The 115,343-nt window shown below is 68.0% G+C and carries 98 protein-coding genes and 1 riboswitch (2 of these 99 cut by a window edge); of the genes, 57 read left to right on the top strand and 41 right to left on the bottom strand.

The window, feature by feature from the left end; genetic code table 11:
* The 4 genes from N2M23_RS07245 to N2M23_RS07230 form a co-directional block, all read left to right on the top strand.
* A protein-coding gene (locus tag N2M23_RS07245) for a DUF4192 domain-containing protein (protein WP_265444390.1) crosses the window boundary here: on the top strand, positions 1 to 1,050 show its 3' portion. The gene continues 3 nt to the left of window position 1, outside the view; 1,050 of the gene's 1,053 nt are visible here — the last part of the coding sequence; its start codon lies beyond the left edge, outside the window; it ends in the stop codon at positions 1,048 to 1,050.
* Positions 1,051 to 1,083: 33 nt separating this feature from the next.
* Positions 1,084 to 1,236, top strand: a riboswitch (SAM riboswitch).
* A 40-nt stretch (positions 1,237 to 1,276) separates the two neighbouring features.
* Positions 1,277 to 2,452, top strand: a complete 1,176-nt coding sequence (gene metX, locus N2M23_RS07240; protein WP_265444388.1) for a homoserine O-acetyltransferase MetX — start codon at positions 1,277 to 1,279, stop codon at positions 2,450 to 2,452.
* Between the two features lie 155 nt (positions 2,453 to 2,607).
* Positions 2,608 to 2,991 (top strand): universal stress protein, encoded by a 384-nt coding sequence (locus N2M23_RS07235; RefSeq protein WP_265444387.1) that lies wholly within the window; start codon positions 2,608 to 2,610, stop codon positions 2,989 to 2,991.
* Between the two features lie 304 nt (positions 2,992 to 3,295).
* The gene (locus tag N2M23_RS07230) at positions 3,296 to 4,834 is read left to right on the top strand and encodes an RNA polymerase sigma factor (protein ID WP_265444386.1); all 1,539 of its coding nucleotides are present in this window, start codon (positions 3,296 to 3,298) and stop codon (positions 4,832 to 4,834) included.
* A 119-nt stretch (positions 4,835 to 4,953) separates the two neighbouring features.
* On the opposite strand, the gene N2M23_RS07225 is transcribed toward N2M23_RS07230, so the two are convergent.
* Genes N2M23_RS07225 through N2M23_RS07215 form a run of 3 tightly spaced genes read right to left on the bottom strand, consistent with a single transcriptional unit; the run spans position 4,954 to position 9,538 of the window.
* On the bottom strand, positions 4,954 to 7,263 hold the full coding sequence (locus N2M23_RS07225; RefSeq protein WP_265444384.1) for a transglutaminase TgpA family protein: 2,310 nt from the start codon (positions 7,261 to 7,263) through the stop codon (positions 4,954 to 4,956).
* Complete coding sequence (locus N2M23_RS07220) at positions 7,260 to 8,519, bottom strand: DUF58 domain-containing protein (protein WP_265444383.1); 1,260 nt, start codon at positions 8,517 to 8,519, stop codon at positions 7,260 to 7,262. The genes N2M23_RS07225 and N2M23_RS07220 overlap by 4 nt, the downstream gene beginning before the upstream one ends.
* Before the next feature lie 5 nt (positions 8,520 to 8,524).
* Positions 8,525 to 9,538: an AAA family ATPase gene (locus tag N2M23_RS07215; RefSeq protein WP_265444381.1), complete on the bottom strand. Its 1,014-nt coding sequence runs from the start codon at positions 9,536 to 9,538 to the stop codon at positions 8,525 to 8,527.
* A gap of 452 nt (positions 9,539 to 9,990) precedes the next feature.
* On the opposite strand from N2M23_RS07215, the gene mraZ reads away from it, so the two are divergent.
* The 10 genes from mraZ (at position 9,991) to murC (ending at position 22,451) form a co-directional block, all read left to right on the top strand.
* Complete coding sequence (gene mraZ, locus N2M23_RS07210; protein WP_171154537.1) at positions 9,991 to 10,425, top strand: division/cell wall cluster transcriptional repressor MraZ; 435 nt, start codon at positions 9,991 to 9,993, stop codon at positions 10,423 to 10,425.
* A 164-nt stretch (positions 10,426 to 10,589) separates the two neighbouring features.
* Positions 10,590 to 11,576 (top strand): 16S rRNA (cytosine(1402)-N(4))-methyltransferase RsmH, encoded by a 987-nt coding sequence (gene rsmH, locus N2M23_RS07205; RefSeq protein WP_265444379.1) that lies wholly within the window; start codon positions 10,590 to 10,592, stop codon positions 11,574 to 11,576.
* Positions 11,573 to 12,307 (top strand): cell division protein FtsL, encoded by a 735-nt coding sequence (gene ftsL / locus N2M23_RS07200; RefSeq protein WP_265444378.1) that lies wholly within the window; start codon positions 11,573 to 11,575, stop codon positions 12,305 to 12,307. Before rsmH ends, ftsL begins: the two co-directional genes overlap by 4 nt.
* A gap of 3 nt (positions 12,308 to 12,310) precedes the next feature.
* Entirely contained in the window at positions 12,311 to 14,299 is a 1,989-nt protein-coding gene (locus N2M23_RS07195; protein ID WP_265444376.1) for a peptidoglycan D,D-transpeptidase FtsI family protein, read from the top strand.
* Between the two features lie 14 nt (positions 14,300 to 14,313).
* Positions 14,314 to 15,723, top strand: a complete 1,410-nt coding sequence (locus N2M23_RS07190) for a UDP-N-acetylmuramoyl-tripeptide--D-alanyl-D-alanine ligase (RefSeq protein WP_265444374.1) — start codon at positions 14,314 to 14,316, stop codon at positions 15,721 to 15,723.
* Positions 15,724 to 15,765: 42 nt separating this feature from the next.
* Positions 15,766 to 16,845, top strand: coding sequence for a phospho-N-acetylmuramoyl-pentapeptide-transferase (gene mraY / locus N2M23_RS07185; protein ID WP_265444372.1), 1,080 nt, complete (start codon positions 15,766 to 15,768; stop codon positions 16,843 to 16,845).
* A 244-nt stretch (positions 16,846 to 17,089) separates the two neighbouring features.
* Positions 17,090 to 18,598 carry a UDP-N-acetylmuramoyl-L-alanine--D-glutamate ligase gene (gene murD, locus N2M23_RS07180; RefSeq protein ID WP_265444371.1) on the top strand — a complete coding sequence of 503 codons (1,509 nt, stop codon included), beginning with the start codon at positions 17,090 to 17,092 and terminating at the stop codon, positions 18,596 to 18,598.
* Positions 18,595 to 19,854 (top strand): putative lipid II flippase FtsW, encoded by a 1,260-nt coding sequence (ftsW, locus tag N2M23_RS07175; RefSeq protein WP_265444369.1) that lies wholly within the window; start codon positions 18,595 to 18,597, stop codon positions 19,852 to 19,854. Before murD ends, ftsW begins: the two co-directional genes overlap by 4 nt.
* Before the next feature lie 54 nt (positions 19,855 to 19,908).
* Positions 19,909 to 21,009: an undecaprenyldiphospho-muramoylpentapeptide beta-N-acetylglucosaminyltransferase gene (gene murG / locus N2M23_RS07170; RefSeq protein ID WP_265444368.1), complete on the top strand. Its 1,101-nt coding sequence runs from the start codon at positions 19,909 to 19,911 to the stop codon at positions 21,007 to 21,009.
* Positions 21,006 to 22,451, top strand: coding sequence for a UDP-N-acetylmuramate--L-alanine ligase (murC, locus tag N2M23_RS07165; protein ID WP_265444366.1), 1,446 nt, complete (start codon positions 21,006 to 21,008; stop codon positions 22,449 to 22,451). The genes murG and murC overlap by 4 nt, the downstream gene beginning before the upstream one ends.
* Here murC and N2M23_RS07160 read toward each other — a convergent pair whose 3' ends face one another.
* Both N2M23_RS07160 and N2M23_RS07155 read right to left on the bottom strand, forming a co-directional pair.
* Positions 22,452 to 22,991, bottom strand: coding sequence for a peroxiredoxin family protein (locus tag N2M23_RS07160; protein ID WP_265444365.1), 540 nt, complete (start codon positions 22,989 to 22,991; stop codon positions 22,452 to 22,454).
* Between the two features lie 19 nt (positions 22,992 to 23,010).
* Entirely contained in the window at positions 23,011 to 23,571 is a 561-nt protein-coding gene (locus N2M23_RS07155; protein ID WP_265444363.1) for a helix-turn-helix domain-containing protein, read from the bottom strand.
* Between the two features lie 329 nt (positions 23,572 to 23,900).
* Here N2M23_RS07155 and N2M23_RS07150 point away from each other — a divergent pair, with 329 nt between their 5' ends.
* On the top strand, positions 23,901 to 24,500 hold the full coding sequence (locus N2M23_RS07150) for a helix-turn-helix transcriptional regulator (RefSeq protein WP_265444361.1): 600 nt from the start codon (positions 23,901 to 23,903) through the stop codon (positions 24,498 to 24,500).
* A gap of 150 nt (positions 24,501 to 24,650) precedes the next feature.
* Complete coding sequence (locus N2M23_RS07145; RefSeq protein ID WP_265444359.1) at positions 24,651 to 25,274, top strand: hypothetical protein; 624 nt, start codon at positions 24,651 to 24,653, stop codon at positions 25,272 to 25,274.
* A gap of 70 nt (positions 25,275 to 25,344) precedes the next feature.
* Here the strand turns inward: N2M23_RS07145 and N2M23_RS07140 are convergent, their stop codons facing one another.
* Positions 25,345 to 26,325 (bottom strand): MauE/DoxX family redox-associated membrane protein, encoded by a 981-nt coding sequence (locus N2M23_RS07140; RefSeq protein ID WP_265444357.1) that lies wholly within the window; start codon positions 26,323 to 26,325, stop codon positions 25,345 to 25,347.
* A gap of 258 nt (positions 26,326 to 26,583) precedes the next feature.
* Between N2M23_RS07140 and ftsZ the strand changes: the two genes are divergently transcribed.
* The 14 genes from ftsZ to N2M23_RS07070 all read left to right on the top strand — a co-directional run bounded on the left by ftsZ (position 26,584) and on the right by N2M23_RS07070 (position 43,477).
* A complete protein-coding gene (gene ftsZ / locus N2M23_RS07135) occupies positions 26,584 to 27,837 on the top strand; it encodes a cell division protein FtsZ (protein WP_265444355.1) in 1,254 nt (417 codons plus the stop codon).
* 36 nt (positions 27,838 to 27,873) lie between these two features.
* Positions 27,874 to 28,626: a peptidoglycan editing factor PgeF gene (gene pgeF, locus N2M23_RS07130; protein ID WP_265444353.1), complete on the top strand. Its 753-nt coding sequence runs from the start codon at positions 27,874 to 27,876 to the stop codon at positions 28,624 to 28,626.
* Positions 28,619 to 29,332 (top strand): YggS family pyridoxal phosphate-dependent enzyme, encoded by a 714-nt coding sequence (locus N2M23_RS07125; RefSeq protein ID WP_265444351.1) that lies wholly within the window; start codon positions 28,619 to 28,621, stop codon positions 29,330 to 29,332. Before pgeF ends, N2M23_RS07125 begins: the two co-directional genes overlap by 8 nt.
* Before the next feature lie 66 nt (positions 29,333 to 29,398).
* Positions 29,399 to 29,905 (top strand): cell division protein SepF, encoded by a 507-nt coding sequence (locus tag N2M23_RS07120; RefSeq protein WP_265444349.1) that lies wholly within the window; start codon positions 29,399 to 29,401, stop codon positions 29,903 to 29,905.
* A 75-nt stretch (positions 29,906 to 29,980) separates the two neighbouring features.
* The gene (locus tag N2M23_RS07115) at positions 29,981 to 30,259 is read left to right on the top strand and encodes a YggT family protein (RefSeq protein ID WP_265444347.1); all 279 of its coding nucleotides are present in this window, start codon (positions 29,981 to 29,983) and stop codon (positions 30,257 to 30,259) included.
* Positions 30,260 to 30,348: 89 nt separating this feature from the next.
* The gene (locus N2M23_RS20655) at positions 30,349 to 31,488 is read left to right on the top strand and encodes a DivIVA domain-containing protein (protein ID WP_279671803.1); all 1,140 of its coding nucleotides are present in this window, start codon (positions 30,349 to 30,351) and stop codon (positions 31,486 to 31,488) included.
* Between the two features lie 184 nt (positions 31,489 to 31,672).
* Complete coding sequence (locus tag N2M23_RS07105; protein WP_265444345.1) at positions 31,673 to 32,593, top strand: TraR/DksA family transcriptional regulator; 921 nt, start codon at positions 31,673 to 31,675, stop codon at positions 32,591 to 32,593.
* Complete coding sequence (lspA, locus tag N2M23_RS07100) at positions 32,557 to 33,183, top strand: signal peptidase II (RefSeq protein ID WP_265444343.1); 627 nt, start codon at positions 32,557 to 32,559, stop codon at positions 33,181 to 33,183. The genes N2M23_RS07105 and lspA overlap by 37 nt, the downstream gene beginning before the upstream one ends.
* Positions 33,180 to 34,109, top strand: coding sequence for an RluA family pseudouridine synthase (locus tag N2M23_RS07095; protein ID WP_265444342.1), 930 nt, complete (start codon positions 33,180 to 33,182; stop codon positions 34,107 to 34,109). The genes lspA and N2M23_RS07095 overlap by 4 nt, the downstream gene beginning before the upstream one ends.
* 235 nt (positions 34,110 to 34,344) lie before the next feature.
* Complete coding sequence (gene dnaE / locus N2M23_RS07090; protein ID WP_265444340.1) at positions 34,345 to 37,917, top strand: DNA polymerase III subunit alpha; 3,573 nt, start codon at positions 34,345 to 34,347, stop codon at positions 37,915 to 37,917.
* A 330-nt stretch (positions 37,918 to 38,247) separates the two neighbouring features.
* Positions 38,248 to 39,555, top strand: a complete 1,308-nt coding sequence (locus N2M23_RS07085; protein ID WP_265444339.1) for an ABC transporter substrate-binding protein — start codon at positions 38,248 to 38,250, stop codon at positions 39,553 to 39,555.
* Positions 39,548 to 40,516, top strand: coding sequence for a carbohydrate ABC transporter permease (locus N2M23_RS07080; RefSeq protein ID WP_265444338.1), 969 nt, complete (start codon positions 39,548 to 39,550; stop codon positions 40,514 to 40,516). The genes N2M23_RS07085 and N2M23_RS07080 overlap by 8 nt, the downstream gene beginning before the upstream one ends.
* Positions 40,517 to 40,520: 4 nt before the next feature.
* A complete protein-coding gene (locus N2M23_RS07075; protein WP_265444337.1) occupies positions 40,521 to 41,342 on the top strand; it encodes a carbohydrate ABC transporter permease in 822 nt (273 codons plus the stop codon).
* A 26-nt stretch (positions 41,343 to 41,368) separates the two neighbouring features.
* Positions 41,369 to 43,477, top strand: a complete 2,109-nt coding sequence (locus tag N2M23_RS07070) for a S9 family peptidase (protein ID WP_265444336.1) — start codon at positions 41,369 to 41,371, stop codon at positions 43,475 to 43,477.
* A 108-nt stretch (positions 43,478 to 43,585) separates the two neighbouring features.
* On the opposite strand, the gene N2M23_RS07065 is transcribed toward N2M23_RS07070, so the two are convergent.
* The 5 genes from N2M23_RS07065 to N2M23_RS07045 form a co-directional block, all read right to left on the bottom strand.
* A complete protein-coding gene (locus N2M23_RS07065) occupies positions 43,586 to 44,452 on the bottom strand; it encodes a universal stress protein (RefSeq protein ID WP_265444334.1) in 867 nt (288 codons plus the stop codon).
* A 141-nt stretch (positions 44,453 to 44,593) separates the two neighbouring features.
* Complete coding sequence (locus N2M23_RS07060) at positions 44,594 to 45,010, bottom strand: HIT family protein (RefSeq protein WP_265444332.1); 417 nt, start codon at positions 45,008 to 45,010, stop codon at positions 44,594 to 44,596.
* A 15-nt stretch (positions 45,011 to 45,025) separates the two neighbouring features.
* The gene (locus N2M23_RS07055; RefSeq protein WP_265444331.1) at positions 45,026 to 45,487 is read right to left on the bottom strand and encodes an SRPBCC family protein; all 462 of its coding nucleotides are present in this window, start codon (positions 45,485 to 45,487) and stop codon (positions 45,026 to 45,028) included.
* 32 nt (positions 45,488 to 45,519) lie between these two features.
* Positions 45,520 to 45,792: a DUF4031 domain-containing protein gene (locus tag N2M23_RS07050; protein WP_265444330.1), complete on the bottom strand. Its 273-nt coding sequence runs from the start codon at positions 45,790 to 45,792 to the stop codon at positions 45,520 to 45,522.
* A gap of 25 nt (positions 45,793 to 45,817) precedes the next feature.
* Entirely contained in the window at positions 45,818 to 46,120 is a 303-nt protein-coding gene (locus N2M23_RS07045) for a hypothetical protein (RefSeq protein ID WP_265444329.1), read from the bottom strand.
* A 127-nt stretch (positions 46,121 to 46,247) separates the two neighbouring features.
* Between N2M23_RS07045 and ppc the strand changes: the two genes are divergently transcribed.
* On the top strand, positions 46,248 to 49,031 hold the full coding sequence (ppc, locus tag N2M23_RS07040) for a phosphoenolpyruvate carboxylase (protein ID WP_265444327.1): 2,784 nt from the start codon (positions 46,248 to 46,250) through the stop codon (positions 49,029 to 49,031).
* 12 nt (positions 49,032 to 49,043) lie between these two features.
* On the opposite strand, the gene N2M23_RS07035 is transcribed toward ppc, so the two are convergent.
* Positions 49,044 to 49,454, bottom strand: a complete 411-nt coding sequence (locus tag N2M23_RS07035) for a YccF domain-containing protein (protein ID WP_265444326.1) — start codon at positions 49,452 to 49,454, stop codon at positions 49,044 to 49,046.
* A gap of 98 nt (positions 49,455 to 49,552) precedes the next feature.
* Here N2M23_RS07035 and N2M23_RS07030 point away from each other — a divergent pair, with 98 nt between their 5' ends.
* The 4 genes from N2M23_RS07030 (at position 49,553) to N2M23_RS07015 (ending at position 53,791) form a co-directional block, all read left to right on the top strand.
* Positions 49,553 to 50,965, top strand: a complete 1,413-nt coding sequence (locus tag N2M23_RS07030; RefSeq protein WP_265444324.1) for an amino acid permease — start codon at positions 49,553 to 49,555, stop codon at positions 50,963 to 50,965.
* Positions 50,966 to 51,069: 104 nt separating this feature from the next.
* The gene (locus N2M23_RS07025; RefSeq protein WP_265444322.1) at positions 51,070 to 52,050 is read left to right on the top strand and encodes an ABC transporter substrate-binding protein; all 981 of its coding nucleotides are present in this window, start codon (positions 51,070 to 51,072) and stop codon (positions 52,048 to 52,050) included.
* Positions 52,051 to 52,061: 11 nt separating this feature from the next.
* Complete coding sequence (locus N2M23_RS07020) at positions 52,062 to 53,003, top strand: amino acid ABC transporter permease (protein WP_265444321.1); 942 nt, start codon at positions 52,062 to 52,064, stop codon at positions 53,001 to 53,003.
* A gap of 59 nt (positions 53,004 to 53,062) precedes the next feature.
* Entirely contained in the window at positions 53,063 to 53,791 is a 729-nt protein-coding gene (locus tag N2M23_RS07015) for an amino acid ABC transporter ATP-binding protein (protein WP_265445102.1), read from the top strand.
* 54 nt (positions 53,792 to 53,845) lie between these two features.
* Here the strand turns inward: N2M23_RS07015 and N2M23_RS07010 are convergent, their stop codons facing one another.
* Together N2M23_RS07010 and N2M23_RS07005 are read right to left on the bottom strand one after the other, a co-directional pair.
* The gene (locus N2M23_RS07010; protein ID WP_265444320.1) at positions 53,846 to 54,274 is read right to left on the bottom strand and encodes a type II toxin-antitoxin system VapC family toxin; all 429 of its coding nucleotides are present in this window, start codon (positions 54,272 to 54,274) and stop codon (positions 53,846 to 53,848) included.
* Entirely contained in the window at positions 54,271 to 54,555 is a 285-nt protein-coding gene (locus N2M23_RS07005) for a type II toxin-antitoxin system Phd/YefM family antitoxin (protein WP_265444319.1), read from the bottom strand. Before N2M23_RS07005 ends, N2M23_RS07010 begins: the two co-directional genes overlap by 4 nt.
* Positions 54,556 to 54,655: 100 nt before the next feature.
* On the opposite strand from N2M23_RS07005, the gene N2M23_RS07000 reads away from it, so the two are divergent.
* Positions 54,656 to 55,051 (top strand): nuclear transport factor 2 family protein, encoded by a 396-nt coding sequence (locus tag N2M23_RS07000; RefSeq protein WP_265444318.1) that lies wholly within the window; start codon positions 54,656 to 54,658, stop codon positions 55,049 to 55,051.
* A 14-nt stretch (positions 55,052 to 55,065) separates the two neighbouring features.
* Here the strand turns inward: N2M23_RS07000 and N2M23_RS06995 are convergent, their stop codons facing one another.
* Both N2M23_RS06995 and N2M23_RS06990 read right to left on the bottom strand, forming a co-directional pair.
* Entirely contained in the window at positions 55,066 to 56,019 is a 954-nt protein-coding gene (locus N2M23_RS06995) for an oxygenase MpaB family protein (protein WP_265444317.1), read from the bottom strand.
* Positions 56,019 to 56,864 (bottom strand): SDR family oxidoreductase, encoded by an 846-nt coding sequence (locus tag N2M23_RS06990; protein ID WP_265444316.1) that lies wholly within the window; start codon positions 56,862 to 56,864, stop codon positions 56,019 to 56,021. Before N2M23_RS06990 ends, N2M23_RS06995 begins: the two co-directional genes overlap by 1 nt.
* A 96-nt stretch (positions 56,865 to 56,960) precedes the next feature.
* Here N2M23_RS06990 and N2M23_RS06985 point away from each other — a divergent pair, with 96 nt between their 5' ends.
* Positions 56,961 to 57,677, top strand: coding sequence for a PaaX family transcriptional regulator C-terminal domain-containing protein (locus N2M23_RS06985; RefSeq protein ID WP_265444315.1), 717 nt, complete (start codon positions 56,961 to 56,963; stop codon positions 57,675 to 57,677).
* Here the strand turns inward: N2M23_RS06985 and N2M23_RS06980 are convergent.
* From N2M23_RS06980 to N2M23_RS06950, 7 genes are all read right to left on the bottom strand, one after another.
* Positions 57,638 to 60,052 carry a glycoside hydrolase family 3 C-terminal domain-containing protein gene (locus N2M23_RS06980; protein WP_265444314.1) on the bottom strand — a complete coding sequence of 805 codons (2,415 nt, stop codon included), beginning with the start codon at positions 60,050 to 60,052 and terminating at the stop codon, positions 57,638 to 57,640. The two genes, N2M23_RS06985 and N2M23_RS06980, sit on opposite strands and share 40 nt — an antisense overlap.
* 96 nt (positions 60,053 to 60,148) lie before the next feature.
* Entirely contained in the window at positions 60,149 to 61,396 is a 1,248-nt protein-coding gene (locus N2M23_RS06975; protein WP_265444312.1) for a YncE family protein, read from the bottom strand.
* Positions 61,397 to 61,409: 13 nt separating this feature from the next.
* Positions 61,410 to 62,561, bottom strand: coding sequence for a YncE family protein (locus tag N2M23_RS06970; protein WP_265444311.1), 1,152 nt, complete (start codon positions 62,559 to 62,561; stop codon positions 61,410 to 61,412).
* Between the two features lie 9 nt (positions 62,562 to 62,570).
* On the bottom strand, positions 62,571 to 64,616 hold the full coding sequence (locus N2M23_RS06965) for a lipoxygenase family protein (RefSeq protein ID WP_265444310.1): 2,046 nt from the start codon (positions 64,614 to 64,616) through the stop codon (positions 62,571 to 62,573).
* A gap of 244 nt (positions 64,617 to 64,860) precedes the next feature.
* Positions 64,861 to 66,396, bottom strand: coding sequence for an APC family permease (locus N2M23_RS06960; RefSeq protein ID WP_265444308.1), 1,536 nt, complete (start codon positions 66,394 to 66,396; stop codon positions 64,861 to 64,863).
* Between the two features lie 131 nt (positions 66,397 to 66,527).
* Positions 66,528 to 67,952, bottom strand: coding sequence for a type I glutamate--ammonia ligase (gene glnA, locus N2M23_RS06955; protein ID WP_265444306.1), 1,425 nt, complete (start codon positions 67,950 to 67,952; stop codon positions 66,528 to 66,530).
* A 181-nt stretch (positions 67,953 to 68,133) separates the two neighbouring features.
* Positions 68,134 to 69,924 (bottom strand): DUF6020 family protein, encoded by a 1,791-nt coding sequence (locus tag N2M23_RS06950; protein ID WP_265444304.1) that lies wholly within the window; start codon positions 69,922 to 69,924, stop codon positions 68,134 to 68,136.
* Positions 69,925 to 69,949: 25 nt separating this feature from the next.
* Between N2M23_RS06950 and N2M23_RS06945 the strand changes: the two genes are divergently transcribed.
* Positions 69,950 to 70,387 carry an RDD family protein gene (locus N2M23_RS06945; RefSeq protein WP_265444302.1) on the top strand — a complete coding sequence of 146 codons (438 nt, stop codon included), beginning with the start codon at positions 69,950 to 69,952 and terminating at the stop codon, positions 70,385 to 70,387.
* A 9-nt stretch (positions 70,388 to 70,396) separates the two neighbouring features.
* On the opposite strand, the gene N2M23_RS06940 is transcribed toward N2M23_RS06945, so the two are convergent.
* From N2M23_RS06940 to N2M23_RS06925, 4 genes are all read right to left on the bottom strand, one after another.
* Positions 70,397 to 70,933, bottom strand: coding sequence for an OsmC family protein (locus tag N2M23_RS06940; protein WP_265444300.1), 537 nt, complete (start codon positions 70,931 to 70,933; stop codon positions 70,397 to 70,399).
* A 128-nt stretch (positions 70,934 to 71,061) separates the two neighbouring features.
* The gene (locus N2M23_RS06935) at positions 71,062 to 71,829 is read right to left on the bottom strand and encodes a DUF4191 domain-containing protein (RefSeq protein WP_265444299.1); all 768 of its coding nucleotides are present in this window, start codon (positions 71,827 to 71,829) and stop codon (positions 71,062 to 71,064) included.
* Between the two features lie 35 nt (positions 71,830 to 71,864).
* Positions 71,865 to 72,881 carry a lipoyl synthase gene (gene lipA / locus N2M23_RS06930; protein ID WP_265444298.1) on the bottom strand — a complete coding sequence of 339 codons (1,017 nt, stop codon included), beginning with the start codon at positions 72,879 to 72,881 and terminating at the stop codon, positions 71,865 to 71,867.
* 32 nt (positions 72,882 to 72,913) lie between these two features.
* A complete protein-coding gene (locus N2M23_RS06925; RefSeq protein WP_265444296.1) occupies positions 72,914 to 73,516 on the bottom strand; it encodes a flavin reductase family protein in 603 nt (200 codons plus the stop codon).
* Positions 73,517 to 73,606: 90 nt separating this feature from the next.
* Between N2M23_RS06925 and N2M23_RS06920 the strand changes: the two genes are divergently transcribed.
* The 7 genes from N2M23_RS06920 (at position 73,607) to N2M23_RS06890 (ending at position 81,785) form a co-directional block, all read left to right on the top strand.
* On the top strand, positions 73,607 to 73,924 hold the full coding sequence (locus N2M23_RS06920; RefSeq protein WP_265444295.1) for a hypothetical protein: 318 nt from the start codon (positions 73,607 to 73,609) through the stop codon (positions 73,922 to 73,924).
* Between the two features lie 46 nt (positions 73,925 to 73,970).
* Positions 73,971 to 74,744 (top strand): type I methionyl aminopeptidase, encoded by a 774-nt coding sequence (map, locus tag N2M23_RS06915; protein ID WP_265444294.1) that lies wholly within the window; start codon positions 73,971 to 73,973, stop codon positions 74,742 to 74,744.
* Entirely contained in the window at positions 74,741 to 75,217 is a 477-nt protein-coding gene (locus N2M23_RS06910; RefSeq protein WP_265444293.1) for a GNAT family N-acetyltransferase, read from the top strand. The genes map and N2M23_RS06910 overlap by 4 nt, the downstream gene beginning before the upstream one ends.
* Positions 75,218 to 75,318: 101 nt before the next feature.
* Positions 75,319 to 78,981: a chromosome segregation protein SMC gene (smc, locus tag N2M23_RS06905; protein WP_265444292.1), complete on the top strand. Its 3,663-nt coding sequence runs from the start codon at positions 75,319 to 75,321 to the stop codon at positions 78,979 to 78,981.
* Between the two features lie 523 nt (positions 78,982 to 79,504).
* Entirely contained in the window at positions 79,505 to 80,653 is a 1,149-nt protein-coding gene (locus N2M23_RS06900; RefSeq protein WP_265444290.1) for an LLM class flavin-dependent oxidoreductase, read from the top strand.
* Complete coding sequence (locus tag N2M23_RS06895) at positions 80,650 to 81,318, top strand: FMN reductase (RefSeq protein ID WP_265444288.1); 669 nt, start codon at positions 80,650 to 80,652, stop codon at positions 81,316 to 81,318. The genes N2M23_RS06900 and N2M23_RS06895 overlap by 4 nt, the downstream gene beginning before the upstream one ends.
* Positions 81,319 to 81,338: 20 nt before the next feature.
* The gene (locus tag N2M23_RS06890) at positions 81,339 to 81,785 is read left to right on the top strand and encodes a DUF2752 domain-containing protein (RefSeq protein ID WP_265444287.1); all 447 of its coding nucleotides are present in this window, start codon (positions 81,339 to 81,341) and stop codon (positions 81,783 to 81,785) included.
* 77 nt (positions 81,786 to 81,862) lie between these two features.
* On the opposite strand, the gene N2M23_RS06885 is transcribed toward N2M23_RS06890, so the two are convergent.
* The 3 genes from N2M23_RS06885 to N2M23_RS06875 all read right to left on the bottom strand — a co-directional run bounded on the left by N2M23_RS06885 (position 81,863) and on the right by N2M23_RS06875 (position 84,331).
* On the bottom strand, positions 81,863 to 82,312 hold the full coding sequence (locus tag N2M23_RS06885) for a DUF4190 domain-containing protein (RefSeq protein ID WP_265444285.1): 450 nt from the start codon (positions 82,310 to 82,312) through the stop codon (positions 81,863 to 81,865).
* 28 nt (positions 82,313 to 82,340) lie between these two features.
* Positions 82,341 to 82,880 (bottom strand): CGNR zinc finger domain-containing protein, encoded by a 540-nt coding sequence (locus N2M23_RS20940; RefSeq protein ID WP_265444283.1) that lies wholly within the window; start codon positions 82,878 to 82,880, stop codon positions 82,341 to 82,343.
* A gap of 239 nt (positions 82,881 to 83,119) precedes the next feature.
* A complete protein-coding gene (locus N2M23_RS06875) occupies positions 83,120 to 84,331 on the bottom strand; it encodes a serine hydrolase domain-containing protein (protein WP_265444281.1) in 1,212 nt (403 codons plus the stop codon).
* Positions 84,332 to 84,462: 131 nt separating this feature from the next.
* Between N2M23_RS06875 and N2M23_RS06870 the strand changes: the two genes are divergently transcribed.
* Entirely contained in the window at positions 84,463 to 84,732 is a 270-nt protein-coding gene (locus tag N2M23_RS06870; protein WP_265444279.1) for a hypothetical protein, read from the top strand.
* 52 nt (positions 84,733 to 84,784) lie between these two features.
* Positions 84,785 to 86,080 (top strand): signal recognition particle-docking protein FtsY, encoded by a 1,296-nt coding sequence (ftsY, locus tag N2M23_RS06865; protein ID WP_265445100.1) that lies wholly within the window; start codon positions 84,785 to 84,787, stop codon positions 86,078 to 86,080.
* A 128-nt stretch (positions 86,081 to 86,208) separates the two neighbouring features.
* On the opposite strand, the gene N2M23_RS06860 is transcribed toward ftsY, so the two are convergent.
* The gene (locus N2M23_RS06860) at positions 86,209 to 87,090 is read right to left on the bottom strand and encodes an oxygenase MpaB family protein (RefSeq protein ID WP_265444277.1); all 882 of its coding nucleotides are present in this window, start codon (positions 87,088 to 87,090) and stop codon (positions 86,209 to 86,211) included.
* A 138-nt stretch (positions 87,091 to 87,228) separates the two neighbouring features.
* On the opposite strand from N2M23_RS06860, the gene N2M23_RS06855 reads away from it, so the two are divergent.
* The 4 genes from N2M23_RS06855 (at position 87,229) to ffh (ending at position 93,127) form a co-directional block, all read left to right on the top strand.
* Positions 87,229 to 88,623 (top strand): ammonium transporter, encoded by a 1,395-nt coding sequence (locus N2M23_RS06855; RefSeq protein WP_265444276.1) that lies wholly within the window; start codon positions 87,229 to 87,231, stop codon positions 88,621 to 88,623.
* On the top strand, positions 88,620 to 88,958 hold the full coding sequence (locus N2M23_RS06850; protein ID WP_171154677.1) for a P-II family nitrogen regulator: 339 nt from the start codon (positions 88,620 to 88,622) through the stop codon (positions 88,956 to 88,958). The genes N2M23_RS06855 and N2M23_RS06850 overlap by 4 nt, the downstream gene beginning before the upstream one ends.
* A 175-nt stretch (positions 88,959 to 89,133) precedes the next feature.
* Entirely contained in the window at positions 89,134 to 91,515 is a 2,382-nt protein-coding gene (locus N2M23_RS06845; protein WP_265444275.1) for a [protein-PII] uridylyltransferase, read from the top strand.
* 10 nt (positions 91,516 to 91,525) lie between these two features.
* Entirely contained in the window at positions 91,526 to 93,127 is a 1,602-nt protein-coding gene (ffh, locus tag N2M23_RS06840) for a signal recognition particle protein (RefSeq protein WP_265444274.1), read from the top strand.
* A gap of 34 nt (positions 93,128 to 93,161) precedes the next feature.
* Here the strand turns inward: ffh and N2M23_RS06835 are convergent, their stop codons facing one another.
* Positions 93,162 to 94,613 (bottom strand): SigE family RNA polymerase sigma factor, encoded by a 1,452-nt coding sequence (locus N2M23_RS06835; protein ID WP_265444273.1) that lies wholly within the window; start codon positions 94,611 to 94,613, stop codon positions 93,162 to 93,164.
* 75 nt (positions 94,614 to 94,688) lie between these two features.
* Here N2M23_RS06835 and N2M23_RS06830 point away from each other — a divergent pair, with 75 nt between their 5' ends.
* Both N2M23_RS06830 and N2M23_RS06825 read left to right on the top strand, forming a co-directional pair.
* Positions 94,689 to 95,783, top strand: a complete 1,095-nt coding sequence (locus N2M23_RS06830; protein WP_265444271.1) for an amidohydrolase family protein — start codon at positions 94,689 to 94,691, stop codon at positions 95,781 to 95,783.
* 1 nt (position 95,784) lies between these two features.
* Positions 95,785 to 96,744 (top strand): GNAT family N-acetyltransferase, encoded by a 960-nt coding sequence (locus N2M23_RS06825; RefSeq protein ID WP_265444270.1) that lies wholly within the window; start codon positions 95,785 to 95,787, stop codon positions 96,742 to 96,744.
* Positions 96,745 to 96,747: 3 nt separating this feature from the next.
* Here the strand turns inward: N2M23_RS06825 and N2M23_RS06820 are convergent, their stop codons facing one another.
* On the bottom strand, positions 96,748 to 97,761 hold the full coding sequence (locus tag N2M23_RS06820; protein WP_265444268.1) for an agmatine deiminase family protein: 1,014 nt from the start codon (positions 97,759 to 97,761) through the stop codon (positions 96,748 to 96,750).
* A gap of 126 nt (positions 97,762 to 97,887) precedes the next feature.
* Between N2M23_RS06820 and N2M23_RS06815 the strand changes: the two genes are divergently transcribed.
* The 3 genes from N2M23_RS06815 to N2M23_RS06805 are packed head-to-tail and all read left to right on the top strand — an operon-like array spanning position 97,888 to position 101,766.
* Positions 97,888 to 99,414, top strand: a complete 1,527-nt coding sequence (locus N2M23_RS06815; RefSeq protein ID WP_265444267.1) for an MFS transporter — start codon at positions 97,888 to 97,890, stop codon at positions 99,412 to 99,414.
* A complete protein-coding gene (locus tag N2M23_RS06810; protein ID WP_265444266.1) occupies positions 99,401 to 100,051 on the top strand; it encodes a TetR family transcriptional regulator in 651 nt (216 codons plus the stop codon). Before N2M23_RS06815 ends, N2M23_RS06810 begins: the two co-directional genes overlap by 14 nt.
* A gap of 41 nt (positions 100,052 to 100,092) precedes the next feature.
* Positions 100,093 to 101,766: a cation:proton antiporter gene (locus N2M23_RS06805; RefSeq protein ID WP_265444265.1), complete on the top strand. Its 1,674-nt coding sequence runs from the start codon at positions 100,093 to 100,095 to the stop codon at positions 101,764 to 101,766.
* 141 nt (positions 101,767 to 101,907) lie between these two features.
* Here the strand turns inward: N2M23_RS06805 and aceB are convergent, their stop codons facing one another.
* Together aceB and aceA are read right to left on the bottom strand one after the other, a co-directional pair.
* The gene (aceB, locus tag N2M23_RS06800; protein ID WP_265444263.1) at positions 101,908 to 103,602 is read right to left on the bottom strand and encodes a malate synthase A; all 1,695 of its coding nucleotides are present in this window, start codon (positions 103,600 to 103,602) and stop codon (positions 101,908 to 101,910) included.
* 198 nt (positions 103,603 to 103,800) lie between these two features.
* Positions 103,801 to 105,096, bottom strand: a complete 1,296-nt coding sequence (gene aceA / locus N2M23_RS06795; protein WP_171154716.1) for an isocitrate lyase — start codon at positions 105,094 to 105,096, stop codon at positions 103,801 to 103,803.
* A 181-nt stretch (positions 105,097 to 105,277) separates the two neighbouring features.
* On the opposite strand from aceA, the gene N2M23_RS06790 reads away from it, so the two are divergent.
* Entirely contained in the window at positions 105,278 to 106,786 is a 1,509-nt protein-coding gene (locus N2M23_RS06790) for a helix-turn-helix domain-containing protein (protein ID WP_425270211.1), read from the top strand.
* Positions 106,787 to 106,806: 20 nt separating this feature from the next.
* On the opposite strand, the gene N2M23_RS06785 is transcribed toward N2M23_RS06790, so the two are convergent.
* From N2M23_RS06785 to N2M23_RS06760, 6 genes are all read right to left on the bottom strand, one after another.
* Positions 106,807 to 110,361: an ATP-binding cassette domain-containing protein gene (locus N2M23_RS06785; protein WP_265444260.1), complete on the bottom strand. Its 3,555-nt coding sequence runs from the start codon at positions 110,359 to 110,361 to the stop codon at positions 106,807 to 106,809.
* 291 nt (positions 110,362 to 110,652) lie between these two features.
* Complete coding sequence (locus N2M23_RS06780; RefSeq protein ID WP_265444258.1) at positions 110,653 to 111,129, bottom strand: hypothetical protein; 477 nt, start codon at positions 111,127 to 111,129, stop codon at positions 110,653 to 110,655.
* Between the two features lie 461 nt (positions 111,130 to 111,590).
* Positions 111,591 to 112,352: an ArsR/SmtB family transcription factor gene (locus N2M23_RS06775; RefSeq protein ID WP_265444256.1), complete on the bottom strand. Its 762-nt coding sequence runs from the start codon at positions 112,350 to 112,352 to the stop codon at positions 111,591 to 111,593.
* Between the two features lie 456 nt (positions 112,353 to 112,808).
* On the bottom strand, positions 112,809 to 113,723 hold the full coding sequence (locus tag N2M23_RS06770; protein WP_265444254.1) for a glycine betaine ABC transporter substrate-binding protein: 915 nt from the start codon (positions 113,721 to 113,723) through the stop codon (positions 112,809 to 112,811).
* 14 nt (positions 113,724 to 113,737) lie between these two features.
* Entirely contained in the window at positions 113,738 to 114,643 is a 906-nt protein-coding gene (locus N2M23_RS06765; protein WP_265444252.1) for an ABC transporter permease, read from the bottom strand.
* Positions 114,640 to 115,343: the 3' portion of a quaternary amine ABC transporter ATP-binding protein gene (locus N2M23_RS06760; RefSeq protein WP_265444251.1), read on the bottom strand. It continues 553 nt past the right edge of the window; the window shows 704 of its 1,257 coding nt (coding positions 554-1,257); its start codon lies off the right edge, out of view; it ends in the stop codon at positions 114,640 to 114,642. Before N2M23_RS06760 ends, N2M23_RS06765 begins: the two co-directional genes overlap by 4 nt.

Here is a 115,343-nt window from a genome sequence, read left to right as displayed (position 1 = left end):
ACCTCCACATTGCACGGTGTCGGCGACATCGTCGCCTACCTGCCCTACGAGTTCGGCTTCATCCCGCACGACTCGATCGTGATGATCGGCCTGCACGGCGGCAGCATCCAGTTCACCGCGCGGATCGACACGCCGCCGGCGGATGAGTCGTTCGCGGCCGCCGCCCACCTGCTGCAGCCGGTCGACCGCACGCCGATCGACGATGTCCTGCTGGTGCTGTACGACGACGCCTGTCGCAGCGGCGACGCCCTGGTCACCGCTGCGCGCCACCGGCTGGACCGGCGCGACATCGTGCTCAGCCACGTGGTGCACGTGAGCGCTTCCGGCTGGCGTGCGGTCGCCTGCCGCTGCGGTCACTGCCCGCGGCACTGGACCGCCCCGTCGGCAGACACCGACGTCGGCCCGATCGCCGACCGGGTGTTGTGCGGAGTGGCCCCGGTTGCCGACCGGGCGACCCTGGCCGGTGAGCTCGATCAGCGCCACCCGCTGGTCGCGATGGCGGTGTCGGCGGAGCTCGACAAACTCGACCTGATGTGCGTCGGCGACGGCCGGCCCGCCGTCGCCACGCCGGAGGCGACCGAGGCACTGGCGACGGTGCTGGTCGACCAGAGCCGGCCGGTGGCGCGGGTCCCGGTGACCATGCTCGCGGTAGCCACCGACCTGATGAGCGAGGTGTTGGTGCGCGACGCCGTGCTCGCCTGGCTGATGCCCGACTTCCTCGATCAGCAGCGGGTGCCGCTCTGGCCGTCGCTGCAGGCTCGCCTCGGGCCGCCGCCAACGCGCAGTGAGGACGGGATCTTCGGGGACCGGGCGCCGATGATCGCCGGCCGGCTCAAGGAATGGGTGCAATGCCTGCCGCCACAGGACGCGGTCCCGGTGCTGCTGCTCGTCGCCGGGCTGCACTGGACGATGGGCGCCGGCGCGGTCGCGACGATGGCACTCCAGCGGGCGCTCGCCATCGAGCCGGAGTGCAATCTCGCGCAGCTGCTCGACGCGGCCGTGCAGCGCGGGCTGCGTCCCAGCCGGCGAGAGGATCGCCGTCCGGCGTAGGAGGTGCGCGCTCGATCTTGCTACCGTCATACCTGTCATGAGTCCCAGCGCTCGCTGACTCCCCGCCGCGCAGCGGCGGATCGGTGAGCACAGCCCCGGCTGGCTGGGCGGCAACCCTCCACCGCGGTGGGGTGCCCCGGGTGAGGACAAGGCCGACCGCGCGGCGCGGTTCGGCAAGCGCGGGGCTCACGCGACAGGCCGGCCCCCGGGATCGAGGAGTGGTCCGGTGACCGTCACGCACAGCCGATGGGCGAGGTCCACGACGCCGGTGGAGTGGTGTGCCCCGCCGCCGGACGCGAACCCTGCCTGCCGCGCGATCCGCCTGCGTGACGTCCCGCTCGAGACCGGCGTCCTCCCGGAGGTGGTCGTCACCTTCCAGACCTGGGGCCGGCTGGCGCCGGACGCGAGCAACGCCGTGCTCGTCGAGCACGCACTGACCGGTGACTCGCACGTGGTCGGCGAGGCCGGGCCCGGCCAGCCGACCGCCGGCTGGTGGCCGGGCTTGATCGGGCCGGGCGAACCGCTCGACACGCGCGCCTTGTTCGTGGTCGCGATCAACGTGCTCGGCGGGTGCCGTGGCACCACCGGGCCAGGCTCGGTCGCACCCGACGGTCGGGTCTGGGGCTCGCGCTTCCCACACACCACGATCCGCGACCAGGTGCTGGTGGAGGCCGCGGTAGCCGACGCGCTCGGCATCGACGCATGGTTGCTCGTGCTGGGCGGGTCGATGGGCGGCATGCGCGCCGCCGAGTGGGTCGCCGGGCACCCCGACCGCACCGACGCTGCGCTCGTCATTGCCAGCACCGCGCGCGCGGCGGCCGACCAGATCGCCTGGGGGCAGGCGCAGACCCTGGCGATCACCAGCGACCCTGCGTATGCCGGGGGCGACTACTACGGGACCGGCACGACCCCGGCGACGGGCCTGGGGTTGGCGCGGCGAATCGCCCACGCCACCTATCGCAGCGCGGCCGAGTTCGACGACCGGTTCGGAGCCGATCCGCAACCCGGAGAGGACCCGCTCGTCGGCGGCCGTTTCGCGGTCGAGAGCTACCTGGACCACCAGGCCGGCAAACTCGTCGCCCGCTTCGACGCCGGCGCCTACGTGCAACTCACCCGGGCGATGGCGACCCACGACATCACCCGCGGCCGCGGCACCCTCGCGGAGGTGCTCGGTGCCTATCCCGGACTGCTCCGGGTGGCGGCGGTCGACTCCGACCGGCTCTTCCCGGTGCGGCTGTCGGAGGAGATGGTGGCGGCATACGGCCAGGGCACGGTGCGGCTGATGCGCTCCGGTCACGGCCACGACGGATTCCTGGTCGAGACCGACCAGGTGCGGGCGCTGGTGCGCGAGGCGGTGACCGACGTGTGGCAACTCCGCTCTCGTCGCCTCGGCGTCGGCTGAGCGGCCACTGGGTTCGGGCACTGGGCACATCGACTCGCGCCGCGACCTGCGGCACGATGCCCCGGCGGGGTAGCGTCAGCAGCGGTGCGGCACCGCGTGTTCGTCCACGGTGTCCCGCACCGATCGATGACGGCCTGAGAGAGGGTGATGGTGCGGTGGCAGTCGTGGTGGGATACGTGCCGACCAAGGAGGGCGCTGCGGCGTTGCGACGCGCGGCCGCCGAGGCGTCCGTCCGGCAGACCCCGCTGATCGTGCTCGATTCCGCGCACCCCGACGGCGATGACCAGACCGACGACGCTCGCAAACAGCTGGCCGATCTCGGAGATCTCGACGTCAGTTACGAGGTGCGCACTGTGCCGAACGGTGAGGACGCAACCGAGGAGCTGCTCCGGATCGCCGAGGACGAGTCGGCCGATCTGCTGGTCATCGGACTGCGCCGCCGCACCCCGGTCGGCAAACTGATCCTGGGCACCAACGCGCAACGCATTCTGCTCGACTCCGCGTGCCCGGTCCTGGCGGTCAAGCCACCGGCGGAATAGTGATCCCACCGCCGGCGTTGTCCTTGCGACGAGCCGAATCGGTGGTGAGCAGAACGTTTTTCGGCATACGAACGGTTGCGGGACACGCCGTCCGACCGGCTGAATGGCAGGTCGGTGGCAGCTCCCGTGCCCCGGCTCGTTTTATAATGGTGTCGAAGCACTCGCGAGTGAGGTTCCTCGAAGCCCTCGAAGCATCACTCGCGGCGTTGCCCGGAAACCCCAACCTCGGTAGCCGTCGTCCATGGACGGCAACGTCGTGATGCCAGCACGACCCGACAGTTTTGGAAGGTAGTTGGTGGACCTCGTGTCGAAAACCCCCGCAGCCCCCGAATTGCCGACGGAGTTCGCGCACCCCGCGCTGCAGCAACTCCTCGCCATCGGACAGGCGAACGGTTCGATCGACAGCTCGCAGCTGAAGACCGCGCTGGAGACGGCCGAGATCGCGCCGCAGCGGATGAAGACCGTGCTGCGTGCCCTTGACGAGCACGGAATCGCCGTGACCCTCGACTCCGAGACTGCCGCCCGGGCGGTCGCCACGACGACCACCCGTCGTTCGACCAGCCAGAAGGCCACCAAGCCGGCCGCGAAGAAGGCCCCGGCCAAGAAGGCCGTCGAGGCCAAGACCGACGCCAAGCCGGCTGCGAAGAAGGCCGCTGCCAAGAAGACAGCCGACGCCGCACCCGAAGACGACGCCGCCCCGGAGAAGGCACCGGTCAAGAAGGCCGCCGCCAAGAAGACCCCGGCGAAGAAGGCCGCCGCCAAGAAGACTGCCGCCAAGAAGTCGGACGAAACCGCCGAGGCCGAGCCCACCGAGGACGAGCAGGCGAATGCGGCGGCCGACGCCAAGCCGGAGGAGGAGAACGAGTCCGGCGGCTTCGTCATCCGGCAGGACGACGAGGACGACGCCCCCGCCCAGCAGGTGGTCACCGCCGGCGCCACCGCCGACCCGGTCAAGGACTACCTCAAGCAGATCGGCAAGGTCGCCCTGCTGAACGCCGAGCAGGAGGTCGAGCTCGCCAAGCGCATCGAGGCCGGCTTGTTCGCCGAGGAAAAGCTCAACGCGGGCGAGAAGATCGAGATGAAGCTCAAGCGCGAGCTCTGGTGGATCGCGCAGGACGGCAAGAAGGCCAAGAACCACCTGCTCGAGGCCAACCTGCGTCTGGTCGTCTCGCTGGCCAAGCGCTACACCGGCCGCGGCATGCTCTTCCTGGACCTGATCCAGGAGGGCAACCTCGGTCTGATCCGTGCGGTCGAGAAGTTCGACTACACCAAGGGCTACAAGTTCTCCACCTACGCCACCTGGTGGATCCGGCAGGCGATCACCCGCGCGATGGCCGACCAGGCGCGCACCATCCGCATCCCGGTGCACATGGTCGAGGTCATCAACAAGCTGGCCCGAGTGCAGCGGCAGATGCTGCAGGATCTCGGCCGCGAGCCCACGCCGGAGGAGCTGGCCAAGGAACTCGACATGACCCCGGAGAAGGTCGTCGAGGTGCAGAAGTACGGCCGCGAGCCGATCTCGCTGCACACCCCGCTCGGCGAGGACGGCGACAGCGAGTTCGGTGACCTCATCGAGGACTCCGAGGCGGTCGTGCCGGCCGACGCGGTCAGCTTTACCCTGCTGCAGGAGCAGCTGCACTCGGTGCTCGACACTCTCTCCGAGCGCGAGGCCGGTGTGGTCTCCATGCGCTTCGGCCTGACCGACGGACAGCCGAAGACTTTAGACGAGATCGGCAAGGTCTACGGCGTCACCCGCGAGCGCATCCGGCAGATCGAATCCAAGACGATGAGCAAGTTGCGGCACCCGTCGCGCTCGCAGGTGCTGCGCGACTACCTCGACTGACGGCCCGCCCAGAGGCTCATTTATCGCCCAAAGGCCCACTTATTCCACCGCGAAATGCGCTGGATATGTGGGCCTTTCGGCAATAAGTGGGCCTGTCGACGAAGGGGTGTGCCGGACGGTCAGCGGCCCCGCCGGCGGGACACCCGGGCGAGCACCTGCTGCGGCCAGCGGGTCACCGACCGCGCCGCCTCGCGCACCACGTCCCGCCCGGTCTGCGGTATGACGAGAGCCGCGATCCGGGTCGGCAGCGACTGATTGCTGCGGACGACGTGCAGCAGCCGGTCGGCGTCGCGCGCGATCGACCGGGATGTCTCGCCCGGACGTGCGTAGCGCTCGCTCTCCAGGGTTTGCACGGCACGATGCAGCGCCGAACGCCCGGGCTCGTCCAGCGGCGTGCTCGAGCGGTAGTAGCGCTCGGTGGCGCGCGGCGAACGGTCCTGCGGCGGTGGGATGCCGAGGTCGGCCAGCTGGGACTGCAGCACCTGCCACTGGCCCTCGACCGGCGCATGGCCGGCGAACCGCCGCTCGATCGACTCGCGGCGACGCCGGGCGAGCAGCGGCAGCACCAGCGCCCCGAGCAGGCCGAGCACCAGGACGGCCGCCGTCGGCAGCGCGTATCGCCAGAAGTCGATCCGGCCGCCGCCCGCGGCCGCGGCCTGGGAGGCCGACGGCGCGGGTGCGGCGGTCGAGGGGGCACGCGTGGGCGCCTGCGACGGCGAGGCGGACGCGGACGCGTCCGGTGCGCGGCCCCCACCGGGGGCGGTGCTGGTGTCGCCGGTGTAGTCGGGCGCGGGGCCGGACCGGACCCCGGGGGTGGGCTCGAAACGGGTCCAGCCCAGGCCCGACAAGTAGAGCTCGGGCCAGGCGTGCGCGTTGGACTGCAGCACCCGGTAGACGTTGTTGCCGTCCGAGACCCCGGGTAGGAAGCCCAGCGCCATACGCGCCGGAATGCCGTTCGCGCGGGCGAGCATGATCATCGCCGTCGCGAACTGCGTGCAGTAACCCTGTTTGGTGACCAGGAAGTTGGACAGCGGGTCGAGCCGTCGACCGTCGACCGTCCGGGTTGGTGCCAGCGTCAGGGAGTAGGTGAACTCGTTACCCCGCAGATAATCCTGTATGGCGACAGCCTGCTGCATCGGCGTGTCCCCGCCGAGTTGCCGCGCCAGCGCCCGCACCCGAGGCTCGGAGATCGGGTCGAGTTTGAGTTCGGCATCGAAACCCGCAGGGTCGACCGGCCGGCTGCCGTTGTCGGCGTTCTGCGCGGGAACCCGGTAGCGCACGGCATACGACTGTGCGGTGGTGCGGGTGTAGGGCTGGCTGGTCGTGGTGGAGTAACCCCACGAGGTGTCGCCGAAGTTGGCCGAAGCCACCGGGAACGGCACCGGCACGAACGGCGGGCGCATCGTGTTGCGGGTGACCGTCATCGTCTCGGTGGTGTCGTCGGGGGAGGTCTGCAGGCCGGGCGGCACCGGCAACCCTCGGTTGTTGGTGCCCTGGTCGAGGCCGACCGCGCCGGGGAACCCGGTCCACTCCCCGCCGGCGTAGGTGCCACCCGCGGTGACCCGCAACGGCGGCGGGAGCAGCTCCGAGGAGCGGAAATCGAGGACGGGCGAGGTGTTCTGGCTGCGCAGGTCATTGGCCAGGTTGGCGGTCGTGCTGAACGCGACGGTGCCCGCCCCGCCGCCCGAGCCCCGGCCGAGGCCCTGCGCGAAGTAATGCGTGCTCGGCAACGGCGTGACTGCCGGCACGATCAACGCGGCAAGGATCGTCACGATGCCGAGGGTGCGCGCGACCGACGCCAGGCCCGCCACGCCCAACGGGTCGTCCAGCAGCGTCGGCGACGTGGAGCGGGCCCGCATCGAGGACCAGCCGCGCACCAGCATCCCGCTGCCGTGTGCGACCATCACCAGCCACACGACGGCCAACGCGACGAAGTAGACCGGATTGAGCGCCTCGCCGGTGTTGGACGTCGACAACAGGTAGATCACCAGCAGCGGCACCCCGGCCAGCGACGGCTGCCGCGAGCTCACCGCCAGGAAGTCGACGGTGATCGCGAGCCCGGGGACGATGAGTTCGAGCATCATCCGCAGCCCGGGCGTGACCGGCGCCGGTGCGGCCGACTCGCGCACCGTCCGGCTGGCCTCGTCGACCAGATCGCGCACCGCCGAGGCGAAGGTCGAGTCGAAATGATCGGGCACGTTCAGCACGGCGACGATTGCCACGAGGCCGAGCAGTTGCAGCAGCAACACCACGGCGTATGGCGTGCCGACCGCGCGCAACGCCATACCGATGCCGAGGACGGCGGCGCTCACCAGCACGATCGCCCAGAGCCACCCGCCACCTTGCAGCAACGTGGTGAGCGGCCAGGACGCGACGATCACCGCGATCAGCGCGAGGGCGGTTTCGCTCGGCCGGGCCCGGGTGATCACAGCGCGCCCACCTGCACCAGCGCGCGGTTGCTGACCGTCGCCCACGCCTGCGGGATCGAGGTGCGGGCGTCGACGAGCACCACCCGCCACCCCGCGTGCGCGAGTTGGTCGCGCACCGCTCGAGCCTGCGGCGAGGGGCCGGCGCCGGCGAACGTGTCGGTGTCGAGCACGAAGCCCAGGGCAGCGGACCCGGCCTGCCGCATCGCGGCCAGGTCGCCGATCACGCTGTCGTCGTGTGCGGTCACGATCGCAGTGACGAGGCCGCCGAAGCGGACCAGCTCGTGGGCGTGCGAGATCAGCTGCCCGAACTCCAGGTCGGCGCCCACCTCGGCCGAGGCAAGGTCGTGCACCAGCTGCCCGGCGTCCCGGGCTCCTTCGACGGTGTGCGTCACCATCGACTCGCGGGTGGCCAGGTGGAGTTGATACCCCAGCTCCTCCAGCCGTATGACGATGGACGCGGTCGCGCTCACGGCCCATTCGAAGGAGCTGCCCGCGCCGGACCCGCGGTGACCGGACTCGCGCGAGTCCAGCACGATCGTCGCCGAGCGCCGGGCCGGACGGTCCTCCTGGCGGACCATGAGTTCGCCGCGGTGGGCGGTCGCCGGCCAGTGCACCTTCCGCAGGTCGTCGCCGTCGTGGTAGCCGCGGATGCTGACGTCCTCCTCGCCGTGCAAGGCGACCATCTGCGGCGTCTCGCCCTCGCTGCCCAGCCCGGCGCCCGGCGGGTGCGACGACCCGAGCGGCACGATCCGCGGTAGCACGAGCACCTCACCGACACCGTCGATGGAGCGGGTGCAGCTGGTCAGCCCGAACGGGTCCCGCTGATGCAAGGTCACCGGACCCAGCGGGTACCGGCCCCGCAGGTGACTACGCACGGTGTAGCTGACCTCCCGGCTGCCGCCGGGGTCGGTACGCGGCAGCACGAACCGTGGCCGGTCGCCGAGCACGTAGTCGACCCGCTCCTCGGCGAGGTAGAGCGCGCTGGCCCGGCGCCCGGTGTTGCGGAAGGTCACGTCCACCTGCGCCCGCTGATCGGGCATCACCGTCTCGGGGCTGACCGTGCGCTGCACGGTGAGCTGCGCTGCCGGCCTGCGGGCGAACACCAGGGCGAGCAGCGCCAGGGCCACGAGCAGCACCCCGACCCGCACGATGTCCTCGAAACCCAACACGACACCGGCGACCGCGAGCACCGCTCCGGCGGCGAGGAATCCTCGTCCCCTCGCGGTGAAGCCGGCTCGGCGCGGGCGCCCCGTCATACCGGTCATCGGGACGCGGGAGGCACCGGCACGCGCCGCACGATCTCACCGAGCACCGCGCCCGCGCCGCGGTGCAGGTGCTGGTTGTCGCTGGACAGGATCACCCGGTGCGCGAGCACCGGTTCGATGAGCGCCTGCACATCCTCGGGTATGACGTGGTCGCGCCCTTCGAGTGCGGCGAACGCCCGGGCGGCGCGCAGCAGTTGCAGCGACGCCCGCGGCGAGGCGCCGAGCCGGAAGGCGCTGCTGCCCCGGGTCGCCGACACGATGTCGACGATGTACTGCCGCAGCGCCGGGCTGGCGTGCACCTGCGAAACCCGGTCGGCCATCCGGGCGACGGTTGCGCCGTCGGTGACCGGTTGCATCCCGTCGAGCGGAGAGCCGCCACCGTGCACGTCGAGCATCTCCAGCTCCGCACCGGGCGGCGGGTAGCCCATCGAGATGCGCGCCATGAAGCGGTCGCGCTGGGCCTCCGGCAGCGGGTAGGTGCCCTCCATCTCGATCGGGTTCTGGGTGGCCATCACCAAGAAGGGCTTGTGCAGCCGGTAGGTGGTGCCGTCGACGGTGACTTGCCCTTCCTCCATGCACTCCAGCAGCGCCGACTGCGTCTTGGGCGATGCCCGGTTGATCTCGTCACCGACCACCACGTTGGCGAAGATCGCGCCGGGGCGGAATTCGAAGGTGCGGGTGTCCTGGTTGAAAACGCTGACCCCGGTCACATCGCTGGGCAGCAGGTCCGGGGTGAACTGAATGCGTCGCATGGGGGAGTCGATGGACCGGGCCAAGGCCTTGGCGAGCATCGTCTTGCCGACGCCGGGCACGTCCTCGATCAGCAGGTGACCCTCGGCGAGCAGCACCACGACGGCGGTGCGGATCACCTCCTGCTTGCCTTCGATCACCGCCGACACCGACCGGTGGATGTCGGAGGCGACGCGCTGGACGTCCTGGATGGAGGTGGTCGGCGCGTGGGCACCGGGTGTCGAGGCCGGTGCGGAACCGGTGTCGATCGATGAGGACATGTGTCGATCCTGCCTGATACATCACGGGCTGGTCATCGGAACTACAGACAACGCAACCACTCCAACGCACGACCGGGCGCTTGCGTTCGCCCCGGTTCACCCGCCCGGGCCTCCACCACCGCTCCCACCACTTGGCTCCACCACTTTGCTCCACGCCCGCTCCCGCTCGCCGCGAGCCGCACGCTCACGCACCCGAGTGGCCCCGTAATTGCGCGGAATGCCGTGGGCCGCTCGCCGCCGGGGTGTGCCGCTCGATCGGCCGTGGCCGGAGGTATGGCGACCCAATGCCGCCGCGGGGGCCGAATTCGCTCCACCGCGCTCCACCCACTCTGACCTGCATAAACACTCGAACTGACCGGGAAAACCGGGCCCGGCATGGCGACATGTGGGGCGAAGTGGAGTAGGGTGGGGCTTGTTGGTGAGCGGCGGAAATCGAGGAGGAGGTGCCGTGCATGTTCCTGGGCACGCACACCCCGCGCCTCGACGAGAAGGGGCGGCTGTTCCTTCCCGCGAAGTTCCGCGACAAGCTCGCCGGCGGCCTGGTCATCACTCGAGGTCAGGAGCGCTGCCTCTACGTGTTTGCGATGGCCGACTTCGAACGGCTGGCCGCCGAGATGAACAACACCCCGGTCACCAACCGCGCCGTGCGCAACTTCCAGCGCGTGCTGCTGTCCGCAGCCTCCGACGAGATCCCGGACAAGCAGGGCCGCGTCACGATCCCGGCCGTCCTGCGGGAGTACGCGGGGCTGACCAAGGACTGCACGGTCATCGGCACGGGCAACCGGGTCGAGGTCTGGGACACCCAGGCCTGGAACGACTTCCTCGCAGCGACCGAGGACGACTTCGCCGAACAGGGCGAGGAGGTGATTCCCGGCGGACTGTTCTGATCCTCGGCCTCCATCCGCTTCCCGACACGCAGTTCCGGCGCACCTTCCCCGGTGCCGGAAGTGCGCAGGCAGGGACAGCGGCTGGGGACCAGGGCTCAGAAAGCCGCTGGGCATCACGCACCCGACCGATCACCTTGACGACACTCTGCGAGAGGACACCGGCCATGGGCGCGAGCCGCGGCGATGCTGCCGACCGGCACACCCCGGTGCTCGCCGGTCGCATCACCGAACTCCTCTCTCCTGCCTTGCAATCCGATGGCGCCGTCTTCGTCGACGGGACTCTCGGGATGGGTGGCCACACGCAGGCGATCCTTGCGGCCAACCCCGGCGCGATCGCCTACGGAGTCGATCGGGACACCGAAGCGCTGCGACTCGCGGGGGAGCGGCTCGCGTCCTATGGCGACCGCTTCCGGCCGGTGCACGCGGTGTATGACGAGGCCTTCGCCATACTCGCCGAGCAGGGGGTCACCCGGGTCGACGCCGTGCTGTTCGACCTCGGCGTCTCCTCGCTGCAACTGGACGAGTCCGACCGTGGCTTCGCCTACAGCGTCGACGCGCCGCTCGACATGCGCATGGACCAGACCACCGGCGTCACCGCCGCCGACGTGCTCAACACCTATTCGGCGGCCGACCTCGAACGCATCCTCAAGGTGTATGGCGAGGAGCGTTTCGCCCGCCGCATCGCCTCGGCCATCGTGCGCGAGCGCGAGCAGGCGCCGTTCACCGACTCCGCACGACTGGTCGAGCTGCTGCGGCGCGCGATCCCGGCCGCGTCCCAGCGCACCGGCGGTCACCCCGGCAAGCGCACCTTCCAGGCGCTGCGCATCGAGGTCAACTCCGAGCTCGACGTATGGCGGGACGCCCTGCCGGCCGCGATCGACGCGCTCACGGTCGGTGGCCGCGTGGCGGTGCTGTCCTACCACTCGCTGGAGGACCGCATCACCAAACAGGCACTCGCCGCCGGTGCCATCAGCACCGCCCCGCCCGACCTGCCGGTCGAACTGCCCGAGCACGCGCCATACCTGAGGCTGCTCACCCGCGGGGCCGAGCAGCCGACCGATCGCGAGACCGAGGACAACCCACGCGCAGCCTCAGCCCGGTTGCGCGCAGCCGAACGTATCCGCAGCACCACGAAGGGATCCCGCAGATGAGCCAGCTCACCGCGCTGCCCAGGCCCACGGCCAAGTCCACCCGTCTGCCGAAGCGGGCGGCGACGACCACCAGTCGCCCTTCGTTGCGGGTGGTGCAGCACCAGGACGCCGCCGAGCACTCGGGCGTCGGCTTCGTCCTGCTGTGTGTCTTCCTGCTCGTCGGCGGCCTCATCGCGCTGTTGCTGCTGAACACCAGCCGCGCGCAGCAGTCGTTCGCGATCGACAAGCTGCAGGCCAAGTCGGCCAACCTGACCGACCAACAGCAGGCGATCTCCAGCCAGCTCGACGATCTGGCCGCGCCGCAGCAGCTGGCGCTGCGTGCCCAGCAGCTGGGTTTGGAGCCGGCGAAGAACGTCAAGTACGTGCGTAAGGCAGATGGCAAGGTGCTCGGCGTGGCGAAGGCGTCCGGTGCGCAATCGGCGTTTACGGTGGGGACGCTTCCCTCGACCCCGGCTTCGCGGGCGGCGGACGCGACCACGTCGGCGGCCTCGCTCGGCCTCGTGATCACCAAGCCGAAGCCCGCGACCAAGGACCCGAAGGCAGCAGCCAAGTCCGACTCGAAGAACGCCAAGAACGCCAAGAAGGACAAGACCACGTCCGGCAAGTCCGCCGCCACGTCGCCCGCGAAATCAGCGGCTTCGACCAAGCAGCAGACCGAGAAGAAGACCGGCAACGCCGACAAGGCGAAGGCCACCAGCACATCCACCCCGAAGCCGACCACCACGAGGTGACCAGTGAGCACGTCCCGCCGCCCGGGTGTGCGAGGCAACCGTCCGACCGCGACCCCGTCGCGCGACGCAGGCACCAAGCTCGGTCGCACCTCGAGTCGGGAAAGCGGCCGGCCGCGCACTGACCGGTCCGGCGCAAGTCCTCGTCCGGGCCGGCTCGGTTCGCTCGCCGCGGCGCCACCGCGCCGGCCGCGCAAACCGGTCGCCCTCGGGGTCGGGCATCCGCGCCGCCGGGCGCGCATGCTGCTGGTGGCAACGCTGTTCATCTTCAGCCTCTTCGCCGCGCAACTGCTGCGCATCCAGGGCTTCGACGCGCAGAGCGTCTCCGCGCAAGCCCTGAAGTCCCGGTTGCACACCAGTTCGGTGCCCGCCCAGCGCGGGAGCATCGTCGACGCGAACGGCACCGTGCTGGCCGCCAGCCTCGACCGGGTCAACATCGTCGGCGACGCCACCGCGACCGTCGTCTACAAGAAGAGGGTCGACGGGCAGGTGCGCACCGTCGGCCTCGCCGGCGCCGCGACCGATATAGCCAATGCCGTCGGCGTGCAGCCACAGCCGATCCTCACCGCGCTGCAGCAGGCCGAGAAGAAGGGCTCGCAGTTCACCTACCTGGCCAAGAACGTCACCCCGGCCCAGTGGAAAGCCGTGCAGGACCTGCAGATTCCGGGGATCTCCAGTGAGGCCAGCTCCGAGCGCGACTACCCGCAGGGCACCTCGTTGGCGCCGCTGCTCGGTTGGATCGACGCCAGCGGCCAACCCGGTGGGGGTGTGGAGCAACTGGAGCAGAAGGCGCTCAACGGCAAGCCGGGCAAGCACGTCTACGAGCAAGCACCGGACGGCACGACGATCGCCAGCGGGGACAACAAGGACACCCCGGCGGTCGACGGCAAGAACGTGCAGCTGACGATCGACAACGACCTGCAGTGGTACTCCCAGAACGCGCTCGCCGAGGCGGTCAAGAAAGCCGGTGCGCTGTCCGGCGAGATCGTGGTGATGGACCCGAAACAAAACCTCAAGGCGGTCGCCAGCTACCCGAGTTTCGACAACAACAACATCGCCTCCGCGGGCTCCAGCGATCTGCAGTCGCGGCCGTTCACCGACGCCTACGAGCCGGGGTCGACCGGCAAGATCATCACCATGTCCGCGCTCCTGCAGGAGGGTAAGGCGACCCCGGCCAGCCCGGTCGTCGTGCCGCCGACCCTCACTCGAGCCGGCACCACCTTCCACGACGCGGAGGTGCACGGCACCGAGAACCTCACCCTGGCGGGCGTGCTCGCCCAGTCCTCCAACATCGGCACCATGCTCGCGGGTTCGAAACTGCCGTCCTCGACGATCTATGAGTACATGCAGAAGTTCGGACTCGGGCAGACCAGCGGCATCGGCTTCCCGGGCGAATCCGACGGCGTGCTCACCCCGTTCCAGAAGTGGAGCGACACCCAGAAGTACACCGTGCTGTTTGGCCAGGGCGTCGCGGCCACCGGCATCCAGGAGGCGTCGATCTTCGCCACCATCGCCAACGGCGGGGTGAAAGAGCCGACCAAGCTGGTCTCCGGCATCGGCACCGGCAACGACTTCACCAAACCGGCCGACGACCGCTCGTCGCAGCGGGTGGTCTCCAGCAGTGTCGCGACCCAGATCACCAAGATGATGGAGGGCGTGGTCTCCGGGGACGGCACCGCGAAGGCGGCCCTCGTCCCGGGCTACTCGATCGCCGGCAAGACCGGCACCGCGAACCGCTACGACCCCAAGCTCGGCCGGTATGACGGTTACACCGCCTCGTTCATCGGTTTCGCTCCGGCGAGCAACCCGCGCTACATCGTCGCGGTGACCCTCCAGCGACCCACCAAGGGCAGCATCTACGGTGGTGACGTCGCAGCCCCGGTGTTCTCACAGGTGATGAGCTACGCGCTGAAGAACGGCGGCGTGCCGCCCAGCGGCAAGCAGGCGACGCCGTACCCGCTCACCTTCCAACCCGAGAAGTCCCGCAAGCCCTGAGGGCACGCACACCGATGATTGCGCTGAAACTCTCCGAGATCGCCGCCCTGACCGGCGCCCAACTGCACGGCACCGACCACCTGGTCGACGGGCCGGTCGTCACCGACTCCCGCGAGGCGAGCGCCGGCAGCCTCTACGTCGCGCGCGTCGGCGAGCATGCCGACGGACACGACTTCGCCGGCTCCGCCATCGACGCCGGCGCGGTCGGCGTGCTCGGGTCACGCCCGCTGCCGGGCCTGCCCACGCTCGTTGCCGACGACGTGCAGCAGGCGTTCGCCGACCTGGCGCGGGCGGTCGCCGACCGGGCACCGCACCTGCAGATCGTCGGCATCACCGGAAGCTCCGGCAAGACCTCGACCAAGGATCTGCTGGCCCAGGTGCTCGCCCCGGCGGGCCCGACAGTGGCCCCGGTGGGTTCCTACAACTCCGAGGTCGGCGTGCCGCTCACCGTATGCCGGGTGACCCTCGACACCCGATTCCTCGTCGCAGAGATGGGCGCCACCAACCTTGGCAACATCACCTACCTGACTCAGATTGCGCCGCCGAGCATCGGCATCGTCCTCAACGTCGGCACCGCTCACGTCGGCGAGTTCGGGTCGGTGGACGCGATCGCGCAGACCAAATCCGAACTCGTGCAAGCACTTCCGGCCGACGGCCTCGCGATCCTCAACGCCGACGACCCACGGGTCAGCGCGATGGCGCCGCTGACCGACGCCCGGGTGGTCACGGTGGGCCGATCGCCGGCCGCAGACGTGCGGGCCCTCGCCATACGACATGACGAGCAGGACCGGGCCGGGTTCACCATCACCGGTCTGCCCGGCGTCGACGACCTGCCGGTGCAGCTTGGGCTGCACGGAGAGCACCAGGTCGGGAATGCGCTCGCCGTCGCGGTTGCCGCTCGCGCACTCGGTCTCACCGGCGACCAGATCGCCGCAGGGCTCGCGTCGGCGGCACCGGTGAGTCGGTGGCGCATGGAGGTGCACAACCTGCCCGACGGCATCACCCTCATCAACGACGCCTACAACGCCAACCCCGACTCGATGGGCGCCGCGCTGCGCGCGCTGCGGCGGATCGGCGATGGTCGGCGCACGATCGCGGTCCTGGGGGAGATGCTCGAACTCGGCGAGCTCAGCGAGCAGGCACACCGCGACGTCGGCGAGACCGTCGCGGAGTTGGGCATCGACCAACTGGTCACCGTCGGCGCGGGAACGCAGCCGTTGGCCGAAGCCGCCGCGCGCGGTGGGGTGCCGGTGCTGCGGGCCGCCGATGTCGATGAGGCGCACGACACACTCGGGCAACTTCTAGGCTCCGGGGACGTCCTGTTACTGAAATCGAGTCGCAACGCGGGACTGCGTTACCTTGGCGACCGCATCACCCAAGAGCACGGTGGAGAGATCGAGAAGGATGGATCGGGCAATGGCTAGCCGCGCTTCCGGCGGGTGCAGCACGTCGACGGAGCTCGCTTCGTGAAGGCGGTGCTGATCGGTGCGTCGATCGCACTGGTGATCGGGTTGGTCGGCACCCGATGGTTCATCGGATTCGTGGTGCGGCACGGCTATGGCCAGTTCGTCCGCGACGACGGCCCGACAAGTCACCACACCAAGCGCGGCACCCCGACAATGGGCGGCGCGATCATCATCGCCGGCTCGGTGCTCGGCTACGGCATCGCCCACCTGATCACCTGGGACGCACCGACCGCATCCGGGCTGCTGGTGCTCTTCTTGATGGTCGGCCTCGGCCTGGTCGGCTTCCTCGACGACTGGACCAAGATCTCCCGGCAGCGTTCGCTCGGGCTGCGCTCATGGGAGAAGCTGATCGGCCAGACGCTCGTTGCGGTGATCTTCGCGGTGCTGGCCACCAAGTTCTCCCGCGGCGGCATCACCCCCGCCAGCTACCACATCTCCTTCGTGCGGGACACCTGGGTCAACCTGGCCTTCCGCGGCACCGCGCTCGCCGTGGTCCTGTTCGTGATCTGGGCAAACCTGATGATTGCCGGCACCAGCAACGGGGTGAACCTCACCGACGGACTCGACGGCCTCGCCACCGGCGCCTGCGTGATGGTCTTCGGCGCCTACGTCCTGATCAGCGTCTGGCAGTCCAATCAGAACTGCCAGTACAACTTCTCCAGCAAGTGCTACGACGTGCGTGACCCGCTCGACCTGGCGGTCGTCGCCGCCTGCGTGATGGGCGCCTGCTTCGGGTTCCTCTGGTGGAACGCCTCACCCGCCAAGATCTTCATGGGCGACACCGGCTCCCTTGCCCTCGGCGGCGCCCTCGCCGGCCTGGCGATCACCACCCGCACCGAGCTGCTCGTGGTCATCCTCGGGGGGATCTTCGTGCTCGAGACCCTGTCGGTGATGCTGCAGGTCGGATCGTTCAAACTGCGTGGCAAACGGGTGTTGCGGATGGCGCCCATCCACCACCACTTCGAGCTGCTCGGCTGGGAGCAGATCACCGTGACGATCCGCTTCTGGATCATCGCCGGACTCTGCGTGGCCGCCGGCCTGGCGATCTTCTACGCCGAATGGGTCGTCGGCGGCGTATGAGCCCGAACCCCACGAAGTTCTCCGCTCGTTCCTCGCTCCGATACTTCGCGGGGGCCCCGAACCACCCCACGAAGTTCTCCGCTCGTTCCTCGCTCCGATACTTCGCGGGGGCCCCGAACCACCCCACGAAGTTCCCCCCGCATTTCTCGACCCTCGGCATCGCAACGCGCCGTGTGAGCGCGGTTTCGCGGCGCGTCGGTATGCCGAGGGTCGACTTTTGCGCGGGTATGGCGGGTGCGGGCGTATGACGGAGCAACCCTGGCCGCTCGACCCGGCATACGAGCCGGACGACGGACGCGGCACGCTGACCCACGGCGACGCCGACTGGTCCGGGCTGACCGTCGTGGTCGTCGGTCTCGGCGTCTCCGGCTTCGCCGCGGCCGACGCCCTGCTGGAGCGCGGTGCCCGCGTCACCGTGATCAGCCGCGACCGCACCCCGGTGATGGACGACCGCGCCAAGATCCTCGACGTACTCGGCGCCGACGTGCTCTTCGGTGCGGACGTGCCCGACGCCCCGCCGGCCGGCACGCGGCTGGTCGTCACCTCGCCCGGCGTCCCGCCGACCAACCCGTTCCTGGTCGCCGCGGCCACCGCCGGCATCCCCGTGTGGGGCGAGGTCGAACTCGCCTGGCGGATGCGACCGCGCGAGGGCGCCGCACCGTGGCTGACGGTGACCGGCACCAACGGCAAGACCACCGCGGTCACCATGCTGGAGTCGATGCTGCGAGCCGGCGGGCTGCGTGCGACGGCGGCCGGCAACGTCGGCCTGCCGATCCTCGAGGCGGTCCTGCACCCCGAGCCCTACTCCGTGCTCGCGGTCGAACTGTCCACCTTCCAACTGCACTGGTCGCGCAGCATCTCGCCATACGCCTCCTGCTTGCTCAACGTCGCGCCCGACCACCTCGACTGGCACGGCTCGTACGACGAATACCGCCACCAGAAGGGCCGCGTCTTCAACCGCAGCCAGATCGCGGCGGTCTACAACGCGCAGGACCTGACCACCGAACAACTGCTGCTCGACGCCGAGGTGGTGGAGGGCTGCCGCGCGATCGGCTTCACCCTCGGTGTGCCGTCGGTGTCGATGCTCGGCGTGGTCGACGGGGTGCTGGCCGACCGGGCGTTCATCGACGACCGCCGCACGACCGCGGCCGAGCTGGCGCAGCTGGACGACCTGCGCGGCCCGGACGGCGCCGACCCCGCGCCGCACTACGTTGCCGACGCTCTCGCCGCCGCCGCGCTGGCCCGGTCCTACGGCGTCGCGCCGGTGGCGGTGCGCGACGGACTACGTGACTACCACCCCCAGCCGCACCGGGTGCAGACCGTCGGCACTGTCGATGACGTCCGCTACGTCGACGACTCCAAGGCCACCAATCCCGGTGCGGCGGTGGCGTCCCTGACCGCGTACGACGACGTGGTCTGGATCGCCGGCGGCCTGCTCAAGGGCGCCGACGTCGACGAACTGGTCCGGGCCGGTGCGTCCCGGCTGCGTGGGGTCGTCCTGCTCGGCAGGGACCGCGCGCAACTCGCCGAGGCGGTCCGGCGACACGCGCCGGATGTCCCGGTCGTGGACATCGCCAACACCGAGACTGGAGCCATGGTTGATGCCGTCCGCGCCGCCCGCGAGCTCGCCCGTCCCGGCGATGTGGTGCTGTTGGCACCGGCCGCGGCGTCGCTGGACATGTTCGACAGTTACGGCGCGCGCGGTGACAGCTTCGCCCAGGCCGTCCGCGACCTCCCCAGCGCCGGACGATGAGCGCGACCAGCGGCACCGACAGCTCCGCCGGCAACCTGCGTGAGACCGTCGCCGATCGGCTGGGCCTCGACGGGCTGCTGAAGCGACTCGAATCCCCGGTCGCGCCCTACTACCTGCTGCTCGGCTCCACCGCGATGCTGGTGCTCTTCGGCCTGGTCATGGTGTTGTCGGCCTCCAGCGTCACCTCCTACCAATCGAGCGGCTCGTCATACACGGTGTTCAAGAGCCAGGCGATGTACGCCGTGCTCGGTCTCGTCGTCGCCGCGGCCGCCAGCCGGGTGCCGGTGCGCATCTGGAAACTGCTCGCGCTGCCGGCCTTCGTCGGTGCGGTGTTCCTCGAAATGCTGGTGTTCTCGCCGCTCGGCCGCACCGTGCAGGGCAACCGGAACTGGATCGGAATGGGCAGCTTCACCATGCAGCCGTCCGAGGCCGGCAAGGTCGCACTGGTGCTGGTCGCGGCCATGGTGCTCACCCGCAAGCGCAAGGTGCTCGGCGAGTGGCGGCACGTGCTGATCCCGCTCATCGTGCCGATGGCGATCGTGCTGCTCGGCCTGGTGCTGGCCGGGCACGACCTCGGCACCACGATGGTGCTCGCCGCGATCCTGGGCGCGATCCTGTTCGTCGCGGGGGTGCGGATGCGCTTCTTCGCGACGGCCGGCGCCTTCGCGGTCGCGGTCGCACTCGCCTTCGTCGCGACCAACAGCAACCGCACCAGCCGTCTCGACAGCTGGCTCGGGACGTGCATCGACGCCCAGACAGCCGGCTGCTACCAGAAGGTCCACGGTCTCTATGCGATGGCCGACGGCGGCTGGTGGGGCGTCGGCCTCGGCGCGAGCCGGGAGAAGTGGTCCTGGCTGCCGGAGGCGCACAACGACTTCATCTTCGCGATCATCGGCGAGGAGCTCGGGCTGCCCGGCACCCTCGCGGTCGTGGCGTTGTATGTCGCGCTCGGCTACGCCTGCTACCGGCTGATCGTCGGCAGCAAGGACTTCTTCGTGCGGCTGGCGACGGCCGGCATCATGGCCTGGATCCTGGTGCAGGCGATGATCAACATCGGCTCGGTGACCGGCCTGCTGCCGATCATCGGCGTGCCGCTGCCGCTGGTGTCCTCCGGTGGATCCGCGCTGGTGACAACGCTGCTGGCGCTCGGGGTGCTGATCTCCTTCGCCCGCAACGAGCCGGAGTGCAAGAAGGCCCTCGCCGCGCGGCCGAGCGCGATCAAGCGCACGCTCGCGGTGTTGCCGGGTCGTCGCTGACCGGCAGGGCATAGGGTCGATCGCGGCCACGTCGTCCCACCCACCCCGAGGATCATGAGTTCGTCATCTCCCGCCCTGCAGTCCGTCGTGCTCGCCGGTGGCGGCACCGCCGGCCACATCAGCCCCCTGCTCGCGACCGCGGACGCGTTGCGGCGTCGTGACCCGGACGTGCGCATCACCGTGCTCGGCTCGCACGGCGGCCTGGAGGAGACGCTGGTGCCCGAGCGCGGTTACGACCTGCGGCTGATCCCGAAGGTCGCCTTCCCGCGTCGCCCGAACGCCGCGGCGGCCCGCTTCCCGCTCGCCTTCCGCGGCGCGATCGCGCAGACCGCCGACATCATCGAAGAGGTCGACGCCCAGGTGGTGGCCGGTTTCGGTGGCTACGTCAGCCCGCCGGCGTTCCTCGCCGCCCGCAAGCTGAAGCTGCCGATGGTGGTGCACGACGGCAACGCCCGCGCCGGGCTCGCCACCCGTCTCGGCTCGCGCTTCACCCCGTATGTCGCGACCGCCTTCTCGGCCACCAAGCTGCCGCACGCGCAGCTGCTCGGGATGCCGCTGCGCCGCGAGATCACCACCCTCGACCGGGCCGCGCTGCGACCGGAGGCGCTGCGCACCTTCGGGCTGCGTGCCGACCTGCCCACCCTGCTGGTGACCGGCGGGTCCAGCGGCGCGGTGCGCGTGAACGAGCCGGTCGCGGCGTCCGCGGCGGCCTTCCGCGACGCCGGTGTGCAGGTGCTGCACGTGACCGGCAAGGGCAAGGAAGTCCAGGTCGCAGGCGGGGGTGCCGATGTGCCGTATGTCGTGCTGCCCTATGCCGACCGGATGGACCTCGCCTACGCCGCCGCCGACCTGGTCGTCACTCGCGCGGGCGGCAACATGGTTACCGAGACGTCCACGATCGGGCTGCCCGCGGTGTTCGTCCCGTTGCCGATCGGCAACGGGGAGCAACGACTCAATGCCGCCGACGTGGTGGCCGCCGGGGGAGCGCTGCTGGTCGACAACGCCGACTTCACGCCCGATTACCTTGCCCGCGAAGTGATTCCGCTGGTGAAGGACCCGCAGCGGCTTGCGTCGATGGCAAGCGCGGCCCGCGCGCAGGGCCACGGTGACGCCGACGAACGCCTGGCGGAGCTGATCGCCGGCGCCGCGCGATGAGCCCCGAGCCGGACGGTGTCAACCGGCGGTTCGACTTCCACGCACCGCTGCCGTCGCTCGCCGACGTGCGCGCCGCGCACCTGATCGCGATCGGCGGCTCCGGTATGTCGGGGGTCGCGCGCCTGCTGCTCGCCCGCGGCGTGGCGGTCTCGGGTTCGGACCGCGCGGACAGTCCCGTCTTGGACGAACTGGGAGCGGACGGGGCCCAGGTCGTGATCGGGCAGAGCACGCAGACGGCCGATCGGGTGCCGGCCGATGCGGTCGTGGTGGTGTCCTCGGCGATCGCCGAGACCAACCCGGAGCTGGCCCGGCTCCGGGAGCGCGGTTTGACCGTGCTCCACCGCGCCCAGGCGCTCGGCATGCTGATGGCCGGTCGTGGCGCGCTTGCGGTGGCCGGGGCAAACGGCAAGACGACGACGAGCGCGATGGCCACGGTGGCGCTGCGCGCGGCCGGCGCCGACCCGTCATACGCGATTGGGGCGCCGATCGTCGGAATTGGCACGAATTCCGGTGTGGGGCAGGGAGATTCATTCGTCGTCGAGGCAGACGAGAGCGACGGGTCGTTCCTCGTCTACCATCCGCGGGTCGCGATCGTCACCAACATCCGCGACGACCACCTGGACTTCTACGGCACGTCCGAGCGGCTGCACGCGGCCTACACCGACTTCGCCGCCACGGTCCGGCCCGGCGGACTGCTGGTGGCTTGCGCCGACGACGAAGGGTCGGCCACGTTGGCGGACCGAGTGCGTGATGGCGGCGGCCGGGTGCTCACCTATGGCCGCTCCGAGAGTGCGGATCTGCGGCTGGTCGAGGAGTCCGGCTCCGGCTTCGACTGGCGTGCGACGCTCGTCCTGCGTTCGGGTGACCGACTGCTGCTGCGGCTACGCGTGCCCGGTGCACACAATCTGCTCAACGCGGCCGGTGTCGCGCTCGCCCTGACCGAAGGGCTCGGCTGCGACGCGAGCGCCGTGGTCGATGGTCTGGGTGAATTCGCAGGCACGGCAAGGAGATTCGAGCCACGCGGCGAGGCCGGGGGAGTGCGGGTCGTCGACGACTACGCGCACAACCCGGGCAAGCTCGAGGCAGTGGTGCGCACCGGCGTTGCGCTGCGCGACGGCGGACGTCTCATCGTGGTCTTCCAGCCGCATCTCTACTCGCGCACCCAGCATGCCGCCGATGGCCTCGCGGCGGCCCTGTCGTTAGCCGACGTGGCGATCGTGCTGGACGTCTATGGCGCACGGGAGGACCCGGTGCCAGGGGTGACCGGTGCGCTCATCACCGACCGGATCACCGGCGCTGAGACGGTTTACGCGCCGGCCCACGACGACGCGGTGCACGCGGTGCTCGATCGGGTGCGTCCTGGCGATCTCGTGCTCACTGTCGGCGCCGGTGACGTGACCGCACTCGGTCCGCGGCTGATTGACCTGCTGGGGCAGGGCTGATCAGCGTTCGGGCCGGTTCCGGAAGGAGATCTTGGGCGCGGTGCTGAACGTACGCACGCCATACGGATCGGCCTTGCGGCCCGACTCCATCAGGCGCGCGCCGGCCTCGGCCTTCCACTGCTGCGCGGCCTCCTGCGCGATTGGCTCCTGCCAGAAGCCGGGGCGCACCACGAGCTGCTCGATCTGTTGCATGCCGTATGCCGGCTGATCCCCTGTCGGGTGCTCCTTGTCGATGAGCACCGCCGCGGGTGATGGATTGGCCGACACCGCGGAAGACACGGATCCGTCGTCATACCAGGCATGTTCGACCAGAGGCACGAACTCGATCGTGCTGTTGAAGTCGCTGGGCTGACCGACGAAGACCGGTTGGAGGTCGACCCCCTCGGGCAGCGCGTTAGGCCAGGCCCGGAAGCGTTCGGTCATTGCCCGGCACGCATCGCAGGTCGGGGTGAAGAAGACCAGGACGGTGGGCGGGTCCTGGAAATCGCTCAAGGCGATCTGTTCGCCGCGGACGTTGCGGAGGGTCAGCTCGTGCGTCACGTGCGTAAGCGTAGCCACCTCACCACCGGTGCTCGGCCTGCCAAGCCTCCGGACCGATGAGGTAGCCGTCCGCGACGAGGGCCTCGGCAAGGCTGTGGCGATTGCTGACGGCCACGTTTGCCTTGCGGTACTTGGCTCGTCCTGACTTCAGGTGGGTGTGGACCGTTTGTTCGGTGATGCCGAGATAGCGACCGAGTGTGCGGGCCGAGATGGATCGACGGCTGGCGTAGAGGCAGAGGATCTGGATCTCGCGATCGGTCAGGTGTGCGTTGGGAGGGTGCTCGCGGACGCGCCGACGTGCCCCGTTGAGCACCGCCGCGATGCGTCGTACGGCGTCGTCGAGCGAGTCGCGTGGTTCGATCCAGTCGGCGGCTCCCTCGTCGTACGCGCGGTCCGCGGCCGACTGCTGGTGGATGTTGCCGAGCACGACCGCGCACGACGACAGCTGGGTGATCGCCCGCACCTTCAGGCTGAGTGGCACGTGGTCGTCGAGGTAGGCGTCGACCACGACATATGGGCTGATGCCGTCGAGCCGGGTAACTAAATCGGTCCAGGAATAGAGCAGCATTCCAGTGGTCATCCCCACAGCGTGTAAGGCGTCCACTAAGGCGTGCCCGATGATCGGGCTGCTGTGCACCACGTCGACCGAACTTGCTTGCCGCTGCATGCATTTCATCTAACACTGCGTCGAAGAGCTGGGCGGACGGTGCCCGGCGTTTCCGAAGGTGTTTGGCAGGGGTCTCCGGAGGTCGAAGAATGGTTGAATGCCTAACGTTCTTATCAGGCCACGTGTCAAGCATTGTGTTGATTTCTGAACGCTTCTGATTGATTGCGTTTGAAACCAGCGCATAGCCGTCCCATCTGCCGATTCGGCCGGCCTGTCGGCGGCAAGTGCGTCATCATCTCGTCATGCTTTCGGCGGGCACTGCGGGACGGGTAAAGGTGGGGGTCGTCGCGTCGGCGGCCCTGTATGCGGGCGCGCTGCTGCACGTGTTGGAGCAGGTGCCGGGACTGGAGCTGGAACGTCGCGAGGACGCCGGCGACGGGTGCGACGTCATCGTGCTCGACATCACCGCGCAGCGCGCGACGTGCCGGGTTGCCGAACTCAGCATGAGCGCATCCGTGCTGGTGTGGGGCGGTTATCTCCACTCGGAGCAGGTCCGGCAGCTTGCCGCGGAGGGTGCCAGCGGCTACCTGTCGGTGATCTCCAAACGGGACCAGCTGGTGCGGGCCGTCATGGCGGTAGCTGCCCGGGAGCGCTACTTCCCGGAGTTGGACGAGGTTGCTGCAGTGCGGTTGACCAAGGCCGAAGACCGGGTTTTGCAGGCGTATTTGATCGACATGGCAGATATGACGCGCGCGGATGTCGCGACTGCATTGGGACTCAGTGATCGCACTGTCAAGGCTCATCTGGCGAACGCACGCGGCAAAGTTGCCGGCCAGGTCGGCAGTCGGGGCGCACTCTTGCGTGCTTTGCAGGCCCGTGGCTGGCCAGACACTCGCGTCTAGTCCTTTATTGGTAGATCAGGCGGTCGTCCGGTAAATCTAGGCCTTTGTGGTGAGCTGAGGATTAGCGGCGCTTTGGACCGGCTAGTTTTCCTCCTGGCGCGCGGCGCCTTATTCGCTTACAAGCTTCCTCCGCGAAGGGTTTCTAACCAAATGTCCAACGAAACAAAGACCGTCACCCGTCGGACCGTCGCCAAGGGTGCCGCCTGGTCCGTGCCGGTGGTGGCCCTCGGCGCAGGTGCCGCTCAGGCTGCCGCGAGTGGCGAGCCGACCTGCCCGAACTGCTTCAAGGCAGGCTCCATCCCCACGCCGGTCGTGTCGGCCGCCACCAACACCAACGGCACCGCGGCGTTGTTCCCGTGGGTTGCGACCCTGAACATCGACTCCACCGGTTGCCCGCTCAACCTCTTCCGGCCGGCCTACACCGCGATCGCCACCAACTCGACCCTGACCATGACCGACGGCAGGTCGTACACCTCGAACGTCGGTCTCGGCAGCGGGGCCGGCACATTCGGCCAGATCAGCGCCTTTGCGTTCGCCGGCAACTTCTCCGGCGTCACGCTGTCCCGATTCCCGGTCGTTGGGACCTACCCGAGCAACGGCATCCGCCCGGCGAAGTTCTGCGTGGACTTCAACTTCATCCTCGTCGGACTGCCCAGCCTGATCCAGATCACCTGCCCGCAGACCCTCTGCTGGAACGTCAGCTCGATCCCGGTCGGCGCGGGCGTCGGCGGCGTCGGCGTCGTCACCTTCACCAGCACGCTGTCGCCGGCCTGATCCCACCAGTCAACGGAGGCTGCCCCGCCGCACCTGCGGCGGGGCAGCCTCCGTTTGACTCGGGTTGAGTTCACTCGGTGCCTGCGGCGGCCTGTCGCTGAAGGTCTGCTCGCCAGGTCGGCCGCAGGACCAGATCCTGGATCGGCCCGTGACCGCCGGTCTGTTCGTGTCCGAGCGGATGGGCCGCGTCGATCAGAATCGCGCCCGGAGTGCCGGTGACCTGCAGTGACCGGGCCGTCGCCTGATCGGTGTACCAGGCGTGCGGGGCGAGTGGCGCGAACTTCTCCTGCGGCGCGAACTCCGCCGGGCTGCCGATGAAGACCGGCTGCAGATCGAAGCCGTCCTTCAGCAGGTTGGGCCACCAGCGGAAGTGGTCCACGACTGCGTGGCAGGCCCCGCAGCCGGGCGAGAAGAAGACCAGGAACGTAGGTGGGTCCTGGAACTCGGTGATCGGCAGCTCGTTGCCGTCGGCATCCTGGAAGGTGAGCGTGCGCACCAGCCGGTCGCGCCGGCGTTTGTCGGCATACGCCCGCCAGGCAACGAGGGCGCCGCCGGTCGCCAGCGCCAGGAGCGCGGGTATGACGTAACACCACGTCGCCAGCCGGTCCGCGGCGACCGACGCCGGCGACCGGTGCAGCGCGACCGCGGCCACGGCGAGGGCGACCAGCACGCCGTTGCGCACGATCGTGCGGATGCCGACGGTGTCGTCGCCGAGACCGCCGAAACAGTTGCACGACACCGGCACCGGCCGCCGGGCAACCTGGATGACCAGCACCAGGAACGCTACGAACAGCGCGAGGATCGCCACCGCGAAGATCACCTGCCACGGAGTCGGCAACAGCACGACACCGAGGCCCAGGCCGATCTCGACCCACGGAAAGGCAGTGGCAAACCGGCGATCTCGCCAGGTCCATTGCGGCAACTGGAACTGCGCGACGGTCAGCTGGAACTTCTCCGCGGTGCCGAGCTTGAGGATGCCGCTCACCACCAGCACGGCGCCGATGGCCCAACTGCACAGCGCACCCAGCAGATCCGCCCACGCGCCGCTCATCGAACACCCACCCGCATCATGCGCTCAGCTTACGGAAAGCGCGGTCCGGCACCGCCCGGAACGGCGTCCAAAACAATCTCACCATCAAGTTGAGGTCGATAGTCGCAGGTGGGCCGGTGGTTGCGTACCATGCCTCAGATGCTGCTGTCGCGGGCAGCCACTCGCCGCGGGCACGGTGTGTCGCCTAGGGAGTGGCAGGCGCGACGGTCATCATCGACCTGACGTTTTGATCTCTATCGCTGGAAAGGCCCTCTCCTCGTGGCAACTCCGCAGAACTACCTGGCCGTCATCAAGGTCGTCGGCATCGGCGGCGGTGGCGTCAACGCCATCAACCGGATGATCGAGGTCGGGCTCAAGGGCGTGGAGTTCATCGCCATCAACACCGACGCCCAGGCGCTGCTGATGTGTGACGCTGACGTGAAGCTTGAGGTTGGCCGCGAGCTGACCCGCGGGCTCGGTGCCGGTGCCGACCCGGAGGTCGGCAAGAAGGCTGCCGAGGATCACGCCGAGGACATCGAGGAAGTGCTCAAGGGCGCCGACATGGTCTTCGTCACCGCGGGCGAGGGCGGTGGCACCGGCACCGGCGGAGCGCCGGTCGTGGCCAAGATCGCCAAGAGCCTCGGCGCGCTGACCATCGGTGTGGTGACTCGCCCGTTCACCTTCGAGGGCCGCCGCCGTGCCGGGCAGGCCGACCTGGGCATCAACGCGCTGCGCGAAGAGGTCGACACTCTCATCGTCATCCCCAACGACCGCCTGCTGTCGATCAGCGACCGCAACGTGTCGATGCTCGACGCCTTCCACAGTGCCGACCAGGTGCTGCTGTCCGGTGTGCAGGGCATCACCGACTTGATCACCACCCCGGGCCTGATCAACCTCGACTTCGCCGACGTGAAGTCCGTCATGCAGGGTGCCGGTTCGGCGCTGATGGGCATCGGCTCCGCCCGGGGTGAGGACCGCGCCGTGCAGGCCGCCGAGTTCGCGATCTCCTCGCCGCTGCTCGAGGCCAGCATCGACGGCGCGCAGGGTGTGCTGCTCTCGGTGCAGGGCGGCAGCGACCTCGGGTTGTTCGAGATCAACGAGGCCGCCCGCCTGGTGCAGGAGGCTGCGCACCCCGAGGCGAACATCATCTTCGGTGCGGTCATCGACGACGCGCTTGGCGACGAGGTGCGGGTCACCGTGATCGCCGCCGGATTCGACGGTGGCGCGCCCAAGCCGCGTAATGACGACCGCGCCCTCGGCCAGATCCAGGGCGGACCGGTCCCGGGCAAGCGCGAGCCGGCCCAGCAGCAGTCCCCGGTCGAGGCCGCGCAGGCCGGTCGGCCGCAGCAGCCGGTGTCCGCCCAGCAGGACGACGAGACCGTCTCTTCGGCCGACGCGGAGCAGGGCCTGACCGAGGAGCAGCCGGCGCCGGCCCAGCCGGGCACCGTGCAGCAGGCGAACACTTCCCGTCCGCCGCGCGAGGTGACCTTCGACGACAGCGAAGACCTCGACGTCCCCGACTTCCTGAAGTGACCGACGCCGCCGCCTGGCGGCATTCGAGGCGCTGACATGTGGTGGTGGCGGGACACGATCCGCACCGCGGGCGAAGCCGCGATCGACGTCGGCTTCACCGACAACGTCGGCGGTTTCAGCGACGGGCCGCTGCGCTCGCTCAACCTCGGCGGCAAGGTCGGCGACGATCCCGACCGGGTGCTGCGCAACCGGTCGGCGGTCGCGGCGGCGGCAGGTGTCGCCGATGACCGGCTGGTCTTCATGCAGCAGTCACACAGCACCCGCGTCGCCACCTATCGCACTGGCGCCGCCGGGCCGATCGACGCTGACGGCGTCGTGACCGCCGAGCAAGGCACCGCCCTCGCCGTCCTCGTCGCGGACTGCACCCCGATCCTGCTTGCCGACCCCGCGGCGGGCGTCGTCGGCGCGGTGCACGCCGGCCGACCCGGCATGGTCGGCCGGATCGTCGACAACGCGCTGGACGCGATGGCGACCCTTGGCGGCGCGAATCCCGTTGCAATCGTTGGGCCTTCGGTCTGCGGCCGCTGCTACGAGGTGCCGCTGGAGATGCGGGAGGACGCCGCTGCGGTGACTCCGGCCAGCCGTGCGGTGAGCTGGGCCGGCACCCCTGCGATCGACGTCGCCGCAGGCGTGGTCGCCCAACTCGCGGCACGCGATGTGCCGGTCACCTGGGTGCCCGGATGCACCCGGGAGAGCGATCGGCTCTTTTCCTACCGGCGGGACCACTCCGCGGGCCGGTTCGCCGGCGTCATCGTCCAGCGCGACCAGGACGCGTCCTTCGATGTATGACGGGAGTCCCCGCCGCGACGAACTCGCCGCGCGCCTGGCCACCGTCCGCGAGCGCATCGACCGCGCCTGCGACGCGGCCGGTCGATCGGCCGAGGACGTCACACTGATCGCGGTCACCAAGTTCTTCCCGGCGAGCGACGTCGCGATCCTCGCCGAGCTCGGAGTGCACGACGTGGGGGAGAACCGCGACCAGGAGGCATCCGCCAAGGTCGACGAGCTGCCCCCGGAGGTCCGCGATCGCCTCACCGTGCACTTCGTCGGCCAGCTGCAGTCCAACAAGGCCGGGCACGTGGCGCGTTACGCCGACGTCGTGCAGTCGGTCGACCGGCCCAAGATCGCGCGGGCGCTGGATCGTGCTGCGGCTGCCGCGGATCGACGACTCGAGGTGTTGCTGCAGGTGGACCTGTCCGGGGCTGCGGGGCGGGGCGGCGTCGCTCCTGAAGCCGCCCGAGCGCTCGCCGACGAGGTCGCCGAATCCGAGGCGCTGCGGCTGCGCGGCGTGATGGCCGTGGCACCGCTCGGGGAGGATCCGGCGCCTGCTTTCGAGCGGCTGGCTGGCGTGGCTCACGCCATACGGGAAGGACATCCGGACGCCGACTGGATGTCGGCCGGGATGAGCGGCGACCTGGAGCAGGCCGTCGCCGCAGGCGCGACACACCTGCGTGTCGGCAGCGCAATCCTCGGTTCGCGGCCACTTGCCCGGTAGCGTCTCTCGCGACCGACAAGATCCCCCGCGAGAGCCGCCCGCTCGCGGTCAGCAAGGAGTGCACACATGGCCGGAAAGCTGCGCGCGACAATGGAATACCTCGGTCTGGCCGAGGCCGACCCGCGCTACCGCGACGACGACTACGCCGGTGAATGGTCCGACGAGCACTACGACGCGGCCGGTGACAGCGGTTACCCGGTCGAGGACACCCACCGTGAGCCCGCTCCCGTCACCCACCTGCACAAGTCGCCGGCTCCGTCGGCCGAGTACGACCAGGAGCTGTCCGCGATGAGCCGCATCAACACGATCCACCCGCGCACCTACAACGAGGCCAAGGAGATCGGCGAGAGCTTCCGCGACGGGGTGCCGGTCATCATGAACCTGTCCGACATGGACGACACCGACGCCAAGCGCCTGGTCGACTTCGCGGCCGGTCTGGTCTTCGGCCTGCACGGCACCATCGAGCGGGTCACCAGCAAGGTGTTCCTGCTCTCGCCGTCCGGCGTCGAGGTTGCGACGAGCGGCCCCGAGGCCGGCCGGCCGGCCGGTCGCGGCCTGTTCAACCAGAGCTGACCGCTTACCCCATTTCCTAGCGGCGGCATCCGGGCCGGTGGTCGGTCCCACGTCCGGATGCCGCACACTTGAACCATGTCAGCGGTCCTCAGCGTCGTCGCACTGCTGCTCTATGTCTTCTTCATCCTGCTGCTCGGGCGGCTGGTGCTGGACTGGGTGCAGGTCTTCGCGCGGGACTGGCGTCCGCGCGGTGCGGTGCTGGTGATCGCGGAGACTATTTATACGGTCACCGACCCGCCGCTCAAGGCGCTGCGCCGCGTCATACCACCTCTGCGGCTGGGGCAGGTGCGCCTGGATCTGGCCTTCCTGGTGTTGATCCTGGCTGTCTCTTTGCTGCTCAGTGTCCTAAGGTAAGCAGGACATTCAACCGATTGTCGGCGGTGCAGTCTGCCCAAAGTGCTGCCTGTTTGCCGCCGCACCCGACTTTTCACCGAGGTGGACAGATGGCGTTGACGCCTGAAGACGTGGTCAAGAAGGAGTTCACCAAACCCAAGGGTTTTGGTCGTAGTGGTTACGACGAGATCCAGGTTGACGACTTCCTCGACGAGATCGTGGTCGAGCTGCGCCGGCTGAACGCCGAGAACGAAGACCTGACCGGCAAGCTTGAGGACTGCCACCGCAGCAAGGGCCAGCCGGGCCGCGCCGAGGCCGATGTGACCAGCCCGGGTGCCAACACCCCGGCCGCTGCGTCGCCGGCCGCCGCCGTCCCCGCCCTCACTCCGGTCTCCGGCGGCAAGGACACCGACGAGACTGCCGCCGTGCCCAATGCCGAGGCGGCGAAGGCGGCGAAGGCGGACCTGGCCGCGGCTCAGGGTGAGTTGAAGACGGCCCGCGACGAGCTGACCCGCACCAAGGCCGAACTCGACCAGGCCAAGAGCGAACTCACCAACACCAAGCAGGAGCAGGAGCGGGCCGAGACCGCCCTGCGGGATGCTCAGGAGCGGCTCAAGACCGCGCAGCAGCAGCTGGACGACGTCCAACGGCAGCACTCGGACGCTGCACAGGCACCGGCCGCGCTCGCTGCGTCGGGCGAGCAGCAGGGTCAGCCCGCCCAGGAGGGTCAGCGCCTGCAGGCCTCGCCCGAAGCGCAGCAGCTGGTGTCGCCGGAGAGCGCCGCGGGCGTCATCGCGCTCGCGCAGCGACTGCACGACGAGCACGTCCGCGAGGGTGAGACCACGCGTGATCGCCTGATCGGCGAGGCGACCACCCAGCGCGAGCAGCTGATCTCCGAGGCGACGTCGCAGCGGGACGAGCTGGTCAGCACCGGTCAGAGCCGGCACGACGAGCTCATCGCCGCAGGTCAGAGCCGGCATGACGAGTTGGTGCAGTCGGGCCAGACTCAGCACGACGACCTGGTCCGGACCGGCACCGAGCAGTCTGAGCAGATGGTCCGCGAGGCGGAGGAGCGCAAGAACCGCATCCTCACCGAGCTCAACACCGAGCGCGACCGGGTCACCACCGACATCGACAAGCTGCGTGCCTTCGAGGGTGACTACCGCACCAAGCTGCGCGGCTACATCGAAGGTCACCTGTCTCAGCTGGACCACACCGCGGTTGACGGGGACAGCAAGTCGCAAGGCTGAGCTTCCGCGCGGCAACAAGGCCCGAATGCGGCGCCCATCGGTTATGGTGGGCGCCGCTTCGTCGTTCTCGGACAGTCGGGGTCGATGTCGCCAGCATGACGATTCATGTCTCGCTTGTCCCGCACAGGCCATGATCGGGGGCCTTCGCCGGTTCAGCTCAGGCCCACCGAGAAGGAAGGAAACGATGGCTACCAAGAGGTCCGCCGACGCCGGGTCGGGAGCATCAGGGCGGCGCACGCGGGTGACGGCGGCCCTGCGCAAGGCGGCCGGCAAGGCCGTGTCCAAGGCGACCAGCCGCACCGGCACGAAGGCGGCTCCGGCGAAGAAGTCGACGGCCAAGGCGCCCGCCAAGAAGGCGGCCGCGAAGAAGGCGGCTGCGGCCAAGACACCGGCGAAGACGACGGCCAAGAAAGCTGCCACGGCGAAGACTGCCGTCAAGGCGTCCGCCAAGAAGTCCGCTGCGAAGAAGACACCGGCCAAGCAGACCGTCGTCCCCAAGACGCCGCCCAAGAAGAGCGCCGCCACAAAGGCTCCCGCGAAGAAGACGGTCGGCACGAAGGCTCCGGCGAAGAAGGCCGTAGCCAAGAAGAGTTCGCCCAAGACGAGCTCAGCCAGGAAGAGCTCGGCGGCGCCGGCGGCCAAGGCCCCGGCCAAGAAAACCGTCGCGAAGAAAGCGACTGCAGCGAAGGCCACACCGACCAAGGTCAACGCCACCAAACTGAAGGTGCGCGATGACGAATCGCCCTGGACAGCAAAGGAACTCAGCGCCGTGCGTGCCGAGCTGCAGGGTGACGTCGAGCGATTGACCACCGAGCTGCACGGCTTTGAGGACGACATTGCCGGGCTGATCAAAGACAGCGGCGACGGCGCCGGGGACGACCAGGCCGACGCGGGTGCGAAGACGTTCGAGCGCGAACACGAGTACTCCCTGGCGCAGAACTCCCGTGACCTGCTGGAACAATCGGTTCATGCCCTGGAACGCATCGACGACGGCAGCTACGGACTCTGCGAGAACTGCGGTAACCCCATCGGCAAGCTGCGGTTGCAGGCATTCCCACGGGCGACCCTGTGTCTGACGTGCAAGCAGCAGCAGGAGCGCCGCTGAGCAAGCCGGGACCCGACGACGAGGCGACGGGGTCGGGTGGCAGACCGTCCGCCCGACTGATCGCACTCCTGGTGGTCGTTGCCGCTCTCGGCTATGGCGCGGACCAGGGCACCAAGGCTTGGGCCAAGTCCGCGCTCGATCCCAATCGTTCGCAGGAGTTCATCGGGACCCTGCTGCAGTTGCGGCTCACGGACAATCCTGGCGCGGCGTTCTCGATCGCCACCAACGCGACCTGGTTGCTCAGTGTCATTGCGATCGTGGTCATCGCGGTGACCATCTACTTCGCCCGCCGGTTACGCAGCAAACCGTGGGCATGCGCGCTCGGCCTGCTGATCGGTGGTGCGCTCGGCAACCTGACCGACCGGTTCTTCCGGCCACCCGGAGGCGGGCAGGGGCACGTCGTCGACTTCCTGGAGCTGCCGCATTGGCCGATCTTCAACGTCGCCGACATCTGCGTGGTCACCGCGGCCTGCCTCATCGCGCTACTCGCGTTCCTGGGCATCGGCATCGACGGCAAGCGGGTCGATGACGACAAGAATGACGACAAGGACGGTTCCGGCAAGGACGCCGACCCGGAGGGGGCGGCGTGAGCGAGGTGAAGGCCCTCGGCATACCGGAGGGTCTGGAAGGCGAGCGTGTCGACGCCGCGATTGCCCGGCTGTTGGGCTTCTCCCGCACTCAGGCGGCGGACCTGGCGGTGACCGGTGCGGTGACCTTGGACGGCAAGGAAGCCGGCAAGTCCGACCGGGTCAGCAGCGGGCAGTGGCTCGAGGTGCGGATGCCCGATCGGGTCGGACCGCGGGTGCCGGAGGTCAAGCCGCAGCATGTCGAGGGCCTGCGCATCGTGCACGACGACAGCGAGATCGTCGTCGTCGACAAGCCCGCTGGGGTCGCCGCCCATCCGAGCGTCGGCTGGGACGGTCCGGACGTGGTCAGCGGACTCGCCGGGGCCGGCTACCGCATCTCGACCTCGGGTGCCGCCGAGCGGCAGGGCATCGTGCAGCGACTGGATGTCGGCACCAGCGGGCTGATGGTGGTCGCCAAGAGCGAACGTGCCTACACCGTGCTCAAGCAGGCGTTCCGCGATCGCACCGTCGACAAGACCTATCACGCTCTGGTGCAAGGGCTTCCGGACCCGATCGTCGGCACGATCGATGCGCCGATCGGGCGGCACCCTGGGCACGACTACAAGTTCGCGGTCATGGAGTCGGGTCGCCCGAGCGTGACGCACTACGAGTTGCTCGAAGCGTTCCGGTCGATGAGCCTGCTCGACATACATCTGGAGACCGGGCGCACCCATCAGATCCGGGTGCACTTCTCCGCGCTGCATCACCCGTGCGTCGGCGACCCGCTGTATGGCGCCGACCCCACGCTCGCCAAGAAGCTCGGCCTGGACCGGCAGTGGCTGCACGCGGTCGAGCTCGGCTTCGAGCACCCCGGGTCGGGGGAGTGGGTCACCTTCGAAAGCCCCTACCCGGCCGATCTGCAGCGCGCGCTCGACATCGCGCGCGGCTAAGGGCCCCTCCCGACCCAACTCGTCACGTCAAACCGCGACTTGTCACGTTGCAAGCGGACTTGTCACGTGCTCTAGCACGTGACAAGTCCACCTTCAACGTGACAAGTCCGGTATGCCGCAGGCCGCGCGGGAAGCCTCGGGACGCGCCTACCGGGGGGCCTAGCAGATCGCCTCATCCGTCACACCGCCGCGCGTCGCGACCGGCTGTCGGAGTGGCGATCTAAACTCATCGGCGATGTCAGATTCAGCCGCCTCCAGTGACTTCGTGCACCTGCATGTGCACACCGAATACTCCATGCTCGACGGGGCCGCGAAGGTCGGTCCGATGTTCGACGAGGTGGCGCGGCTCGGCATGCCGGCGGTCGCGATGAGCGACCACGGCAACATGTTCGGCGCCTACGAATTCTTCGGTGCCGCAAAGGATTCCCCGGTCAAGCCGATCATCGGCATCGAGGCCTACCTGGCGCCGAGCACCCGCTTCTCCCGACAGCAGGAGTTCTGGGCACCGGGCGGCAAACGCGACGCCAACGTCGACGGCGAGGGCGGCAAGGACGTCTCCGGCGGCGGTCGCTACACCCACATGACGATGTGGGCCAAGGACGCGGCGGGCCTGCGCAACTTGTTCAAGCTGAGCTCGCTGGCCAGCTTCGAGGGCTACTACATGAAGCCTCGCATGGACCGCGAGCTGCTCGCCGCGCACGGCCAGGGCATCATCGCCACCACCGGCTGCCCGTCGGGCGAGGTGCAGACGCGACTGCGGCTCGGCCAGTTCGACGAGGCGATGGAGGCCGCTGCGGCATACCAGGACATTTTCGGCAAGGAGAACTTCTTCCTGGAGCTGATGGACCACGGGCTCGATATCGAACGATCGGTGCGGTCCGGCCTGCTCGACATCGCCAAGCGGCTCGACCTGCCGCTGCTGGCCACCAACGACAGCCATTACGTCACGCAGGACCAGGCCGACAGTCACGACGACCTGCTGTGCATCGGTGTGGGCAAGAACAAGGACGACCCGGGCCGGTTCAAGTTCAACGGCACCGGCTACTACTTAAAGTCCGCGGCCGAGATGCGCGAGCTGTTCCGGGAGCTGCCGGAGGCGTGCGACAACACCCTCAGAGTCGCCGAGATGATCGGCGACTACTCGGAGGTGTTTGAGTATGTCGACCGCATGCCGCAGTTCCCGGACGTGCCGGAGGGCCAGACCCAGGCGTCCTTCCTGCGCGAGCAGATCCAGCTGGGCCTTAAAGAACGCTACGGCGACAACCCCGGCCAGGAGGTGCTCGACCGGATCGAGACCGAGATGTCGGTCATCGAGCCGATGGGCTTCTCGTCATACTTCCTGGTGGTCGCCGACATCTGCCGCTACGCACGCGACAACGGCGTGCCGGTCGGCCCCGGGCGTGGTTCGGCGACCGGTTCGATGGTCGCCTACCTGACCCGCATCACCGAGCTGGACCCGCTGGAGCACCAGCTGCTGTTCGAGCGATTCTTGAACCCCGAGCGCATCAACCCGCCGGACGTCGACCTCGACTTCGACGACCGCCAGCGCGACAAGATGGTGCGCTACGTCACCGAGAAGTACGGCGCCGACTACACCGCCCAGGTCAACACCTTCTCCACCATCAAGGCGAAGGCGGCGATCAAGGACGCCAACCGCATCCTCGGCTTCCCGTTCAGCCTGGGTGACCAGATCTCCAAGGCGATGCCGCCCGACGTGCAGGGCAAGGGCGTCCCGCTGTCGGCGACGTATGACGAGAGCCACCCCCGCTACAACGAGGGCGTCGACTTCCGCGCGATGATCGAGGCGCAGCCCGAGGTTAAGAAGGTCTTCGACACCGCCCGCGGGCTGGAGGGCAAGATCCGCGGCACCGGTGTGCACGCTGCCGCGGTGATCCTGTCGTCGGCGCCGCTGCTCGATCTGATCCCGATGCACCGCCGCGACAAGGACGGCGTGGTCATCACCGGTTTCTCGTACCCGCAGTGCGAGGACATGGGCCTGATCAAGATGGACTTCCTGGGGTTGCGCAACCTCGGCATCATCGACCAGGCCATCGGCAACATCGAGACCAACCGCGGCGAGAAGATCACCACCGAGAGCATCCCCCTGGACGACGCCAAGACCTACGAGCTGCTCGCCCGTGGTGACACGCTCGGGGTGTTCCAGCTTGACGGCGGCGCGATGCGCAGCCTGCTCCGGCTGATGGTGCCGACCCGATTCGAAGACATCGCAGCGGTTTTGGCGCTTTACCGGCCGGGTCCGATGGCCGCCAACGCACACATCAACTACGCCGAGCGCAAGAACGGCCGCCAGGAGATCAGCCCGATCCACCCGGAGCTGAAGGAGGCGCTCGACCCGATCCTCGGCACCACCTACCACCTGCTGGTCTACCAGGAGCAGATCATGGCGATCGCCCGCGAGCTCGCGGGTTACACGCTCGGCGGTGCGGACCTGCTGCGCCGTGCGATGGGTAAGAAGAAGCCGGAGGTGCTGGCCAAGGAGTGGGACAACTTCTCCGCCGGCATGATCAAGAATGGCTTCTCGCCGGAGGCGACGCAGGCGCTGTGGGACGTCATGCTGCCGTTCTCCGGTTACGCCTTCAACAAGTCACACACCGCCGGTTACGGGCTGGTGAGTTACTGGACGGCATACCTCAAGGCCAACTACCCGGCGGAGTATGCCGCGGCGTTGCTCACCTCGGTCGGTGACGACAAGACCAAGATGGCGACCTACCTGGCCGACACCCGCAAGCTCGGCATCAAGGTGCTGCCGCCGGCGGTCAACGAGTCGGTCCGCGACTTCACCGCCGTCGGGGAGGACATCCGCTTCGGCATGGGCGCGGTGCGCAACGTCGGCGCCAACGTGGTCGACGCCGTGGTGCGGGCGCGTGAGGAGAAGGGCAAGTTCGCCTCGTTCGAGGACTTCCTGCGCAAGGGCGGCTCGACGGTCTGCAACAAGCGCACCGTCGAATCCCTCATCAAGGCAGGCGGTTTCGACGATCTCGACCACACCCGGCAGGGTCTGGTCGCGGTGCACGAGACCTATGTCGACTCGCTCGCCGACGAGGCGAAGATGAGTGCCGTCGGCCAGGACTCCCTCTTCGGTGACTTCGGTGACGGCGGCGGGGGAGTTGATCTCGCCGCGCTGCCGCCGATCCCCGACATCGAGTGGGACAAGCAGACCAAGCTCGCCTTCGAGCGCGACATGCTCGGCCTCTACGTCTCCGACCATCCGCTGTTCGGGATCGAGCGGATCCTCGCCCAGCACGCCGACATCGGCATCAACAAGCTGCACGGCGACGACCACCCGCCCGAGGGTGCGATGGTCACCATCGCCGGCCTGATCACCGGCCTGCAGCTCAAGCGCAACAAACGCGGCGAGCTGTGGGCGATCGCCACCGTGGAAGACCTCGAAGGCAGCGTCGAGGTGCTGTTCTTCGCCAAGACCTACATGACGGTCTCCACCATGCTCAGCCCGGACACGGTCTGCGTGATCAAGGGCCGGGTGCTGGAGCGCGACGACACCGTGTCGCTGTCCGCGCAGGAGTTCACCCTGCCCGAGCTCAAGGGCGACGTGCGAGGACCGGTGGTGCTCACCATGCCGCTGGTCCGTGCCAACAACGGCATGGCGCACAAGCTCAAGGGCGTGCTCGGCGAACACCCGGGCGCCACCGAGGTGCACCTCAAGCTCACCCAGCCGGGTCGATCGGTGACCGTCCGGCTGGACGACCAGCTGCGGGTCACCGCCTCGCCGGCGTTGTTCGGGGACCTGAAGGCGCTCCTCGGGCCGTCCTGCCTGGTCGGCGGCTAGCTCGGGCTCTGGTTGGCGCTCGCGCTGGCGCTGGCCCTGGCGCTCGCCGCGCGCCGGCGTAACTCACCGAATAGGTGGTGGACGCGCCGTCGGACGGGCTCTCCTCGGCGCGTCACGCACCTTATCGGTGAGAAATGCGCGCGCCGGCGTAACTCACCGAATAGGTGGTGGACGCGCCGCCGGACGGGCTCTCTTCGGCGCGTCACGCACCTTATCGGTGAGAAATGCGCGCGCCCGGCACCGACGTCGCCCGCTTGCGTGGTTTTCGCGGCGCGGCCCAATAGGCTGCAAAGGCACTTTTGTCGCCGTGCGGAAGTTATGGTGCCGATCATGGTCCGTTATTCACAACTGTCCGTCCCCGCCGGCCCGAGCCGGCGGCAGGTGCTCGCCGGTGGCGCGGGCGCGCTCACCCTGGCGGCGCTCACCGCGTGTGGCGGCAACACCGGCCGGTCGAGCGGCGGCGCCGGGGCGTCCGGCTCCGGCGGCGGTGCGGGCACCATCGCGCAGTGGTACCACCAGTATGGCGAGCCGGGCACCGAGCAGGCGGTCAAGCGGTATGCCGCGGCATACAAACCGGCGAAGGTGTCGGTGCAGTGGATCCCCGGCAACTACGACCAGAAGTCTGCCGCGGCGCTGCTGACCGACTCCGGACCCGACGTGTTCGAGTACGGCAACGGCCCGACGATCGACATGATCACCGGCAAACAGGTGGTCGACCTGACCGATCTCTATGGCGACGCCAAGAGCGATTTCACCGCGTCTCTGCTGGAGCGGATGACCTGGCAGGGCAAGATCTACGGCATCCCGCAGGTCGTGGACATGCAACTGTTCGTCTACCGCAAGTCGATGCTGGCCAAGGCCGGGGTGAAGCCGCCGGAGACCCTCGACGACCTGGTCGCCGCGGCGAAGAAGCTGTCCACTGGCAAGGTCAAGGGGCTCTTCGTCGGCAACGACGGCGGAGCCAGCGTGCTTGCCGGGCCGGTGCTGTGGAGCAGCGGCCACGACTACCTGAAGGACGGCAAGCCCGACTTCGACAACGCCGAGGTGGCCGGTGCGCTCGGCAAGTTCCGCGACCTGTTCTCCTCCGGTGACCTGCTGCTCGGCGCGCCGACCGACTGGTCCGATCCGGGCGCGATCACGAGCGGGCTCACCGCCATACAGTGGACCGGGTTGTGGAATTTCCCCGCGCTGCAGAAGGCGCTCGGCGACGACTTCGGGGTGTTGCCCTTCCCGGCGATCGGCGGCTCCGGCAAGCCGTCGGTGCCCGTCGGCGCGTATGCCGCCTGTGTCAGCGCCCGCGCCGAAAATGTCGACGCCGCAAAGAAATTCGTCAAGTGGCTGTGGGTCGATCAGACTTCCGACCAGCTCGACTTCGCGCAGAGCTACGGCTTCCACATCCCGGCCCGGGCGAGCTTGGTTGCCAAGGCGGACAAGCTGAAGAGCGGGCCGGCAGCGACAGCTGCTGGCTACCTCAAGGACTACGGCCACCCGCAGACGCCACTGCTGTGGACGCCGAAGTCGTCGACCGCGATGACCGACGCGATCAACAACATCGTGCGCTCCGGGGCGAGCCCCACCATGGAGCTGGCGGGCGTGCGCAAGGTGGTCGACGCCGAGCTCACTCGCTTCGGTGGCTGACACGAGCGGTATGACGGGGGCCGCGGGTCGGCTCGCGTCTGCCCGCCCGGCGAGCCCGCGTCGTAAGTGGACCGACAGCCCGCACCTGTGGTTCTGGATCTTCGTCGGGCCGTTCGTCGCGGGACTGGTCGTCTTCGTCGTCATACCCATCATCTGGAGCGTGTGGCTGAGCTTCTACGACGCCCGGAACACAGTCACCCCAACGCATTTCGTGGGATTCGACAACTACACCCGAATGCTCGGGGACAGTGCGTTCCGGTCCAGCCTGGTCACCTTCGTGCTCTTCGCGCTCTTCATCGTGCCGACCACCTTCGTGCTCTCGCTCGCGCTGGCGGTGCTGGTCAGCAACACCCGCGCCGGCAAGGCGTTCTTCCGTTCGGTCTTCTTCCTACCGACCGCGTGCAGCTACGTGGTTGCCGCGATGATCTGGCGCGAGTCGCTCTTCGGCGGCACCGCGGCCGGGCTGATCAACACCGTGCTCGGCTGGTTCGGCGTGGCCCCGATCGCGTGGCTGTCGGTGGTGCACCCGCCCTGGTACTGGTTGGTGCTGGTCACCGTCCGGCTCTGGCTGCAGCTCGGCTTCTTCATGGTGCTCTTCCTCGCCGCGCTGCAGCGAGTGCCCAAACAGCTCTACGAGGCGGCCGCCCTGGACGGTGCGACCGGGTGGAAAGCGTTCCGTTACATCACGTTCCCGCAGTTGCGCGCGACCTCCACCGCAGTCCTGATGTTGTTGCTGGTCAACGCATTTCAGGCGTTCGATGAGTTCTACAACGTGCTCACCACCACCGCGGGCTACCCGCCCTACGCCCGTCCGCCGCTGGTCTACCTCTACAACGTCGCGCTCGGCAACGGGCAGGACTTCGGCGACGGCAGCGCGGGCGCCATCATACTCACCCTGATCATTGCGGTGTTCGCGTTGCTGCAGGGCCGTCTCACCGGTCTCGGCCGCCGGGAAGTCTAAAGACATGGCCACCCGGTCCATCCGTTACCTGGTGCTCGGCGTCGCGGCCATGCTCTTCCTGGTGCCGTTCTACCTGTTGCTGCGCGGTGCACTGTCGACGCAAGCGCAGCTGGTCAGCATCGAGCAGTGGACCTGGTTCCCGAGCCACCCGGAGTGGTCCAACCTGAAGCGCATCTTCACCGACTCCTCGGTGCCGCTCGGGCGCAGCCTGCTCAACTCGGCGGTCATCGCGGTCACCCAGACGGTGCTCGTGCTGATCATCTCCGGTATGGCGGGCTACGGCCTCGCCCGCTCGACGGTTCGCTACGCAAACGCGGTCTTCTATCTGATCGTCGCGACGCTGCTCATCCCGGCGGCGGTTACCTTCGTGCCGTCGTTCGTGATGGTGTCGACGCTCGGCTGGGTCTCGACGTTGCGCGGGCTCATCGTGCCGGGGTTGTTCCAGTCGCTCGCGACGTTCCTCTTCCGGCAGTACTTCCTCGGCTTTCCGAAGGAGCTGGAGGAGGCCGCCCGCATCGACGGCGCCGGGCCGATGCGCACCTTCTGCTCCATTGTCGTGCCCAACTCACTCGGCTTCGCTGCCGCCATCGGGACAATCACCTTCATCGGCAGTTGGAACGCCTTCCTCTGGCCGTTGGTGATCGGCCAGGATCAGTCGGCGTGGACCGTGCAGGTGTCGTTGTCGACCTATATCACCGCCCAATCCGTCGATATACCAGGCATGTTCGCGGCCGCCATCGTGTCGATGGTCCCGTTGCTGCTGATGTTCCTCTTCCTGCAGCGGTGGATCGTCGCGGGCGTGGAGCAGACCGGCATCAACGAGTGACGGGACTCCCGTCATACCCTGGCGCGGTGACTGAACCGCAACCTCCTGTGGCGCGTGCGGTGCCCACCAAGCGCACCTTCCACGGCGACACCTTCGTCGACGACTTCGACTGGCTGCGCGACAAGGACGCGCCCGAGGTCATCGCCCACCTCAACGCCGAGAACTCCTACACCGAAGCGCTCACCGCTCACCTGAAACCGTTGGCGGACAGCATCTTCGGCGAGATCAAGGCGCACACTCAGGAGACCGATCTCTCGGTCCCGGTCCGGATGGGCGGCTGGTGGTATTACACCCGCACCATCGAGGGGCAGCAGTACGCCGTTCACGCGCGGCTGCCGTTCACCGAGGGCGCGGGCCGCCCTGAGCTGGAGCCCGGCGTCGTGCCGGCCGGCGAACAGATCCTTCTCGACGGCAACCGCGAGGCGCAGGGACGTGACTTCTTCGAGTTGTCCGATCTCGCCGTGAGCCCCGACGGCACCCGGGTGGCGGTCGGGGTGGACGTGACCGGCGACGAGGTCAACGACCTCTCGGTCCGAGACATCGCCACCGGTGCGGTCGTCGACGACGCCGTCCACGGGATGGGGCACGGCCTGGTCTGGTCGCTCGACGGCGACTACCTCTTCTACACCAGGCGCGACGAAGCCTGGCGGGTGAACGAGGTATGGCGGCACAAGCTCGGATCGCCGCAGGACGACGACGTGCTGATTTTGCGCGAGGACGACGAGCTCTTCTCGATGGGCATCGACGAGTCCCGCGACGAGCGGTGGCTGCTGGTCTTCAGCGGTTCCAGCACGACGAGCGAGATCCACCTGCTCGACCTGGCCGATCCGACCGGCCAGTTGCGGGTGGTCCAGCCGCGCGTGCCCGGCCTCGACTACAGCGTGGAGGTTGATGGTGACCGAATCCTGGTGGTGCACAACGATGCCCGGCCGGACTTCGACCTCGCAGTGGCGACGATCGCGGAGCCTTCCAGGGAGCATTGGCAGCCGTTGCTGACCGGCGATGACGGAGACCGCATTCTCGGTGTCGATGCCTTCGGTGGCTTCAGCGCGGTCACCATGCGGCACGCGGGCCTGCGCACCGTCCGCATCCTGCCGAAGGTGTCCGGCGGAGGTTACGCAGATCCGGTCGAGGTGCCGGTCGAGCCGGAGCTGCACACGGTCGGGGTCGGTGCCAACCCCGAATACGACTCGGACACAGTGCAGCTCGTCCTCACCTCGTGGCTGACGCCGAGCACTATCTACGACTACACACCGGCTTCTGGTGAGCTGCGGCAACTCAAGCAACGTGTCGTGCCCGGATACGATCCGCACAGGTATGTCGAGGAGCGGCTCTGGGTCACCGCCACTGACGGTGTCCAGGTCCCCGTGTCGTTGGTGCGCCGACGAGAAGTCACTGCCGACGGCAACAACCCCGGACTGGTCTACGGCTACGGGTCCTACGAGTTGCCGATCGACCCCTACTTCTCCTCAGGCCGGCTGTCGCTGCTGGACCGCGGGGTCGTCTTCGCGGTGGCGCACGTGCGCGGTGGCGGTGAGCTCGGCCGACGTTGGTACGACGACGGGAAACTGCTCGCCAAGCGCAACACCTTCACCGACTTCGTCGACGTGTCCCGTGCGCTGATCGACACCCAGTGGGTGGCGCCGGATCGCCTTGCCGCAGAAGGAGCTTCGGCGGGAGGTTTGCTCATCGGCGCGGTCATCAACCTCGCACCGGAACTCTATGCGGCCGTGCACGCGGCAGTGCCATTCGTCGACGCACTGACCACGATCCTCGACCCGTCGTTGCCGCTGACGGTGGGGGAGTGGGAGGAGTGGGGCAACCCGCTGGAGTCTGCGGAGGTGTACTCCTACATGAAGTCCTACACGCCGTACGAGAACGTGCGCGCCGAGCGTTACCCGGCAATCCTGGCGACCACCAGCCTGCATGACCCGCGGGTGTTCTTCGTCGAGCCGGCCAAATGGGTGCAGCAGCTGCGTCGTACGGTCACGGGCGGACCGGACCGGCCGATCCTGCTCAAGACCGAGATGTCCGCCGGTCACGGTGGGCGCAGCGGTCGCTACGACGCCTGGCGCGAGCAGGCCTTCGAGGATGCGTTCCTGCTCGACCGCATCGGGGCGACGGACCTCATCTGAGGACGTGCCGCTGATTGAGTAGTGGTCTGCACTGATCGAGTAGCGGCGAGGAACGAGCCGCGTATCGAGATCAGCGCATTCCCCGAAGCGATTCCAGGCGACGGCTCGTCAGTGCATGACGACGACCGGGCAGGTCGCGTGCCCGAGCACGTCGCGGGCGACCCGGCCGAGCAGCAGGCCTTCGAAGCCGCCGGATCCGCGCGCGCCGATCACCACGGCATCGCTGGCGTGCGACTCGCGCACCAGTGAGCGGGTCGGGTTGCCGTCGGAGATCTCGGTCAGCACTTTCACCTTCGGGTGCTGGACCTGCTGCTGCGCGATCGCCCCCTCGATCTGCGACCGGCAGGCGGCGGTGTATGACGCCCAGTCGGCGCTCCCGAGGCCCGGGTCCTTGGCGTCGCGCGGCTGCCAGGCGTGCAGGGCGAGCACCTCGGCGCCGGTTCGTTCGGCCTCGTCGAACGCCCAGGCCAAGGCTTTCGCGGCCAGGTCCGACCGATCGACGCCCACGGTGATGCGGCCGAACGCCGACTCCACGGCACTGTCCTTGCGGACGATGGCGACCGGGCATGCGGCGTGCGCGGCGACCTGGTGCGCGGTCTCGCCGAGCGAGGAAATATGCAGCATGCTGTCGCCGTGCGATCCGAGCACAACCAACTGCGCATGTGCGCTCGCTCGGACGAGGGCCGCTGCCGGGTAGCCGTCCGGGTGCGAGGTGGACACCTGGATCATCCTGTCCCGCAACTGGATTCGGTTGCGGGCGCGCACGAGCACACGCTCACCGGCGGCATACAGATCCTCAGGGTCGGCGCCCATGTTGAAGACGAGGTCGGGCCGGTCGTGGCTGAAGCCGTGCACCAGGTGAATCGGCGCATGCGCGTCCTGTGCGTATTCGGTCGCCCAGTCGAGGGCGGTCATCGAGGACGTCGACGTGTCGACCCCCACCACGATGCTTCCGGTCTGCAGTGTGCCTTCCATGGTGACCCCTAGTCGGTCGACCTTGGCGGCGGTTGCCGTGCCTCGGCGGCCGTCGTCGCGGGTCCCTCACCCGCCGACGTCCATCGTAGGAGCAATACTTGGAAAACGCTGACCGCAAGCTCCAGATGCGCAGTCAATCCGTTACATCAAGGGTCGTTCGCAGGCGTTCGGCGTAAGCAGCCTGCTCGCCTGCTGCGTATTTGTGCGTGGCCAGAAGAACCCGCGCAGCCCGTCGCCCTTGGTGCGCGGGACGACATGGCAGTGCAGGTGCGCGACCGACTGCGACACTCTGTTGTTCATCGCCACGAAGGTGCCCTGCGCGTTGAGGGCATCCGGCACGGCGGCGGCGATGCGCTGCACCTGCGCGAAGAACGGCTGCAGGTGGTCGGCCGGCAGATCGGGCAGTGTCACCACGTGCTGCGCCGGTATGACGAGCACGTGCCCTTTGAAGACCGGCCGGTTGTCTAAGAAGGCGACCGTGTGCTCCGTGCGCGCGACCTCGTGCGCGGCCGACTCACCGCTGGAGATCGCGCAGAACACGCAGTCGGGATCGAGCACGAGAACGCTTGACTGTCAGGCGGATTCGACCTGGGAGCGAATGCGTTGCAGGGTCTGGCGCATGCCCGAGGTCAGGCCCTTCTCGAAGGACTCCTCGCCACCCATCACCTTGTCGATCAGCTGTTTGGACACCGCAGTCGTGCCGCCGCTGACGTCGCGCCGCTCGACCAGTTTGGTGCGGGCGCCGTCGTCGAGAGGCTCAAGGTCGAAGCTCCACGTGGCGTGGTTCTCCTTCACCCGCCAGGCGATTGTCCGGCCCGGCTCGAACACGGTCACCATGCTCTGCGTTGGCCACACTCGCCAGCCGAGCTTGTTGACGTTGACCATCTTGCTGCCCTTGCCGAGCTGGCCGCCGCGGACGATCACCTTGCGGGTTTGCGGGCTCCACTTCGGCATCTGGGTGAGGTCGGAGACGGTGGCCCAGACCTTCTCGGGAGCGGCATTGATCTCGATCGAGACTTCGAGGTTTGTCGGCATGTCGCGAACTTACCAGCCAGTAGACATGCCCGTCAGCGGTCGCGGCGATCGCGTTCCGGCACGCGCAGGCCGCTGGCGATCAGTCGCCGGATGAGTTCGGTGCCCTTGACCGGGACCGCGCCGGCCGCGACCACCGCGTCATACCGCTCTTGCGGAATGTCGTAGTGATCGTGGTCGAATCCGCGTCCCGGGACGCCGAGTCGCGCTGCGAACTCGTGCAGTTCGTCGTACGACGCATCGCTTACCAGATGTGACCACAGGCGGCCGTGTGCCGGCCAGAACGGTGGATCGATCAGAATGGTCACTCGGTCGATTCTAGGGACCGTGGCCTCAGGCGCGCCGCAGGACGAGTTCGCCGTTCTCCCCGCTCGCGCGGGCAACGAGCCGGACGTGTTCGCCGGCGACGACGCTGATGGTCCGCCCCGCCGGCGCGATCTCACGCTTGGAGCCCCGGTATCGGTAGAACGCCTTGGCGCGGTGGTCACCCGGCTGCACGGACAGGGTGACCGGCTCGCCCCAGCGCGCCGGGTGCTCGCGGCTGTCGACCCGCACGACCGGCTGCGCGCCGAAACGCGCCAGCAGCCCTTGTGCTTCGACGGTCACCGAGAGGGTTGTCTGTGCGTCAGCTGTCACAAGGGTCGACGTTAGCTGCTGGTCGCGCGACCAGTGGCTAAATGGCCGCGCACGGGTTACCGGTGAGTTGTCTCACGCGGCAGTCGTCCAGCCCCGCCGCGGTGATCGAGCCGTCATGCTGGAACGCATGCTCGATCGCATGCTGACTTTCGACGTGACCGAAGAGGGACGCGCGGCCTCCGAACCGCTGCGCGAGGACATCCGCCTGCTCGGCGGGCTGCTCGGCGATGTCATCGCCGAGCAGGAGGGCCAGGAAGTGCTCGACCTGGTGGAGGAGGCCCGCACGCGTGCCTTCGCGGTGCGCCGGCAGGAGGAGGATCGCGAGGACTTCGCCTCGATCTTCGACGGGTTGCCGACCAAGCGGGCGATGCACGTCGTCCGGGCGTTCACCCTGTTTGCCTTGCTGGCCAACCTCGCCGAGGATCTGCACCGGGAGCGGCGCCGGGCGATGCACGTGCGGGCGGGCAAGCCGGCGCCCGATGGTTCGCTGGCGGCGACCTTCCGCAAGCTGGACGAGGCGGAGCTGGACGACGACCAGGTGCAGGACGCGCTGACCGGCGCGACGGTCGTGCCGGTGATCACCGCTCATCCGACCGAGACCCGTCGGCGCACGGTCTTCCAGACCCAATCGCGGATCAAGGAAGTGATGCGCGAGCGGGAGCGGGTCAGCTTCACCGACGAGGAAGAGGCCGCTGCGCTGCGCGAGATCCGGCTGCAGATCCTGACCCTGTGGCACACCGCGTTGGTGCGGTTGCAGCGGGTGCGGATCACCGACGAGATCGAGGTCGGCCTGCGGTGGTTCGACGCGTCGCTCTTCGAGGTGATGCCGAAGCTGAACGCGCAGGTGCGGGATGAGCTGCGTGCGCGCTACCCGTCGGCCGAGGTCGCGAAACAGCCTGTGCTTCGGCCGGGTTCGTGGATTGGTGGGGACCGCGACGGCAATCCCAACGTCGACGCATCGGTCGTGGCGACCGCCAGTGGTCGGGCCGCGCAGGTCGCGTTGCAGCACTACCTGACCGAGCTCGACGCGCTGGAGCATGAGTTCTCCTTCTCGGTCCGTATGACGCCGACGTCTCCCGAGCTGGTCGCGCTGGCCGGCAACAACGCCGCCGACGAGCGTGACGACGAGCCGTTCCGGCAGGCCATCCGCTGGATCCGCGGCCGGTTGTCCGCGACGCACAGCGAGTTCTTCGACGACTGGTTCCAGGCGGCCGTGTCCGTTGCGGGTGCCCCGCCATACACCACTCCGGAGGGGCTGCTCGCCGACCTGGACGTCATCGATCAGACGCTGCGATCCGGCTCGGGTGCGCTGATCGCCGACGACCGGCTGCTCGGACTGCGGGAAGCCGTGCGCACGTTCGGTTTTCACCTCTACGGGCTCGACCTTCGGCAAAACTCCGACGTCCACGAGACCACGATTGCCGAGTTGTTCGCGTGGGCCGGCGTGCACCCCGACTATCTGTCGCTCGACGAGGACGCCCGGGTCGAGCTGCTGACCGCGGAGCTGGCCAACCGGCGCCCGCTGGTGGGACCGGGTGCGGACTTCTCCGAGCAGACCGCCAAGGAGCTGGCGATCACCGCGGCGGCCGCGCAAGCGGTGCGCACCTTCGGCCCTGAGGCCGTGCCCAACTATGTGATCAGCATGTGCACGTCGGTGTCGGACATGCTGGAGTGCGCCGTGTTGCTCAAGGAGGGCGGGCTGCTCGATCCCGGTGTGGGCGAAGAGGGTGCGACCTCGTCGGTGAACATCGTGCCGCTCTTCGAAACCATTGAGGATCTTCAGGTTTCGGCCACCACCCTGCGTTCCGCGCTGGCGGTGCCGGCCTATCGCCAGCTGGTCGACTCCAAGGGCGGTCTGCAGGAGGTGATGCTCGGCTACAGCGACTCCAACAAGGACGGCGGCTACCTGGCAGCCAACTGGGCGCTCTACCGTGCCGAGCTCGAGTTGGTCGAGGCGGCACGTGAGGGCGACATCCGGTTGCGGCTTTTCCACGGTCGTGGTGGCACCGTCGGCCGCGGTGGCGGCCCGAGCTACTGGGCGATCCTGGCGCAGCCGCCTGGCGCAGTGCGGGGCTCGCTGCGGCTGACCGAGCAGGGCGAGATCATCGCGGCGAAGTATGCCGAGCCGCCGCTCGCCACCCGCAACCTCGAGTCGCTGCTCGCGGCGACCTTGGAGTCGTCGCTGCTGGATGTCGAGGGGCTGGGGGAGGAGACCGCCGAGGCGTATGCCGTGCTGGACGAAATCGCTTCTCTGGCAAGGGATGCGTATGCCGATCTGGTGCACCGCACCGATGGGTTCGTCGAATACTTCACCACCGCCACGCCGGTGGGGGAGATCGGTGCGATGAACATCGGGTCGCGGCCGGCCTCTCGCAAGCAGACCAAAGAGATCAGCGACCTGCGCGCCATACCGTGGGTGATGTCGTGGTCGTTGTCGCGGGTCATGCTGCCCGGCTGGTACGGCACCGGCACCGCGCTGGAGCAGTGGGTCGGCGACGACGAGCAGCGGTTGGCCCAGCTGCGTGACTGGTATGAGCGGTGGCCGTTCTTCCAGACCGTGATGTCCAACCTGGCGCAGGTGATGGCGAAGTCGGATCTCGGTATTGCGGAACGTTATTCGCGTCTGGTCGAGGACGAGGCGCTGCGGGAGCGCGTCTTCGGCAAGATCACCGACGAACACGCCCGCACCTTGCGGATGTTTGCGCGGGTCACCGGTCACGAGGATCTGCTGTGGGACAACGCCGCGCTGAAACGCTCGGTGTTCAACCGGTTCCCCTACCTGGAGCCGCTCAACCACCTGCAGATCGAGTTGCTGCGTCGTTACCGCTCGGGTGACGAGGACCCGCAGGTGCAGCGCGGCATCCTGCTCACGATGAACGGTCTCGCGACGGCCCTGCGCAACTCGGGCTGATCACTCCGACGCTCAGCGCGGCTGGTAACCGTACCCGGCGACGGCAGTGTCACGTACCGGCACGATCTCGGCACCCAGCGGCAGCAACGAGATCGGCACCATCTTGAAGCTCGCGATGCCGAGCGGGATGCCGATGATCGTCAGGCAGAGCGCGATGCCGGTGACAATGTGCCCGATCGCCAGCCACCAGCCGGCGAAGATGAACCAGATGATGTTGCCGATCACGGACGGGGCGCCGGCACGCGGGTCGCGCACCACCGTCCGCCCGAACGGCCAGAGCGCGTAATTGGCCATCCGGAACGATGCGATCCCGAACGGGATGGTGATGATCAGGATGCAGCAGATCACGCCCGCGATGGCATAACCGACGGCCATCCAGAACCCGCAGAGGATCAGCCAGATGAGGTTCAGCAGCGTGCGCATGAGTCCATTGTCACCGAAGACCCGTTGACCGGCACTGCGTGTGCCAGAGTCGGTAGCGCGCGGTGCGCCATACATCGCCGATGGCCGGAAGGACAGTGATGGACTTGTCGAAACCGCCGAGTGCCGATGGTGCGGAGCACACTCCCAAGAAGTTGCGTCCGCGTCACATCACGATGGTCACACTCGGTGGAATCATTGGTTCAAGTCTGTTCGTCGGGTCGGCCAATATCGTCCATTCGGTCGGGCCGGCGGCGGTGCTGTCCTATCTGGCCGGTGGTCTGCTGGTCTACCTCGCGATGCTGATGCTTGGTGAGATGGCGGCGGCACGGCCCGCGGTCGGTTCATTCATGGAGTACGCGCGAGTCGGGATGGGGGACTGGGCGGCATACCTGGTCGGCTGGCTCTACTGGTACTTCTGGGTCGGTGTGCTCGCCTACGAGGCGGTGATCGGCGGGCATACTCTTGAGGGCTGGTTTCATGCGCTGCCGTCCTGGCTGTGGTCGCTGCTGCTGCTCGGAGTGTTCGTGTGCACCAATCTGATTTCGGTGCGGTCGTTCGGTGAGACCGAGTTCTGGCTGGCGAGCATCAAGATCGCCGCGATCATCGTCTTCCTGGTGGTGGGTGCGCTCTTCGTGCTCGGGCTGTGGCCGGACAGCAACTTCGCAGTCCAAAACCTCTGGGATCACGGCGGATTCGCGCCGAAGGGCTTCGGTGCGATTCTCACCGGAGTCGCCCTGGTGATCTTCTCCTACTTCGGTACCGAGATCGCGGTGATGGCGTCGGCCGAGTCGGAGGACCCCGCGAAAGGCGTGAAACTCGCGACGGTCACGGTGATCTGGCGGGTGCTGCTGTTCTTCGTGGGGTCCATCCTGATCATCACGATGGCGATCCCGTGGAATCAGCTCCCGGAAGCGACCGGTGTCGAAAACGCGCCGTTCACGGTGCTATTCGACAAGTTCGGCATACCCGCTGCGTCGACCATCATGGAACTTGTCATCTTCACCGCCGTGCTGTCGGTGCTCAATTCAGGTCTCTACTCGGCGTCGCGCATGTTTGCCTCACTGGCCCGCAAGGGGCTAGCGCCGAAACTCGTTGCGCGAGAGGCACGTAACGGCGTACCAGTGGTCGCGGTATTGGCGTCGACGATCGGCGGTGTCGCAGCGGCAATCGTCAACTTCGCGGCTCCGAACTCCGGCATCTTCGACTTCATCATGAACTCCGCCGGCCTGGTCGCGCTGTTCGTCTACGTCTTCATCGCACTGACCCAGCTGCGTTTGCGTCAGAAGATGACTCCGGAGGAGGTCGCCGCCTTGCAGGTGAAGGTGCGCTTCTTTCCCTGGCTCAACATCTTCCTGATCGCCGGTGTCGTAGTCGTGGTGATCATCATGCTGACCACCTCGGCGGGCCGCACCCAGGTATGGACCAGCCTCGTCGCCACCGGTGTACTCGTGCTCTTCTGGCCGCTTGTGCGGCGGAGGCTGCATTTGTTGCGTGCTGGCAAGGCCACGTGAATGCCCGGAGACCGAGGTCGGCGGCCTGTGACGATGACCGTCCGTGACTGCCGGTCTGCCGCTGACTGCGACCAGTTCGAGCGGGTATCCCGTAATCTCCCCGCATGGGAGACAACGTGGGGGAGACGGGTCGACGCTGCCGTGGCGTGCGCTTTGCGGTGATTCTTGCCGCGACGGCGGTGCTCGTAGGCGGCTGCGGGGCACGGCCGCTGAGTGAGCTCAACGCCAGCGAGTCGGGGCAAGGTCAGCGTGGTCCGCAGCAGGCGCCGCCGCAGGACAAGGCAGCCGCCGCAATCAACGCGGTGCAGCCGGATCCTTCGCTGAACAAGCTGCTACCCGGGCGGATCCGATCCTCCGGGCTGCGGATGTCGACGTCGCAGGGCTATCCGCCGATGGAGATGTTTGCCAGTGACGGTAAGACGATCATCGGCCTGGACCCCTCGCTTGCACGAGCTCTCGCGCGCAAGCTCGGCGTGGTGATCAGTGTTTCCAACGAGGACTTCAACGCGCAGATCCCAGGGCTCGTGACCGGCCGCTACGACGTGGTGATGACCTCGATGTCCGACACCGCCGAACGACAGAAGAAGGTGACATTCGTCGACTACGTGCAAGCCGGCGCCGCGCTCTCGGTGCGGAAGGGAAACCCGAAACAGATCCAGACACCTGCAGATCTGTGCGGGAAGACCGTTGCCGTCGTCGACAACGGCTCGTCACTCGCGCTCACCAACGGCTACGACAAGGCCTGCAAGGACGCCGGCAACCCGGCCATCAAGATCCTCAAGTTCACCGACGACCAGGACGGCATGCTGGCGCTTGCGGCCGGCCGAGCCGACGTCAACCTCACCGACTATGTCGTGGCTGCCGACCGCGCACAGGACGCCAAGAACAACTCCGAGGCGATCGCCATCGCGGGCACCGAGGCGCCATGGGGGATCGCGATGAACCCCAACGAGAAGCAGCTGATCACCGCCGTCCAGCGCGCGCTCCAATCCCTCGTCAACAGTGGGGAATACGGCAAGATTCTGGCCGCGTGGGGTCTGCAACCGCTTGCCGTCAAGTCCGTCACCGTCAACGCCGGTAAGTGAGGAGGGCCGAAATGACTGCACGCACAGCACCGTTCATCGAACCGGGCGGTTCGGAAGTGCCAGTAACACGCACCATTCATTGGGGGCGGTGGATCTCCGGAACCGTCGCGCTGCTTCTCGCGGCATGGCTCGCCTGGCTGTTCATCGACAACCCGAGGCTCGACTGGGCCAAGGTCGGCGAATATCTCTTCAATGGAAAGATCCTCTCGGGCGTCTGGGTCACCCTTGAAATCGCAGTGCTGGCAACGGCAATCGGCTTGGCCCTCGGTGTTGTGCTCGCGGTCATGCGACTCTCGCACAATCCGGTGCTGCGATCGCTCTCGTGGTTCTACATCTGGTTCTTCAGAGGCACTCCGCTGCTTGTCCAGCTGATCTTTTGGTACAACCTGGCCTTCCTCTTCCCGCATCTCATTCTGAAGATTCCGTTCACCCAGGTCGGCGTCTTCTGGGACACCAATCAGGTGATGACCGGGTTCACTGCGGCGATGCTCGGGCTGGGCCTCAACCTCGCGGCATACTTCGCCGAGACCGTCCGCGCCGGCATACAGGCCGTGGACGAGGGGCAGACCGATGCGGCCTACGCGTTGGGTATGACGCCGATGAAGCGCATGCGCTACATCGTTCTGCCGCAAGCGCTTCGGATCATCATTCCGCCGACCGGCAACGAGTTCATCTCGATGTTGAAGACCACCTCGCTGGTGTATGTCGTGGCCGGCAACGACTTGATGACCAACGCGAGTCAGATCTACAAGGCGAACAACCTCATCATGGAGCTGCTGATCGTGGCGAGCATCTGGTACATGCTGATGACCGCGATCGCGACCTGGCTGCAGACCAAACTCGAGCGCCGTTTCGGACGTGATGCGGTCCGCCTCGTGCGCGGTGGTGGCCTCACCGGACGACTCCGCGGACTCGCTGGATCCCGAACCATCGACCAAGGAGCGGGCGCGTGACCAACCTCGAAAAGTTCTCCGAGACAACGGCTCCCGTCGTACATGCGCGCGACGTGCGTATGTCGTACGGACAACACGAGATCCTGCACGGCGTCAACCTGGAGGTCGCGCCCGGCGAAGTGGCGTGCATCGTAGGCCCCTCCGGTTCCGGCAAGTCGACCTTCCTGCGCTGCATCAACGGATTGGAGCCGGTGCATGTCGGCAGCCTTCGAGTGCTGGGGCAGGAGGTCGGGTACGACCTGACCAACGGCAAGGCGAAAGCGTGGAATGCCAAGCAATTCGCGCAGTTCCGCACCGGCATCGGGATGGTCTTTCAGCGGTTCAACCTGTTTGCCCATATGGATGCCGCTCAAAACGTCGCCTGTGCGCCGGTGCGGGTGCTCGGCATCTCCCAGCAGGAGGCAGCCGAGCGAGCGCGAGACCAACTCGCGCGCGTCGGGCTCGCAGACCACGCGCACAAGCGTCCCCACCAACTCTCAGGAGGCCAACAACAGCGGGTCGCGATTGCGCGCGCCCTCGCGATGCAACCGGCAGTGATGCTGTTCGACGAACCCACATCGGCACTTGATCCGGAACTGGTCGACGAGGTGTTGGAGGTCATGAAGGGGCTCGCACGTGGCGGTATGACGATGGTTGTCGTCACCCACGAGATCGGGTTCGCGCGAGACGTCGGAGACACCGTGTCGTTCTTCGACGAAGGCGTCGTCGCCGAGCACGGCCCTGCGCGGGAGGTGCTGACGCACCCGCAGCACGAACGCACCAAGGCATTCCTGTCTTCTGTGCGCTGATCAAGCAGATCCGCAAGGGATCCGGCGCAAGCGCTGCCAGCAGACCACCCGACCTCAATGGTCCAGAGGCTGCAGATCGCTCGGATAGACAATCTCGATCTCGGAGATAGTCTTCGGAAAGTCCTTGCGATTGTTGGTGAGGAAGTATTTGGCATCGCTGACGACCCCGGTGGCCAGATGTGCGGCGTCGGCCGCTCGCAGTCCGTAGCCGACCGCGAGAGAGAGCGCGACGCGCCCCGTGTCTTCATCGACCGGCCGAAGTTCGAGGCGACTGAGCAGCCGGATGAGCTGATCCGTCTCGGCTGACTCCGGATCCTGACGCATTGGTTTGGTGAGCACCTCGGGCAGCAGGAGCACGGATCCGACCCCGACCACGGCACCTGCGGAGTCGGCAAATAGTTCGCGGACCCGGGCGCCGAGTGGATGGTCATGGCTTGCCGCGTAGATCAACACATCGGCGTCGAACGCAATCCCATCGCTCACCGGCGGCTGCGGCTCTTCTGCATTGCGTCGACAAGCTCATCGGCTCGTTCGGCGTCGATGACGGGTTCTCCCAGCGGCTCGGTGCGCGCGAGGTCGAGTCGCGCGGCCAGTCGGTCTGATGCATCCCTGGCGGCAAGCCTGCGCCTGGTCCTCAACGTATCGGGGCGCACCAGCACTGCGACCACTTTGCCGTGCCGTGTGATCTCGATTTCCTCGCCAGCCTCGACCCGGTCGAGCTGGCGCGGCAGAGTCTGACGTGCGGTGCTGACACTGATTGCCATGACATAATTGTACACTGATGTACATCGATGTACACATGCCGAGACGGTCTCAGTCGCCCGAAGCAATCGGCGAGCGACGTTCCCACGTAAGGACTTTCACATGCCAACCTTCCGCGAGGCCATCGAAACCGGCGACTTGGCCGCAGTCGACGCGATGCTGGCCGACGAGGTCGTCTTCCGCAGTCCCGTCGCCTTCAAGCCGTATGCCGGCAAGGCCATCACCAGCGCGATCCTGCGCGCGGTGGTGGAGGTCTTCGAGGACTTCCGTTACGTGCGGGAGATCCGCGACGACGGGGGAGCCGATCACGCGCTCGTCTTCGAAGCCAAGGTCGACGGGTTGCAGCTGACCGGGTGCGACTTCCTGCACTACGACGCGGCCGGCAAGATCGACGACTTCATGGTGATGGTGCGCCCGCTCAAGGGCGCGCAGGCACTCGCCGATCGCATGGGCGAGCGGTTCGACGCGATCAAAGCCGCTGCCGCGCGCGGCAAATGAGCTGACGGCGCGCTTCAGCTCGCCGCTGCCATCGCCTCCCGGCGCCGCTGGTCGGCGGATTCCTTGTTGGCCGCAAGCTGCTCCCTTGAGTAGAACGTGCGCCAGCCGGGGTTGCCGAAGCGGCGCCGCAACCCGAAGTAGATGGGAGCGAACTGACCGGCGACGGGCCGCGGGATCGCCCGCCAGAGCATCCCGTGCAGCCGACGCTCGAGGCGGTCCACCGAGGTCTCGCGCAGTCCCATTCCGGCGTGGAACTTCTGCGGGACGCCAGCAAGGATGCCGACCCGGATCGTGCGGGTGGCCGGGAGCGACAGCAGTCGCCAGAGGGCATCCGGCATTGCATCCCAGCCACGGGGCTTCGCCAGCCGCAGCGCATGGTCGACGATGAACTGCACCTCAGGCCCGGTCTCGAGGACCTCGTCGACGAAAGGCTGCCAGTAGTCGAGGAATTCGGCGTACGTAGCGGGCAGGTCGCGGACGCCATATCGCCGGCCGATTTCCACCAGACCGCGATACGCCTGCTCGCGTTCGGTGTCAGTGTGGAACAGCCGGAACGCGTCGGCGATGTCGATGCCGCCCTTGAGGATCGACCCCCAAGTCCAGTTCCAGACGTCCTTGTTCCACGCGTGGTATGCCGAACCGTCCGGCATAGTGCCAGCGATCGGGCGGTGCAACTCGTTCAGCCCGTGCGCCACTTCGTCGGCCTCCGGCCCGGCGAAGACGATGCCCATCACCATCTCGTAGGTGCTGATCAACCGTCGTGCATTGGCTTGAAGGTCGGCCAGCGGATCGGTGCCGTTGATCGCGCGGTCCTGCTCGCTCAGCACGTGCGCGATTTTGGGGTGCAGCGTGGGCATGATCAGTGCCGGCACGTTCGCGTACATCAACACCAGCGGGTGCCCTGCGACCCAGCGCCCGAAAGAGCCTGGTGCCAAAGGGTCTTCATCAGCATGTATGGCGGAAGTCATCAGTGCTCCGGATGTTCGGGTCGGTCGAGGAAGATGTCACGCTCGAGGCCCTCGGTCGGGCCGTATTCCGACAGGTCGGTGACGCCGGCCTCGCGCAACACGTCGACGTCGATGAAGGCGTTACCGCTGCACTCGCCGGCCGGTTTGCCCAGGATCTCCATCGCTGCGTCCGCGACGATCTCGGGCGTGCGGGCCTTCGCCATCGCCTCGTCCCCGCCGAGCAGGTTCTGCACCGCAGCCGTCGCGATCAACGTCTCCGGCCACAGGCAGTTTGCCGCCACGGGGACATCGGCATACTCCGCCGCCCACCCCAGGGTCAGCATCGTCATGCCGTACTTCGCAAGGGTGTATGCCGGGTGCGCGCCGAGCCACTTCGGATTGAGGTTGAGCGGCGGTGACAGGGACAGAATGTGCGGGTTGTCGGCCTTGCGCAGGTGGGGGAGCGCAGTGCTCGTCAGCAGGTAGGTGCCTCGCAGCTGGATGCCCGTCATCAGGTCAAAACGCTTGACGGGCAACGATTCCGTCGGCTGCAACGCGATTGCCGACGCATTGTTGACGACGATGTCGATCCCGCCGAACTCATCGACGGTCTGCTGCACTGCGGCCTTGACGCTCTCCTCGTCACGCACATCCCCGACGATCGCAAGGCCCGCGCCGCCGGCGTCGTCGATCTCGGCTGCGGCCGTGTGCACCGTCCCCGGCAGGCGCGGGTCAGGCTTGTCCGTCTTGGCGAGTATGGCGACGTTCGCACCCTGCCGGGCGGCCGCCACCGCGATCGCCAGGCCGATGCCCCGGCTGCCGCCAGACATCAGGATTGTGCGACCGCGCAGATCGTTCTTGGACATGGTGCCTCACTGGGTCGGGTGCAGATGCCGAGAAAATTACACTCTCAGACCGGGTGAGACAAGACTGTAATATTCCTGCCGTGTACCGTCACGTCGGTGACCGACAGCCCGCTCGTGCCTCAGGTCTCGGCTCGTTCGTCGGTGCTGAGCCTGCTCCTGGCCCTGCACCCGCCGACCCTGACAGCCCGCGAAATCGTCACTGCCATGGACTTTTTCGGCGTTACCGAGTCGACTACACGCGTTGCGCTCACCCGAATGGTTGCCGGCGGTGACCTCGTCCGTCACGACGCGTCCTACACGCTTTCCGAGCGGCTGCTGCAGCGACAACGCGACGTCGAGCCACCCGCACAGCGCCGCTGGCGAGGCACCTGGGAGCTCGCCGTGGTCACCACCACCGGGCGCAGCGCGGCCGACCGCACTGCGCTGCGCACCGAGATGCAACGGCAACGGGTTGCTGAGCTCCGGGAGGGCGTGTGGACTCGGCCCGCCAACCTCAAACGGACGTGGCCGCAACGCCTGTTGCACGTGTCAACCTGCTTCGAGGCTCGACCCACCGAGGACAGCACCGACCTGGCCGCCCGGCTCTGGGATCTGGACGGGTGGGCCGCTCGAGGGCATGCGCTCCTCGAAGCCGTCGATCACGTCACCGACGAGCAGAGCCGGTTTCGCACGATGGTCGCCGCGGTGCGGCACCTGCAAAGCGATCCGCTGCTGCCTGACGAGCTATTGCCCGTCGACTGGCCAGCTGCCGCCCTCGCGGCCCGGTATGACGACTACCGTCGATGGGTCGGCACTTTGCGAGTCAACCACTGAGCAACCCGACCGATCAGCCGGTCCGGGCGTCGATTGGCAAGATCGACAATCGCATCCACCGTTGCCCAGCGCAGCTTGCCTCCCGACAGCACGGCTGCGCCGCGCAGGGGCAGCTCCTCAAAGCCACGCTTCACAGCAGCCTTGGTCGTCTCGTCGGGTTCACCCGAACTGGCCGGCCCGAATCGCCACATCATGGCCTTCAGGAGGGCGCCGATCCGCGTCTGTGCGATTTCCCCAATCGTCGAGTCCCGGGTGAACGGTCGCACCGGACGCGGGATGGGGATGGCACGCCCGAGACGCCTGGTGAAATCCGCGTCGGTGGACGCGATCGGCGGCGCACCCGCCGGATCGGCACTAGTACGCACTCCGTTGGTCACTTCGGCCGTGAGTGTCTGCACGATGTCCACAGACGACCGAGCGACCTCGACTTCGAAGACCCCTTCCGGTGTGGCCCAACGGTTTTCGATCACGTCGAAGTACTGGAAGGCTCGCGCGGGAATGGTCAACGCCAGCGTCCGGCTCTCGCCCGGTTCGAGCTCCACCTTGGCGAAGGTGGCAAGCGTGCGCGCAGGACGGCACACGATCCCGGTGCGATCACCCAGGTAGACCTGCACGACGTCGGAGCCGGTGCGTTCGCCGATGTTGGTCACTGTGACGGAGACGTCGATATCGTCCCCGGCAGCCACGGAGTCGTTGCCGAGACCTATCGAGCTCCACTCGAATGTCGTGTAACCCGAACCATGTCCGAAGGCGAAGGCGGGCTCGATGTCCGCCGTGACGAAGTGCCGATAACCGACGAACAGCCCTTCGCGATACTCCACCTGGTGCGGCTGTCCGGGGAAGAACGGATCGGCCGCGACGTCGCGGGCAGAGCGCGGGAAGGTCTCCGCGAGCCGTCCGCCGGGCTCGACGTCGCCATACAGGACATCGACAAGGGCGCCACCGCTCGCTTGTCCGCCGAGGTAGGACTCCAGGATCGCCGCGACGTCGTCGGCCCATGGCAGCGTGACCGGCGACCCGTTGGACAACGACACCACGGTTCGGGGATTGGCCGCGCAGACCTCGGCCATGAGCTGGTTGTGCCCGTCCGGTAGCGCCAGCGTGCTGCGGTCGAACCCTTCGCTCTCGGCGATGTCCGGCAGCCCGACCATGACCACCGCGATGTCCGCGGCGCGAGCCATATCGGCCGCCGCGGCAATCCGATCTGCGTGCGCTGCACCGGTGTTCGGATCGTATGCCGACAAGTAGCTGAACTCGACTCCGCGCCGCCGGAACTCATCCAACGCTGTGGTGATGCGAGTCGGCACCACCTGCGAACTCCCGCCGCCCTGGAAGCGCGGGCTCTCCGCAGTCGCACCGATCAGCGCCACGGTCACACCCGGCGACAACGGCAGCGTGCCATCGTTGCGCAGCAGCACGGTGCCGGCCGCGGCTGCTCGACGGGCCAGCGCATCGTGCTCGTCCACCGGGATGGTGCCCGACGCGTGACGCGGTGACCGGGCCACCAGGTCCAGCACTCGCTGGGCGCAAGCGGTCACCGACTGTTCGTCCAGCCGGCCCGCGCGCACGGCATCCATGACAGCGCCGTCGGACAGGCCGCGGCTGCTCGGCATCTCCAGGTCCATCCCGGCGGCGACCCCGGCCGCGCGGTCACCGACCGCGCTCCAATCGCTCATCACCATCCCGTCGAATCCCCATTCGCCACGCAGGATTTCGCGGATCAGATGGTCACTCTCGGTGGCCGCGGTGCCGTTCACACTGTTGTATGACGCCATCACCGTCCATGGCTTCGACGTGATGACCGCATGCTCGAAGCCGGCCAGGTAGATCTCGCGCAGGGTCCGCTCGTCGACGACCGCATCGACGACCATCCGGTAGGACTCCTGGTTGTTGACCGCGAAGTGCTTCAGGCAGGCGCCCACTCCCGCGCTCTGGATGCCACGCACCGCAGCGGCCGCGCACCGGCCACTGAGCACCGGATCTTCGGAGTAATACTCGAAGTTGCGACCGCCAAACGGGTGGCGTTTGATGTTCAGGCCCGGGCCGAGCACCACGTCGACTCCGAGGGCACGAGCCTCGACACCGACCGCGTGACCGACCTGCTCGATCAGGTCCTCGTCCCAGGTGCTGGCCATCGTGACCGCCGGCGGGAAACAGGTCGCCGGCTCGCTCTCCACCAGAGCGAGACCGTTGGTGTCGGGGTCCTGGAAGCGCAGACCGTGCGGACCGTCGCTGAGGATGGCGGTCGGAAGCTGTTTGTCACCAAGTGATTCGGTGCGCCAGAAGGTGCCGCCGGACAGCAACGCGACCTGCTCGGCAAGCGTCAGGTCGCGGGCCTGCGGGATGTCGTTCGTGGGGTTGTCGTTGTGGGCCACGTCGTCAGTCTGTCAGCGGAGGCCGCCTGCCGTCATACCTGCACGGCGCGGGCGCGCCGTGCAGGTATGACGGTCCGACGGGTGACGGCCTGCCCGTCAGAAGTAGACGCCGGCCACCGGGCCGGTGCCGGTCTCGGTGCGGCCGAGCAACTGCTTGGTCTGCACGTCGTAGTCGTCGATGTAACCGGTCTGCCCGGGCGGCAGCAGGTAGAAGATGTCGTAGAACAGCGGACGCAGCACCGGCGGCAGGTTGCTCACCGGCCCGAGGTCACTCACATAGGCGTGCTTCCCGTCGGGGCTGAACCCGACATACGCCGGCGCCGTCGGGGTGCGCAGCACCTGCTTCACCGTGGCGGTCGCCGGATCGATGATCGTCAGGTTGTAGGTGTCCTTGCCGAAGCCGATGTCGGCAACCCAGAGTTCGCTCTCATCCTGGGTCAGCGTCGCCGACAGCGGCCAGGAGCCTTGCGGCAATTGAACGGTGCGCGTCACGCGCCACTGCTCGGTGTCGATGATCGCGATGTTGGAGTTGAGGAAGTTGATCGAGTAGAGGGTCTTGCCGTCCTTGCTCAGCACAGCCCAGCCCGGCGCGAGGCCCTTGACCGAGATCGACGGCTTGATCTTGCGTCCGGTCGCCGACGAATAGGACGCCACGGTGCCGTAGGTCGCGAACGCGTAGAACGACTGAGTGTCCGGCGTGATCTCGATGTCGATGGGCAGGAACGCAATCGGGAACGTCGCCACGATCTTGTCGGTCGCGGTGTCGATCTTCTGCACCACGGAGAACGCGGTCGGCACCAGTAGGAACTTGCCGTCGGGCGACATCGCCTCGGACGCGTATGCCGGACCGAGGGTCGCGATCTTCTTGGTGATCGTGTTGGTGGCGGTGTCGATCACCGTGACCTGGCCCTGCAACGGGCCGAAGTTGTCGACGTAGATCTTGCGGTGGTCCGGCGTCGCGCGCAGCACGATTGGATGCATGCCGACGTTCGCGATCTTGGCCACGACCGTGCGAGTGCTGGGATTGATTGCCCAGACTGCATTTTCGTCGGTGATGGGCACGTAGATGAGACCCTCGACGGATGCGGCGTTGGGGCTGGCGGCCAGCGACGACACGCTCTGCTTGTGCGACGTCGGCTGCGGGCGTCCCGTGGCGGGCTGTTGGCTGGCGGCCTGTGGGCCGGCAGTCCGCTGAGCCGCCGCCTGCTGTACGGCGGGAGCCTTCGGTGCGTCGGGCGCCGCGTGGGCAGCGGGGGTCGCGACGACGGCCGAGGTGGCGATGGCCGCCGAGGCGGTCACTCCCACGACGATCGCGCGGAACCTGCTTCGGAGTCTGGTTTTCATGAATCGTCCTTTGTCAGCGGGAAATTGGCGGGACCCAGGCGCTGATGCCGGGGCCGGGGCGAGTCGGCAGCGTTTCGAGCACCTGATCGGTGCGCGGGTCGAACACGATGAGTCGGCCCGGTCCGAGCGCACCGACCAGGATCAGGTTGAAGAAGGCGATCGCCTCGCCGACGGGCGTGGGCAGCCACTTCGTGCCCGACCCGAGATCGCTGAGGTAGCCACGGGTGCCGTCGGCACTGAACGTCACACCGGTGGTCGCGCCCTCGGTCTTGATCCGGCCGGTGATGCGGTCGGTGGCAACGTCGACGATCAGCATGTCGGTGCCGCCGAAGAGCGTCACGTAGAGCTTGTCACCGCTCGGCGCGAGCGTGGAGGTGAAGGCACCGGGGTCGGTGGGCAGCCAGAAGTTGCGACCGCTGGTCGGGATGATGCGCGTCAGCTTCCACCGCTCGAGATCGATCACCCCGATCGAGTTGACTGTGTCGGTGTAGAGCTTCTTGCCGTCCGCGGTGAAGGTGTACCAGAAGGTGGCAACACCGCCGCTCCAGATCGGCTTCTTCACGACCGCACCGGTTTTCGCGTCATACGCGCCGATGAAGCCGGTGGCGAAGCCGACGTAGAGCAAGCCGTCGGGGCCCATGATCGAACCCACCGGGATGTCCGCGAAACGGAAGCGACGCACCACCTGATCGGTCTCGGTGCTCACGACCTCGATCTGGAAGCCGAGCTCGGGCAGGAAGATCTCGGTGCCGTCGTTGGAGGTAAAGGCGCCGAGCGGGGTGCTGGCCACCTGCAGGGTCTTGGTCGTGTTGCGGGCTCGGTCGATGATGGAGATCGTCGCCGGCAGCACCCCGAAGTTGTCGCTGTAGATTTTGTTGCCGTCCGGTGTGATCGCCAGCACGGCGGGGCGGGTCGCCTTGGGACCCACCGGGATTCGCCGGGTGAAGGTGTTGGTCGCGGTGTCGAGCACCGCGATGGTGTCGGCGTCGACCTCCGGTAGGTACAGCTCACCGGCCGGGCCGGCACCGGCGGGAACCGACGCGGCTGTCGGCGCGGTGCCCGGAGTGGTTGCGCGCGCGGGAGTGCCGGCCTCGACCACGGCGAGGCCTGCGGTCGCCGCACCGGCGGTCAGCAGACCGCGGCGACTGATGGGTGGGGGATTCACGGTGCTCCTTTAGATGTTGGTGCTGGTCGGGATGCGGCTGGGCAGCAGATATTCGTAGGGCTCCGCACGCGTGGCGTTGCGGCCGGCGATCGTCTGCTCGACGCCACGCAGCGCGGACTGGAAGTTGCTGAGCGGACTGCTGATTCGTGGGTCGGTCAGAGCAGGGGAGTAGGGGAAGTCGTTCGTGCGGTAGTCACCGAGCGGCCGGTAGAAGACCCCACCCAGGAGGTTGAGGAAGTACATCTGGGCGAGCCCGGCGAAAACCGGCGGGAGCTGCTTGATCCAGTCGGCCTCGGTGTGCCCCGTGGCCGAAGTGGGCGGCGGTGTGCTCGTCATACCAGCAGAGAACGGCGCGTAGGTCATCAGATCCGCCTGCGGGTAGTTCACTGCAGCGTGTTGCGCGCTGGCGGTGAAGATCACCATCGTCACCACGTCGATCAGTTGTGCCCGGGTGGTGATCCTCCGGAAACCCTTGACCTTGCCGACGGCGATCAATTCGTTTGCCCAGGCGGCGAGTTCGGTGTCCCCGGTGACGTCGGCGTCGCTCGCGTAGTAAACCCGCAGGTAGTCGGTGACCCACCCCCGCAGCGCGTCCCACACGAGTAGCGAGTCATCCCGGTAGGGGTAATCCGGCAGTGCGGTCGTGTCATCGACCCCGCGGGCGGCGAACTCGGCGTGCGGCATGTTGCCGTAGAAGTCCCAGCTGAGGCGCGCCTGGCCGGCGCCCTGCTGCAGGTCCGAGATCGGCGCGGCCAGAATGATGTCGCCAAAGGTGTTGGGAGCCATGATGATCAGGGCGGCCAACTCGTTGATGAACAGGTCACCTTCGAAGTGCGGCGACAGCAGCACGTTGAGCGGGTGGGTGGGCGCGAGGTGGCGGTGCGTCGCCACGCAGAAGGCCTCCGAGACCAGGTGGGTCCGAGCCAGGTGGACGATCATCTCGTGATGGTTGAAATCGGCCGTCTGCACCACGGTCTTGGCCATCTGCCAGCCCCAATAGTGAGCGCTGTCATCGGGTTTCGGACGCAGCACCATGGTCGTCCCGGCATCCTGACCGCACTGGATGGCGACCGCTTGCAGTGATCCGCCACCCTGCGGCACCGCGAACAGTGCGATCGGCGCCGAGTTGTAACCGTTGCCGGTCAACGCCTTGTAGGTCGCGTGCGCCGGGGCCATCGCGCCGAGCGGCGCATAGTCGGCCAGGTAGAGCCGGCGCTCGGCGATGGCGGCGCTCAGGCTGTCACCGGCCATCACCTGCTGGTAGTCGGCGTCGCTGAGCGTGAACTTTGTCGGCAGCGCGCCGGTGACCCGCTGGATCACCATCGGGTTGGCGCCCGCCACCCGCAGCCTGGCGAAGACCGCGTCGTCGTGCACGTTCTGTTCCACCGACGGGATCGGCATGGTTGACCACATCGCGTTGAAGCGGGCCAGTCCGTCAGGGTTGCCGAAGTCGCCGATTCCCTTACCGGCCAACAGATCCGCGGACAATGTGGTGATCAGGCTGCCGCGGATGGTCGCGAGTTGCGCGGTGGTGACGCCGAGCGACGTGCGGATCGCGGTGAGCTTCCCCTGGGTGATCGGGTCGACGCCAGTGCGTCCGGCGTTCGCGACAGCCAGCGCGTCATACTGCTTGCGAAGCTGCGCGGTGCTCGCCTTGAGGTTCTTCAGCTGGGTCTGCTGCGGGATGAGCGCCGCGTCGAGGGACGCGTCGAACTGCGGGATAATCGACCCGAGCAGGTTGATGAACAGGTCGATGCCCCGCTCGACCGCCAGCAGCAACCACTCCAAGGTCGGCTGCTCGTCGAGCGGCACCCAGGCGGCCATCGGCACCCCGCTGAGGTTGGGGGCGTGGGTGGTCCAGACGTATTCGAGCTGCTTGCCGGACAGCCGGGCACGGCGCACGAGTGCTGCGGTCGGAGAGTCGTACTGCGGGAGCGTGGGGACCGTCGGGGTGGCCGCGGCGGCCGCGGGGGTGCGGGCGAGGCCGCAGACGGTGGCTCCGGCGCCGATGGCCGCGGAGGTGGTGACGAAGGTTCGGCGGCTGAAATCGCGCATGATTGATTGCTTCCAAGGTCGGGGGTGGAGAGCAGATCCGGGGGATCAGGCTTATCGATGCAGCACGCATACTAAGCAGTAACTTAGTCATGTGGTCAATACATGTGACTAATTATTTTGATTGCCGATTCAATGAATACTACACACATGTATCATTTTGGTCGGCCGTCCACGAGTTTTGCTCTGGTATGCCGAAAGGCCCCGGATCCCAGGAGGATTCGGGGCCTTTCGGCAGGTCGGTGCGCTAGGACTTCCCGTCGGTCTTGTCGAGCGGCACCGATCCGTGCAGCCCGGGGATCCGGCCCCGGCTGCCCAGCGCGAGTTTGGAGTGGCTACGGCCGTAGGCGAAGTAGACGATCAGACCGATCACCAGCCAGACCAGGAAGCGCAGCCAGGTTTCGACGGCGAGGCTGGCCATTAGCCCGAAGCAGCAGAGCGCAGTGATGATCGGCAGCAACGGCACCTGCGGCGTGCGGAACGGACGATCCATGCGGGGTTTGGTGCGCCGCAGGACCGCCACCGCGATGGCGACCACCACGAAGGCGAAGAGCGTGCCGATACTGACCATTTCGGCGAGTGTCGCCAGCTTGACGAAGGCGGCGATGATCGCAACCACGATCGTCGTACCGATGGTCAGGAAGAACGGCGTGCGGTACTTCGGGTGCGCCCGGCCCACGGACTCCGGCACCAGGCCATCGCGTGAGAGCGCGAAGCCGATGCGGCCCATCGCGACGATGTCCACCAGGATCACCGAGCTCAGACCACAGACCGCGGCGAGGCCGATCAGGAAGCCGGCGATGCCGATATGCGGTTTGAATGCCTCGGAGATTGGCGCACCCTCGTCGAGGTTGGTGTATTTCACCATGCCGGTGATCACGAAACACACTGCGAGATAAAGGAACGTGCAGATCAGCAGGGTGCCGATGAGACCGCGCGGCATGTCCTTGCCCGGGTTCTTGGTCTCCTCGCCGAGGTTGGCGACCGCCTCGAATCCGCTGTAGGCGAAGAACACCACCGCGGCCGCGACCAGCACGCCGGCGACACCGAACGACGACGGCTGTATGCCGGAAACCCACTGCCACAACGGTTGTTTCAGCTCCTCACCGCCACCCTCGGCAGGGACCGACTTCGGGAAGAACGGCGTCAGGTTGGACATCTTCAGGAAGAACAATCCGGCCACGATCACGAAGAGACAGACGGCTACCTTGGTGACCACCAACGCGTTGGTCACCCACTTGGACTCCTTGATGCCAACCGCCGCAACGGTCCCCAGCACCAGCACGATGAACACGGCACCGAGGTTCACCGTCGACCCCTCGCCCATGATGCTGTCCCAGAACGACCCGTGCAGGCCTAACGCGCTTTGCAGATAGCCGGACCAGCCACGCGCGACCACCGCTGCCCCCAAAGCGAATTCGAGCACCAGGTCCCACGCGATGATCCAGGCGAAGATCTCCCCGATCGTGGTGTAGGCGTAGGTGTAGGAGCTGCCCGCGGTCGGCACCGCGGACGCGACCTCGGCATAACACAGCGCAGCCATCATGCTGATGATGCCGGCGATCGCGAACGACACCACGATCGCCGGACCGGCCTGGTTCTTGGCCTCAACCCCGGTCAAGGTGAAGATGCCGGTGCCGATCACGATGCCGATCCCGAAACCCATCAGGTCCCGGGCAGTCAGGGTCTTCGACAGGCCCTCGCCGTGGCTCTCGCCCTCGTCATTCTGATGTATGACGGTGTCGACGTCCTTGGTGCGGACGAGCGTTCGTAGAACTCCCATTCCCTGACAGTAGGGGAACTATGCGCCGAGCGGGAGATAGGAATGGCTCCGAATCCCGGCGGGATTCGGAGCCAATCCTGGTCCGCGAGTGACGGCTGGATCGCCGAGCGACGGCCCGATCGGGGCGTCAACTAAATGTCGTAGTACAACTCGAACTCGTGCGGGTGCGGACGGAACCGCAGCGGGTCGACCTCGTTGGTGCGCTTGTAGTCGATCCACGTCTCGATGAGGTCCTCGGTGAAGACGTCGCCCTCGGTGAGGAAGTCGTGGTCGGCCTCGAGCGCGTCCAGCACGGCCGGCAGCGAGTCGGGCACCTGCGCGATGTTCGCGTGCTCCTCCGGCGGCAGCTCGTAGAGGTCCTTGTCGACCGGCTCCGGCGGCTCGATGCGGTTCTTAATCCCGTCCAGGCCCGCCATCAGCTGCGCCGCGAAGCACAGGTAGGGGTTGGCGCTCGGGTCGGGGATGCGGAACTCGATGCGCTTGGCCTTCGGCGAGGTGCCAGCGATCGGGATGCGGATGCACGCCGAGCGGTTGCGCGCCGAGTAGACCAGATTGACCGGCGCCTCGTAGCCCGGCACCAGCCGGTGGTAGGAGTTGACCGTCGGGTTGGTGAAGGCCAGCAGCGACGGGGCGTGCTTGAGCAGACCACCGATGTACCAGCGGGCGATGTCGGACAGGCCGCCATACCCCTTCTCGTCGAAGAACAGCGGCTCGCCGTCCTTCCACAGCGACTGGTGGGTGTGCATGCCCGAACCGTTGTCACCGAAAAGCGGCTTCGGCATGAACGTCGCGGTCTTGCCGTTCTCGAACACCGTGTTCTTGACGATGTACTTGAACTTCATGATGTCGTCACCGGCGCCGAGCAGCGTCGAGAAGGTGTAGTTGATCTCCTGCTGGCCAGCGGTGCCCACCTCGTGATGCGCGCGCTCGACGTTGAGGCCGACTTCGTGCAAGTTAGTGACGATGTCGTCACGCAGGTCGGCGAAGTGGTCGACGGGGGAGACCGGGAAGTAGCCACCCTTGTAACGCGGCTTGTAACCGAGGTTGCCGCCCTCCTCGTCGCGGCCGGTGTTCCACGCGCCCTCGACCGAGTCGATGTAGTAGTAGCCGGCATTCGCCTTGGTCTCGAAGCGGATGTCGTCGAAGATGTAGAACTCCGCCTCCGGCCCGAAGTAGGCCGTGTCGGCGATGCCGGTCGACTTCAGGTAGGCCTCAGCCTTCGCCGCAATGTTGCGCGGGTCGCGCGAATACGGCTCTCCGGTAAAGGGATCCACGATCGAGAAGTTGAGGATCAGGGTCTTGTGCTTGCGGAACGGGTCGAGGAACGCCGTCGTCGGGTCGGCGATCAGCTTCATGTCCGACTCGTGGATCGCCTGGAAGCCGCGGATCGACGAACCGTCGAACATCGCACCCTCCTTCAGCGCATCCTCGTCCAGGCTGCCGGCCGGGACGTTGAAGTGCTGCATCACCCCTGGGAGGTCACAGAAGCGGACATCCACGAACTCGACGTTCTCGTCCTTGATGTACTTCAAGACCTCATCGGCGGTGTTGAACATGAAACCTCCATCGATCGGTAAGCACGCTGAAGGCATCGGTGCCCAGCGTCAGCCGTGAGCCTAGGCGCGCACGATTTCCCGACCATCACCCGAAGGTTTCGCCTGTGTTACGCGCTGGTTCGCGCCCGGTGGCCGTGCATAAGTATGCCGAGCCGGGCCCGCCGACCCGAGCCGCGCCCACCTACTGGGCAGCCGCCGCCGGCTCCGATGTCGGCTTGATGGCCGGCTCGTCGACCAGGCGCCGCGGCTCCCAGCGGGCGTTCGTCATACCCAATCCGACGATGAAGGTGCTGACGATGACCGCCGACGTCAGGTAACGCGGCAGGGCCACCGGCCCGGCGAACAGGAACGCCAGGTTCACCAGGAACGGTGTGCAGCACGCCACCTGGAACCAGTTGCGCCGGCGTAGCGCGGCGACCAGCAACAGCAGCGGTAGCCACGAGGCGTAGAACGCCTTCGACCCCAGGATGGGCACTTGCGAGACCTGCGTCACCACGTCGTTCAGCCGGTGGCGCGGGCCGTCCAGGGCGTCCGGCTCGTCCAACCGGTCGGCCATCGCCTGGATCCGTGCCTTGCCGGTCGTGGGGTAGCTGCGCGCGGTCCAGAAGTCGATGTACCTGGTGAACTTGTTCTCGTTGACGACGTCGAAGCGGGTGACGGGGGCGAAGTACTCGAAGGTGTTGGCGGCCGTCGCGGACGCGGCGGTCCCGGGATAGCGCAGCAGCTGGTCGAACCACACCCCGAAGTAAGCGCTCTTCTCGGCGGCGCTCGCGTCGGTGTTCCACCGGCCCTTGGCCGAGTCCGAACGACGGGGCACATACGCCTTACCCAGCCCGTTCCAGCGCAGCACCTTGTCGATCACTTCCCTTTCGCGGGGCGGGATCTGGTTGCCGTGCGTGGCCGCGATGCGGGCCGTCTGCTGGATCGGCAGCGTGAACATGTCCGTGGAGGTCGGCTTCGCGATGTGGTTGGCCGGCAGGATCACCCCGGCCCAGAGCCCCTGGGAAAGTCCCGCGACGACCGCGAAACCGGCGATCAACGGCAGCACGCGACGCACGGCAACGGTGCACAGTAGGACGAGCAGACAGAGGACGATCAGATAGAGGTTGGTGCGCTTGCTGAGCACCAGCAGCAGGCTCGCCAGCACCATCGAGCCGCCGGCGAGCGGCCGGACCAGCGACCGGCCGCGGGTGCGCAGGCCCTCGGTGAAGAGCACCAGGAACGGCAGCCAGAAGATCGCGGCGAAGCTGTCCTTGCTCATCTGCGGGGTGACCATCAAAAAGATCGGCCAGAAGGCGGTGATCAGTGCAAGCACCGCCTGCGCGCGGCGGCCGAGGCCGAGGGTGGTCAGGTAACACAGCGCAAGACCCACGCCTGCGGCGAGCGCGACAACCTGGACGATCAGATAACTGAACAGCCCAAGGGCGTCGTTGCCGATTGCCCGGCCGAAATCCCAGAACCAGCCGAAGACCATCGTGTCGAACCAGGGGTGGTGGTCCGAACGCTTCTGCAGGCCCTGCCACTGCAGCCGCTGGGTGATCGTGTCGGAGTCGATGTTGCCCGGGAAGTGCACCGCGAGCCACACCAACCAGACGACCGCCACCGGCAGGAAGGTAGGCAGGAAAGAACGGCGAAGTGCTTCCCGCAGTGTGGGATTCGCCGCTTTCGTGCGACGGGCATCCCGCAGATCCAGCCAGTGGAAGAGCACCGACAACAGCACGTGGAAGACCACCGCGAATCCGATGACCGCGAGCGCCGACCACAGCACTGCCGACCAGGAACCGGCGAACTCGCGAGCGGTGTTGGTCTGCCGGTAGGACCAGCCGAGGACCGTGAACAGCGCGAACAGCACGGCGAGGCCCGCCGCCCAGGGGTCGGTGAAGCGGATCGCCCCAAGGCGCTGCTGTATGACGGGGCTCGTGCTGGGGTGAGCACCCGAGGTCCGCTCGGCACCGTGCTGCTCGGTGACCACGCGCGCAATATTAGGGTTGGTCGCTGTGACGGGAAGTGGAGACTCGGCAAGACCCGCGACCGGTTATCCGGGATCCGCGCTCGGCCTGCCGCAGGCCGGCCCCGGATCGATCGCACGGCTCGGCCCGCGCGTCGCCGCACTTGTCATCGACTGGCTGCTCTGCTCGCTGATCGCGACCGCATTCCTCGGCTACCGCTTCGGCGGTCAGGGCAGCGGCGGCTGGGCGCCGCTTGCGGTCTTCCTCGTCGAGAACGTCCTGCTGGTCGGCACGCTCGGCTCGACCGTGGGCCACCGGATCATGGGCTTGCACGTCTCCAAGGTCACTGGTGCCGCGGCGGGGCCGGTGCCTGCGTTGATCCGCAGCGTGCTGCTCTGCCTCGTCATACCGGCGGTCGTGTGGGACAAGGACGGCCGCGGCATGCACGACCGGTTGGCCGGCACGATCATCCGCCGGGTCCGCTGAGCGGTCTGGTCAGCGGGTGCGGATCGTCGCGCTGACCGGCGTCGGGTTGGCGAACAGGTCCAGCACCGGGCAGTGCTGCTGCACGGCGGCCTGTAGCTCGTCATACCGCTCCGGTGACTCCGGACCGGACAGTTCGACGGTCAGTCGGATGTCGGTGAAGCCCGGCCGCACGCTGTCGTCGACGCCGAACAGGCCGCGCACGTCGAGGTCCCCCTCGGCGTCGATCGTGACGTCGTCCAGTTGGATGCCGAGCTGCTGCGCATAGAGCCGGTACACCACCACCTGGCACGAAATCAGTGCACCCAGTGCGTATTCGACCGGGCTGGCTGCGGAGTCGTCGCCCGCGAGTGCGGCCGGCTCGTCGACCCGGAAGGTGTGCTTGCCCGCGGTGAGGTCGGTCGCGACGCTGCCCTGGCCGGTGCCGCGCACCGAATAGGTGAGTTTGGCGTTGTCCGCGTCCGTGCTGATCCGGTCGGACCACGCCTTACCGGCGTCGGTGAGGCGCGCTGCGCGGTCGGTGGCGGTGTCGACGGTTTGCGTGGTCATCCCAACTCCTGACGAAGTGTTATTGATGTAACAAGCAAACGTTATGTCGAGGGTTTGCGAAAGGCCCGGTCCACGCTGTGGACCGGGCGGTGGCGGGCTTTCGGCGAACGGACCGGACGCTCGTCGGGTCAGCGCCCGCGCAGCGCCTTGCGGTCCATCCGTGGTGCGTTGCGCGGGTCCATGCCCTTGGGGATCGGCGGCTTGGTGGCGCCGAGCGCACGCAGCCGCTTGTTGACCGCCTGCACCTCGGCGTCGGTCAGCTTCTTGTCGAGCTTGTTCATCGCCTTGGTGAGCTCGCCGACCTTGACGGTGTCGTCACCCGCGCCGACGCGCAACAGGTGCACCGGCACCTCGGCGCCCGCGACGCGGCTGACTCGCTTGCGCTCGGACTCGAGCAGCTTGCGCGCGGCACCCGACGGGCCCTCGCCGATGAGCACCACGCCCGGCTTGCCGACCGCGCGGAAAACCATTGCGGCGTTTGACAATTCGCTCATCTTGCGGGCGCGGCCAGCCTCCGCGGCAACCGGCTCCTGCTCGTAGTACCACCCGCGGCGCAGACCCTGCAGCACCGCGCTGGTGCCCCCGGCCTGACCGTCCAGCGCTCCGTATGCCGCCCGTTCGGCCAGCCTGCCGAAGACGATCAGGGCGGCCAGCAGGCCGAAGATGATGCCGATGATCCCGGTGTAGATGTAGCTGTCGAAGATCAGGTGCAGCAGGAAGGTGATGACCAGGAAGACCACGATGAACGCGGCCGCCATCCACAGCGGGATCAGCGGGTTCTGCTTGATCGACGCCTTCCAGAGCGTCGCGAACTGCGACAACCGACCCGGGTTGTTCGGGTCCTTCGGTTTACGCGAGAAACGTGACTTCTTGGCGGGTTCGGGCGCGCTCGACATACCCCTCAGGATAGGTCAGCGATGACCCTCCGGTGTCAACCGGCTGTGCGCTCCACCAGTGCAGCCGCCTCCTGGCGGGCGGGCGACTCCGCTGCGGCGGCCAGGTGCTGCAGGTTGGCCGGCAACTCGCGGCCCAGCTTGGCCATCGCACCGGCATACAGCTTGCCCGCACGGTATGACGAACGCACCAGCGGACCGGCCATGACGCCGAGGAAGCCGAGCTTTGTCGCGGTGTCCGCCCACTGCACGAACTCCTCCGGCTTGACCCACCGGTCGATCGGGTGGTGCTTGGGGGAGGGGCGCAGGTACTGGGTGATGGTGAGGATGTCGCAGCCGGCCTCGTGCAGATCGCGCAGCGCCTGCTCGACCTCGTGGTCCTCCTCGCCCATGCCGAGGATCAGGTTGGACTTGGTGATCAGCCCCGCCTCCTTGGCCATGGTGAGCACCTTGAGCGACTTCTCGTAGGTGAACGCCGGGCGGATCCGCCGGAAGATGCGCGGCACCGTCTCCAGGTTGTGCGCGAACACCTCGGGGCGGGCGTCGAAGACCTGACCGACCAGCTCGGGTTTGGCGCCGAAGTCGGGGGGCAGGATCTCCACGCCGGTGTTGGGGTTGAGCGCGTGGATCTGTCGGATCGTCTCGGCATACAGGCCGGCCGCGCCGTCCGGCTGGTCGTCGCGGGCCACCCCGGTGACCGTGCAGTAGCGCAGGCTCATGTCGCGGATCGACTCGGCGACGCGCCGCGGCTCGTCCAGGTCCAGCGCCGTGGGGCGTCCGGTGGCGATGTCGCAGAAATCGCAGCGGCGGGTGCAGACGTCGCCGCCGATGAGGAACGTCGCCTCACGGTCCTCCCAGCACTCGAAGATGTTGGGACAGCCGGCTTCCTGGCAGACGGTGTGCAGGCCCTGACCCTTCACCAGCTGATGGAGGCCGGTGTATGCCGGGCCCATCTTGGCGGTGGTGCGGATCCAGCTGGGCTTGCGCTCGATCGGCGTCTCGGCGTTGCGCGCCTCGACCCGCAGCATCTTGCGTCCCTCGGGTGCGACAGTCACCCCACCAGGCTACGTCCGGCCCGGGACTGGGTTCATTCGGGGCGCCGCAGGTCGAGCCGGGTGTCGTCGGTGATGCCGTAATAGGTGGTCGGGCCGCCGGCGCGCAGCACGGGATCGGCAGCGAGCGTGTCGAAGACGCCGTCGGCGAGCAGCCGATCGTCAATGTGTATGCCGACGACCTCGCCCACGACGAACCAGCTACCGACCTCGCTGCCTTCCGCCGACTGCAGCGGCACGATCTGAGTGACCTTGCACTCGAAGTTGACCGGCGATGCGGCCACTCGCGGTGCGCTGATCTCGGTCGACGGTGCGGCCTCGATGCCGGCCACCTCGAACTCGTCGACGTCATGGGTGGTCGAGGTGGCGTTCATCACCGGTGCCAGTTCGCGGGTCACCAGGTTCCAGGTGAATTCCCTTGTCGCCTCGCAGTTTTGGACGGTGCCCTTCCAGCCGTTGCTGGAAAACCCGACCAGTGGCGGGCGGTAGTGCAACGCATTGAAGAAGGAGTATGGCGCCAGGTTGCGCCGGCCCTGGGCGTCCAGCGTGCCGATCCAGCCGATCGGCCGCGGCGCGACGATTGCGTTGAACGGGTCGTGGGCAAGCCGATGGCCCTCGCTCGGTCGGTAGAAATGCACGGACCGATTGAACTACCGGGTGGAACTACTCCGTCAATCGGGGCGTCTTCACGGATGCGCAGGCTGCACTCGGCGACTGGAATGTGGGACATGACTGAGAACACCTCTTCTCCTGACTCGGCACGGCGCGGCCCGAACGCCGTCGACCAGGTCTTCTCGATCATCGTCGGCGGCCTGCTGACCTTGTTCGACCTCTTCCTCGGCTTCCTTGCGTATGTCGGTGTCGAGATGGGCGCCGGTTCGGACAATCTGTTGCGTGGGGTGATGCTCCTGCTCATCGCGTCCTGCATCGTCACGTGGGTCGGCATCGTGGTCAGTTCGTCGCGTGGCGGGGTGGTGTTCGTCTGGCCGGTGCTCGGCGCGGCCTTCACCGGGTGCGCGTTCCTCGCGCTGTCGGCGGCATCCTGAGCGATGCGCGGACGCCGCGGCGCGACTCCCGTCATACGGTGTGGGAGTGATCGAACTCAAGACCCCCGCCGAAGTCGAGGCGATGAAGCCGGCCGGCCGGTTCGTCGCCTCGGTGCTGACCGCGCTGCGTGAAGCGGCCCAGGTCGGCGTCAATCTGCTCGACCTGGACGCCCTCGCGCACCGCATGATCAAGGATGCCGGCGGCGAGTCCTGCTACATCGACTACCACCCGAGCTTCGGCGCGAGCCCCTTCGGCAAGGTGCTCTGCACCAGCGTCAACGACGCGGTGCTGCACGGCCTGCCGCACGACTACACGCTGCGCGACGGCGACCTGCTGTCGGTGGATTTCGCTGCCAGCATTGACGGTTGGGTCTCCGACTCGGCGCTCTCAGTGATCGTCGGCACACCCGACCCGGAGGACCAGCGGGTCATCGACACCACCGAGCGGGCGCTCGCAGCGGCCATCGAAGTGGCCCGTGCCGGCAACAAGATCGGCGACATCTCCGCGACCATTGCCGATGTCGCGCACGGTGAGGGCTACCGGGTCAACACCCAGTTCGGCGGACACGGCGTCGGCCGCACCATGCATGGCGACCCGCACGTCGCCAACGACGGTCGTGCCGGACGCGGCCTGAAGCTGCAGCCGGGCCTGGTGATCGCGATCGAGCCGTGGTTCATGCGCGGCACCGACGAGATCTACACCGACCAGGACGGCTGGACGCTGCGGTCGGTGGACGGGTCGCGCGGGGCCCACTCCGAGCACACCATTGCGATCACCGAGGGCGACCCGATCGTCTTCACCGATCGAGCGGCGGTATGACGCAGGAGCTTCCCGGGCAGCCGGGGTTACGCGTCGCCGAGGCGACTCGCGAGCAGGTGCCGGCGATCGTCGCGCTCCTCGCCGACGACCCGATAGGCAGCACCCGCGAGTCGAGCGACCTTGCGGCATACGAAAAGGCTTTCGCCGCAGTCGATTCCGATCCCGCCCACGAGTTGCTGGTGTTGCTGGACGAGCAGGACACGGTGGTCGGCACCCTGCAGCTGAGCTTCCTGCCGGGGCTCGCCCGTGGCGGGGCGCTTCGCGCGCACATCGAGGCGGTGCGGGTCGCCAAGTCGTTGCGCGGGCGGGGCACCGGGCGTGCCTTCTTCGGCTACGCCATCGCCCACGCGCGCGAGCGGGGAGCAGCGCTGGTCGAGCTGACCAGTGACCTGCGACGGCCGGACGCCATCCGGTTCTACGAGGCGCTCGGCTTCAGCCACAGCCACGCCGGCATGAAGCTGCCGCTCGGCTGACGCACTCCCCGTCATACCGGCGGCGGTTGGACCGCGCGGGGCCTCGGCACAAGTAGAGTGGCCGGGATCGACCGCCCGCCCCCGGAGGAGCCCGCCCGCTCGTGTACGTCAAGAGCCTGACCCTGAAGGGCTTCAAGTCCTTCGCCTCGGCGACCTCGATGAAGCTCGAGCCCGGCATCACCTGCATCGTCGGACCCAACGGCTCGGGCAAGTCGAATGTCGTCGACGCGCTTGCCTGGGTGATGGGCGAGCAGGGCGCCAAGAGCCTGCGCGGCGGCAAGATGGAGGACGTCATCTTCGCCGGTACGCCGGGGCGCGCGCCGCTCGGGCGCGCCGAAGTGACGCTCACGATCGACAACTCCGACGGCGCGCTGCCGATCGACTACACCGAGGTGACGATCAGCCGCACGATGTTCAAGGGCGGCGGCTCCGAGTATGCGATCAACGGCACCTCCTGCCGGCTGCTCGACATCCAGGAGCTGCTGAGCGACTCCGGCATCGGCCGGGAGATGCACGTCATCGTCGGGCAGGGGCAGCTCGACGCCGTGCTGCGCGCGACACCGGAGGAGCGGCGCGGCTTCATCGAGGAAGCCGCCGGGGTGCTCAAGCACCGCAAGCGCAAGGAGCGGGCGATCCGCAAGCTCGACGCGATGGAGGGCAACCTGGCCCGCGTCACCGACCTCACCACCGAGATCCGTCGCCAGCTCGGTCCGCTCGGCCGGCAGGCCGAGACCGCCCGCAAGGCGGCGACCATCCAGGCCGATGTGCGCGACGCCCGGCTGCGGCTGCTTGCCGACGACCTCGCCCAGCTGACCAGCACGCTGGAGCAGGAGGTGGCCGACGAGACCGCACTGCTGGAGCGCCAGAAGTCGGTCGAGCAGTCGCTTGCGGCAGCCAAGCAGCGGCTCGACCAGCTGGAGGCCGAGGCCGCAGAGGCTGCGCCTGCGCTCACCAAGGCGCAGGAGCAGTGGTTCGCATTGTCCTCGCTGGGGGAGCGGATCGAGGCGACCGCCAGCCTCGCCGCCGAGCGCGTGCGACTGCTCAGCGAGGACGACGAGCACGAGGAGTCGCGCTCCGGTCGCAGTCCGGAACAGTTGCAGGAGCAGGCTTCTCGCGTTCGCGACGAGCACGACCAGCTGCAGTCGCAGATCGCCTCGGCCAAGGTCGCGCTGGAGCAGGCAACCACCCTGCGGGCCGACCTGGAGCAGGCGCACCAGGCAGAGCAGCAGCGGCTGACCAAGCTCGCGCGAGCCGCCGCCGACCGCCGCGAGGGGCTGGCCAAACTCGAAGGTCAGGTCGCCGCCCGCCGCAGCCGTATCGAGGCCGGGGAGTCCGAGCTCGGCCGGTTGGCCTCGGGAGTCACCGAGATCGCCGAACGTTCCGCGCGTGCCGAGAAGGAATTCGCTGCGCTGGAGGCGACGATCGCCGACGACGAGGCGGGCGAAGAGGACCTCGACGCGGCATACGAGGCGGCGCAGGGCAGGCTCGACGCGGTCAAGCAGACCTTCGACGAGGCCCGGGAGGCCGAGCAGACCGCCGAGCGTGAACGCACCGGTCATCAAGCACGGCTGGAAGCGCTCGAGCTCAGCCTGCGGCGCAAGGACGGCGCCGCGCACCTGCTCGGCCGCGACGACCGCGCGGGTCTGCGCGGTTCGGTGTCGGAGCTGGTGTCGGTGGAGTCCGGCCACGAGGCGGCGATCGCGGCGGCGCTCGGCTGGGCGGCCGATGCGATCGCGGTGGACACGCTCGACGACGCCGCCCGATCCGTGCAGACGTTGCGATCGGACGACGCCGGACGTGCCGGACTGCTGGTCGGCGCGACCGCGCGCCCGGAGGCCGACGGCGACTGGCCCGCACTCCCGGACGGGGCGCGCTGGGCGCGCAGCGTCGTGACGGCACCGAAGGACGTGCGGCCGGCGGTGGACCAACTGCTCGACCGCGTCGCCCTGGTCGACACGCTCGGGATCGCGAAAACCGTTGTGGGCGGCGATGATCGGATCGTCGCGGTCACCCCCGACGGTGATGTGTATGCCGCAGGTTTCGCGCGCGGCGGCTCCGCGTCGGTGCCGAGCTTGCTCGAGATCCAGTCGGCATACGACGAGACGAAGGAGCAGGTCGAGCGCGCGACCCACCGGCGGCAGCAGGCACAGTTCGCCGGCGAACAGGCGCGGACCCAGATGGTCGAGCTGGCCGCGAAGGTAGACGAAGCACTGGAGCGGCTCAATGAGTCCGACGCCCGAATGAACGCCGTCGCCGAGCAGCTGAGCCAGCTCGGCCAGGTGATCCGCGGCGCACGCTCGGAGCGCGAGCGACTGCAGTCGGCACAAACCGCGGCCGAGGAGCAGCTCACCGCCGGCCGCGCCGAACTCGCCGACCTGGAGCAGCGGCTGGCTGCCGCGCACGAGGAGCCCGGCGAAGAGGAGCCGACCACCGACGAACGCGACCGGCTCGCCGCCGAAGCCGCCGCGGCACGCAGTGCCGAGACCGAGGAGCGGCTCGGCCTGCGCACCCGCGAGGAGCGCGCACGATCACTTGCGGACCGGGTGAAATCCCTTGAGGCTGCTGCACGTTCGGAGATCGAGGCTCGTGAACGTGCGCGGGCGCGGCGCGAACGCCGGGCGCGTGACGCGAAGGTTGCGGCCGCCGTACAGGCCGGAGCAGGGCATGCCGGTGGCGTCGTCGCGAAACTACTCGAGACCGCCGCCGCGCGCCGCACCGAGGCCGAACGGATCAAGGGTGAGACCGACCGGATGCTGCGCGGCGAACGTGAGAAGGTCACCACGATCGGTGACGAACTGCGCGAGCTCACCGACACCGTGCACCGCGACGAAGTGGCGCGCGCCCAGCAGCGGTTGCGGATCGAGAACCTGCAGACCAAGGCGGTCGAAGAGCACGGCATCGAACCTGATGTGCTGGTGGAGGAATTCGGCCCGCACCAGCTGGTGCCGCACGTGCCCGGCCCCGACGACGACCCGGACGATCTGCCGGAGCCGGTGCCGTTCGTACGCGACGTGCAGGAGAAGCGCCTGCGCTCGGCCGAGCGCAAGCTGAGCCAGCTCGGGCGGGTGAATCCGCTTGCGCTGGAGGAGTTTGCGGCGCTGGAGGAGCGCCACAAGTTCCTCACCGAGCAGCTTGAGGACCTGAAGAAGTCCAAGCAGGACCTGCTGGACATCGTGGCCGAGGTCGACAAGCGGGTGGAGGAAGCCTTCAGCGACGCATTCCATGACACCGCAAGGGAATTCGAGGGCGTCTTCAGCCGGCTCTTCCCCGGCGGCGACGGACGCATCACGCTCACCGAGCCCGGCAACATGCTGACCACGGGCATCGAGGTGGAGGCGCGGCCGCCGGGCAAGAAGATCAAGCGGCTGTCACTGCTATCCGGTGGTGAGCGCTCGCTGGTCGCGGTCGCCCTGCTGGTCGCGATCTTCAAGGCGCGCCCGAGCCCGTTCTACATCATGGACGAGGTCGAAGCGGCGCTCGACGACGCCAACCTCGGCCGTCTCATCACCCTCTTCGAGGAGCTGCGCGACTCCAGCCAGCTGATCGTGATCACCCACCAGAAGCGCACCATGGAGGTCGCCGACGCGCTGTATGGCGTGAGCATGCGCGGCGACGGCGTCACGACGGTCGTGTCGCAACGCATCAAGGACGTCTCGCCCGGCGGCGAGCTGAAGGTGGAGACCACTGGTAGCGCGACCGAGGGCCACCGCGCCGAAGACCAGCCGGTCGACCACGGGATCGCCGCCCTCTCGTCGATGAGCTGAGTCTGCGCCCGGGGCGGTTGCTTGCCAGCGTGCACAAGGTGCAACCGTTTCGGGTTGTGCACGCTGGAGGGGCGGTGTGCGTGCGCAAGGTGCAACCGTTTCGACTTATGCACGCTGGAGCGGTGGTGTGCGTGCACAGGGTGCAACCGTTTCGGGTTATGCACGCTGGAGCGGTGGTGTGCGTGCGCAAGGTGCAACCGTTTCGGGTTATGCACGCTGGAGCGGTGGTGTGCGTGCACAGGGTGCAACCGTTTCGGGTTATGCACGCTGGAGCGGTGGTGTGCGTGCACAGGGTGCAACCGTTTCGGGTTATGCACGCTGGAGCGGTGGTGTGCGTGCGCAAGGTGCAACTGTTTCGGGTTATGCACGCCGGAGCGGTGGTGTGCGTGCACAAGGTGCAACCGTTTCGACTTATGCACGCTGTCTCGCCGGCGGACCGGCCGCGCCCGGAATAACCGCACACCACTCCCCGTTACACCGCTCAGTTAGTTAAAATTTGAGACATAGGGGAGTGAGTTAGACAATGCAGTTCGGACTGTTCAGCGTCGGCGACGTCACGACGGACCCGACCAACGGACGCACACCGACCGAGGCCGAGCGCGTGCAGTCGATGGTGGCGATCGCCAAGAAGGCCGAGGAAGTCGGTCTGGACGTCTTCGCCAGCGGCGAGCACCACAATCCACCGTTCGTGCCGTCGTCGCCGACCACCATGCTCGGCTACATCGCCGCGCAGACCGAAAACCTCACGCTGTCCACCTCGACGACCCTGATCACCACCAACGACCCGGTGAAGATCGCCGAGGACTTCGCGATGCTGCAGCACCTGGCCGGCGGTCGCGTCGACCTGATGATGGGCCGCGGCAACACCGGGCCGGTGTACCCGTGGTTCGGCAAGGACATCCGCAAGGGCATCCCGCTCGCGGTCGAGAACTACCACCTGCTGCGCCGCCTCTGGCGCGAGAAGGTCGTGGACTGGGAGGGCGAGTTCCGCACCCCGCTGCACGGCTACACCTCGACGCCGGCGCCGCTCGACGGCGTGCCGCCGTTTGTCTGGCACGGCTCGATCCGCAGCCCGGAGATCGCCGAGCAGGCCGCCTTCTACGGCGACGGCTTCTTCCACAACCACATCTTCTGGAACAAGGAGCACACGCAAGGGATGGTGAAGCTCTACCGCCAGCGCTTCGAGCACTACGGGCACGGCGCCGCAGACCAGGCCATCGTGGGACTCGGTGGGCAGATTTTCATGGCCGACACCGAGAAGGAGGCGGTACGCCGCTTCCGGCCCTATTTCGACAACGCCCCGGTCTACGGGCACGGCCCGTCGCTCGAAAGCTTCACCCGCGACACCCCACTGACCGTCGGCACACCCGAGCAGGTCATCGAGCGCACCCTCGGCTTTGCCGACTACGTGGGTGACTACCAGCGCCAGCTGTTCCTGGTCGACCACGCCGGTCTGCCGTTGGAGCAGGTGCTGGAGCAGATCGAGATCCTCGGCAAGGAGGTCGTGCCGGTGCTGCGTCGCGAGTTCGAGGCGCGTCGCCCCGAGCACGTGCCGAGCGACCCGCCCACGCACAGCTCTCTGCTGGCGCAGGGCCCGGACTCGCCGCACCTGAAGGTGATCAACGCGACCGCCGGCCTTGAGCAGGCCGAGGACGCCGAGGTGTCGGCATGACCCGCAATCTCGTGGTCGTGACCGCCGGTCTGAGTCAGCCCAGCAGCACCCGCCTGCTGGCCGACCAGATCGCCGGCGCGGTCGCCGCAGAGGTGACCGCGCGGGGCGAGGCGCTCGACATACAGGTCATCGAATTGCGTGAGCTGGCAGTCGATCTCGCGACCATGATGGCAACGGCCGGTATGCCGACCAGTCGCCTCAACGAGGCACGCGAGCAGGTGTCTGCAGCCGACGGGATGATCGTCGTCACGCCGGTCTTCGCGGCGAGCTACAGCGGCGTGTTCAAGATGTTCTTCGACGCCCTGGACCCGGACGCGCTGAACGGTATGCCGGTGATCATCGCCGCGACCGCGGGCACGCCGCGGCACTCGATGGTGCTGGACCACGCGCTGCGCCCGCTGCTGACCCACCTGCGTGCGGTCGTGATGCCGACCGGCGTCTTCGCCGCGACCGAGGACTTCGGTGGTGGCGCCGACGGGCAGCAGCTCAGCGCGCGCATCGGACGCGCCGCCGACGAGCTCGCCGGACCACTCGTCACCGACGGTGGCGGCTCGGTCGGCGGTTTCACCCCCAACTCGGCCGACACCAAGCGGCGCGACTCCGGGGTGCACGTGCCCGCACGGGTCACGCCGTTCGCGAAGCTGCTGGACGGACACTCCGGCTGACCGCACATTAGGCTGGCCGCATGACCACTCCGGACCTTGCCGCGGCGCGCACTCGGGAGCCCTCACGGGCCGACCGGGTGCGCGGTCCGTTGCTGGGGGCGGTCGGCGGAGTAGCGGCCATGGGGTTGCTGCGGATCTACGATCCGCACGGTTCCGGCTCCTATGGTTACTGCCCGTTCCTCACCGTCACCGGGGCGCCGTGCCCGCTCTGCGGTGGCCTGCGGGCGATGAATGACCTGACGCACGGCAACTTCTCGGCGGCGCTGCTCAGCAACGCCGCCGCCGTCTTCATCCTCGTTGCCGGGGCGGTGCTGATCGCGCGCTGGTTCGTGCGCCGCTGGAAGGGCGACGCCGCAGCCGCGCTGCTGCCGGCAGGGCGTATGCCGTTGCTGATCTTCGGTGTGGTGATGCTCGTCTTCACCGTCTATCGGTGGACGCCCTGGGGGAGCTGGCTCTACCAGGGCTGAAAGTCGAACAACGACAGCGCGAAAGGGACGACCCGCCCGGGCCGTCCCTTTCGCGCTGCGCCATCTGAGCGAGTCGGCTAGTTGTTTGCGAGCACCGTGAACCGCAGGATGATGCCGACGATCGACAGCACCGTGCCGATGATGCCGCAGATGTAACCGGCCTGCACCTTGCCGCGGCCGCCGATCGCGCCGCCCGAGGCGTCGATCTGCTGGAGGGCGTTGCGGCCCATGATGATCGCCGGGATGCCGGTCAGGAGGCCACAGCACGGGATGCTGAGGATGCCCAGGATGAGGATCAGCGTGGATTGCTTGTGCTCCTGGGGCACGCCGCTGTAGCCACCCGGAGCGGGCTTGCCACCGCCGTAACCGCCGCCGGCCGGCGGGTAGTCGCCCTGCGGGGCGCCATACTGCGGCGCGCCGTACTGGCCCGGCTGGCTCTGACCATACTGCGGCTGCTGGGGCTGGTCCCCGGGCTTCTGTTCGCCGTAGCCGCCCGGCTGGTTCGGGTCGTTCGGGTAGTTGCTCATGGTCGTTCCTTCCCTCGTTTCGGCGACCCTAACGGACATCCGGAGTCGACGCGCGGTGTCGCGACCGATGTCGGCGCACGGCATCCCGGTTTGCGCAGGCGGGGGAGCAGTAGCGCTGCTTTCCGTTCTTGGTGGTGTCGGCGAACGCGGTCTCGCACTCCGGCACTGCGCACCGGGCGAGACGATGCATCCCGCGCTGCACGAGATGCACCGTCAGACCCATCGTCAGCAGCGCTGAAAGCATTGCTGCGTATGACATTTCGGCATCTCGATAGTGCAGGTGGAAGCCGTCGCCGGCATGGTCGGTCACCCGCGGGTGGGCTGTATGGCGGGCAAGCAACTCGTTCAGCAGCCGCACCCGGTCGGACGCCTGCGCAGTGTCGATCAGCCGGTCGATCTCGTCCAGGTAACGATCGAGCAAGACCAGGTCCGCGCGCTTCGCGCCCGGGCGGTGCACCACGCCGGCGGCGTCGCACCGTGCCTGCAGCGCCCGGACCGTCGCCGGACGGTCGTTGAGCAGAGCGACGGCGAGCAGGGTCGGCTCCTCGCCGTAAGGGTTGATATGCACAATGTCATTACACCAGGCTCGTGGGTATGACGACAGTCCTCGCCGAAAATCCAATCCCCACAGCGGAGCGGCAGCTGCCGCCGCCCGCGGTCGCCCCGCACCGGCACGGCTGGGTCACTCGATCACGGCACAGCACCAGCGAAGGAGTCCTGTGCTACCGGCAGTGCGTGTGCGGCGCATGGCAGGTGCGCCGCGGTGGCGAAAGCGTTGCCACCGTTGGGGATTGAGCTTGGGGCGGGTCAGTCGGCCAGCGCGCCGTAGACGAGCTGCTTGAGCTCCTGGCGCACCGGATAGGCACTGGACGGCATCAGCTGGGTCATCAGAATCGCCGTGAGGTCCTCGACCGGGTCGACCCAGAAGTAGGTGGAAGCCAGTCCGCCCCAACCGTATTCGCCGACCGAGCTGGCGAGTGCCGCCGCCTGTGGGTCGATGGTGACCGAGAAGCCCAGGCCGAATCCGACGCCACTGAAGGGAGTTTCGGCATACAGCGGGATGCCGAATTGCTCCAGGTCGGCCCCTGCGGGCAGGTGGTTGCTCGCCATGAAGCGCACCGTGCGATCGGACAGCAGCCGCGCGCCGTCGAGCTCCCCGCCGCGGCGGAGCATCTCGGTGAACCGCCAGTAATCGTCCATGGACGACACCAGACCGCCACCACCGGACAACATGTCGGGCGTCTTCAGCGCCCCGTTGCCGAACGCGTCGTAGCGCACCACGCCGTTCGGACCCAGCGCGTAGAGCGCCGCCAAACGATCGGCGTCGACCGCGCGGAATGCGGTGTCGCCCATGCCGAGCGGTCCGGTGATCTCGCTGGCGAAGAACTCCGCCAGGCTGCTGCCGGAGACCACCTCCACCACCCGGCCGAGCACGTCGGTGGACACCCCGTAGTTCCAACCAGTGCCGGGGTCGAAGCGCAACGGCATCGCCGCCCACGAGTCGCACGCCGCTGCGAGGTCCATGCCGGCCGGCGGTCCGAACTCCTGACCGGCCAGGCGCATGATCTCGTCGGTGACGTGCGTGTGGTGGAAACCGTAGGTGAGACCGGAGGTGTGGGTCAGCAGATGCTTGACCCGCATCGGCTCCGTCGCCGGCCGGGTCACCGGTTTGGCGGCGGGACCCCCGACATACACCTGCAGGTCGGCGAAGGAGGGGATGAACTTGCTCACCGGGTCGTTCAGCGACAACTCCGCGCGCTCGTAGAGCATCATCGCCGCGACCGAGGTGACCGGTTTGGTCATCGAGTAGATGCGGTAGAGCGTGTCCGCCGCGATCGGCAGATCGGCCTCGCGATCACGCAGCCCGCGCATCGAGTCGTGTATGACGGTGCCGCCCTTCGAGACGCGCACGTGCCAGCCGGCGAGCCGCCCGTGGTCGACATACGAAGTCAGGTGGTCATCGATCCGGCGTAGTCGGTCGGTGGCGATGCCGGTCGGGCGGGCTGCATCGATCGTCATGCTCCGGCAGTGTGCCACCGATGGGTGCGGTGGGCGCTCGCAGATGAACATTCCGTGACCGGTGGGCGACACAGCAGGCTCTTAGCAGGTCCCTGTTGGGATTTGCGGCCAAGACAGCGCACAATTGGCGCATGCTGTGGCTGATTCTCGCGCTGGTCGTCTGTGTTGCGCTCGCTGCTGTCGTCGTCGGCCTGGTCGCCGTGCCGGCTCGTCGTGAAGGACGCCAGGTGCTGACCGAGCGCGGGGAGCGGATGGTCAGCTCGGTCGCCGACCGCACCGACAAGGTCACCAAGGGTGCGAAGCGCGCGGTGGCCGAGCGCACCTCGAAGGACAGCAAGCCGGCCGCCGCAGCGAAGCAGGCCACGAGGGACAGCGAGAACAGCGAGCAAGCAGCGAGCTGATCCGACTCACCGGACCCTCACCGACAGCGATCGTCGGTGAGGGTTTGTCATGATGTGGGGCGTGGATGCGCTCTGGGAGATCCTTCTCGTCATAACCGTCGTCGTACTCGGCGGTCTCGGACTCGTCGTCGGCCTGGTGCGGGGTCGCGGCCGCAAGGCGGCCCCGCCGGTCACCCCGCCGCCGCCGGCGCGTGAAGCCAAGACCCGTACGGCCAATACCTACAAGCCGAGTTCGACCGCCACGATCGACACCAGCAAGGGCGGCACGCCCGCCCCGCCGAAGCCTGCGGAGCGCGAGCCGCAGCCGCCGGTCGTCGAACCCGAGACCCCGCCGGCGCAGCCCACCCCGGCGGACACCGTCGAGACCACTGCGCCGCCCGCCGCTCCGGCGCCGGCGCCCGCCGAGCCGGAGGTCGAACGCCCCGAGTCGGCGCGCGGGCGGATGACCAAGCTGCGCTCGCGGCTGGCCCGCTCCAACAGCGCGATGGGCAAGGGCCTGCTCACCGTGCTGTCCGGTGACAAGCTGGACGAGGCCGTCTGGGAAGAGGTCGAGGACACTCTGCTCGGTGCCGACCTCGGCGTCGAGGCCACCACGGAGATCGTCGACGGGTTGAAACGTCGAGTGCAGGTTGAGGGTTCGCCGACGGCCGATCAGCTGGAGCAGTGGCTGCACGAGGAGCTGCTGGCCCAGGTCAATCCCGACATGGACCGCCGGATCGCCGCGTCACGCGTCGGCGACCGGCCGGCCGTCGTGATGGTCGTCGGGGTCAACGGCACCGGCAAGACCACGACCGTCGGCAAGCTGGCACGCGTGCTGGTCGCCGAGGACAAGGACGTCGTGCTCGGCGCGGCGGACACCTTCCGTGCCGCCGCCGCCGACCAGCTCGAGACCTGGGGTGGGCGGGTCGGGGTGCCGACGGTGCGCTCTGACAAGGAGGGCGCCGACCCTGCGGCGGTCGCCTTCGACGCGGTCAAGGAGGGCCAGGACGGCGAGGTCGACGTGGTCATCGTCGACACTGCCGGCCGGTTGCACAACAAGGTCGGACTGATGGACGAGCTCGCCAAGGTCAAGCGAGTCATCGAGAAGCAGAGCCCGATCGACGAGTGCCTGCTGGTGCTCGATGCGACCACCGGCCAGAACGGCATGCGCCAGGCCGAGATCTTCGCCCAGGCGGTGGACATCACCGGTGTCGCGCTCACCAAGCTCGACGGCACCGCCAAGGGCGGCATCGTGGTGCTCGTGCAGCGCGAGCTCGGGGTGCCGGTCAAGCTCGTCGGGCTCGGCGAGGGCCCGGACGACCTGGCGCCGTTCGACCCGAAGGCGTTCGTGGACGCGGTGCTGGACTGAGCTGGTTGGTGCTGGTCGCTGGTTTCGGTACGGCGGCTGATCGCTGGTTTCGATACGGCGGCGCCGGCGAGCAAGCGCGCCGGCGCCGCCTACTCAACCAGCGCGCCGGCGCCGCCTACTCAACCAGCTCAGGTGACGCGGCGGTCGCGCTGGACTTGGGGGTCGGACAACATCCAGCGCACCGCGCCGGCGCCGAACGCGCCGGTGCCGCGCAGCGCGAGCGCGCCGCCCGGTGGCAAGCGCACGCCGAGCATCCGCCGGGCGTAACCGGGCAGGGTGCCGATCGCACCCGCGACCAGGCTGAGGTAACCCGGCCGCGCGGCGACCGGCAGCGGCGGCTCGAAGACGATGAACCGCAACGCCGCCCGGGCCGCCGGGGTCGCCCGCAGCTGCGGGCGGTATGACGCGAGCGCCGCGCGCAGTTCGGCGACCGAGGCAGGCGCGCCCGCGAACCCGAGGCGGCTCGACACCGACCCGATCTGCGCGACGTAACGGTCGGCCTCGACGTCGGTCAGAGTGCCGCCGCCGAAGGCTCGGTAGCAGGTGAGGAAGCTGTCGGCCTCCGCGGCGTGCACCCACGCCAGCAGCGCCGGGTCGTCCGCGCGATAGGGCACACCGTCCAATTCGCCGTGCACCCGCCGGTGGATGCCACGCACCCTGGCGAGCAGCCGCTCGGCGTCCGGGACTGTGCCGAAGGTGGTCGTGGAAATGAAGTTGCTGGTCTGCTGCAACCGGCCCCACGGATCGTCGCGATAACTCGAGTGCTGGTCGACGCCGGCCATCGCGAGCGGGTGCAGCGACTGCAACAGCAGCGCCCGGATGCCGCCGACGAACATCGACGCGTCCAGGTGCACCCGCCAGATCGGGTCGGCCGGGGTGAACCACCGCTCCCCGCGCTTTCCCCAGATGCCGTCGGCTCTGCGCTGTGCGTCCTCGCCGGCCACCCGCTGCCGCAACTCAAGGGCCGCCCGGTGCCGCACCGTGTCGTGCAGGGTGCGAAGCGGCGTCATACAACTCATTATGCGCGTCTCGTATGACGAGACCTCCGGTCCGGGTAATGAACCGTTAACCGCTCGGCGCCCGATGCAACATGCTCGTAACACAACGTGCGACACCGCCGAAACCGCGCGGGCCCAAAGTATTTCGCCATGAGCGTTACTTCACTGGCGATGGCCACCCCACCTGCGCCCGACACCGGCGACACCGCCTGGGTGCTCGCCGCCGCGGCCCTGGTGCTCTTCATGACGCCCGGTCTGGCGTTGTTCTACGGCGGCATGGTGCGCACCAAGAGCGTGCTCAACATGATGATGATGAGCTTCATCAGCATGGGCACCATCGGGATCGTCTGGATCCTCTGGGGCTACAGCGAGACCTTCGGCGCCGACAGCACCGGCGGCTGGATCGGCAACCCGTTCGTCCACTTCGGGCTGAACGGCGTGCTCGACGCCACCTACGGCACGATCCCCGGCCCCGCCTTCGCGGCCTTCCAGGTCGTCTTCGCGATCATCGCGGTGGCACTGATCAGCGGCGCGATCGCCGATCGGGCGAAGTTCAGCACCTGGATGATCTTCACGGTGATCTGGGCGACCGTTGTCTATTTCCCTGCCGCCCACTGGGTTTTCGCGTTCGACGGGTTCGCCGCCAACACCGGTGGCTGGATCGCCAACGGCGGCTGGTTCCTGGGCGGCAACGGCGCGTACGACTTCGCGGGGGGCACCGCCATACACATCAACGCAGGTGCGGCCGGTCTCGCACTGGCCCTGGTGCTGGGCAAGCGGATCGGCTTCGGGCGCGACGCGATGCGACCGCACAACCTGACGCTGGTGATGCTCGGCGCCGGCATCCTGTGGTTTGGCTGGTTCGGCTTCAACGCCGGCTCGGCGCTCGGCGCCAACGCGCTCGCCGCCGGCGCCTGGATCAACACCCTCGGTGCCACGTCGGCCGCGATGGTCGGCTGGTTGCTGGTGGAGAAGCTGCGCGATGGGCACTTCACCTCACTCGGTGCCGCGTCGGGGGTCGTCGCCGGCCTGGTCGCGATCACGCCCGCCTGCGCGGTGGTCACCCCGATCGGCGCGCTGATCGTCGGTGTCGTCGCCGGAGCGGTGTGTGCGCTCGCGGTCGGCCTGAAGTTCAAGCTCGGCTTCGACGACAGCCTCGACGTGGTCGGCGTGCACCTGGTCGGTGGCCTCGTCGGCACCCTGCTGATCGGTCTGCTGGCGAGCAAGAGCAGCCCGACCGGCGCCGACACCCGAGAAGGGCTCTTCTACGGTGGTGGCCTCCTGCAACTTGGCGTCCAGGCGGGAGCGGCGTTCTTCGTGCTGGTGTTCTCCTTCGTGGTGACCTACGCGATCGGCTTCGTGCTCGAGAAGACCATCGGGTTCCGGACCACCGATGAGGACGAGGTGTCCGGCATCGACCAGGCCGAACACGCCGAGACCGGTTACGACTTCGGCAACCTGTTTGCCGGTAGCCGCATCGGGCAGCACCGGGCCGCGCACGAGCCCGACGCCCGCCACCACGACGAAGGGAAGGTCAAGGCATGAAACTTGTCACCGCGATCATCAAGCCGTTCAAACTGGACGACGTCAAGGAAGCGCTCGAGGCCTACGGCATCACCGGTATGACGGTGAGCGAGGCCAGCGGCTACGGCCGTCAGCGGGGGCACAGCGAGGTCTACCGCGGCGCCGAATACACCGTCGACTTCGTGCCGAAGGTCCGCATCGAGGTGATCGTCGAGGACATGGACGCGGCCAGCGTGGTCGACGTGCTCGTCAAGTCGGCACAGACCGGGCGGATCGGTGACGGCAAGGTGTGGACCATGCCGGTGGACGACGTGGTGCGGGTGCGCACCGGCGAGCACGGCGCCACGGCGTTGTGATCTCGATGCGCGGCTCGTTCGTCGCCGCTACTCGATCACCGTGTTTTCGCTGGTTGAGTAGCGGGGGAGCGAAGCGGAGGAGCGTATCGAAACCTGCGGCGGTGATCTCGATGCGCGGCTCGTTCCTCGCCGATACTCGATCAGCACTTTGGCCACACGAAAGGGGTTGCGGGGTATGACGATTGCGGCGGTCGACCAGGAGCGACTCGGCCTCGCCGGCACCCGCGATTTCACCAAACCCGGTGCGGGCGCGGTGCGGCGGGAGCGGCTCGCGTCATACAACAAGGCGTGGTTGGGGCAGCTCTGGTCGGGGGCCACGGCGCCGCTCGGCAGTCGCACCGGAGGGGTTGCGCTTGCTGCGGTCGGCAGCCTCGCACGCGGCGACGGCGGCCCGTTGTCCGACTACGACCTGGTGCTGGTGCACGACGGACGGTCGTTGTCAGGCTCGGCCGTCACCGAGCTCGCCGACCGCATCTGGTATCCGCTGTGGGACGCCGGGGTGCGGCTGGACCACAGCGTGCGCACGCTCGGCGAGTGCCGGTCGGTGGCTTCGGGCGATCTGGCGGCCGCGGTCGGCATGCTCGACCTCGAACTCCTCGCCGGTGACGACGTGCTCGTCGCCGGGGTCCGGCAGAGCATCGCGCACGACTGGCGCGCCAACGCCCGCAAGCGACTGCCCGAACTCTTCGACAGCCTCCGGGTGCGGCACGACCGCCACGGCGACCTGGTCAGCGAGATCGAGCCCGACCTCAAGGAGGGCGGGGGAGGGCTGCGCGACATGGCCGTGCTGCGCGCGCTCACCGCGGCCTGGCTCACCGACCGCCCGCACGGCGCGGTGGATGCCGCCTATGGAGAGCTGCTCGACGTGCGCGACGCGCTGCACGTGGTGACCGGCCGCGGTCGCGACCGGCTCGGCCGCGAGGACCAGGACGCGGTGGCCGCCCTCCTCGGGCAACCGGATTCGGACGCGCTGCTCACCGGCGTGGTGCAGGCGGCGCGCACCATCTCCTTCGCGTTGGACGGCACGATGCGTCGCGCCGGTCAGTCACAACGCGCTCGCACGCTGCGCGTCGGCCCGCGCCGGCCGGTGCTCTCGCCGCTCGGCTACGGCCTCTATGAGCACGACGGCGAGGTGGTGCTCGGCCCGAAGTCGACCGGTCTCGGTGGTCCGCTGTTGCTGCTGCGGGCCGCCCGGTTGGCTGCGCGCCGCGGTCTGCCGCTCGCACCCACCACGGTCGCAAACCTGACCCGTGACCTGCAGCCGTTGCCGGCGCCGTGGCCGGCGGAGATCCGCGACGCGTTCGTCGACCTGCTCGCGACCGGTCCTGGCCTGGTGCACGTGTGGGAGACCCTCGACCAGGCGGGGGTGATCGGTCGCTGGCTGCCCGAGTGGGGCGCGGTGCGCAGCCGCCCGCAGCGCAACGCGGTGCACCGTCATACGGTCGACCGGCACATCGTGGAGTCGGTGGTCGAGGCCTGTCGCCTGCGGGGCGACGTCGAGCGGCCGGATCTGCTCTTGCTGGCAGCGTTGCTGCACGACATCGGCAAGATCGCGGGCGTGCACGACCATGCCGTCGAGGGTGCGCCGGTCGCGGCGAACATGTTGCGGCGCATGGGTTTTGGCTCCGAGGACGTCGACGTGGTCGAGCTGCTCGTTCGCGAACATCTCACGCTGGTTGACCTCGCGACCCGGCGCGACCCGCACGACCCCCGCACGGTCGCCGCGCTCGTCGGCGCGGTCGAGGAACGTCCCGACGTGCTGGACCTGCTGCGCGCCCTGACCGAGGCGGACGCGATCTCGGCCGGCCCGAAGGCTTGGACCAGCTGGCGGGCGGGTTTGGTCGACGAGCTGACCGCGCAGGGCCGGCGCGCGCTCGCCGGACGCCGCCTGCCCACTCCCGTCGACCCCTCCGTGGCGGCGGGTCCGGCCGAACCACTCCCGCCCGAGCTGTTGCGCGACCTGGCGATGGGCCAGCCGCACGTCACGGTCGAGGCGACACCGAGCGGGGCGCGGGTCGAGATCGCCGACCGCGACCGGCTGGGCCTGTTCGCCGACACCGCGGGCCTGCTTGCCGCCGACGGGTTGGTAGTGCGGACCGCGCGGGTGCGCACGGTCGACGACGTCGCGATCAACACGTGGGACGTCGAAGCGCCGGCGGGTGATCTCCCGCGCGCGCAGGAGCTGCAGCGTGGACTGACGCAGCTGGCCGGTGGGGACCGCAGCCCGCTGCGGGCGCTGGAGCGGCGGCGCCGGAGTGCGCCTGAGGTGGGCGCGCCGCCGACGCGGGCCACCGTCATACCCGGTGCGTCGGAGCTGGCGACGGTGATCGAGGTGCGCGCGCAGGACCGCCCTGTTCTGCTGCGGGAGATCGGCATCACCTTCGCGCGGCACTCGCTTGCCGTGCGGTCGGCGCACGTCGCGACGTATGCCGGGCAGACCCTCGACACCTTCTATGTCACTGCTTCGGGCGACCGGCCGGTGGCACCACCGCAGGTCGCGCAGGTGATCGCCGCGCTGATCGACGCGTGTGACGGAGCGCCCCGGTCGCCGGGTTAACCTTGCAGGCGTGTTCAATTCGCTGTCCGACCGCCTGACGTCGACCTTCAAGAACCTCCGGGGCAAGGGCCGCCTCACCGAGTCCGACATCAACTCCACCATCCGGGACATCCGGATGGCGTTGATCGACGCCGACGTCGCGACCCCGGTGGTGCGCGAGTTCACCGGCCGGATCCGGGAGCGCGCGCTCGGCGCCGAGGTGAGCGCGGCGCTCAACCCCGGCCAGCAGGTCGTCAAGATCGTCAACGAGGAGCTCATCGAGATCCTCGGCGGCCAGACCCGGGAGCTGCAGCTGGCCAAGCGGCCCCCGACCGTGATCATGCTGGCCGGCTTGCAGGGTTCGGGTAAGACCACCTTCGCCGGCAAGCTGGCGCGACTGCTGCGAGACAAGGGCCACTTCCCGGTGCTGGTCGCCGCCGACCTGCAACGTCCTAACGCGGTGCGGCAGCTCGAGGTCGTCGCCGAACGCGCCGGCGTGCCGTGCTTCGCACCCGAGCGCGGCAACGAAGGCGGTCACGACGCGGCCACCGAGGAGGGCACCCAGTCCTACGGCGACCCGGTGTGGGTCGCGCAGGCCGGTGTCGGCCAAGCGAAGGTGCGCCAGTACGACGTGGTCATCGTCGACACCGCCGGCCGGCTCGCGGTCGACGAGAACCTCATGCAGCAGGCCGCCGACATCCGTGCGGCGATCCAGCCGGACGAGGTGCTGTTCGTGATCGACGCGATGATCGGTCAGGCCGCGATCGAGACCGCGCTGGCCTTCCAGAAGGGCGTCGACTTCACCGGTGTCGTGCTGTCCAAGCTCGACGGCGACGCCCGCGGTGGTGCCGCATTGTCGGTGGCGTCCGTCACCGGCCGGCCGATCATGTTCTCCTCGGTCGGTGAGCAGACCAAGGACATCGAGGTCTTCCACCCCGACCGGATGGCGTCGCGGATCCTCGACATGGGCGACGTGCTCACGCTGATCGAGCAGGCCGAGAAGGCCTTCGACCGGCGGCAGGCCCAGGAGATGGCCCGCAAGTTCATGGAGGAGGAGGATTTCACCTTCGACGACTTCCTCCAGCAGATGTCGGCCATCAAGAAGATGGGCAACCTCAAGGCGCTCATGGGGATGATGCCCGGCATGTCGGGCATGAAGGATCAGCTGAACAACCTCGATGAGCGCGAGTTCGACCGGGTCGAGGCGATGGTCCACTCGATGACGCCGTTCGAGCGGACGCATCCCAAGCAGATCAACGGCTCGCGCCGGGCACGCATCGCCCGCGGTTCCGGGGTCACGGTCTCGGAGGTCAACCAGCTGCTGGAGCGCTTCGGCCAGGCCCAGAAGATGATGCGTCAGATGCGCCGCGGTGGCGGCGGTATGCCGGGGATGCCCGGTATGCCGGCAGGTGGCGCACCGAAGCGTGGCAAGGTGCAGCAGAAGAAGAAGGGCAAGAGCGGCAACCCGGCCAAGCGCGCCCAGCAGGAGCAGGCCGCCGCACAGAAGGCGTCCGCCGCGCGCGAGAAGGCGATGGGCAATGCGTTCGGCGCCGAGGAGGAGCAGGACTTCTCAAACCTGAAGCTACCCAAGGGTTTTGAGAAGTTCCTCGGCCCGGACGCCAAGAAGGACTGAGCGCTGCCCGGCCGGTCCGAGCCGCACTCCAGGTCTACTTGGGCGCGACCGGATTGCCGTCCTTGTCGACCTTGTAACGGTCGTAACGCATCTCCAGCTTCCACGGGCCGACCGCGTGCTCGACGTCGACCCGCACCTCGGCGGTGCGCGCACTGGTGGACACCAAGTCCTGGTCCGTCGGCGCCGTGGAGTTGCCGCCGATCGGCGGGATCACTCGGTCGAAGACTTCGCACCAACTGTCGCCCGTCGGGGAGAAGCAGGAGCTGAGTGGACGGCCGGCAAGGGAGACTCGGTAGCGGCCGGTGGTCGTCGCCCGCAGCGTCCACGTCACTGACGGCTGCGTGCCGGCGACCGGCGCCGGCAGCCGCAGGGTGGCGGTGAAGCTGCCGTTCGCCCGGGAGCCGCTGCTCAGAGTCAGTTTGGGACCGGTGCGCAGCGGGCTCACCGGGCCGTTCTCGTTCGCGACTTGGGCGTCGTCGAATCCGAGTTGCCGGCTGGTGTCGAAATCCTTTGTCGCGACTGGGTATTGATCCCACGGGACTTTGCGATAGACCGCCAGCGGCCAGGGTCCGTCCGACGGCCAGGTGACCTCGACCTGGGTGGGCAGGTCGGTCGTGTTGGACAGGTAGAAGAAGTCTGGATTCGTTTCGCGCTGCGGCATGCACGGTTGGGTATAGCTGTTGTCGGTCGCGCCGTCGATGGTGACTGGCATCCCGAAGGCCTCGCCGTCGCTGTCGCCCGGGCAACCCACGACATATGCCTCGTCCTTCGGCAGGCGCACGGTCGCCGGCTGTCGAGGCCGCAGATCACGGACCTCGACGAGCTTGTAGCCCCGGACATACTCCGGGAAGTGAGTGCCATGCGAGGAGTTGAGGCCCGCGGGTGTGCGCAGCCACCGGTTGTGTGCGACCTGCGCGATCGTCACCGACGCGATGCTGGCGACGATCACGACCAGAGCTGCGGCATACGTCCAGCGCGGTCGTGCGGCTTGTGGCCGTTTACGGGCGGCCTCGTCCAGCGTCACTGTCGGGTCTGGCCAGCTCGCCCGCTCCGCGAAATCATCCAGCTGCGAACGCAATTGCGGGTCGCCGACGCTCAGGCCGAGGTTGGTGGCGGCGGCCCGTTCGGCGGCGATCGCGGCAGCTTTGGGCAGCCGCAGTTCCTTGGCCGTTGCGCGTGAGTCGAGGCCATCGACGACGCGCAGCAGCAGCACCGCGCGCTGCCTGGGTGACAGACCGGGCAGACCAGCCGCTGTCGAGGTCGGCGCGTCGAGGGGAGCGGCCAGGCGTGCCATCGTCAGCCGGGTCTGCGCGCCGGCGCGGCCGAGGTCGTCGGCCTGTCGCCGGATTCGGTGCAACGCCGCGGCGACGAGTTGCTCGGCGGCTTCCTGGTCGGCCATCAGCAGATAGCCGGTTCGATGCAACTCCGGCGTGCGGGCAGCCACGAAGCTGTCGAAGTCGCCGGTATCCGTCCCCTGATCGGTCATGACACGCCGAGTATGCCGCAGCGATCCGCGCGAGGCAGCCGCGCGCGCCGATCATGACGCAATAGGGTCGGACGTATGGCGAACGTTCCGGTGCTGCACGTGAAAGGCCGCATTCTCATCGGGCCGGAGGAGGTGCGCGACGAGATCTGGGTGGTGGACGGGACGGTCAGCTGGACCCCACCGGCCGACACCTCCGACGCCCAAACGGTCGAGGGCTACGTGCTGCCGGGCCTGGTCGACGCGCATTGTCACGTGGGACTCGAGGCACACGGCGGCGTCGACGAGGCGACCAGCGAGCAGCACGCGCTGCGGGACCGCGCTGCCGGTGCGTTGCTGTTGCGGGATGCCGGTTCGCCGGTCGACACGCATTGGATCGACGACCGCGAGGACCTGCCGCGCATCATTCGCGCCGGGCGGCACATCGCCCGCACGAAGCGTTACATCCGCAACTTCGCTCACGAGATCGAGCCCGAAGACCTGGTTGCCTACGTGCGGCAGGAGGCGCGACGCGGCGACGGCTGGGTGAAGCTCGTGGGCGACTGGATCGACCGTGACCGCGGTGACCTCGCACCCTGCTGGCCACGAGAGGCGCTGACCGCAGCGATCACCGCTGCGCATGAGGAAGGCGCCCGTGTCACGGCGCACTGCTTCGGCGAGGAGTCGCTGCTCGATTTCGCCGCTGCCGGCACCGACTGCATCGAGCACGCCAGTGGCCTGCAGCCGGACTCGATCGATCAGTTTGCCCAGCAAGGGATTTCGATCGTTCCCACGCTTGTCAACATCGAGAACTTCCCGAAGTTCGCCGACGCGGGCGAAGCAAAGTTCCCCGCGTATGCCGCGCACATGCGTGACCTCTACGCCCGCCGGTTCGACACAATCGCCGCCGCGCATGAGGCCGGGGTCCCGATCTGGGTCGGCACCGATGCCGGCGGCCAACTGCCGCACGGGTTGGTCGCGGCCGAGGTCGTCGAGCTCACCCGGGCCGGCATGACCGATCTCGAGGCACTCAACGCCGCGACGTGGGGTGCGCGTGAGTGGCTCGGGCGGCCGGGCATCGCGGAGGGCGAGAGCGCGGACTTCGTGGTTTACCAGGAGGACCCGCGTGCGGACGTTCGCGTGCTCGCCGACCCGGCCCATATCGTGCTGCGCGGACGACAGGTCGGAGCATGAGGTGACGTCGAGCCTCGCTCCGCTCGCGGCCACGGGCCGGCGCGTATGGGTGCACACCGCACAGGAGGGTGACCTGCCGGCCTACCAGGTTGCGGTGCAACAGTCCGCCGCGCGGATCGGGCGCTGGAACCCGGTCAACCCGGCCGACCTGCATTGGCACCTCGAGCGGCAGACCGAGGACCACCGGACCTTCCTGATCCACGCGATGGAGGCCGAAGGTAGCCACGGCATCGTCGGAAAGGTCAACGTCACCAACGTTGTTCGCGGCCGATTCCAGAACGGCGTCATCGGTTACGACTCCTACGACCCGTATGTCGGGCGTGGTCTCTTCGCCGAAGGCCTGCGTCTCATCATCGACATCGCCTTCGCGCAGGCGCCGCGGGGGATGGGGCTGCACCGCATCGAGGCAAACGTGCGGCCGGGCAACAGTCCGTCGTCCGGGGTGTTGCGATCGATCGGTTTCCGGCGCGAGGGCTACGTGCAGCAGATGCTCTGGCTGCCCGGACCGGACGGCTCGCACTGGCGCGACCACCTCCCGCACGCGATCACCCGGGAGGAGTGGCCGGCGGCGCCATACGCTCCGCACCGATGGCCGCGGATCGCCTTGCTGGTCAAGGATTCTCCGGGTCTGCACCTCGGGTCGCGGTTGGCTCACGAGCTCGGTCTGCCGCTCTTCTCCAGCGCTTTGCTCGACCGCGACCTCGGGCCGGGTCCTGCCACTGACCAGGCGCTGTGGTCCCTGCTCGCGGCCTCTCCGGTCGGTGGCGTCGTCGAGGAACCCAACCCGCAACCGGACTCGGTCTTCGCCGGCTTGCAGCGGGCCGGCTTCGACCCCACCGGTGTGCCACAGGTTGGCTGCGCACTCGGTTTCGGTTTTCCGCTCGAACTCGACCCCCGTCAGCCGGTGGACGATCGCGTGGTCGTGCGTCTCGCGCTGCGCGCGCGAAGCGCGTTCGCCTGACCGTCAGGCGGGCTGCTGCTGGGTGATGCAGTGCACGCCGCCGCCGCGGGCGAACAGCGGCCGCGCGTCGACGGTGACCACGCGGCGTCCGGGGTAGACGTCGGTGAGGATCGACACGGCCTCCGCGTCGTGCGGGTCGTCGAATGAGCAGGCGATCACGCCGCCGTTGACCACCAGATGGTTGAGGTAGCTGTAGTCGACCGGGCCTTCCTCGTCCGAGATCGTCTGCGGCGCAGGCATTTTGCGAATCTCCCAGCTGCGTCCGGCAGCGTCCGTGGTGTCGCGCAATGAACGCTCGACCTCGAGCGTGACGGTGTGGTCCGGGTGGTCGGGGTTGCGCTGGTCGTGCAGCAGCAGCACCCCCGGCGACGGGATCGTGGCGACGATGTCGACATGCCCGCGAGTGCCGAACTGCATTGCGTCCCGGGTCAGTCCGCGTGGCAGCCACACGACCTTGGTCGCACCGATCGTGCGCGCCAGCTCCGCCTCGATGTCGGCTTTGGTGGCGCCGGGGTTGCGGCCGTTGTCCAGCTGCACCGTTTCGGTGACCAGCACCGTGCCCTCGCCGTCGACGTGAAAACCGCCGCCCTCGTTGACGATTGACGACTCGATGCGAGGCACACCCGCTTCGCTCAGCACGTATGACGCAACGCGCGCATCGTTGTCCCACGTTGCCCAGTCCTGGGCGCCCCAGCCGTTGAAGATCCAGTCGACCCCGGCGAGCCGGCCCTCGTCATACACAAAGGAAGGACCGATGTCGCGCATCCACGCATCGTCGAGCGGGGTGTGGACGATGTCGACCCCGGCCGACAGGTAGCGGCGAGCGACCGCGTCATCGGCCGGATCCACCACCATCGTCACCGGCTCGAACTCCAAGGCTGCGTGCGCGACGGCCGCCCAGGTCGAGCGCGCCTCGTGGGCGTCGGCTGCGGTGTCGCCGAGCGTGTAGCCCTTCGACGGGAACGCCATCCAGATGCGGCTCTGCGGTGCGGTCTCACTCGGCATGCGGGGGCTCATGCGGACACGGTGCCACATCCAAAAAGTGACAGTGACTTGCAGTTTCTCGAACAACCCCGTACAACTGGATGTGTCAATCAAATGACAGTGACTATCAAAAACCCGGAGGGCGGAAATCGGATGGATATGACGAACTCGCGGCGCTGGATCGCGGTGGCGGCCATCGCGTTGACGACGCTGGTGGTCGGACTCGACACCATGGTGCTCAACGTCGCGCTACCGACGCTGGCGGAGGACCTGCACGCGAATATCTCGCAGTTGCAGTGGTTTACCAGCGCCTACACACTCGCGCTGGCGGTATTCATGCTGCCGATCGGCGCGCTCGGCGACCGGATCGGGCGCCGGCGGGTGCTGCTCTGGTCGCTGGTCATCTTCGGGGGAGCGTCGCTTGCCTGCGCGTTCGCCCAGACGCCGGCGCAGCTGATCGCGGCTCGCGCCGTCCTCGGCATCGGGGCCGCCGCGCTGCTGACGCTCACCCTTGCGGTCTTGACGGTGATGTTTTCGGACAAGAAGGAGCAGCGCCGGGCAATCAGTCTCAACATGGCCGGCGTCGCACTCGGCATGCCGCTCGGGCCGCTGCTCGGTGGGTGGCTGCTCGATCACTTCCACTGGGGTTCGGTCTTCCTGATCAACGTGCCGGTGGTGCTGCTTGCGATCGTCGCGATCATTGCCTTCGTGCCGGAGTCGCGGAGCGCGACGCCGCGGTCGATCCATCTGCCGAGCGTTGCGCTGTCCAGCCTCGGATTGGCGTCACTCACATATGGATTCATCGAGTTCGGGCAGCGCGGTTGGGCGGACGGCCGCTCCTGGATCTTCGTCTTTGTGGGTGTCGTGCTCACCCTGATATTCGTTCTGCTGCAACCCCGGCTGCGGCATCCGCTGGTCGACTTGCAACTCTTCGGCGTCCCGGCGTTCCGGTTGGGTGCGGTCTATGCGGTGGCGCTCAACTTCGTGATGTTCGGTGTCTTCTTCAGCCTGCCGCAGCTCTTCCAGGCGGTGCAGGGGGCGAGTCCGCTCGGCAGCGGGCTGCGGTTGCTGCCCATGGTGGCCGGCCTGGTCACGGCGACCCGGTTGAACGATCGAATCGCCGAACGTGCCGGCATCCGAGTGGTTTTCGCCGGCGGCCTCACGCTCACCCTGGCCGCGCTGGTCGTCGCCGCGTTCACCAGCCAGAGCACGCCCTACGCGGTGATTGGATGCTGGATGTTCTTCCTGGGCACGGGTATGGGGATGGTGATGTTCACCGCGATCGGATGGGCCGTCGGCAGCCTCGACCCGGAGCACTCCGGGGCCGGCTCCGCGCTCCTGTCGTCGCTGCGGCAGGTCGGTGGCACCATCGGTGTCGCGATCCTCGGCACCGTGCAAGCTACCCGCTACCACTCCGCGCTCGGCGACGCCGACGTCGAGCCGGTGCGGGACAGCGTCAACGCCGGGGTCGAGGTCGCTCGCAGCACCGGCAACACCGGGCTGCTCTCCACCGTGCGAGATGCCTTCGTGCAGAGCATCGATCTGTTGCTCTGGTCCACTGCGGGCATCGTCGCACTGGCCCTGATCAGCGTCCTGACGGCGCGTCGTGCCTTCGACGACTCGACCACCGAGCAGACACCGGCAGCCAGCGAGGATGAGCGACAATCGCTCCATGTCGTCGACTGAACCAGCCCAGCCCGGCCTGCGCGAGCGAAAGAAGGCGCAGACGCGAAGAGCGTTACGGGAAGCTGCTTTCCGGCTGTTCGCCAAGCAGGGTTACAGCAACACGACGACGGAGCAGATCGCGGCCGCGGCCGATGTGTCGCCGAGCACCTTCTTCCGGTATTTCCCGAGCAAGGCGGAGCTGGTCGTGGCTGACGATCTGGACCCGTTGATCGTCGAGGAGTTCCGGAAGCAGCCGGAGCAGCTGCCGGTGCTACGGGCTCTCAAGGCGGCGATCGAGCAAGTCACTGAGTCGATCACCCCGCAGGAGTGGGAGTTTCAGGATCAGCGCTGGGAGCTGATGCGCTCCGAGGACGAGCTTCGCGGGGCGCAGCAGATCGAGTTTCACCGCACGATGCGCCTGGTCACCGACCTGATCGCCGAGCGCACCGAGCTGTCGCCGGACGACCTGCGCGTCCGCGCGATGGCCGGTGCGCTGATCGGTGGCTACCTGTCGATGGGCATCGCGCCCGGAGCGCGCAGCGGATTCGACCTGGTCGAGTTCTTCGAGTCGGGTATGACGCTGGACGGACCGGCGGAGTACGCCGGCGCCGAGAGCAAGCGGCTGTGGGGTCGTCGGGGCCCCCGTCATACGACGTAGGGGAGAGCATGAACCTGACGCTCGTCGCCATTCTCGGGGTAGTGAGCATCGTTGCAGTCACTGCGTTTTCGAAGAAGTTGGGACTGGCGGCGCCGCTTGCGCTGGTCGTGGTCGGCATCGTGATCAGCTTTGTGCCGCGCACACCGGACATCGAGATCGACCCGGAGCTGATCCTCGCCGGTGTGCTGCCACCGCTGTTGTATTCCTCCGCGGTCAACATGCCGAGCCAGGATTTCCGGCGCAATCTCAAGGCGATCGGTGCACTGGCAGTGCTGCTGGTCGCGCTCACCACGCTCGGCATGGGCTGGATGTTCCACGCGGTCCTGCCCGGCATCGGCTGGCCGGCGGCGTTCGCGCTCGGCGCGGTGGTCAGCCCCACCGACGCGGTTGCGGCGACCTCGATCGGCAAGAAGCTCGGACTGCCGCCTCGGGTGGTCACCATGCTCGAGGGGGAGGGGCTGGTCAACGACGCGTCCGCGCTGGTGCTGCTGCGCTCGGCAGTCGCCGCGATCGCCGCCTCGGTGTCGATCTGGCACGTGGCCGGCAGCTTCCTGCGTTCGGTGGTCATCGCGGTGATCGTGGGATTCCTCGTCGGCGAGATCGCGGTCCGGTTGCGGGCGCTGCTGCGCGATGCGGTGTTGAGCACCGCGGTGTCGTTCGTGGTGCCGTTCGTGGCGTTCCTGCCCGCGGAGGAGCTCGACGCGTCCGGTGTGCTCGCGGTCGTGGTGACGGGTCTGGTTGTCGGCCGCCTCGGACCTCGCCGGATCGCGGCCCGCGACCGGTGGGTCGAGTCGATGAACTGGCGGACGATCGCCTTCCTGATGGAGAGCGCGATCTTCCTGATCATGGGGCTGGAGGTCAAGCCGCTCGTCGACGCCGTACAGGACAGCAACAACAGTCTGGCCGAGGCGCTGTGGGTCGGCCTGCTCGCCTCGGCGGCCGTGGTCGTGATGCGGCTGGTCTTCGTCGTGCCGCTCGTCGGCGCACTGCGGCAGGATCAGCAGCGCGCGGCCGACACTCGCTCGAAATTCGATAATTGGCAGGACAATCCGCGGTTCGACGAGCTCGAGGTCTCCGAGCGCAGGCTGCAACGCATCACGCACCGGGTGGAGCGGGTGGTCGCTGACCTCGACTTCAAGGTCGCCGAGCCGATCGGCTGGCGCAGCGCGGTCGTGCTCGGCTGGGCCGGGATGCGTGGCGCCATCACCGTGGCCGCCGCCCAGACGCTTCCGGTGGACACCCCGCGCCGCGAAGAACTCGTGCTGATCGCCTTCGTGGTCGCCGTGGTGACCCTGCTGGCGCAAGGACTGACGCTGCCGGTCGTCATACGTCGGGTGGGTATTCGCGACGATTCGGCGCAGCGCGTGCGCCAGGAGATGCAGGACATCACCTCCGACCTGTATGACGCAGGTCTGCTCGAGCTCGAGCACCTCAAGCAGACCCTGCCCGTGCAGGACCAACCCGCGCTGGCCGAGGTCCGGCAGGACATGGCGCACGAGCGCGCGGCGATCGACGAGCGGGCCGACCTGGCCGTCCGCGACGCCCGCACCGAGTACGCGCGGCTACGGCTCGACGTGCTTGCGGCGCAACGAACCGCGCTCGCCGGGTTGGCCGACCGGGGCGCCTACGGCTCGCCGGCGATCAATGCGGCGACCCGGATGCTCGACGGCTTCGAGGTGCGGCTGACGTCCTTCGACGACGACAGCTCCGCCTGACCTCGCCGAGAGGCTCAGATAATGCCGAGAGGCTCACGTATTCGACCGTCTGAACGGCCGAATACGTGAGCCTCTGAGCGATAAGTGAGCCTCTCGGCGATGGGTTAGGCGACGGCGATGGGTTAGGCGACGGCGCCCGGGTTAGGCGACGGCGCCGGCGGCTGCGCCGGCCGGGGTGGCGACATGCTCGGACTGACGCAGGTCCTCCCGGCTGGTGGGCTTCATCCGCAACGCCTGGTCGGTCAGGTAGCGGACGTAGGCGTAGTTGGTGAAGAAGCCCGGCAGGTAGTCGGCCAATGCCACGAACTCCAGCACCTCGCGGGCCGCCTGGTAGCGGCCGGTCGCCTCGTCGTCGAGGCCGCGGGTCAGCTTGGCCATCTCCTCGTCGATGACGCGGTCCAGCAGCTCCCGGGTCACCTGCGGGCCCTCGGCCAGCTGCGACTGGTGGTAGAGCCACTGCCACAGCTGCGCACGCGAAATCTCAACGGTGGCAGCGTCTTCCATCAGGTTGTCGATGGCGACGGCGCCACGCCCGGCGACCCAGGACGCCAGGTAGCGCAGCGCGACGGACACGTTGGTGCGCACACCCTGCAGGCTGATCGTCTGCACGGTGCCGTCCAGCGACACCAGGTCGCGGGCGGTCACGTCGACCGCCTGACGCAGCGAACGCTGGTCGATGCGGTCGCCGAGCACGCTGCGGAAGGCGGCGAGGCAGGTCTCCACGACCGCCGGGTGCGCCACCCAGGAACCGTCGAAGCCCTCGGCGGCCTCACGTTCCTTCTCGGCGCGCACCTGGGCGAGCGCGCGGTGCCGCGACTCCTCGTCCTGCCGCGTCGGGTTGACCGCGGCAGGACCGGCGATCGCGTGCGTCCACCGCTTGTGGCAGGTCGCCACCAGCAGCTTGGTGTAGGCCCGCATGAACGGAGTCGTCATGGTGATCTTGTCGCGGTCGGGCAGCACGAACTCGTTGCCGCGGTGGGCGAAAGTGCGCACGTAGCTGAACATGTAGTCCCAGCGGCCATCGGCCAATCCGCTGCAGTGCGTGCGGAGTTCGTAGAGGATCTCGTCCATCTCGTATGCCGCGGGCACCGTCTCGATCAGCACCGTGGCGCGGATCGTGCCCTGCGGGATGCCGAGCCGGTCCTGCGCCAGCACGAAGACGTCGTTCCAAAGACGCGCCTCCAGGTGCGACTCGATCTTCGGCAGGTAGAAGTACGGACCTGCGCCGTTCTCGATCAGCTTGCGCGCGTTGTGGAAGAAGTAGATGCCGAAGTCGAACAGCGAGGCTGAGATCGGCCGGCCGTCGATCGTCACGTGCTTCTCGCAGAGGTGCCAGCCGCGCGGACGCATCACGATCGTCGCCGGGTTGTCATCGACGGTCTGCGTGCTGCCGTCCGAGGACTCGTAGGAGAGGGTGCCGCGGACTGCGTCATACAGGGTGATCTGGCCGTCGACGATGTTGCGCCACGACGGAGCGGTCGCGTCCTCGAGGTCGGCCAGCCAGACCTTGGCGCCGGAGTTGAGTGCGTGCACGGCCATCTTGGGCGTGGCCGGCGCAACGAGCTCGCAGCGGCGGTCGGCCAGGCCCGGAGCGGGCGCGGCGACCTTCCAGGTGGGGTCGGCGCGGATCGAGGCGGTCTCGGGCAGGAAGTCGAGGTCGGCCCCTGCGCTGATCTGCTTGGACCGGTGCCGGCGCTCGGCGAGGAGTTCGGCCCGCCGTCCGGCAAAGGCGCCGTCGAGAGTGGCTACGAAGGCAAGAGCTTCCGGGGTCACGATTTCGTCGAAGCGCGGGTGCATCTCGCCGCGCACTGTCGGGGTGCCGTGCGTTTCACACATGACGTGTGTCCTTTCCGGTGCGAATTGCCTTGAATTTCTTGGGTTTTGGGGCCCTCGCGAAGTATCGGAGCGAGGAACGAGCGGAGAACTTCGTGGGGATGAAGACCCCGGGTCTGCGCGGCCGGAGCCAGTTGACCGCGCAGACCCGGGAGTAGGGGTGGCCTCGTCACCGAGGCCCAGAGAAGCGTCAGTTCGGGATCAGAACTGAGCCGCCTCGGTGGAGTCCTTCAGCGCGGTGGTGGCGCTGTCGGGGTTGAGCGCGGTGGACACCAGGTCGAAGTAGCCGGTGCCGACCTCGCGCTGGTGCTTGGTCGCGGTGTAGCCGCGCTCCTCGCTGCCGAACTCCTTCTCCTGCAGCTCGACGTAGGCCTTCATCTGCTCGCGGGCGTAGCCGTGAGCCAGGTCGAACATCGAGTAGTTGAGGGCGTGGAAGCCGGCCAGGGTGATGAACTGGAACTTGTAGCCCATCGCGCCCAGCTCGCGCTGGAACTTGGCGATGGTGTCGTCGTCCAGGTGCTTCTTCCAGTTGAACGACGGGCTGCAGTTGTAGGCCAGCATCTGGTCGGGGAACTTGGCGTGGATGGCGTCCGCGAAGGTCTTGGCGACCTCGAGGTCCGGGGTGCCGGTCTCCATCCAGAGCAGGTCGGCGTATTCGGCGTAGGCCAGACCGCGGGCGATCGACGGCTCGAGGCCGTTCTTGACCTTGTAGAAGCCCTCGGCGGTGCGCTCGCCGGTGAGGAACGGCTTGTCGCGCTCGTCGACGTCGGCGGTGAGCAGCGTCGCGGCCTCGGCGTCGGTGCGGGCGATGACCAGCGTCGACACGTCGCTGACGTCGGCGGCGAGGCGGGCGGCGTTGAGGGTGCGCACGTGCTGCGAGGTCGGGATCAGGACCTTGCCACCGAGGTGGCCGCACTTCTTCTCCGAGGCGAGCTGGTCCTCCCAGTGCACACCGGCGGCACCGGCGGCGATCATCGACTTCATCAGCTCGAACGCGTTGAGCGGGCCACCGAAGCCGGCCTCCGCGTCGGCGACGATCGGCACCAGCCACTCGTCGACGGTCTGGATGCCCTCGGAGAACTCGATCTGGTCGGCGCGCATCAGGGCGTTGTTGATGCGGCGCACCACCTGCGGCACGGAGTTGGCCGGGTAGAGCGACTGGTCGGGGTAGGTCTGGGCGGCCAGGTTGGCGTCGCCGGCGACCTGCCAACCGGACAGGTAGATCGCCTTGAGGCCGGCCTTGACCTGCTGGACGGCCTGGTTGCCGGTGAGCGCGCCGAGCGCGTTGACGAAGTCCTCGGTGTGCAGCTTGTTCCAGAGGTCCTCGGCGCCGTGGCGGGCGAGCGTGTGCTCCTCCTGGATGGAGCCGCGCAGCTTGATGACGTCCCCGGCGGTGTAGTCGCGCTTGACGCCGGCCCAGCGCGGGTTGCTGTGCCAGTCGTTCTGCAGAGCGGTCTCCTGCTCGGCGATGCTCGGCTTGTTCTGCTGGGTAGTCATGGCTCCCATGTTCCTTTCCGGGGCGGTCTGTCGATGCAGACCACTCTGGGGGAACGGAACCCACAAGTAACAGCATCTTGAACGTAAAGATTTGCAATTTTTGCGTTATTGTCGGTACATGGCCCGAGTTTCAACCCCATCGACCGATGCGGTGCGCGTCAAGAAGCGCAATCCTGCCGGTATGACGAGTGTCGACACCGCCAATCCCGGTCGCCTGACCTCACCGCACGCGCCCGAGCCGGTGAAGGAACAGACCGGCACCTCCCCGGACGCGCTGACCATCGGCCGCAGGCTGCGTCATACAAGACAGGAGGGCGGGCGCACGCTCGGTGACGTCGCCGAGGCTGTCGGGATGTCGGCGTCGGCGCTCTCGCTGATCGAGAACGGCAAGCGCGAGCCGCGGCTGTCGGTGCTGACCGCGCTCGCGGAGGAGCTGGGCACCGACCTGTCGACGTTGCTGTCGACCGCACCGCCCAACCGGCGCGCGGCGCTTGAGATCCGGCTGGAGCGGGCGCAGCGGCAGCCGTCATACGAGGCGCTCGGGCTGCCCAAGGTCAAGATCGGTCCGCGGCTGCCGTCCGAGGCGCTCGAGGCGCTCGTCGGGATGCACGAGGCGATGGCCTCCGCGCAGGCCGACCGGGCGGCGACGCCGGAGCACGCCCGCCGGGCGAATGCCGAGCTGCGCGACCGGATGCGCGCGGCCGACAACTACTTCGGCGACATCGAGGCAGCGGCGGGCGACCTGCTGAAGTCGATCAACCACCCGGGCGGTCCGATCAGCCGCGCGGCGGTCGACCGGCTCGCCGGGCACCTCGGCTTCAAGCTCGTGCACACCTCGGATCTGCCGGGTTCGACGCGCACCGTCACCGACCTGCACAACAAGCGCATCTATCTGCCGCAACCCGAAGCAGGGCAACATGATTCGCGGTCCCTCGCGCTGCACGCGGTCGGGCACCTGGTGCTCGGTCACCAAGTGCCGGCCGACTACGCGGAGTTTCTGTCGCAGCGGGTCGAGATCAACTACTTCGCCGCCGCGCTGTTGATGCCGGAGGGCGAGACCGTCGACTTCCTGCGGCGCGCGATGGAGGAGAAGGACATCGCGATCGAGGATCTGCGTGATGCGTATGCCGTGTCCTACGAGACCGCCGCGCACCGCTTCACCAACCTGGCCACGAGGCATCTCGGGTTGCCGGTGCATTTCATGCGGATCAGCCAGGACGGCGTGATCTACAAGGCCTACGAGAATGACGGAGTGCAGTTCCCGGTCGACCCAGCGGGCGCGATCGAAGGTCAGCGGGTATGCCGGGCATGGACCGCGCGCCGGGTCTTCGAGCAGCCCGACCTGTCCCAGGCGTTCCAGAGCTACACCGACACCCGGTCGGGCACCTACTGGTGCACCGCGGTGGTCGACCGCACCCACGACGGGCTCTTCGCGGTCAACGTCGGCGTGCCCTACCAGCACGTGAAATGGATGCGCGGCCGGGAGACCACCGAGCGCGCCACCTCCCGCTGCCCGGACCCGAGCTGCTGCACCCAGCCGCCGACCGACCTCGCCTCGCGCTGGACCGGGCAGGCCTGGCCCTCCGCCCGGGTCCACTCGCACCTGCTGGCCGCGATGCCGCCCGGAGTCTTCCCGGGTGTCGACGACACCGAGGTCTACCGCTTCCTGGAGCGGCACGCGCCGTCCTGATCGGTCGGGTTGCGCGGGGGTCAGCCGGCGAGGTGGCCCCAGTCGCGCGACAATTCGCGCCACGGGCCGGACGCGGCGACTCGGCCCTCGACGAGCACTACGACCCGGTCGGCCTGGGCGAGCGCGGCGCGCTTGGAGGTCGCGCCGATGACCGTCGTATGACGAGAGCGCAGCGCCCGCCACAACTCGATCTCCGTCGTGGCGTCGAGCGCGCTGGACACATCGTCAGCCAGCAGCAGCTCGCTGTCGGTCGCGAGGGCGCGGGCGAGTGCGAGCCGCTGCACCTGACCACCGGACAGCCGCACCCCGCGGTGACCCACCAGGCCGTCGGGCCCGCCCGCCTCGGCGATGTCCGGCTCCAATCGTGCGGTCGACACCGGCTCGTCGAAGGCGCGCTCGGCGTGACCGAGCTGCACGTTGTCGGCGAAGCTGCCCGACAGCACCCGCGGGATCTGACCGACCAGCGCGACGTGCGACGGGCGAAGGAAGGTCTGCGGGTCATCGACGTCAGCGCCGTTCCAGCGCACGGCCCCGTCATACGACAGGAGACCGGCGAGGGCGCCGAGCAGGCTCGATTTGCCCGAGCCGACCTGGCCGAGCAGCAGCACCAGCTCACCGCGGTGCACGGTGAGGTCGACGTCGCTGACCCCGATCGTGCCGTCGTCATGCACGGCACTGACACCACGAAGCTCCAGCTCCTGCAACGGATTTCGTGGGGGAGTGGTCGGCGCCGGGGCGGCACCCGTCGTCAGGTCGACTCCCGCCGGCAGCGCCATCAGATCGGCACCTGCGGCGAAGCGGCTGGTGGCGCGCTGCCACGCGCGGGTGCCCGGTGCCTCGGTGACGACGGCGCCCGCGACGCGGCCGAACCAGTCGAACCCGGTGACCGCGCCCGCCACCAGGATCGCGGTGGCCAGGCCCCACACCCCGCCGAGGTATGACGCCCAGGCCGCGACCACGCCGACCTGCACCAGCACGATCGGCACGCCGTCGAGCACCGCTCGCACGCGGTGCTCGAAGACCGCGGCCTGCACTCGGCCGGCGTCGACCTGGCGCAGGTGTCGGTGCACCTCGGGGGTGCGCGCCGCCAACTTGACCGTGCGCGCCGAGTCGAGCGCCGACACCAGTGCGCGGCCGAAACCGGCCCGGGCGGCGGAGGATTTGGCCGCCGACCGGCCGGCGATCGGACGACCCAGCGCTGACGCGACCGCCGCGGAGAACATCACCGCGAGCAGGATGAGACCTGCCAGCGCGGTCCCGCTGATCAGTGCGGTCACCCCGGCGATGACCAGGCCGTTGACGAAGTCGACCCACCGGTCGGCGTAGAGCGCGAAACGGTCGGCGTCCATCGCCCGTGCGACCACCTCGCCGGGCGGGTTGCGTGGCAGCCTCCGCTGCCGGGTCTGACCGACGAGCACGGCCATCCGGGTGCGCAGCATCGTCTCGATCCACCAGCGCGGGTAGCGGCGGAACGCCTCGGCGAGCATCAGTGGCGACAGGATCAGGCTGACCACGAGGGCAATCGTCAGTGAGGTCACCGAGGCGCCGTCCTGCAGGCGTTCGACGGTGCGTCCCCAGATCAGACCGGTGACCGCGCCGAGCGAACCGAGCAGTGCGGAGCCGAGGAACAGGCCGATCGAGAACAACCCCCAGCGCGGCACGACCAGCAGCGCATGGGCCACGCTCCGAGCCAACGACGGGCCGTCGCCGACAGCGTCGCGCACCGGTGGAGTGCCCTTGCGACGCAGTGCACCTACTGTTTGCTGGGTCCGTTCGCCGTCGTCGTCGGCGGGGTCATCAGCCGCCGAATCCGACTGCGCGTCAAGGGAGTCGCTCGTGCCGGCAGCTTCCAGCAGCGAGCGGAACGGACCGGGCTGCCGTGCCAGACCCGCTCGTGGACCGCTTTGGATCAACCGCCCGTGGTCGAGCACCGCGACCAGGTCGGCGCGGTCGATCGTGCTCAGCCGGTGCGCCACGAGCACGCCGGTGCGCCCGTGCAGCAGGCGCTCGGCGGCGGCGACCACCCGGCGCTCGGTGAGCGGATCCATCCGTGCCGTCGCTTCGTCGAGCACGACCACTCGCACGTCGCGCACCAGCAGCCGGACGAACGACACCAACTGCTCCTCGCCCGCCGACAAGGTGGTGCCGCCCGGACCGAGCAGGGTGTCGAGGCCCTCGGGCAGCCCGGCGACCCAATCGGTCAGACCGAGCTCGTCGACCGCGGCCTGCACGGTGGCGCGCGGCCGGTCGGCGAACAGCGTGATGTTCTGCTCCAGCGTGCCGGCGAGGATCTCGGTGCGCTGAGTGACGACACCGACCGCGCGCCGCAACTGCTGCAGGTCGACGGTGGTGACGTCGACGCCGCCGAGGAAGACTGACCCCGGACGCGGCTCGACCGCACGGGACAGCAGCGAAGTGATGGTCGACTTGCCCGAACCGGTGCGGCCGACCAGTGCGACCGTCTGCCCGGCCGGCACGTGCAGGTCGATGTCGCTCAGGGCGAACGTCCCGTGCGCATAAGCAAATTGCAGGTCGTCCAGCCGTATGTCGAGGGCCCCGTCCGGCAGGTCGGCTCCTCCGGCGGGCTCCGGAGCGACCGCCATCATCTGTCGCACGCGCATCAGCGCGCCGAGGCCGGCCTGCATCTCGGGCAGGTGACGGGCGGTCTGGTCGATTTGCCCGACGAACGTGGTGGTGACCAGGAAGAGGGTCACCAGCGCGGCGATCGACAGGTCGTCGCGGCTGACCAGCACGACGCCGATGACCCCGACCGCGGCGAGCATCGCGTGCAGCAGCACGCCGGCGCGCAGCCCGAGGTTGCGCTCCAGCTCGACCACGAGACGGAACTTTTCGTGGATGGCCGCGGACAGCTCGCTCACCCGGCGCACTGCGAACGACGCACCGAGGCTGGTCCGCAGGTCATCGGCGCCGGCGATGCCCTCTTCGAGTGCCGCTGCATGGTCGGTCCAGGCCGCCTCCTCGATGACCTTGCGCCGGGCGATCTCGCCGAGCAGTGGCCGCACCACCCAGAAGGTTGCGCCAGCCATGAGCGGAAAGAGCAACCAGGCCGGCCACCAGGTGAAACCGGCGACGATCCACATCGGGATCAGCGCGACGACTGTGCGCATGGCAGCCCAAAGCTCCTGGCGCAGAAGCGAACCCAGCTCGTGGGTGTCGTCGTCGACCCGGTCGAGGATCTCACCGACGGCCTGCTCGGTCAGCGCGTCGAGCGGCTGGTGCAGTGCCGCGCTCAGCAGGTCCTCGCGCAACCGTCCCTCGGCACGATCGACGACGCCCGCCCAGAGGAACCTGCCGACCGTGTCGAGCAGTGCGCCACCCACGACGCAGATCGCGAGCGCGACGACCAGTCCCCGGGACGGGTCGGCCGCGACCCGACCGGCGATCACGGTGCCGAGCACGACGGCGATCGCGCCGAGCGACATCGCACCGAGCGAGAGCAGTGCGACCGGCCCCCTGAGCCGTCGCCAGTCGACCCGCCGCGCGGGATCATGCGCGGGCGAGGCAGGGTGGTTTCCCCCGACCGACGAGGTCGCGGTGGTGGTCGTGGTGGTCATCGGTCGTCACGCTACGCGGATGCGCCGACATACGCCTCCGGTTTTTCTCCCCGTATGACGGGAGCCCCGCACAAACCACGAATCCCCCTGCAGAACAGGGGGATTCGTGGTTGACGTCCCGCGTACTGGACTGGACCTTCCAGGCGATCCAAGGGCGCGCGCCGCGAGGACGAAGCGCCACCGGGGTGCTGCGACTGGTCCCGCGTCAAGGTCTCCGCCGTGACATCGGACGCCAACCGGCTCCTCGGGAATCGTTCAGTCCGCCCGGGGTCCGATATCGGGCATGGCCGGTCAGGTGTGACGGTGCAGGTCGAGTGCGGCACGTGCCTCCGCTAGCGCGCCGGAGCGTGTGCGCCAGTATTCGGTGATCCGCAGGCCGGCAGTGCTCCGGGCTGGAAGTTGACACGACGACCCCGAGAGCGGGTAGACGACTTTGCTGCCTCGGCCTGGACCGAGGGTGCTGAGTCCGTAACAACGGCTCCAGCCATCGCCGTCCCGTTTGATGTAGAGCTGTATTGTCATGCCGACGTCCGCGCCGACATCGCGTTTGACCACGATGCTGACTCGTTGAGTGGAGCGGTACCAGCACAGGTGGACCCGTCGGTCGAGGTCTGCGGCGTTCCCGAGCCCAGGATCGTGCTTTGCGTATGGCACAAGGGCGACGTGGTAGCCGGGCTTCTTAGTGACCATCGGCGAAGTGCCGAGGTTCGCTGAGATGGTCGGGACCCCGTCGGATCCGCAGAGCATGTCGGCCGCGGCCGGCTTCATGCTGGATGAGCCGATAAGGCCCGCGGTCAGAACCGCGGCCGCGCCGGTTGTTGCAACCAATTTTCGTGAACGGTGCATGGCTGAATTCCATTTCATTCCAATGAGTTTCGTGGATTATGCGAGGTGTGTTCCCCTGACCCCTCGCAAAATGTACGAGCGACCTCCCTTCGTCAGCTTCGCCCCGGCTTACAAGACCGCGCGAGCGCGGCGGCTGGGCGAGACGGCAACGCAACTTGGCTCCTCCACCCGAAGATGGCCCCTTCCCCTACCCCTGCCCGCGCGCTCGTCAGAGTTGACGACGCAGACGGTGGTTGCGCTCTGCGCGGTATGGCCGATGAAGCGGGAGTTGTTCCGTCATGTCGGGAACTCCTTTTATTTCAGACTGATTCGCTGTTCCGTTCGCGCGTGCTCAGCGCAGAAGGCTCCGTTCTTCTGCTCTGATCTTGGCTCCGGGCTCGGTATCAGGCGGGCGATTCCTGGGTCTGCGTGCGGTAGAGCACGGCCCCGGCGGCGGTGAGTTGGTGGGTGACTTGTTGCCCGGTTCGTCGGGAGGAGACCAGGCCGCTGTATCGAAGGGCTTTGAGGTGTCGGCTGGCGTTGCCCGGCGACATACTGGTGTGGCGTGCAACGTCGCTGGTACTCGCGGGGGTGCTGGCGAGTAGGCCGAGAATGCGGCTCCGTGCGCGACCGAGCACGGCGTGCAGTTCGTCGGGTTGCGCGCGCGGCGTCGATTTCAGGGGCACGTGTTCGTGGACCGGGATGGCCAGCACCGTCGATTCGCCCGGGTCGTCCTGCACGAGGGCGTGCCTCCAGCCGAAGTAGATCGGCTGGAGCACAAGCCCTCGGCCACACAATGGCAGGTCGACGTCGGTGAACCACGGAATTGACAGCGTGGGGTAGGTCCAGCTGATGCCCGAGCCGAGTGTGGTCAGTAGCCCCTCGACACCGGCCGCGGCGAGCGTTTGACTGCGGTGCTCGAGGTCAGTGGCCACGCAGGCTCGGATTTGGGTCCAGTACGGCGCGAGACTGTCTGACCAGTGGGCTATCGCCGCGCGGGTGATGCGGTCACGACGTTGCCGCCACCAGGCCGCAGTGCGCGCGCCGGGAGCAAGCTGGAGCGATGTGAGCTGTTCCTGGACGAGGTCAGCTGCAGTGTCGTTGAGCAACGGAGCGAGTGCGGTCATCGTGCTGGCATGAGTGAACGGCGTGAGGTAGTCGGGCACGACTCCTCGTGTTGCGGGGATCAATCGATATAGGTCTGCTGCGCGTGTGCGCGCAGCAGAGCTTCCTGCCGCGGGTCGCCAGTCATCGAACACGTGCGCGGCGGTGGCGCGGCGTGATGCCTGAATGGAAGCGATCATCTCCCAGGACGCCGACGCGCAGGGCGCCATGCGCACTCGCGCCACGTCCGCTGCGGTGAAGTGCAGACGCAGCATCAGAATCGCTCCCCTCGATAGCGTTCAAACCCCTCGATACCGACGTTACCGACGGCGTTGGATCTGACACGTGGATCCGGTGGATCTCTGCCACTCAACTGCTCGTGCCGCCAGCGCGCAAACCTTTGCGTTCGAACGCAATAGTCGGTTACGCCTCCGGTTTTTCTCCCCGTATGACGGGAGCCCCGCACAAACCACGAATCCCCCTGCAAAACAGGGGGATTCGTGGTTGCGGTGGATCGATCAGCCGAGCGACTTCACGAAGTCGGGGTTGTCCTTCAACCACGCCTCGACGCCGGCCATGGGGGCGTCCTTGTTCTTCTGGACGACCTCTTCCTCCAACGGCGACAGCGTCTTGTCGTCCATCTGGAACTTCTTCAGCATCGCGGCGACGTCGGGGAAGTCCTTCTCGAAGCCCTTCCGGCCGACCGAGTGGATGCTGTCGGGTTTGCCCATCGAACCCTTCGGGTCCTTCAGGTCCTTGACCGGGAACGCGTTGTAGGCCCAGTGCGGACGCCAGAGGGTGACCACGATCGGCTTCTTCTCGTCGGTCGCCTTCTTCAGCGCCGCCAGCATCGACGGGGTGCTCGAGGTCTGCAGCTGCCACCCGGACAGGCCATAGTCCTTGATCATCTTCTTCGCGGCGGCGGTCAGGCCGGCACCTGCCTCGATGCCGACGATCTTGTTACCGACCTGCGAACCGATCGACTTCAACTGGTCGAGCGACTCGATCTGCATGTAGTCCGGCACCGCGATCGTCAGTGGCGCGCTGTCGTACCAGACACCCAGATCGGTGAGGTTCTTGCCGTACTTGTCCCAGTAGGTCTTGTGGGTGGCCGGCAGCCAGGCGTCCAGGTAGAGGTCGACCTGGCCCTGGTCGAGACCGACGAAGACCGGCCCGGCGTCGGACACGTGCTTGAGGGTGACCTTGTGGCCCTTGTCCTGCAGGATCTTCTGCCACAGATAGGTCGCCGCGATGTCCTCGTCCCAGTCGATGTAGCCGATCGTGATCGGCTTCTTGCCGCCACCACCTCCGCCGCCACCGCCGGCGTTGCGTTCGTCGTTGGCGGTTGTGCAGCCTGCGGTGACCAGCCCGATCCCGGCGGCGGCGATGCCGCCGAGCAGGGTGCGCCGGTTGGGCGCCAGTTCGATAGCCATTTGCGTTCTCCTCCTCAGGCCGCGTCGGTCGCGGCCGCCGCGCGGGCCTGTCGCCGACGCAGCTTGTCGATTTCGCTGCGCAGGCCGACTTCGCGCTTGCTGAATCCGTCGGTGACGCGGTCCAGGAAGATCGCCAGGATCACCACGGACAGACCTGCCTCGACCCCCACGCCGACATCGAGTGACTGCAAGGACGACAGCACGTCCTGGCCGAGGCCGGGTGCGCCGACGATGCCGGCGACGACGACCATCGACAGGGCGAGCATGATCACCTGGTTGACGCCGGCCATGATGCTCGGCATCGCCAGCGGGATCTGGATGCCGCGCAGCACTTCCTTCGGGGTCGCACCGAACGCCTGCCCGGCCTCGACCATCTCGCCGTCGACCTGCCGGATGCCGAGCTCGGTCAGCCGGACGCCCGGCGGGATGGAGAAGATGATCGTGGCCAGCACCGCGCCCGCCGATCCGAGCCCGATGAGGAAGAGCACCGGCAGCAGATAGACGTATGCCGGCAGCGTCTGCATGAAGTCGAGCACCGGCTTGATCACCGCCGACGCGCGACGGTTGCGCGCGGCGAGGATGCCGACCGGGATCGCGATCACGATGGCCAGCACGCTGGCCACGATGATCTGGGCCAAGGTCTGCATGGCACTCGGGAATTCGCCGAACGCGTCGATCAGGCAGAACCCGACCGCCGCCAGGACCGCGGCCTTCCAGCCACGCGCCCACAGCGCGAGCAGCGCGAAGATGACGATCAGCAGCACGATCGGGGTGTTCATCAGCACGTGCTGGATGCCGTCGACCAGGTGGTTGACGATGCTGGCCACGCCGTCGAAGAAGCCTGACCAGTGGTCCGTCAACCAATTGACGACGTCGGCGATCCACTCCCCGAGATGGATCCGCGGGACAACGGTGCTCATCGGGCTCCTCCGGTGGTCTTGTCGAGCTCGACGGTCGAATTGTCAGGTGTGCCAACAGGATCCGCAGGATCTGTCGGATCAACGGCGCCGAGGGCGGCCAGCAGCGTCACCCGGGGTATGACGCCAACGAGCTTCCCGTCGGGGTCGACCACGGGCAGCGGCAGCCGCACCGATGCGGCCGGCGTGAACAGCTCGGCCGCGGGCGCATCCGCCGGGACGGTCGTCTCGATCGGCTTGACCAGGTCGGCGATCGTCTCCCCACCGCCTCGCGCGGCGACGATGTCCTCCTCCATGACGTAACCCTGCAGACCGCGGTCGCGGCCCACGACATACAGACCGGGCTGTTGGTGCTCGCGCATCAGCTTGTGCGCGGCGAGCGGGCCGTGGCCCATGCCGAGCGTGGCCACGGGCGGCTCCATGATCGAGCGCGCGGTAAGCACCCGGGTGCGGTCGACGTCGGCGACGAACTGCGCCACGTAGTCGTTGGCCGGGTCGGTGAGGATCTCCTCGGCGGTGCCGACCTGCACGATGCGGCCGTCGCGCATCATCGCGATGCGGTCGCCGAGGCGCATCGCCTCGTTGAGGTCGTGGGTGATGAAGACGATCGTCTTGCCGAGCTGGTTCTGCAGCTCGATCAGCTGGTCCTGCATGTCGCGGCGGATCAGCGGGTCGAGTGCGCTGAACGCCTCGTCCATCAGCA

This window comes from Flexivirga meconopsidis, from assembly GCF_026162425.1.
In the GTDB taxonomy this organism is placed as follows: Bacteria; Actinomycetota; Actinomycetes; order Actinomycetales; family Dermatophilaceae; genus Flexivirga; species Flexivirga meconopsidis.
Note: the sequence above shows the minus strand (reverse complement) of the source record. Positions and strands in the feature narration are given on the sequence as shown.

Coding starts and splice junctions, on each gene's coding strand:
- N2M23_RS07220 (WP_265444383.1), bottom strand. CDS start 8,519: ATGACGGGGCGCCCGCGCCGAGCCGGCTTCACCGCGAGGGGACGAGGA.
- N2M23_RS07215 (WP_265444381.1), bottom strand. CDS start 9,538: ATGTCCTCATCGATCGACACCGGTTCCGCACCGGCCTCGACACCCGGT.
- mraZ (WP_171154537.1), top strand. CDS start 9,991: ATGTTCCTGGGCACGCACACCCCGCGCCTCGACGAGAAGGGGCGGCTG.
- rsmH (WP_265444379.1), top strand. CDS start 10,590: ATGGGCGCGAGCCGCGGCGATGCTGCCGACCGGCACACCCCGGTGCTC.
- ftsL (WP_265444378.1), top strand. CDS start 11,573: ATGAGCCAGCTCACCGCGCTGCCCAGGCCCACGGCCAAGTCCACCCGT.
- N2M23_RS07190 (WP_265444374.1), top strand. CDS start 14,314: ATGATTGCGCTGAAACTCTCCGAGATCGCCGCCCTGACCGGCGCCCAA.
- murD (WP_265444371.1), top strand. CDS start 17,090: ATGACGGAGCAACCCTGGCCGCTCGACCCGGCATACGAGCCGGACGAC.
- ftsW (WP_265444369.1), top strand. CDS start 18,595: ATGAGCGCGACCAGCGGCACCGACAGCTCCGCCGGCAACCTGCGTGAG.
- murG (WP_265444368.1), top strand. CDS start 19,909: ATGAGTTCGTCATCTCCCGCCCTGCAGTCCGTCGTGCTCGCCGGTGGC.
- murC (WP_265444366.1), top strand. CDS start 21,006: ATGAGCCCCGAGCCGGACGGTGTCAACCGGCGGTTCGACTTCCACGCA.
- N2M23_RS07155 (WP_265444363.1), bottom strand. CDS start 23,571: ATGACCACTGGAATGCTGCTCTATTCCTGGACCGATTTAGTTACCCGG.
- N2M23_RS07150 (WP_265444361.1), top strand. CDS start 23,901: ATGCTTTCGGCGGGCACTGCGGGACGGGTAAAGGTGGGGGTCGTCGCG.
- N2M23_RS07145 (WP_265444359.1), top strand. CDS start 24,651: ATGTCCAACGAAACAAAGACCGTCACCCGTCGGACCGTCGCCAAGGGT.
- N2M23_RS07140 (WP_265444357.1), bottom strand. CDS start 26,325: ATGAGCGGCGCGTGGGCGGATCTGCTGGGTGCGCTGTGCAGTTGGGCC.
- pgeF (WP_265444353.1), top strand. CDS start 27,874: ATGTGGTGGTGGCGGGACACGATCCGCACCGCGGGCGAAGCCGCGATC.
- N2M23_RS07125 (WP_265444351.1), top strand. CDS start 28,619: ATGTATGACGGGAGTCCCCGCCGCGACGAACTCGCCGCGCGCCTGGCC.
- N2M23_RS07120 (WP_265444349.1), top strand. CDS start 29,399: ATGGCCGGAAAGCTGCGCGCGACAATGGAATACCTCGGTCTGGCCGAG.
- N2M23_RS07115 (WP_265444347.1), top strand. CDS start 29,981: ATGTCAGCGGTCCTCAGCGTCGTCGCACTGCTGCTCTATGTCTTCTTC.
- N2M23_RS20655 (WP_279671803.1), top strand. CDS start 30,349: ATGGCGTTGACGCCTGAAGACGTGGTCAAGAAGGAGTTCACCAAACCC.
- N2M23_RS07105 (WP_265444345.1), top strand. CDS start 31,673: ATGGCTACCAAGAGGTCCGCCGACGCCGGGTCGGGAGCATCAGGGCGG.
- dnaE (WP_265444340.1), top strand. CDS start 34,345: ATGTCAGATTCAGCCGCCTCCAGTGACTTCGTGCACCTGCATGTGCAC.
- N2M23_RS07085 (WP_265444339.1), top strand. CDS start 38,248: ATGGTCCGTTATTCACAACTGTCCGTCCCCGCCGGCCCGAGCCGGCGG.
- N2M23_RS07075 (WP_265444337.1), top strand. CDS start 40,521: ATGGCCACCCGGTCCATCCGTTACCTGGTGCTCGGCGTCGCGGCCATG.
- N2M23_RS07065 (WP_265444334.1), bottom strand. CDS start 44,452: ATGGAAGGCACACTGCAGACCGGAAGCATCGTGGTGGGGGTCGACACG.
- N2M23_RS07055 (WP_265444331.1), bottom strand. CDS start 45,487: ATGCCGACAAACCTCGAAGTCTCGATCGAGATCAATGCCGCTCCCGAG.
- ppc (WP_265444327.1), top strand. CDS start 46,248: ATGCTCGATCGCATGCTGACTTTCGACGTGACCGAAGAGGGACGCGCG.
- N2M23_RS07035 (WP_265444326.1), bottom strand. CDS start 49,454: ATGCGCACGCTGCTGAACCTCATCTGGCTGATCCTCTGCGGGTTCTGG.
- N2M23_RS07030 (WP_265444324.1), top strand. CDS start 49,553: ATGGACTTGTCGAAACCGCCGAGTGCCGATGGTGCGGAGCACACTCCC.
- N2M23_RS07025 (WP_265444322.1), top strand. CDS start 51,070: ATGGGAGACAACGTGGGGGAGACGGGTCGACGCTGCCGTGGCGTGCGC.
- N2M23_RS07020 (WP_265444321.1), top strand. CDS start 52,062: ATGACTGCACGCACAGCACCGTTCATCGAACCGGGCGGTTCGGAAGTG.
- N2M23_RS07015 (WP_265445102.1), top strand. CDS start 53,063: ATGTCGTACGGACAACACGAGATCCTGCACGGCGTCAACCTGGAGGTC.
- N2M23_RS07005 (WP_265444319.1), bottom strand. CDS start 54,555: ATGGCAATCAGTGTCAGCACCGCACGTCAGACTCTGCCGCGCCAGCTC.
- N2M23_RS07000 (WP_265444318.1), top strand. CDS start 54,656: ATGCCAACCTTCCGCGAGGCCATCGAAACCGGCGACTTGGCCGCAGTC.
- N2M23_RS06995 (WP_265444317.1), bottom strand. CDS start 56,019: ATGACTTCCGCCATACATGCTGATGAAGACCCTTTGGCACCAGGCTCT.
- N2M23_RS06990 (WP_265444316.1), bottom strand. CDS start 56,864: ATGTCCAAGAACGATCTGCGCGGTCGCACAATCCTGATGTCTGGCGGC.
- N2M23_RS06975 (WP_265444312.1), bottom strand. CDS start 61,396: ATGAAAACCAGACTCCGAAGCAGGTTCCGCGCGATCGTCGTGGGAGTG.
- N2M23_RS06965 (WP_265444310.1), bottom strand. CDS start 64,616: ATGCGCGATTTCAGCCGCCGAACCTTCGTCACCACCTCCGCGGCCATC.
- N2M23_RS06960 (WP_265444308.1), bottom strand. CDS start 66,396: ATGGGAGTTCTACGAACGCTCGTCCGCACCAAGGACGTCGACACCGTC.
- glnA (WP_265444306.1), bottom strand. CDS start 67,952: ATGTTCAACACCGCCGATGAGGTCTTGAAGTACATCAAGGACGAGAAC.
- N2M23_RS06940 (WP_265444300.1), bottom strand. CDS start 70,933: ATGACCACGCAAACCGTCGACACCGCCACCGACCGCGCAGCGCGCCTC.
- N2M23_RS06935 (WP_265444299.1), bottom strand. CDS start 71,829: ATGTCGAGCGCGCCCGAACCCGCCAAGAAGTCACGTTTCTCGCGTAAA.
- N2M23_RS06920 (WP_265444295.1), top strand. CDS start 73,607: ATGACTGAGAACACCTCTTCTCCTGACTCGGCACGGCGCGGCCCGAAC.
- N2M23_RS06910 (WP_265444293.1), top strand. CDS start 74,741: ATGACGCAGGAGCTTCCCGGGCAGCCGGGGTTACGCGTCGCCGAGGCG.
- N2M23_RS06900 (WP_265444290.1), top strand. CDS start 79,505: ATGCAGTTCGGACTGTTCAGCGTCGGCGACGTCACGACGGACCCGACC.
- N2M23_RS06895 (WP_265444288.1), top strand. CDS start 80,650: ATGACCCGCAATCTCGTGGTCGTGACCGCCGGTCTGAGTCAGCCCAGC.
- N2M23_RS06890 (WP_265444287.1), top strand. CDS start 81,339: ATGACCACTCCGGACCTTGCCGCGGCGCGCACTCGGGAGCCCTCACGG.
- N2M23_RS06885 (WP_265444285.1), bottom strand. CDS start 82,312: ATGAGCAACTACCCGAACGACCCGAACCAGCCGGGCGGCTACGGCGAA.
- N2M23_RS06875 (WP_265444281.1), bottom strand. CDS start 84,331: ATGACGATCGATGCAGCCCGCCCGACCGGCATCGCCACCGACCGACTA.
- N2M23_RS06870 (WP_265444279.1), top strand. CDS start 84,463: ATGCTGTGGCTGATTCTCGCGCTGGTCGTCTGTGTTGCGCTCGCTGCT.
- ftsY (WP_265445100.1), top strand. CDS start 84,785: ATGTGGGGCGTGGATGCGCTCTGGGAGATCCTTCTCGTCATAACCGTC.
- N2M23_RS06860 (WP_265444277.1), bottom strand. CDS start 87,090: ATGACGCCGCTTCGCACCCTGCACGACACGGTGCGGCACCGGGCGGCC.
- N2M23_RS06855 (WP_265444276.1), top strand. CDS start 87,229: ATGAGCGTTACTTCACTGGCGATGGCCACCCCACCTGCGCCCGACACC.
- N2M23_RS06850 (WP_171154677.1), top strand. CDS start 88,620: ATGAAACTTGTCACCGCGATCATCAAGCCGTTCAAACTGGACGACGTC.
- N2M23_RS06845 (WP_265444275.1), top strand. CDS start 89,134: ATGACGATTGCGGCGGTCGACCAGGAGCGACTCGGCCTCGCCGGCACC.
- N2M23_RS06835 (WP_265444273.1), bottom strand. CDS start 94,613: ATGACCGATCAGGGGACGGATACCGGCGACTTCGACAGCTTCGTGGCT.
- N2M23_RS06830 (WP_265444271.1), top strand. CDS start 94,689: ATGGCGAACGTTCCGGTGCTGCACGTGAAAGGCCGCATTCTCATCGGG.
- N2M23_RS06820 (WP_265444268.1), bottom strand. CDS start 97,761: ATGAGCCCCCGCATGCCGAGTGAGACCGCACCGCAGAGCCGCATCTGG.
- N2M23_RS06815 (WP_265444267.1), top strand. CDS start 97,888: ATGACGAACTCGCGGCGCTGGATCGCGGTGGCGGCCATCGCGTTGACG.
- N2M23_RS06810 (WP_265444266.1), top strand. CDS start 99,401: ATGTCGTCGACTGAACCAGCCCAGCCCGGCCTGCGCGAGCGAAAGAAG.
- aceB (WP_265444263.1), bottom strand. CDS start 103,602: ATGTGTGAAACGCACGGCACCCCGACAGTGCGCGGCGAGATGCACCCG.
- aceA (WP_171154716.1), bottom strand. CDS start 105,096: ATGACTACCCAGCAGAACAAGCCGAGCATCGCCGAGCAGGAGACCGCT.
- N2M23_RS06790 (WP_425270211.1), top strand. CDS start 105,278: ATGACGAGTGTCGACACCGCCAATCCCGGTCGCCTGACCTCACCGCAC.
- N2M23_RS06785 (WP_265444260.1), bottom strand. CDS start 110,361: ATGACCACCACGACCACCACCGCGACCTCGTCGGTCGGGGGAAACCAC.
- N2M23_RS06780 (WP_265444258.1), bottom strand. CDS start 111,129: ATGAAGCCGGCCGCGGCCGACATGCTCTGCGGATCCGACGGGGTCCCG.
- N2M23_RS06770 (WP_265444254.1), bottom strand. CDS start 113,723: ATGGCTATCGAACTGGCGCCCAACCGGCGCACCCTGCTCGGCGGCATC.
- N2M23_RS06765 (WP_265444252.1), bottom strand. CDS start 114,643: ATGAGCACCGTTGTCCCGCGGATCCATCTCGGGGAGTGGATCGCCGAC.